99 protein-coding genes, 2 tRNA genes and 5 pseudogenes (1 of these 106 only partly in view) are annotated in these 110,726 nt (G+C 65.1%); 47 read left to right on the top strand and 59 right to left on the bottom strand.

Annotation, left to right across the window (positions count from 1 at the left end):
- Nucleotide 1: 1 nt before the first annotated feature.
- The 3 genes from J7360_RS07095 to J7360_RS07085 all read right to left on the bottom strand — a co-directional run bounded on the left by J7360_RS07095 (nt 2) and on the right by J7360_RS07085 (nt 2,875).
- Nucleotides 2-1,327: a site-specific integrase gene (locus J7360_RS07095; protein WP_244667777.1), complete on the bottom strand. Its 1,326-nt coding sequence runs from the start codon at nt 1,325-1,327 to the stop codon at nt 2-4.
- Nucleotides 1,328-1,412: 85 nt separating this feature from the next.
- A tRNA-Ser gene (locus J7360_RS07090) sits at nt 1,413-1,502 on the bottom strand.
- Nucleotides 1,503-1,858: 356 nt separating this feature from the next.
- Complete coding sequence (locus J7360_RS07085) at nt 1,859-2,875, bottom strand: LysR family transcriptional regulator (protein ID WP_057659681.1); 1,017 nt, start codon at nt 2,873-2,875, stop codon at nt 1,859-1,861.
- 100 nt (nt 2,876-2,975) lie between these two features.
- Between J7360_RS07085 and J7360_RS07080 the strand changes: the two genes are divergently transcribed.
- On the top strand, nt 2,976-3,560 hold the full coding sequence (locus J7360_RS07080) for an FMN-dependent NADH-azoreductase (protein ID WP_209033536.1): 585 nt from the start codon (nt 2,976-2,978) through the stop codon (nt 3,558-3,560).
- Between the two features lie 325 nt (nt 3,561-3,885).
- On the opposite strand, the gene serS is transcribed toward J7360_RS07080, so the two are convergent.
- On the bottom strand, nt 3,886-5,166 hold the full coding sequence (gene serS / locus J7360_RS07075; protein ID WP_007969978.1) for a serine--tRNA ligase: 1,281 nt from the start codon (nt 5,164-5,166) through the stop codon (nt 3,886-3,888).
- A gap of 111 nt (nt 5,167-5,277) precedes the next feature.
- Between serS and J7360_RS07070 the strand changes: the two genes are divergently transcribed.
- Together J7360_RS07070 and J7360_RS07065 are read left to right on the top strand one after the other, a co-directional pair.
- Nucleotides 5,278-5,940, top strand: a complete 663-nt coding sequence (locus J7360_RS07070) for an energy transducer TonB (RefSeq protein ID WP_042805225.1) — start codon at nt 5,278-5,280, stop codon at nt 5,938-5,940.
- Between the two features lie 356 nt (nt 5,941-6,296).
- Complete coding sequence (locus J7360_RS07065) at nt 6,297-6,764, top strand: energy transducer TonB (RefSeq protein WP_209033540.1); 468 nt, start codon at nt 6,297-6,299, stop codon at nt 6,762-6,764.
- A gap of 326 nt (nt 6,765-7,090) precedes the next feature.
- On the opposite strand, the gene aroA is transcribed toward J7360_RS07065, so the two are convergent.
- The 3 genes from aroA to serC form a co-directional block, all read right to left on the bottom strand.
- Nucleotides 7,091-8,413 carry a 3-phosphoshikimate 1-carboxyvinyltransferase gene (gene aroA / locus J7360_RS07060; protein ID WP_057663733.1) on the bottom strand — a complete coding sequence of 441 codons (1,323 nt, stop codon included), beginning with the start codon at nt 8,411-8,413 and terminating at the stop codon, nt 7,091-7,093.
- Nucleotides 8,414-8,535: 122 nt separating this feature from the next.
- Nucleotides 8,536-9,744 carry a prephenate dehydratase gene (pheA, locus tag J7360_RS07055; RefSeq protein ID WP_007964068.1) on the bottom strand — a complete coding sequence of 403 codons (1,209 nt, stop codon included), beginning with the start codon at nt 9,742-9,744 and terminating at the stop codon, nt 8,536-8,538.
- Nucleotides 9,745-9,828: 84 nt separating this feature from the next.
- On the bottom strand, nt 9,829-10,914 hold the full coding sequence (serC, locus tag J7360_RS07050; RefSeq protein WP_007964067.1) for a 3-phosphoserine/phosphohydroxythreonine transaminase: 1,086 nt from the start codon (nt 10,912-10,914) through the stop codon (nt 9,829-9,831).
- A gap of 177 nt (nt 10,915-11,091) precedes the next feature.
- Here serC and msrP point away from each other — a divergent pair, with 177 nt between their 5' ends.
- Nucleotides 11,092-12,060 (top strand): protein-methionine-sulfoxide reductase catalytic subunit MsrP, encoded by a 969-nt coding sequence (msrP, locus tag J7360_RS07045; RefSeq protein ID WP_057663730.1) that lies wholly within the window; start codon nt 11,092-11,094, stop codon nt 12,058-12,060.
- 124 nt (nt 12,061-12,184) lie between these two features.
- Nucleotides 12,185-12,841 (top strand): protein-methionine-sulfoxide reductase heme-binding subunit MsrQ, encoded by a 657-nt coding sequence (gene msrQ / locus J7360_RS07040; RefSeq protein ID WP_033481360.1) that lies wholly within the window; start codon nt 12,185-12,187, stop codon nt 12,839-12,841.
- Here msrQ and J7360_RS07035 read toward each other — a convergent pair.
- Complete coding sequence (locus J7360_RS07035) at nt 12,783-13,592, bottom strand: FHA domain-containing protein (RefSeq protein ID WP_022559593.1); 810 nt, start codon at nt 13,590-13,592, stop codon at nt 12,783-12,785. The genes msrQ and J7360_RS07035 overlap by 59 nt on opposite strands.
- 237 nt (nt 13,593-13,829) lie before the next feature.
- On the opposite strand from J7360_RS07035, the gene J7360_RS07030 reads away from it, so the two are divergent.
- From J7360_RS07030 to J7360_RS07020, 3 genes are all read left to right on the top strand, one after another.
- Nucleotides 13,830-14,105 carry a polyhydroxyalkanoic acid system family protein gene (locus J7360_RS07030; RefSeq protein WP_008576246.1) on the top strand — a complete coding sequence of 92 codons (276 nt, stop codon included), beginning with the start codon at nt 13,830-13,832 and terminating at the stop codon, nt 14,103-14,105.
- A 162-nt stretch (nt 14,106-14,267) separates the two neighbouring features.
- Complete coding sequence (locus J7360_RS07025) at nt 14,268-14,825, top strand: phasin family protein (RefSeq protein WP_007972454.1); 558 nt, start codon at nt 14,268-14,270, stop codon at nt 14,823-14,825.
- Nucleotides 14,826-15,371: 546 nt separating this feature from the next.
- A complete protein-coding gene (locus J7360_RS07020; protein ID WP_209033534.1) occupies nt 15,372-16,370 on the top strand; it encodes a restriction endonuclease in 999 nt (332 codons plus the stop codon).
- 183 nt (nt 16,371-16,553) lie between these two features.
- On the opposite strand, the gene hutC is transcribed toward J7360_RS07020, so the two are convergent.
- From hutC to J7360_RS07010, 3 genes and pseudogenes are all read right to left on the bottom strand, one after another.
- The gene (gene hutC, locus J7360_RS07015; RefSeq protein ID WP_007966331.1) at nt 16,554-17,291 is read right to left on the bottom strand and encodes a histidine utilization repressor; all 738 of its coding nucleotides are present in this window, start codon (nt 17,289-17,291) and stop codon (nt 16,554-16,556) included.
- A 28-nt stretch (nt 17,292-17,319) separates the two neighbouring features.
- Nucleotides 17,320-17,523: pseudogene (locus tag J7360_RS21630) on the bottom strand (hypothetical protein).
- An 83-nt stretch (nt 17,524-17,606) separates the two neighbouring features.
- Nucleotides 17,607-18,977 carry a formimidoylglutamate deiminase gene (locus tag J7360_RS07010; protein ID WP_057663722.1) on the bottom strand — a complete coding sequence of 457 codons (1,371 nt, stop codon included), beginning with the start codon at nt 18,975-18,977 and terminating at the stop codon, nt 17,607-17,609.
- A 60-nt stretch (nt 18,978-19,037) separates the two neighbouring features.
- Between J7360_RS07010 and hutI the strand changes: the two genes are divergently transcribed.
- From hutI to J7360_RS06985, 5 genes are all read left to right on the top strand, one after another.
- A complete protein-coding gene (hutI, locus tag J7360_RS07005; RefSeq protein ID WP_022559596.1) occupies nt 19,038-20,243 on the top strand; it encodes an imidazolonepropionase in 1,206 nt (401 codons plus the stop codon).
- Nucleotides 20,244-20,256: 13 nt separating this feature from the next.
- Entirely contained in the window at nt 20,257-21,798 is a 1,542-nt protein-coding gene (gene hutH / locus J7360_RS07000; protein ID WP_209033532.1) for a histidine ammonia-lyase, read from the top strand.
- Between the two features lie 181 nt (nt 21,799-21,979).
- Complete coding sequence (gene hutG, locus J7360_RS06995) at nt 21,980-22,837, top strand: N-formylglutamate deformylase (RefSeq protein ID WP_022559598.1); 858 nt, start codon at nt 21,980-21,982, stop codon at nt 22,835-22,837.
- Nucleotides 22,838-22,853: 16 nt separating this feature from the next.
- On the top strand, nt 22,854-24,521 hold the full coding sequence (gene hutU / locus J7360_RS06990) for a urocanate hydratase (RefSeq protein WP_209033530.1): 1,668 nt from the start codon (nt 22,854-22,856) through the stop codon (nt 24,519-24,521).
- Between the two features lie 260 nt (nt 24,522-24,781).
- Nucleotides 24,782-25,510 carry a hypothetical protein gene (locus J7360_RS06985; RefSeq protein ID WP_057663714.1) on the top strand — a complete coding sequence of 243 codons (729 nt, stop codon included), beginning with the start codon at nt 24,782-24,784 and terminating at the stop codon, nt 25,508-25,510.
- Nucleotides 25,511-25,919: 409 nt separating this feature from the next.
- Here the strand turns inward: J7360_RS06985 and J7360_RS06980 are convergent, their stop codons facing one another.
- The 7 genes from J7360_RS06980 to J7360_RS06950 form a co-directional block, all read right to left on the bottom strand.
- Entirely contained in the window at nt 25,920-28,388 is a 2,469-nt protein-coding gene (locus J7360_RS06980; protein WP_209033528.1) for a membrane-bound PQQ-dependent dehydrogenase, glucose/quinate/shikimate family, read from the bottom strand.
- 226 nt (nt 28,389-28,614) lie between these two features.
- Nucleotides 28,615-31,314, bottom strand: coding sequence for a DNA gyrase subunit A (gene gyrA / locus J7360_RS06975; protein ID WP_209033526.1), 2,700 nt, complete (start codon nt 31,312-31,314; stop codon nt 28,615-28,617).
- A gap of 209 nt (nt 31,315-31,523) precedes the next feature.
- Nucleotides 31,524-32,588 (bottom strand): S-methyl-5-thioribose-1-phosphate isomerase, encoded by a 1,065-nt coding sequence (gene mtnA, locus J7360_RS06970; RefSeq protein WP_209033524.1) that lies wholly within the window; start codon nt 32,586-32,588, stop codon nt 31,524-31,526.
- Nucleotides 32,589-32,781: 193 nt separating this feature from the next.
- Nucleotides 32,782-33,468, bottom strand: coding sequence for a DUF3011 domain-containing protein (locus J7360_RS06965; RefSeq protein ID WP_007966318.1), 687 nt, complete (start codon nt 33,466-33,468; stop codon nt 32,782-32,784).
- A 108-nt stretch (nt 33,469-33,576) separates the two neighbouring features.
- Nucleotides 33,577-34,539, bottom strand: coding sequence for an EF-P lysine aminoacylase EpmA (gene epmA / locus J7360_RS06960; protein ID WP_057663318.1), 963 nt, complete (start codon nt 34,537-34,539; stop codon nt 33,577-33,579).
- The gene (ligA, locus tag J7360_RS06955) at nt 34,536-37,037 is read right to left on the bottom strand and encodes an NAD-dependent DNA ligase LigA (protein WP_057663322.1); all 2,502 of its coding nucleotides are present in this window, start codon (nt 37,035-37,037) and stop codon (nt 34,536-34,538) included. Before ligA ends, epmA begins: the two co-directional genes overlap by 4 nt.
- A gap of 32 nt (nt 37,038-37,069) precedes the next feature.
- Nucleotides 37,070-37,219 carry a hypothetical protein gene (locus J7360_RS06950; RefSeq protein WP_157768402.1) on the bottom strand — a complete coding sequence of 50 codons (150 nt, stop codon included), beginning with the start codon at nt 37,217-37,219 and terminating at the stop codon, nt 37,070-37,072.
- Nucleotides 37,220-37,369: 150 nt separating this feature from the next.
- On the opposite strand from J7360_RS06950, the gene J7360_RS06945 reads away from it, so the two are divergent.
- Nucleotides 37,370-38,494 carry a pyridoxal phosphate-dependent aminotransferase gene (locus J7360_RS06945; protein ID WP_057663327.1) on the top strand — a complete coding sequence of 375 codons (1,125 nt, stop codon included), beginning with the start codon at nt 37,370-37,372 and terminating at the stop codon, nt 38,492-38,494.
- Between the two features lie 147 nt (nt 38,495-38,641).
- On the opposite strand, the pseudogene J7360_RS06940 reads toward J7360_RS06945, so the two are convergent.
- Nucleotides 38,642-38,922 (bottom strand): annotated as a pseudogene (locus tag J7360_RS06940) (hypothetical protein).
- Here J7360_RS06940 and J7360_RS21345 point away from each other — a divergent pair.
- Nucleotides 38,831-39,067: a hypothetical protein gene (locus tag J7360_RS21345; RefSeq protein WP_244667781.1), complete on the top strand. Its 237-nt coding sequence runs from the start codon at nt 38,831-38,833 to the stop codon at nt 39,065-39,067. The pseudogene J7360_RS06940 and the gene J7360_RS21345 sit on opposite strands and share 92 nt — an antisense overlap.
- On the opposite strand, the gene zipA is transcribed toward J7360_RS21345, so the two are convergent.
- The 7 genes from zipA to J7360_RS06905 all read right to left on the bottom strand — a co-directional run bounded on the left by zipA (nt 39,031) and on the right by J7360_RS06905 (nt 46,731).
- Nucleotides 39,031-39,762, bottom strand: a complete 732-nt coding sequence (zipA, locus tag J7360_RS06935) for a cell division protein ZipA (RefSeq protein WP_005914888.1) — start codon at nt 39,760-39,762, stop codon at nt 39,031-39,033. The genes J7360_RS21345 and zipA overlap by 37 nt on opposite strands.
- Nucleotides 39,763-39,818: 56 nt before the next feature.
- Nucleotides 39,819-43,322, bottom strand: coding sequence for a chromosome segregation protein SMC (gene smc / locus J7360_RS06930; RefSeq protein ID WP_209033538.1), 3,504 nt, complete (start codon nt 43,320-43,322; stop codon nt 39,819-39,821).
- Nucleotides 43,323-43,505: 183 nt separating this feature from the next.
- A complete protein-coding gene (locus tag J7360_RS06925; protein WP_081027965.1) occupies nt 43,506-44,471 on the bottom strand; it encodes an alpha/beta hydrolase-fold protein in 966 nt (321 codons plus the stop codon).
- 149 nt (nt 44,472-44,620) lie between these two features.
- Entirely contained in the window at nt 44,621-45,070 is a 450-nt protein-coding gene (gene rplI, locus J7360_RS06920) for a 50S ribosomal protein L9 (protein WP_007966301.1), read from the bottom strand.
- A gap of 247 nt (nt 45,071-45,317) precedes the next feature.
- The gene (gene rpsR, locus J7360_RS06915; RefSeq protein WP_002804494.1) at nt 45,318-45,548 is read right to left on the bottom strand and encodes a 30S ribosomal protein S18; all 231 of its coding nucleotides are present in this window, start codon (nt 45,546-45,548) and stop codon (nt 45,318-45,320) included.
- A gap of 11 nt (nt 45,549-45,559) precedes the next feature.
- Nucleotides 45,560-45,991 (bottom strand): 30S ribosomal protein S6, encoded by a 432-nt coding sequence (gene rpsF, locus J7360_RS06910; protein ID WP_003485869.1) that lies wholly within the window; start codon nt 45,989-45,991, stop codon nt 45,560-45,562.
- Nucleotides 45,992-46,392: 401 nt separating this feature from the next.
- Nucleotides 46,393-46,731, bottom strand: coding sequence for an iron-sulfur cluster assembly accessory protein (locus J7360_RS06905; protein ID WP_007966300.1), 339 nt, complete (start codon nt 46,729-46,731; stop codon nt 46,393-46,395).
- Nucleotides 46,732-46,936: 205 nt separating this feature from the next.
- Here J7360_RS06905 and asnS point away from each other — a divergent pair, with 205 nt between their 5' ends.
- Genes asnS through J7360_RS06880 form a run of 5 tightly spaced genes read left to right on the top strand, consistent with a single transcriptional unit; the run spans nt 46,937 to nt 49,972 of the window.
- Nucleotides 46,937-48,331: an asparagine--tRNA ligase gene (asnS, locus tag J7360_RS06900; protein ID WP_022559609.1), complete on the top strand. Its 1,395-nt coding sequence runs from the start codon at nt 46,937-46,939 to the stop codon at nt 48,329-48,331.
- Between the two features lie 28 nt (nt 48,332-48,359).
- Nucleotides 48,360-48,710, top strand: a complete 351-nt coding sequence (locus tag J7360_RS06895) for a hypothetical protein (RefSeq protein WP_057660313.1) — start codon at nt 48,360-48,362, stop codon at nt 48,708-48,710.
- Nucleotides 48,707-49,012 carry a hypothetical protein gene (locus tag J7360_RS06890; RefSeq protein ID WP_003485878.1) on the top strand — a complete coding sequence of 102 codons (306 nt, stop codon included), beginning with the start codon at nt 48,707-48,709 and terminating at the stop codon, nt 49,010-49,012. Before J7360_RS06895 ends, J7360_RS06890 begins: the two co-directional genes overlap by 4 nt.
- Complete coding sequence (locus J7360_RS06885; RefSeq protein WP_022559611.1) at nt 49,009-49,335, top strand: hypothetical protein; 327 nt, start codon at nt 49,009-49,011, stop codon at nt 49,333-49,335. The genes J7360_RS06890 and J7360_RS06885 overlap by 4 nt, the downstream gene beginning before the upstream one ends.
- Nucleotide 49,336: 1 nt before the next feature.
- Nucleotides 49,337-49,972, top strand: coding sequence for an FMN-binding negative transcriptional regulator (locus tag J7360_RS06880; RefSeq protein WP_007966294.1), 636 nt, complete (start codon nt 49,337-49,339; stop codon nt 49,970-49,972).
- A gap of 140 nt (nt 49,973-50,112) precedes the next feature.
- On the opposite strand, the gene J7360_RS06875 is transcribed toward J7360_RS06880, so the two are convergent.
- The 5 genes from J7360_RS06875 to J7360_RS06855 form a co-directional block, all read right to left on the bottom strand.
- Entirely contained in the window at nt 50,113-50,877 is a 765-nt protein-coding gene (locus tag J7360_RS06875) for a hypothetical protein (RefSeq protein WP_244667776.1), read from the bottom strand.
- A gap of 126 nt (nt 50,878-51,003) precedes the next feature.
- Nucleotides 51,004-51,573 (bottom strand): ribosome-inactivating family protein, encoded by a 570-nt coding sequence (locus J7360_RS06870; RefSeq protein WP_057660215.1) that lies wholly within the window; start codon nt 51,571-51,573, stop codon nt 51,004-51,006.
- Nucleotides 51,574-51,855: 282 nt separating this feature from the next.
- Nucleotides 51,856-52,569 (bottom strand): response regulator transcription factor, encoded by a 714-nt coding sequence (locus tag J7360_RS06865; protein WP_057660217.1) that lies wholly within the window; start codon nt 52,567-52,569, stop codon nt 51,856-51,858.
- A 372-nt stretch (nt 52,570-52,941) separates the two neighbouring features.
- Complete coding sequence (locus tag J7360_RS06860) at nt 52,942-53,811, bottom strand: hypothetical protein (RefSeq protein WP_026007273.1); 870 nt, start codon at nt 53,809-53,811, stop codon at nt 52,942-52,944.
- Nucleotides 53,812-53,979: 168 nt separating this feature from the next.
- Nucleotides 53,980-54,690 carry a hypothetical protein gene (locus tag J7360_RS06855; protein WP_042805490.1) on the bottom strand — a complete coding sequence of 237 codons (711 nt, stop codon included), beginning with the start codon at nt 54,688-54,690 and terminating at the stop codon, nt 53,980-53,982.
- A gap of 52 nt (nt 54,691-54,742) precedes the next feature.
- On the opposite strand from J7360_RS06855, the pseudogene J7360_RS06850 reads away from it, so the two are divergent.
- A pseudogene (locus tag J7360_RS06850) lies at nt 54,743-54,931 on the top strand (hypothetical protein); the annotation flags it as partial.
- Between the two features lie 11 nt (nt 54,932-54,942).
- Here J7360_RS06850 and J7360_RS06845 read toward each other — a convergent pair.
- From J7360_RS06845 to J7360_RS06825, 5 genes are read right to left on the bottom strand one after another with little or no spacing between them, the layout of a single operon-like run.
- Nucleotides 54,943-55,416, bottom strand: coding sequence for a hypothetical protein (locus J7360_RS06845; RefSeq protein ID WP_057660218.1), 474 nt, complete (start codon nt 55,414-55,416; stop codon nt 54,943-54,945).
- Nucleotides 55,417-55,677 carry a hypothetical protein gene (locus J7360_RS06840; RefSeq protein WP_022559618.1) on the bottom strand — a complete coding sequence of 87 codons (261 nt, stop codon included), beginning with the start codon at nt 55,675-55,677 and terminating at the stop codon, nt 55,417-55,419.
- A gap of 47 nt (nt 55,678-55,724) precedes the next feature.
- Nucleotides 55,725-56,342, bottom strand: coding sequence for a DUF2589 domain-containing protein (locus tag J7360_RS06835; protein WP_003485902.1), 618 nt, complete (start codon nt 56,340-56,342; stop codon nt 55,725-55,727).
- Nucleotides 56,343-56,393: 51 nt separating this feature from the next.
- The gene (locus J7360_RS06830) at nt 56,394-56,924 is read right to left on the bottom strand and encodes a DUF2589 domain-containing protein (protein ID WP_209033522.1); all 531 of its coding nucleotides are present in this window, start codon (nt 56,922-56,924) and stop codon (nt 56,394-56,396) included.
- A gap of 42 nt (nt 56,925-56,966) precedes the next feature.
- Nucleotides 56,967-57,503: an N-acetylmuramidase gene (locus J7360_RS06825; protein WP_007966277.1), complete on the bottom strand. Its 537-nt coding sequence runs from the start codon at nt 57,501-57,503 to the stop codon at nt 56,967-56,969.
- 155 nt (nt 57,504-57,658) lie between these two features.
- Here J7360_RS06825 and can point away from each other — a divergent pair, with 155 nt between their 5' ends.
- The 9 genes and pseudogenes from can (at nt 57,659) to J7360_RS06780 (ending at nt 67,133) form a co-directional block, all read left to right on the top strand.
- Nucleotides 57,659-58,321: a carbonate dehydratase gene (can, locus tag J7360_RS06820; protein ID WP_007966275.1), complete on the top strand. Its 663-nt coding sequence runs from the start codon at nt 57,659-57,661 to the stop codon at nt 58,319-58,321.
- Between the two features lie 85 nt (nt 58,322-58,406).
- Nucleotides 58,407-58,937 carry a 3-hydroxyanthranilate 3,4-dioxygenase gene (locus J7360_RS06815; protein ID WP_209033520.1) on the top strand — a complete coding sequence of 177 codons (531 nt, stop codon included), beginning with the start codon at nt 58,407-58,409 and terminating at the stop codon, nt 58,935-58,937.
- Nucleotides 58,938-58,949: 12 nt separating this feature from the next.
- On the top strand, nt 58,950-61,130 hold the full coding sequence (locus J7360_RS06810) for an FUSC family protein (protein WP_209033518.1): 2,181 nt from the start codon (nt 58,950-58,952) through the stop codon (nt 61,128-61,130).
- Between the two features lie 33 nt (nt 61,131-61,163).
- Nucleotides 61,164-62,435 carry a kynureninase gene (gene kynU / locus J7360_RS06805; RefSeq protein WP_209033516.1) on the top strand — a complete coding sequence of 424 codons (1,272 nt, stop codon included), beginning with the start codon at nt 61,164-61,166 and terminating at the stop codon, nt 62,433-62,435.
- 171 nt (nt 62,436-62,606) lie between these two features.
- Nucleotides 62,607-63,974 carry an NAD(P)/FAD-dependent oxidoreductase gene (locus J7360_RS06800; RefSeq protein ID WP_209033514.1) on the top strand — a complete coding sequence of 456 codons (1,368 nt, stop codon included), beginning with the start codon at nt 62,607-62,609 and terminating at the stop codon, nt 63,972-63,974.
- Nucleotides 63,975-64,284: 310 nt separating this feature from the next.
- The gene (gene sbcB, locus J7360_RS06795; RefSeq protein ID WP_209033512.1) at nt 64,285-65,730 is read left to right on the top strand and encodes an exodeoxyribonuclease I; all 1,446 of its coding nucleotides are present in this window, start codon (nt 64,285-64,287) and stop codon (nt 65,728-65,730) included.
- The gene (locus tag J7360_RS06790; protein WP_057660226.1) at nt 65,727-66,413 is read left to right on the top strand and encodes a DUF2461 domain-containing protein; all 687 of its coding nucleotides are present in this window, start codon (nt 65,727-65,729) and stop codon (nt 66,411-66,413) included. The genes sbcB and J7360_RS06790 overlap by 4 nt, the downstream gene beginning before the upstream one ends.
- Nucleotides 66,386-66,490, top strand: a pseudogene (locus J7360_RS21625) (aldo/keto reductase); the annotation flags it as partial. The gene J7360_RS06790 and the pseudogene J7360_RS21625, both read left to right, overlap by 28 nt.
- 91 nt (nt 66,491-66,581) lie before the next feature.
- Nucleotides 66,582-67,133 (top strand): DUF2939 domain-containing protein, encoded by a 552-nt coding sequence (locus tag J7360_RS06780; RefSeq protein ID WP_057660319.1) that lies wholly within the window; start codon nt 66,582-66,584, stop codon nt 67,131-67,133.
- Nucleotides 67,134-67,163: 30 nt separating this feature from the next.
- Here J7360_RS06780 and J7360_RS06775 read toward each other — a convergent pair whose 3' ends face one another.
- The 8 genes from J7360_RS06775 to J7360_RS06740 all read right to left on the bottom strand — a co-directional run bounded on the left by J7360_RS06775 (nt 67,164) and on the right by J7360_RS06740 (nt 74,946).
- Nucleotides 67,164-68,120 carry a 5'-nucleotidase gene (locus tag J7360_RS06775; RefSeq protein ID WP_007966260.1) on the bottom strand — a complete coding sequence of 319 codons (957 nt, stop codon included), beginning with the start codon at nt 68,118-68,120 and terminating at the stop codon, nt 67,164-67,166.
- A gap of 168 nt (nt 68,121-68,288) precedes the next feature.
- On the bottom strand, nt 68,289-69,065 hold the full coding sequence (locus J7360_RS06770) for an NAD kinase (protein ID WP_057660227.1): 777 nt from the start codon (nt 69,063-69,065) through the stop codon (nt 68,289-68,291).
- A 218-nt stretch (nt 69,066-69,283) separates the two neighbouring features.
- Nucleotides 69,284-71,419 carry a bifunctional 23S rRNA (guanine(2069)-N(7))-methyltransferase RlmK/23S rRNA (guanine(2445)-N(2))-methyltransferase RlmL gene (gene rlmKL / locus J7360_RS06765; protein ID WP_209033510.1) on the bottom strand — a complete coding sequence of 712 codons (2,136 nt, stop codon included), beginning with the start codon at nt 71,417-71,419 and terminating at the stop codon, nt 69,284-69,286.
- Entirely contained in the window at nt 71,416-71,607 is a 192-nt protein-coding gene (locus tag J7360_RS21620; RefSeq protein ID WP_078585969.1) for a hypothetical protein, read from the bottom strand. The genes rlmKL and J7360_RS21620 overlap by 4 nt, the downstream gene beginning before the upstream one ends.
- Nucleotides 71,586-73,199, bottom strand: a complete 1,614-nt coding sequence (locus J7360_RS06755; protein ID WP_209033507.1) for an ATP-binding cassette domain-containing protein — start codon at nt 73,197-73,199, stop codon at nt 71,586-71,588. The genes J7360_RS21620 and J7360_RS06755 overlap by 22 nt, the downstream gene beginning before the upstream one ends.
- A 184-nt stretch (nt 73,200-73,383) precedes the next feature.
- On the bottom strand, nt 73,384-73,890 hold the full coding sequence (locus tag J7360_RS06750) for an N-acetyltransferase (RefSeq protein WP_057660229.1): 507 nt from the start codon (nt 73,888-73,890) through the stop codon (nt 73,384-73,386).
- 40 nt (nt 73,891-73,930) lie between these two features.
- Nucleotides 73,931-74,458, bottom strand: a complete 528-nt coding sequence (locus J7360_RS06745; protein ID WP_005926220.1) for a YqiA/YcfP family alpha/beta fold hydrolase — start codon at nt 74,456-74,458, stop codon at nt 73,931-73,933.
- Entirely contained in the window at nt 74,455-74,946 is a 492-nt protein-coding gene (locus tag J7360_RS06740) for an MOSC domain-containing protein (protein WP_005913821.1), read from the bottom strand. Before J7360_RS06740 ends, J7360_RS06745 begins: the two co-directional genes overlap by 4 nt.
- Nucleotides 74,947-74,969: 23 nt before the next feature.
- Between J7360_RS06740 and J7360_RS06735 the strand changes: the two genes are divergently transcribed.
- Nucleotides 74,970-75,545, top strand: coding sequence for an N-acetylmuramoyl-L-alanine amidase (locus tag J7360_RS06735; protein ID WP_007966249.1), 576 nt, complete (start codon nt 74,970-74,972; stop codon nt 75,543-75,545).
- A gap of 373 nt (nt 75,546-75,918) precedes the next feature.
- Here the strand turns inward: J7360_RS06735 and J7360_RS06730 are convergent, their stop codons facing one another.
- From J7360_RS06730 to J7360_RS06715, 4 genes are all read right to left on the bottom strand, one after another.
- Nucleotides 75,919-76,872, bottom strand: coding sequence for a DUF1684 domain-containing protein (locus tag J7360_RS06730; protein WP_209033505.1), 954 nt, complete (start codon nt 76,870-76,872; stop codon nt 75,919-75,921).
- 88 nt (nt 76,873-76,960) lie between these two features.
- Nucleotides 76,961-77,833 (bottom strand): sulfurtransferase, encoded by an 873-nt coding sequence (locus tag J7360_RS06725; protein WP_057660233.1) that lies wholly within the window; start codon nt 77,831-77,833, stop codon nt 76,961-76,963.
- The gene (locus J7360_RS06720; RefSeq protein ID WP_057660236.1) at nt 77,830-78,651 is read right to left on the bottom strand and encodes a CoA pyrophosphatase; all 822 of its coding nucleotides are present in this window, start codon (nt 78,649-78,651) and stop codon (nt 77,830-77,832) included. The genes J7360_RS06725 and J7360_RS06720 overlap by 4 nt, the downstream gene beginning before the upstream one ends.
- A 111-nt stretch (nt 78,652-78,762) precedes the next feature.
- Entirely contained in the window at nt 78,763-79,461 is a 699-nt protein-coding gene (locus J7360_RS06715; RefSeq protein ID WP_004429231.1) for an FKBP-type peptidyl-prolyl cis-trans isomerase N-terminal domain-containing protein, read from the bottom strand.
- Nucleotides 79,462-79,624: 163 nt separating this feature from the next.
- Between J7360_RS06715 and J7360_RS06710 the strand changes: the two genes are divergently transcribed.
- From J7360_RS06710 to nth, 3 genes are read left to right on the top strand one after another with little or no spacing between them, the layout of a single operon-like run.
- Nucleotides 79,625-80,407: an enoyl-CoA hydratase-related protein gene (locus J7360_RS06710; protein ID WP_007966234.1), complete on the top strand. Its 783-nt coding sequence runs from the start codon at nt 79,625-79,627 to the stop codon at nt 80,405-80,407.
- Between the two features lie 7 nt (nt 80,408-80,414).
- Nucleotides 80,415-80,795: a hypothetical protein gene (locus tag J7360_RS06705; protein ID WP_033481353.1), complete on the top strand. Its 381-nt coding sequence runs from the start codon at nt 80,415-80,417 to the stop codon at nt 80,793-80,795.
- Nucleotides 80,792-81,502 (top strand): endonuclease III, encoded by a 711-nt coding sequence (nth, locus tag J7360_RS06700; protein WP_057660238.1) that lies wholly within the window; start codon nt 80,792-80,794, stop codon nt 81,500-81,502. Before J7360_RS06705 ends, nth begins: the two co-directional genes overlap by 4 nt.
- A gap of 200 nt (nt 81,503-81,702) precedes the next feature.
- Here nth and J7360_RS06695 read toward each other — a convergent pair whose 3' ends face one another.
- The 3 genes from J7360_RS06695 to J7360_RS06685 form a co-directional block, all read right to left on the bottom strand.
- Nucleotides 81,703-83,271: a SulP family inorganic anion transporter gene (locus J7360_RS06695; RefSeq protein ID WP_007971991.1), complete on the bottom strand. Its 1,569-nt coding sequence runs from the start codon at nt 83,269-83,271 to the stop codon at nt 81,703-81,705.
- An 11-nt stretch (nt 83,272-83,282) separates the two neighbouring features.
- Nucleotides 83,283-83,963, bottom strand: a complete 681-nt coding sequence (locus tag J7360_RS06690; protein ID WP_022559631.1) for a carbonic anhydrase — start codon at nt 83,961-83,963, stop codon at nt 83,283-83,285.
- 115 nt (nt 83,964-84,078) lie between these two features.
- Nucleotides 84,079-84,399 (bottom strand): hypothetical protein, encoded by a 321-nt coding sequence (locus tag J7360_RS06685; RefSeq protein WP_033481354.1) that lies wholly within the window; start codon nt 84,397-84,399, stop codon nt 84,079-84,081.
- A gap of 337 nt (nt 84,400-84,736) precedes the next feature.
- Between J7360_RS06685 and J7360_RS06680 the strand changes: the two genes are divergently transcribed.
- The 9 genes from J7360_RS06680 to rnt all read left to right on the top strand — a co-directional run bounded on the left by J7360_RS06680 (nt 84,737) and on the right by rnt (nt 93,673).
- Nucleotides 84,737-85,987 (top strand): OprO/OprP family phosphate-selective porin, encoded by a 1,251-nt coding sequence (locus J7360_RS06680; RefSeq protein ID WP_003487161.1) that lies wholly within the window; start codon nt 84,737-84,739, stop codon nt 85,985-85,987.
- Nucleotides 85,988-86,141: 154 nt separating this feature from the next.
- On the top strand, nt 86,142-87,161 hold the full coding sequence (gene pstS / locus J7360_RS06675; RefSeq protein ID WP_057660239.1) for a phosphate ABC transporter substrate-binding protein PstS: 1,020 nt from the start codon (nt 86,142-86,144) through the stop codon (nt 87,159-87,161).
- 347 nt (nt 87,162-87,508) lie between these two features.
- Complete coding sequence (pstS, locus tag J7360_RS06670; RefSeq protein ID WP_057660240.1) at nt 87,509-88,606, top strand: phosphate ABC transporter substrate-binding protein PstS; 1,098 nt, start codon at nt 87,509-87,511, stop codon at nt 88,604-88,606.
- A gap of 112 nt (nt 88,607-88,718) precedes the next feature.
- Nucleotides 88,719-89,693, top strand: coding sequence for a phosphate ABC transporter permease subunit PstC (pstC, locus tag J7360_RS06665; RefSeq protein ID WP_007971998.1), 975 nt, complete (start codon nt 88,719-88,721; stop codon nt 89,691-89,693).
- On the top strand, nt 89,693-90,562 hold the full coding sequence (pstA, locus tag J7360_RS06660) for a phosphate ABC transporter permease PstA (RefSeq protein ID WP_209033503.1): 870 nt from the start codon (nt 89,693-89,695) through the stop codon (nt 90,560-90,562). The genes pstC and pstA overlap by 1 nt, the downstream gene beginning before the upstream one ends.
- A 22-nt stretch (nt 90,563-90,584) precedes the next feature.
- On the top strand, nt 90,585-91,415 hold the full coding sequence (gene pstB / locus J7360_RS06655) for a phosphate ABC transporter ATP-binding protein PstB (RefSeq protein ID WP_005913798.1): 831 nt from the start codon (nt 90,585-90,587) through the stop codon (nt 91,413-91,415).
- 126 nt (nt 91,416-91,541) lie between these two features.
- Complete coding sequence (gene phoU, locus J7360_RS06650) at nt 91,542-92,252, top strand: phosphate signaling complex protein PhoU (RefSeq protein ID WP_003487149.1); 711 nt, start codon at nt 91,542-91,544, stop codon at nt 92,250-92,252.
- Nucleotides 92,253-92,362: 110 nt separating this feature from the next.
- Nucleotides 92,363-92,770: an RcnB family protein gene (locus J7360_RS06645; RefSeq protein ID WP_057660242.1), complete on the top strand. Its 408-nt coding sequence runs from the start codon at nt 92,363-92,365 to the stop codon at nt 92,768-92,770.
- A 261-nt stretch (nt 92,771-93,031) separates the two neighbouring features.
- A complete protein-coding gene (gene rnt / locus J7360_RS06640; protein ID WP_005913796.1) occupies nt 93,032-93,673 on the top strand; it encodes a ribonuclease T in 642 nt (213 codons plus the stop codon).
- Nucleotides 93,674-93,913: 240 nt separating this feature from the next.
- Here rnt and J7360_RS06635 read toward each other — a convergent pair whose 3' ends face one another.
- From J7360_RS06635 to rnr, 4 genes are all read right to left on the bottom strand, one after another.
- Complete coding sequence (locus tag J7360_RS06635; protein WP_209033501.1) at nt 93,914-96,949, bottom strand: ligand-binding sensor domain-containing diguanylate cyclase; 3,036 nt, start codon at nt 96,947-96,949, stop codon at nt 93,914-93,916.
- Nucleotides 96,950-97,213: 264 nt separating this feature from the next.
- Nucleotides 97,214-97,963 carry a 23S rRNA (guanosine(2251)-2'-O)-methyltransferase RlmB gene (gene rlmB, locus J7360_RS06630; RefSeq protein WP_007966215.1) on the bottom strand — a complete coding sequence of 250 codons (750 nt, stop codon included), beginning with the start codon at nt 97,961-97,963 and terminating at the stop codon, nt 97,214-97,216.
- Between the two features lie 313 nt (nt 97,964-98,276).
- Nucleotides 98,277-98,750 carry a GFA family protein gene (locus J7360_RS06625; RefSeq protein ID WP_089095637.1) on the bottom strand — a complete coding sequence of 158 codons (474 nt, stop codon included), beginning with the start codon at nt 98,748-98,750 and terminating at the stop codon, nt 98,277-98,279.
- Nucleotides 98,751-99,031: 281 nt separating this feature from the next.
- Nucleotides 99,032-101,560, bottom strand: a complete 2,529-nt coding sequence (rnr, locus tag J7360_RS06620) for a ribonuclease R (RefSeq protein WP_057660248.1) — start codon at nt 101,558-101,560, stop codon at nt 99,032-99,034.
- A 122-nt stretch (nt 101,561-101,682) separates the two neighbouring features.
- Here rnr and J7360_RS06615 point away from each other — a divergent pair.
- Nucleotides 101,683-101,769, top strand: a tRNA-Leu gene (locus J7360_RS06615).
- Between the two features lie 347 nt (nt 101,770-102,116).
- Here the strand turns inward: J7360_RS06615 and J7360_RS06610 are convergent.
- The 3 genes and pseudogenes from J7360_RS06610 to J7360_RS06595 form a co-directional block, all read right to left on the bottom strand.
- Nucleotides 102,117-103,640 carry a platelet-activating factor acetylhydrolase IB subunit gene (locus J7360_RS06610; protein WP_209033499.1) on the bottom strand — a complete coding sequence of 508 codons (1,524 nt, stop codon included), beginning with the start codon at nt 103,638-103,640 and terminating at the stop codon, nt 102,117-102,119.
- A gap of 186 nt (nt 103,641-103,826) precedes the next feature.
- Nucleotides 103,827-103,937 (bottom strand): acyl-CoA dehydrogenase family protein, encoded by a 111-nt coding sequence (locus J7360_RS21340; protein ID WP_033481355.1) that lies wholly within the window; start codon nt 103,935-103,937, stop codon nt 103,827-103,829.
- A 30-nt stretch (nt 103,938-103,967) separates the two neighbouring features.
- A pseudogene (locus tag J7360_RS06595) lies at nt 103,968-105,290 on the bottom strand (acyl-CoA dehydrogenase family protein).
- Nucleotides 105,291-105,378: 88 nt separating this feature from the next.
- On the opposite strand from J7360_RS06595, the gene J7360_RS06590 reads away from it, so the two are divergent.
- The 3 genes from J7360_RS06590 (at nt 105,379) to metH (ending at nt 110,511) form a co-directional block, all read left to right on the top strand.
- Complete coding sequence (locus J7360_RS06590; protein ID WP_057660252.1) at nt 105,379-106,374, top strand: metalloregulator ArsR/SmtB family transcription factor; 996 nt, start codon at nt 105,379-105,381, stop codon at nt 106,372-106,374.
- The gene (locus tag J7360_RS06585) at nt 106,371-107,510 is read left to right on the top strand and encodes a homocysteine S-methyltransferase family protein (RefSeq protein WP_057660254.1); all 1,140 of its coding nucleotides are present in this window, start codon (nt 106,371-106,373) and stop codon (nt 107,508-107,510) included. Before J7360_RS06590 ends, J7360_RS06585 begins: the two co-directional genes overlap by 4 nt.
- A gap of 247 nt (nt 107,511-107,757) precedes the next feature.
- On the top strand, nt 107,758-110,511 hold the full coding sequence (gene metH / locus J7360_RS06580) for a methionine synthase (RefSeq protein WP_209033497.1): 2,754 nt from the start codon (nt 107,758-107,760) through the stop codon (nt 110,509-110,511).
- Between the two features lie 139 nt (nt 110,512-110,650).
- On the opposite strand, the gene J7360_RS06575 is transcribed toward metH, so the two are convergent.
- Nucleotides 110,651-110,726: the 3' end of an AGE family epimerase/isomerase gene (locus J7360_RS06575; RefSeq protein WP_057660256.1), read on the bottom strand. 1,130 nt of this gene lie beyond the right edge of the window; the window shows 76 of its 1,206 coding nt (coding positions 1,131-1,206); the start codon falls outside the window, past its right edge; it ends in the stop codon at nt 110,651-110,653.

Raw genomic sequence — 110,726 nt, 5'->3', positions numbered from 1 at the left:
ATTAAAAGTGCTGGTGACAACGCAGCTCTGACGACACACCCAGGCCTTGCAGCTCTTGGATGAAGGTCTTCCGCAAGGAGTGAAACCCACGCTTGGCCTTAGGCCAGTCTTTGCCGATCTCGCCCAGATAGCGGCTAAATGCCTTCGTGATCCAGTTCCCTTGCCCGTTCATGGCATCTGCTTTGGCCTGCGGGAACAAGCGCTGGTGACCAGCAGCTCTTCGGCTTTCCACCCAGTTCCAAAACCCAAGCGCCAGTAGCTCGGGATGGATCGGCACCGTGCGCAGACTGACTTCTGTCTTGACCTTTTGATGCTCTCCCTCGTCAGAAATCCGGATGCAAAGGATCTCGTCCTCTTTGAATACATCCGCCACCAGCAGCTGCCCGACCTCGGAAGCACGCGCCCCTGTGTAAAGGCCAATGAGAGCGGCCCAACGAGCGTTCGGGGAAAGTCTTGGGAAGTTGACCGGCGAGAAGATTGCTTCGATTTGCGCTCGGTCATAGGCCTTGAAGCCGAGTTTGCGACGAGCGCGCTTTTCCCGTTGCGGATAGCTCACATGGCCTGATGCCGGGTTGTCGCCCTTGGGGTAATAACCTGAGGCAATGGCCCAATCGAAAAACCCGCCCTTCCCACCCACATAGCTTTGCTTGTTCATCAGGGTCGGGGTGGAAGCGCCCTTGTCGCGCAAGTGCTGATACCAGTGCGCCAGATCTGTCCGGGTGACGCCGTGGAGCTTGGTCTTGGTGCCGAGAAAAGCCACCAACGACTCGATGGCCGTCTTTTTGATCATGTAGGTCTTGGGGAGCGTGCGGCTTTGAATTGACGCAAGCCACCCATCCCTAGCCTTGTCCAAAGCAATGGCCTGGGCGACCTGGCGCCGGCCGGGCTGAGGTTGAACAGGATCCCTGAGGTCCAGCGCGCCGATGGCGGCGACCTCAGCGGCATTGGCCCAGGTCTGGTTCTTGCGGAATAGGCGCAGATCTTCGTCGTTGTCGATCTGCCAGCGTTCGCTGATCGTGCCATCCGGCGCTTGTGTTCGATGCAAGGTCAAATCGCGAAGCGATGCGCCCTGGCTCAGGCGTTCGACCAGCGCATCCATGTCCTTCTTGCCAAGCCTATCCACACGTCGATCCCTCAACACGTCGAAGGCCTGAGCATAGCCTGAGGCAAGCATCAAAGCGCGCAATCGCGCGCTAGGCAGTTCTTTCGTGTGGAGGGTGTGCTTGATGACCTTGCGACCCAAGACCGATTGCAGATCAATGGGAACGCGTTGGCGGAAGGACCAATGGCCGGAGGAGGATCGAACGAGGTGATGAGGAATGCGCATCGGGAGATGTGTCCCGATTTGTGTCCTGCACCAGACCTCCATTTCTCATCAAAAACCAATGTAAGTCATTGATTTATATGAGATATGGCGGAGAGAGTGGGATTCGAACCCACGGAAGGTTTGACCCTTCGCCGGTTTTCAAGACCGGTGCCTTAGACCGCTCGGCCATCTCTCCGATGCTGCTGCGCGTGACTGCCGAAGGCATCGGATGTCACGCGGGCGACCCGCCCTGCGCGGGTGGACCTGGCTGTGGCCGCACGAACATCCTGTGCGGCCCGCTCTCCCAGGATTGCTCCCGGGCGCGCATTCTCGCATGCCCGGGCGCGTTTTGCTCAGTGGCACCGCCGCCGTTGGCCGGCGCAGCGTGCTGCACCGCGCATGCTGCTCGGCTGCTATGGTGTTGTCGGCCGACGGCGTCTGAGCACACACGCAACCGGCCGGACATCTGACGCGAACCGACTGCTGAGCAGCCAGGGCACTGCCAGACAGCATGCCAGCCAACCTAGGCCTTGCCAGCTTCGTCACGGACGCTCAGCCTGCTTCGGCCACCGCCAGGCGCGGCGCCGTGCCGGCGGCACGCTTGAGCTTTTCCGCCAGTTCGGCGCAATTGCCGCCGCAATCCAGGCGCGAGCGTTCGATTTCCTGTGGCAGGTGTTCGGCCAGGAAGTCGATGAACACCCGTACCGCCGGCAGCAAGCCGCGACGTGAGGCGAACACGGCATGGCAGATGCCCTGCGGCAGCGACCAGTGCGGCAACACCACTTCCAGCTCGCCGCTCCGCACCGCTTCGGCGCACACGGTTTCCGGCAGCATGGTGATGCCGAAGCCGTCGCGCGCCATCGACTGCAGCAGCGGGAAGTCGAAGCCGGCCAGGCGTGGCTGCAGGTCGACGCGGCGCATTTCGCCGTTCGGGCCGTGCAGCTCCCAGCGCTGGTGCGCTTCGTCTTCGCTGGTGCTCATGGTGGTGTGGTTGGCCAGCTCGCTGGGGTCCTTGGGGCGCCCGGCGCGATCCAGGTATTTGGGGCTGGCAACCAGCAGTTCCTGGACCTGGCCGAAGCTGCGCATCACCAGGCTGCCATCGTCGTCCAGGCGCGAGCGCACGCGTAGCGCAACGTCGTAGCCCTCGTTGATGACATCAACGCGGCGATTGCTGATATTGAGCTGCAGCCGCACCTTGGGATACTTGGCCAAAAATTCCGGCAACAACTTGGGCAACTGGATCTGCGCAAGCGAGACAGGAACGCTCACACGTACAAGACCGCGCGGCTCGGCGCTGAGACGATCCACCACCTCGCGCGCGGCCTGGGCCTCGGCGAGCATGGTTTGCGCATGCCGGTGCACGCTGGTGCCGACGTCGGTCACCGCGAAACGGCGCGTGGAGCGCTGCAACAGGCGCACGCCCAGGTCGGTCTCGAGCTGGCTGATGCGTCGGCTCAGGCGCGATTTGGGGATGCCAAGCGCACGCTCGGCAGCGGCAAAGCCGCCGTGATCCACCACCATCGCAAAGTAATACAGGTCATTCAGGTCGTGCATGGCGCATGTATCCATGGATAGAACGATACGTGATATTTAATCACCTTTATTCCAACAGAGCAACGACCTAGCCTGCACACCTCCGCGGCGCTGCCGCTTGCCACAGGTCACCGTCATGAAACTGCTGCACCTCGATTCCAGCGCGCTCGGCGCCAATTCCGTCAGCCGCGTGCTCAGCGCCGCCGTCGTGGAGCAGCAGCGCCGGCTCCATCCCGAGGTGGACGTGGCGTATCGCGACCTCGACCGCGACCCGATTCCGCATCTGAGCGCGCAGACGCTGGCGCAGACCGATCCGGCAGAGGCCGCGGCCGCCGAAGCGGTGATGCAGCAGTTCCTGCAAGCCGACGTCATAGTGATTGGCGCACCGATGTACAACTTCGCCATCCCCTCCACACTCAAGGCCTGGATCGATCGCATAGCGGTGGCCGGGCGCACCTTCCATTACACCGCCAATGGTCCGGAAGGCCTGGCCGGCGGCAAGCGCGTCATCATTGCCAGCGCGCGTGGTGGCCTATATGCCGATCCCACGAACGATTTTCAGGAGCCGTATCTGCGCCAGGTATTGGGCTTCCTGGGCATCGACGACATCCGCTTCGTGCGCGCAGAGGGCGTGGCGTATTCGCCGCAGCATCGCGCCGATGCATTGGCCTCGGCGCTGGCCGGGCTGGGTGAGGAAGAAGAGGTTGATGTTAGCGCCTAAACAGTCGGCGTGATGCAGTGCTGCATCGAAAGGTCGATACGGGTGCGACATGCCGTGCAAGAGAAACGGGACCATCGCTGGTCCCGCTTTTTTTGCGTCAATTTCCAATAGCAAAGAAGCTCGCGATCAAACGTCCTGGAACGGTTCTCGCCAGAGATCCCACACTGCACTCGACACTCTCATTTGTGGCGGCTACTAAAACGTAGCGAGCACGTGTTTGATGGGCGTGGATCTAGCCGGGCAACCGCAGTGCCCAAATGCTATATGCGCACCGAACACAGCCCGCGCGCGCGGAGATGAGCACCGTCTTCTCTGTTCGCAGCGCTCAGCCGATCCGCTCGATCCCGCCCATGTACGGACGCAGCACCTGCGGTACATCGATCGAGCCATCGGCGTTCTGGTAATTCTCCATGACCGCGATCATCGCGCGTCCCACGGCAGTGCCCGAGCCGTTGAGCGTGTGCAGCAACTCCGGCTTGCCGCTGACCGGGTTGCGCCAGCGCGCCTGCATGCGCCGCGCCTGGAAATCGCCGCAATTGGAGCAGGACGAAATTTCGCGATAGGTGTTCTGCGACGGCAACCACACCTCCAGATCGTAGGTCTTGATCGCGGAAAAACCCATGTCGCCGGTGCACAGCAACACCTTGCGATACGGCAGTCCGAGTTGTTCCAGCACCACCTCGGCGCAGCGCGTCATGCGCTGATGCTCGGCATCGCTGTCTTCCGGCGCGCAGGCGGTGACCAGCTCCACCTTTTCGAACTGGTGCTGGCGGATCATGCCGCGGGTATCGCGGCCACCACTGCCGGCTTCGGCCCGGAAACACATCGAATGCGCCGTCATGCGCAATGGCAGACGCTCGGCGTCGATGATCTCCTCGCGCACGATATTGGTCAGCGGCACTTCGGAGGTGGGGATCAGATAACGGCGCGACTCGCCCACGTCGGTCTGGAACAAATCGTCTTCGAATTTCGGCAGCTGACCGGTGCCGCGCATCGAATCGGCATTGACCAGCAGCGGCACGTTGGTTTCTTCGTAACCGTGCTCGCCCACATGCAGGTCCAGCATGAACTGCGCAAGCGCACGGTGCAGACGCGCGACCGGACCACGCAGCACGGTGAACCGCGCACCCGACAACTTGGCTGCCGTTTCGCCATCCAACCAGCCGTGCGGCGCACCGAGTTCCACATGGTCCTTGACGGCGAAATCGAACTGACGCGGCGTGCCCCAACGCGATTGCTCGAGGTTCTCGCTCTCGTCCTTGCCAAGCGGCACATCCTCGGCCGGCAGATTGGGCAGGCCAAGCGCGATGCCTTCGAGCTTGGCGCGAATCGCATCCAGCGCGTCTTCGGATGCCTTGAGCTCATCGCCGAACCCGGCCACTTCGGCCATCAGCGCAGCCACATCTTCGCCCTTGGCCTTGGCCTGCCCGATCGCCTTGGATTTGGAATTGCGCTGGCTCTGCAGTTCCTGCGTGCGCACCTGGATACGCTTGCGCTCGCTCTCCAGCGACTCCAGTTCCGCAGTGTCCAGGGAGAAACCGCGCGTGCTGCGCAGGCGCTCGGCAAGGTCGGCGGGGTGTTGGCGAAGCAGGGCCGGATCTAGCATCGGAATATGTGCGTCAGTGGAATAGCGCGAGATTATCGCCTGTTCCGCCACCTGCTGCGATCGATTCACTACGGCTATGCCAGAATTGCGGCGATTCTTCAGGTGAGCCCTATGCCCGCGCCCCGTCCTGCGTCCGATCGCCCTATCGTTCTGCGTCTGCCCCGCCACACGCTGAAAATCGCCGGCATCGCCTTCGCTGCCGGTCTGCTGCTGTTCCTGCTGGTCTGGGCCACCGGCCGCAAGGACGACTTCTATAAAGCCTCGCCAGCGCAGCCGACCGCAGGCGCGCAGACCGACGACACCATTGCGCCGCTGCCGGCGCCGTTGCCGGCCCAGGACGGTGCCAGCGACATGCCGCAGGCCAAGCCGCCAGCCGAAACCCCCACCCTGGTGGACACCGCGCCACCGGCCCCACCCGCTCCGACGCCGCTGCCGGAAAATGCGGTGCCAGGCGCTGCTGGCAGCGCCATGCCGGTCAACGCACCGGTCGCTGGCGGCGATCGCCCGGTGCCGATCCAGGGCCAGATGCCGCCGCCCCGCTACCCGCCCGCTGCGCTGCGTCGCGGCGATGCCGGCGATGTGGTGGTGCGGGTCGACGTGGATGCCGCCGGCAATCCCGGCGGCGTGACCCTGGTGCAGCGCAGCGGCTCGCGCGATCTGGACCGCGCGGCCATGGAAGCGGTGCGGCACTGGCGCTTCCATCCGGCGCAGCGCAATGGTCAGCCGGTCGCTGGCAGCATGGACATCCCATTCGAGTTCAAGCCTGCGCAGTAAACGCAGCGCCCTCTCCGCGGCTTGTGCTTGTCGCGGCGTTGCGCGTATCCAGGCCTGAAATAGCAAGCATTGTTAACGCTCCGCAGCCGGAAGCACCATGCTGTTTAACCGCGCCGCAAGGTCAGCTTGACTAAGCTGAACATCCGGCAAGCTCTAGCGCTTCCTACACCGGCCGCCTTAGCTCTCCCTCAGGTACCGCCAACCAGACTGGTCCCGTCATCCCCAGATGCGCCAGGAGGCCGGCCATGTCCGTCACTTCGAATCCTTCATCCGCTCACCCGTCGTCGTTGCCGCAACACGGCCGGCGGCCCGAGGAGCGGCAGCAGAACGTGGTCAGCGACGGCGCTTCGCCCTGGATGTGGGCAACGTTGGTGGCGCTGCTCATCGTGGTACCCTGCTGGTGGTGGGCACGCCACAGCGATGAGTCATTCGCTCCCGATACGCGGCCGCTGCCGGCGGAAAGTCGGCAGATCCTGCCGACGACCGACGGCCCGCGCGCGATGACGATGGTGGGGCACCAGCCTGCTCGCCCAGCCCTCAGCAGCGTCGAGGCCAAGCCACTTCCGGGCAACGCGATGCCGAACTACCCGGCCGCGGTGGCGCATGCCGGCATCCAGGGCAGCCGCACCGCCCGTTTGCAACTGGATGTGCAGGGCCGGGTGAGCGATGTGACCATCGTCGACCGAAGCGGGAGTGATGATCCGCGACTGGATGCAGCGGTCCTGGAGAGCTTGCGTCGGTGGCGCTTCGAGCCCGCCACGCGCGACGGCCATGCGGTGGTGAGCAGCGTGCAGGTGCCGGTGGAGTTCACCGCGCAGCGTTGAGGACTTGCTCGGCGCTGCGGCTCTTTGCCTCAACGGTGGCGATGTCGCGGCGCGTCGTTTGACTCCTGACTCGCTGGCAGAACCTTCTGCGCATTACGCCGACAGGTACGCGTTTCCCTGCAAATCAACGGGGATCTTGATTTCGCATCAGGATCGCGTCTACCAGCAAGCCCGCCGTCGAAGGGGGATGCAGAAAGCCCGCACATCCACCGTGCAGTGGAAACTACGACAGGCCTGTCATTTGCCAGACTCGCGAACGGCCGCAGTCTTAGGGCCAGCCTTCCGCACCCTGTAAAGTCCAAGCCACTCGTCGGCGAACAGACGCGTTACCGATGCACGGCAGTTTCCAGCCCGAATCCAGCGTCCTGTGCCAGGGAGTCGAAGCCCGGGAACGAGGTCGCCACATTCGCCACGTCGTTCACCTGCACCTGGCCCGTGGATAGCTGGCCGGCAATGGCGAACGCCATGGCAATGCGATGGTCGCCATGACTTTCGATCACGCCGCTGCCGATGCTGCCGCCATGGATGGTGGCACCATCCGGCGTTTCGTCGACCTGTACGCCAAGCGTGCGCAGGCCGGTGGCCATCGCCGCCAAGCGATCGGACTCCTTGACCCGCAATTCGGCGGCGCCGGTCACCACGGTCTGCCCGCTCGCTGCAGCGGCAGCCACGAACAAGGCCGGGAACTCGTCGATCATGTCCGGCACCAGCGCTTCGGGAATCTGCGCACCGCGCAATGGCGCGTAACGCACGCGCAGATCGGCGACTGGCTCACCGCCGTGTTCGGCATGGTTCTCTTCGCCAATCTCCGCGCCCATCAGGCGCAACGCGGCCAGTAACCCGGTGCGGCGTGGATTCAATCCGACCGCGCGCAGCACCACTTCCGAGCCGGGAACGATGCTGGCCGCGACGATGAAGAACGCAGCCGACGAAAAATCTGCAGGTACTGCGATATCGGTCGCGCGCAGACGCTGTCCACCGCGCAGACGGGCCTTGCCAGGCGAAAAATCGATCTCCACGCCGAACGCCGACAGCATGCGCTCGGTGTAGTCGCGGGTGGGATGCGGCTCGGTCACCGAGGTCTCGCCCTGCGCATAGAGACCAGCCAGCAGCACCGCAGACTTGACCTGCGCACTGGCAACCGGCGAGACGAAATCAATGCCGTGCAGCGCCTGCCCACCGTGCACGTGCAATGGCGGCGTGCCGTCGTCCTGCGTCTCGATCCGCGCGCCCATCTGCGCCAGCGGGCCGGTCACGCGCCGCATCGGACGCTTGGATAACGACGCATCGCCCACCAATACGCTGTCGAAGCGCTGCGCAGCCAACAGGCCGGCCAACAGACGCATCCCGGTGCCGGCATTGCCGCAATCCAGCACCTCGGTCGGCGCCTGCAGACCCTCCACACCCACACCGTGCACGATGCGCTGCGACGCCGACGGCGTTTCGATGCGCACGCCCAGCTTGGCGAAAATGGCGGCGGTAGAGCGCGTGTCTTCGCCTTCAAGAAACCCATCGATCTGCGAAACGCCGTCGGCGAGCGCGGCGAACATGACCGCGCGGTGCGAAACCGACTTATCGCCCGGAATGGCCAGGCTGCCCTGCAGTGCGGTGCCGCGTCGGGCAATCCAGTGGTGCGTGCTGCTGCTCATGCATGTAATCCGATGGCTGCGGCATCGCCAACGCCGACGATGCGCTTGAAGAAGGGTGCGGCGCTGCCGTCAATACAAAGTCGCGGCGCGCCGGCATGGATTGTCGTATCGAGCCTCGATGCTCAGGGAATGGCCACCGGATACGAACCCAGCACCTTGATCTGCGCCGAGTGCGCTTTCAGTTCGGCCAGCGCCTGCTTCATCGCATCGTCTTCGACATGGCCGATCAGATCGATGAAGAAGCCATATTCCCACTTGGCCTGATGCGAGGGCCGCGATTCGATGCGGTTCATGCTGATGCCATGGCGTGCGAACGGGCTGAGCACGTCGAACAACGCGCCCGGCTTGTCGTGAATGAACACCAGCACCGACGTGCGGTCGTGCCCGGACGAAGGAAAGATCTGCCGCCCGATCACCAGGAAGCGCGTGGTGTTGTCGTCGTCGTCCTCGATCGACTTCATGATGACTTTCTTCAAGCCATACACATGCGCTGCGCTTTCGCCGCCGATGGCCGCGGCATCTTCAGCATTGCGTGCGCGGCGTGCGCCTTCGGCGTTGCTGGACACTGCGATCTTTTCCACCTTGGGCAAATGCGAGCGCAACCAACCCGCGGTCTGCGCGAACGACTGCGAATGCGCGTAGATGCGTTCAATATCTTCCAGCCGGCCGTTGCGCGAGAGCAGGTATTGATGCACGCGCAGCTCGACTTCCCCGCAGATTTTCAGGTTGGAGGTCAGGAACATGTCCAGGGTGACCTGGATGGTGCCCTGCCCCGAATTTTCCACCGGCACCACGCCGAAGTCGGCGTTGCCTGCTTCCACTTCCTGGAACACCTCTTCGATGGTCGCCATCGGCAAGCCCACCGCCGAGCGGCCGAAATGCTTGAGCACCGCCTGCTGGCTGAAGGTGCCTTCCGGGCCGAGATAACCGATCTTCAGCGGCTCCTGCTGAGCCAGGCACGCCGACATGATTTCGCGGTAGACGTGCACCAGCACTTCGTCGCTGAGCGGGCCCTCGTTGCGGTCCACCACCATGCGCAGCACCTGCGCCTCGCGCTCGGGGCGGTAGTAATCCACCGCCGCCGCAAGCTTGCCCTTGGCCTTGCCGACCTGATGCGCAAAGTTGGCGCGCTCGGCAATCAGCGCCTGGATATTGCGGTCGATCTCGTCGATCTTGGCACGCACATCGGCCAGCACCGGCGCGGTGGTCTTGATCGCGGCCTTTTCAGCCGGCGTGTTTGCAGGCTTGCTGCCTGAAGCATTGGCCGCTGTCTTGGTCGGCTTTTTGTTGCCGCCTGTGGCGGCCGTGGGCTTGTTGGACTTGGGGGCCATTGCTGGGCATTCCTAAAAATGGCGGCACATGTGCGCTGGCAGCGCACGCGCCCTGCGCGGCAGACGCCGCAGGTAAATAAAGACTCAGCCGTGACGCTGCTGGAAGTCGTGCATGAACGCGGCCAGCGCTTGCGCGCCCGCCACCGGCATCGCGTTGTACAGCGACGCACGAATGCCACCGACTGCCTTGTGACCCTTCAATGCGAGCAGCCCGGCTGCCTTGGATTCGCTGACGAACAGCGCATCCAGCTGCTCGTCCGGCAGAAAGAACGGGATGTTCATGCGCGAACGCACTGCCGGTTTGATCAGGTTGCGATAGAAGCCGCCGGAACCATCGATGGCGCCGTACACCAGCGCGGCCTTCTCTGCATTGCGGCGCGCAAACTCCTGCACTCCGCCCTGCTCCAGCATCCACTTCACGGTCAGCCCGAGCAGATACCAGTTCCAGGTTGGCGGGGTGTTGAGCATCGAATCGCGCGCGACATGCGAGGCGTAATTGAAGATGTCCGCACGCGGTTGCCCGGCACGCTCCAGCAGATCGCGCCGCACGATCACCACCGAAATGCCGACCGGACCAAGATTCTTCTGTGCGCCGGCGTAGATCAGGCCGTAGCGCGAAATATCCAGCGGCTCGGAGGCGATCGACGAACTGAAGTCGGCAAACAACGGCAGCGTGCCCACGTCCGGCGTGTCGCGAAATTCGACGCCATGGATGGTCTCGTTGGCGGTGATGTGCACGTAGGCCGAATGCGGCGACAAGGTCCAGCTGGCCGCAGGGGGAATGTCGACGAAGCCCTCGGCCTGCGCGTCGGCGGCGATGCGCGCATCCACGTATGTGGCCGCCTGCTTGATCGCCGTCTTGCCCCAATGCCCGGTGATCACATAGTCGGCCGCCTGGCCGGGCGCGGCAAAATTCAGCGGCAGCAGCGCCTGGATGGTGGTGGCGCCACCGGCGGTGAACAGCACCGCATAGTCGTCGGGAATCGACAACAAACTGCGCAGATCGGCTTCGGCGGCAGCGGCCACCGCCATGAAATCGGCGCTGCGGTGGCTGATTTCCACGATCGAGGCGCCAATGCCGTTCCACTCGACCATCTCTGCCTGCGCCTGGCGCAGGACCGATTCCGGCAATGTGGCAGGGCCGGCACTGAAATTGAACGCGCGTGTCATGGCATACCTTGTCGAGCTAGCCTTCTAGTATGCCGCAGCGCATCGGGCTTGGCAGCGGACAAAAAAAGTTGCAGCTGCATCCTTTTGACTGAGCCTGACGTAACGTAGCGATGCGCCAAGGCGAACTTGTGTCCTGGTTCGTTACTCTTACCGCTGCAGCCACTGCCGGAGCCTGCCATGTCGTTTCGCGATGCTTTCCACTTGCCGTCCAGCGAGATCACCGATGAGTCCGTTTACCGCGACCGTCGCCGGCTGCTGCAGTTGTTTGCCTTCACCCCCGCGCTGGGCGTGGCCGGGTGCGCCGAGGCCGACCCGCCGCCGCCGCCCAAGACCGTGGTGACGCCAGCGCAGGCGCGCAGCGGGTTTCGCACTGCCGAGGACCTGACCCGGCTGGAAGACGTCACCAGCTACAACAACTTCTACGAGTTCGGTACCGACAAAACCGATCCGTCCAAGGCGGCCAAGACCTTGAAGCTGTCGCCTTGGACGGTGAAGGTGGGCGGCGAATGCGAGAAGCCCGGCAGCCTGTCGCTGGACGAACTGCTCAAGGGCATCGCGTCGGAAGAACGCATCTACCGGCTGCGCTGCGTGGAAGGCTGGTCGATGGTGATCCCGTGGACGGGCGTGCCGCTGGGCGAGGTACTCAAGCGCTTCGCGCCGACCTCCAAGGCCAAGTACGTGGCATTCACCACCCTGGCCGACCCGCAACAGATGCCGGGCGTGCGCTACCGTTCGATCAACTGGCCATATCGCGAAGGCTTGCGCATCGACGAGGCGATGCATCCGCTGACCCTGCTGGCCACTGGTTTGTACCGCAAGCCGCTGCCGCAGCAGAACGGCGCACCATTGCGCCTGGTGGTGCCGTGGAAGTACGGCTTCAAGAGCATCAAATCGATCGTGGAAATCCGTTTCGTCGAAAAAATGCCCGAGACCGCCTGGCACGATCTGCAACCTTCCGAATACGGCTTCTTTTCCAACGTCAATCCAGCGGTAGACCACCCGCGCTGGAGCCAGAAGACCGAACGCCGCATTGCCGGCACCGCCAGCAAGCTGTTTGCCGAGCGCATCGCGACAAAGCCCTTCAACGGGTATGCCGATCAGGTCGCTTCGTTGTATGCGGGCATGGATCTGAAGAAGTGGTTTTAGGCAACACACAATCTGGCACCGACCCGGCGTAGGAGCGCACCCGGGCGCGACGGGCATGACCAACAAAGCCAGTCGCGCCCGGGCGCGCTCCTACGCTTCAGCATCGTTCCTTCTTCGAGTTCGCATGGCCAAGACATCCACGTCCGTGATCGCTGCCAAGACGCTGGTGCATGCCGCGGCGCTGGCGCCCATCGCCCTGCTCGGCTGGCAATTCTGGCAGGTGTGGCAAAGCGGCAGCGACGCGCTGGGCGCCGACCCGGTGGCCGAGATCGAACACCGCACCGGGCTGTGGGCGCTGCGCTTCTTGCTGATCACGTTGGCGATCACGCCGTTGCGCCAACTCACCGGGCAGGCAGTGGTGATCCGCTTCCGCCGCATGCTGGGCCTGTACGCGTTCTTCTACGCCACCGTGCACCTGGCGGCCTACCTCACGTTGGACCTGCGCGGCTTCTGGACGCAGATTTTCGAGGAGATCCTCAAACGCCCCTACATCACGGTGGGGTTTGCGGCGTGGTTGTTGCTGATGCCGCTGGCGATCACCTCCACCCAGGGGTGGATGCGTCGGCTCAAGCGCAACTGGGGCCGCCTGCACATGCTGATCTACCCGGTCGGCCTGCTGGCCGTGCTGCACTTCTGGTGGCTGGTGAAATCCGATATCCGCGAGCCGGCCTTGTACGCCGGCATTCTTGCGGTGTTGCTGGGCTGGCGCGTCTGGAAAAAACTCAGCGCGCGCCGAACCACAGCAAGGCGCTCAACGCCGCCGCCAGCAACACCGCGCTGAGCAGCAACCAGGGCCAGCGTGCCACCTTCACCGGTGCGCGCGTCGGCTCCGCAACGGCGCGCGGCGGCGGCAGGGGCTCGGTATCGGGCAGATCCCAGGTGGTGCTGTGGTGCGTCCGCGGCACTTCCACCACGAAGCGGTGACGCGCATCGAAGACGACCTGATCGCCAGCCTGCAGCCAGCCGTCGCGCACCTGGACGCCATTGATCCAGCTCCCCTCTTCCGAACCCAGATCGCGGATCAGGACACGGTCGCCGTGCCGTTCCAGACGGGCGTGCTGCGCCGCGAATGCCGGGTCGTCGATGACGATATCGGCGGCGGCATCGCTGCCGACCAGACGCGCGCGATCCAGGGTAAAACTGCGACCGTGATGGCGCCCGCCTATGCCGCGCAACAGCAGGCAGACCTCGCCGAGACTGGCCGTGTCGTCGTGGATATCGTTGGCCGGCGCACTGGACGGGGCACTGCGCAACAGCATTTCCACGCCATCGGCATAGATCGCATCGCCCGCACGCAGCAACGCCATGCGACGCACCGGACGCCCATTGACATGAATACCGCGGATTCCGTTGGCTACCTGCAGCCACAGGCCGCGTTGGTCCAGGCAGAACTGCGCCAACAGCAATGCGCCCTGCGCATCGCCGACCACCCGCACGCTGCCGGAGGCATGACGGACGATCCGGTGGACGCCGGGCTTGAGGGAATGATCCGGCTGCTGCCGGTGGGTGAAATGAACTTGCAGGTCGCGCACCCGCCGCAGCCTAGCAGGTTTGCCCCCAATGCGCGGCCATCCAGGGGTGATCGGAGCTGCTGGCTCGCTGCCGAGCGCGCGCAGGATCGCGCTGCCATCGGCTGAGCAGGCGCCGCGGCAGCAGCTCGCAGACCCGCGTGTCTGACATCGACAGCAACGCCACGCGTGGCCGCACTTGGAGCCCGGCCCGCACATGCGCACAATGCGCCCTCACTTTTCGCATGACCCATCGCACCCATGTCCAGCATCGATATCCGCCACGACCATTCCTTGACGCCGGCCCAGGCCCGCGCGGCCATCGACGAGGCGGCGCGCAAGCTGACCGACCGCTACGGCGTCGCGTCGCATTGGGAAGGCGATACCTTGCGCATCGCACGTGCCGGCGTGGACGGGGCGATCGCGCTGCTGCCGCAGCAAGTGCACGTCACCGCCGAGCTCGGCTTTTTGCTGTCGGCCGTCCAGCCGATGGTGGAATCGGAAATCCGGCGCCTGCTGGCCGAAAAACTCGCCTGATCGTGCGGTCGGCGCTGCGCTGCTTCAGCGTCAAGTCACCTGCTCGGGCGCGTGCGGGTAGATGCTTTCAGTACGTCTGATCGGGCACTGCTTCACCTGCCCGATGCAGGGTCGGCACTAGGGTGAACGCAATGTCACGTTGGCAACCTACAGGAGCATCGCATGACGACCGGATACGATCAGAACGGTAACCGCGGCAACGCGGCCCAGGGCTTCCAGGCGCAGGCGGAACAGATCTCGCGCCGGCTTGGCGAATCGGCTCAGACCGTGTGGCTTGCCGGCCTGGGCGCGCTCGGGCGCGTGCAGAACGAAGGCAGCAAGCTGTTCGACTCGCTGGTGCGCGAAGGCGCCGCGTATGAGCGCACCGGTCAGCGCAGGGCGGCGGAGAGCGTGGATGAATTGCGCGAAGAGGTGGAAACCCAGTTCGAGCAGGCACGCGATACCGCGGTGCGCGGCTGGGACAAACTGGGCAAGGCCTTCGACGAACGCGTGAAGGGTGTCCTGCGCACGCTCAACATTCCCGAGCAGGAAGAATTGGAAAACCTGCGGCGCGAGGTCGAGTCGCTGAAGGCCCAGGTCCGCGCAAATACGGCCGCCACCAAGCGTGCCAACCGCACCGCCAACCAGGCGGCGCAGGCTGCCAGCGAGACGACCGGTGGCGGCGCGGGTGCCGGGGCGGCATCGTCGTCCGGCACCCCCGGTGCGTTCGACCCGGAATAAGCGCAGCGGTGAAAGCGACCGCGCTGTCATGGGACAGCGCGGTTGTCGCCCGAGACGGTGAGTACAGTCATCGCTGACGCAGGTGCAGGTGCAGGTGCAGGTGCAGGTGCGCAGACTACGCTGCGACATGCGTGCCAGCGTGGTAGCCCCAGCCACTCGATCGGTGTCACCGGCTGCGCCACCTGACCGGGTGCGGGCAATTGCCCTGTGGTGCGTTTGCCGAAGCGGCAGCCCGGCATTGGCGATGGTTCGACGTGCAGCCAGGAGGCGAGCCGGGTCCGCATAGCCTTTGAAATCAGGACCTTAGCGCTTCGAAGCAGCCCTATGCCCCGATGTTGCAAAGCAGCATGATTTTTTAGACAATCGGGGAGGACCCGCCAGTCCTGCGTTACGAAGTCCGTTTGCTCCCCTCCCCTCACGGCTTCGGACTGGCGGGTCTTTCGCTATCTGGATCACGGCTCGCGACATCGCCGCGCATGATCCATTGACGAATCTTTCGCGAAGGATTCTTCTACACGCACGATTCGTTATACGCGCCATTGCTTGATGCTCATGCCTTCCTGGATTCTGGCGCCCGTGGCTGCACTGCTGCTCTGGCTGGCCGTGTCTGCCTATCTTTGGCTAGTGCGACGACGCGCCAATGAAGTGCATGAAGGCGTCCGTGCGCTGGCCATCATGCACTGGCGCGATTTTTCCGCCGTGGTGCTGCGCGTTCTACAGGATCAACGCGGATGGCAGCCCACGCAGTTGCCGCAGGATGGCCTGCCCACCGCCGATTTCATGATGCAGACCGAGCACGGCACCCGGCTGGTGGCCTGCAAGCACGGGCGCGGTTATCGCATCGGCGTGGCGGCAGTGAACGAGCTCGGTGCGATGGCGCGGCTGGCCGGCGCCAACGGCGGCGTGATGGTCACCGAAGGCCGCATGGAGCGCGAAGGTATCGCCGCCGCGGAGAAACAATCGATCGAAGTGCTGGACGGTGTGCGTCTGTGGCCGCTGCTCAAACCTTATCTGCCTGGCGACGTGGAAGCCGGCGTGGTCGGTGCGGCGCGCCGCCGCGCGATCCGCCACAGCATCATCGCCGGTGCCGCGCTGGCGACGCTGGCAGTCATGGCGGTGCTGACGCTGCGCCCGCCGGCTCCGACGCCGGCTACGCCGCGCACTGCGGTGTCTTCACCTGTTCCCGCACCGGCTCGCGTGATTGCTGCGGCTACGCCTTCCGCCAGTACCGCTCAGCCGGGGCCTTCACCCACTGCGGCGCCCGCGGCAGCGCCGGCACCAGGCGCAGAACCGGATGCGGCCACCATTCAGGGCTATCAGCGCGAGGTCTCCAAGGCGCTGGCGCAGACCCCGGGGCTGGTGCGCGGCATCTGGCTGACCCAGGCGACCCTGGTAGTGGACCGGACGGTGGAAGACAGCGCGGCATGGCCGCTGATTTGCCGCGAGCTGGAACGCCACCCCTACCTGCGCACGGTGCGCGTGCAGCTCAACCCGCGCCCCGGCACCGCCGAGCCGGTGCGCTGGCGTCAGTGCAGCACGATCTGATCCTGGCGCGTTGGCGGCTGTCATGGTGCCGCGTGGCTTGGCCTGCTCAGCCGGGCACCTGATCGTGAAGCGCAGTCGCCGCCATCTTGGCGTGCGACTTCGATACGGCCGATAACCGTGCAGCCAACAATCGCCGGCAACTTGAACGCTGCGGTAGCGCGTCCGTCGCCTGCCGACGTCACCTCAGCGCAGCCCCGGCGCGAACCGCGCCACCAGATCGTACGACCCGCCTAGAAACATCTGGCGCACGTAGGTGACCGGCAGGTCGCCGCGCCAGGTGTGGCGGTCGATCACCAGGCAGGCCGCGCCATCGTCCGCCTGGAGCTGCTCGGCCTGCGCGGCGTCGGCACTGGCAGCGCTGATGCGGTGCTCGGCGCGCGTCCATGGCACGTTGCGCAGTAGCCAGCTGCCCGGCGCGACCTCCGTGAACGGCTGGTCCAATGCGTCGGGCACGGTGCCGATATCGATCACGCGGTGCTCCAGCGCAAACGGGCGGCCGTCGGCCAGGTGCACGCTCTGCAATTCCAGTACCTTGCCGGTGCTGCCCAGCGCACGTTCCTGCGGCACGCGCTGCCGCACGTTGCGCAGCTGCCGCGACAACAAAGAGAACCGGTACGCATGGCCGCGCGTGGTCATTTCCACTTCGATGTCCGGGATCGAAAGCGCCACCTGTTCCAGATGCGGGTGCTGCCGTGCCACGAACGAACCGGTACGGCGGCGGCGTTCGATCATGCCGGCATCGGCCAGCAGGCCGAGCACCTTGTTCACGGTCATGCGCGAGCAGCCGTACTGCGCCATCAACTCGTGCTCGGGCGGCACGCGGTGCCCGGGCGGCCAGTCGCCGCTATGGATGCGTTGTTCCAGATCCTGGCGGATGCGCTGATGCAAGGTGCCAGGCACGATGGTGGTGATGGCGTTCAAAGCGCGGGTCTCCGGAAAGAGCGGCTATTCAATCGGCATGCCACATGGTCGGCAGCGTGCGCCAGCAGCACGTTGCGGCATGCACCATGCACGCTGCATGGACGGGGGCATTGCATGCACCTGCACCGCCGCCGCTGCTGTCTCTGCAGCGGCTCCAGGAGCCAGCACTGCGCGCGCATCCGTTTGAAGCGGCTCAGGCGCAGCCACTGGCGGTGCGGCCGGGGCCCGTCATCGGCAGGTGTAAGCGTACACCACGACTTCTGCGCACCGTTGGGCATCCACCTGGCCACTCTTGCCACCGTGCGATGGCCAATATCACTGGCCCAGCAGGCTGCGCAACACCGCGGCAAACCGTGTGGCGATACGGGCGCGGTCGACATGCTGCCCGTTGCGCACCACCCAGCGCCCACCGCGCCAGACGTTGCGCACCGCGGTGGCCCGCGCGGCAAACAGCCAGCTGTCCAGCAAGGCGTCGTCGCTGCGCGCCAGCAAGGCCGGATGCGCGGTGTCCAGTTCGATCAGATCGGCCGCTGCGCCGGTACGGATACCGGTGTGCGCCACGCCCAGCGCCTGCGCGGCACCGATGCCGGCCTGACCGTAGAGCCAACGCCCGCTGGAGACTGGCCCTTGTGCCAATACATTGCGCGCCTGCAGCGTCAGGCGCTGGCCGTACTCGAGCAGGCGCAGTTCTTCGGCCGCATCGATCAGCACATTCGAATCCGAACCCACTCCAAAACTCCCGCCCGCAGCAGCAAAGGCCTGCATCGGGAACACGCCATCGCCCAGGTTCGCCTCGGTGATCGGGCACAGCCCGACCACCGCGCCGCTGGTAACAATCGCCTGCAATTCGCGCGCATCCACATGCGTGGCGTGCACCAGGCACCAGCGCGCATCCACCGGCGCGTTGGCCAGCAGCCACTGCACCGGGCGCTGCCTGGACCAGGCCAGGCAGGCGTCCACTTCACGCTGTTGCTCGGCGATATGCAGATGGATGGGGCCATCGGTTAGCGGCACCAGCGCCGCCAGTTGCTGCGGAGTGACCGCGCGCAGGCTGTGCGGCGCCAGCCCGAGCACCGCGTCCGGCAGCGCTTTCAGGCTGTGTCTGCAGTCGTCCAGCAAGCGCGCGAAGCCGTCGACGTCGTGAATCAGACGGCGTTGCGCCGGGCTGGGGGCAGCACCACCGAAATCCGAGTGCGCATAGAACACCGGCAACAGGCTGAGTCCGATGCCGGTGCTGGCGGCAGCAGCGGCAATGCGCTCTGACATTTCGCCGGCCTGCGCATACGGCGCACCGCTCGCCGCGTGGTGCAGGTAATGGAATTCGCCGACCCGGGTGAAGCCGCTTTCGAGCATTTCCACATAGGCCTGCTCGGCGATCGCCTGCAGGCTGTCCGGGTCGAGCCGGTCGACGAAGCGGTACATCAGTTCGCGCCAGCTCCAGAAGCTGTCGCCGCTGCGCCCGCCGACTTCGGTCAACCCCGCCATGCCGCGCTGAAAGGCATGGCTATGCAGGTTGCCCAGGCCAGGCAACACGACGTCGCAACGCGTGTCGGTGAGGGCAGCAGGTGCATCGACCTGCACCGCGCCGATGCGGCCCTGCACGACCTCGATCCGAACGCCGCTCGCCCAGCCGTCGGGCAACAATGCCCGGGCGGCCCAGAACACCTGCATCTGTTGATCTGCCACTGGACACCCTCGCTCGCCGAATCTATTGTATATACATATCAGACACCACGAGCCTGCGCCATGCATTGCGACGTTCTGTGGCACAACGCGCAACTGATGACCCTGGATGCGGCCGCTGGCGGCCTGGGCATCGTGGACGATGGCATCGTCGCCTGCCGGCACGGCCATATCGTCTATGCCGGCGCGGCCGCACAGGCGCCCGCTCTGCAGCCGGACAGTGCGCACGACTGCCAGCGCCGCTGGATCAGCCCCGGCCTGATCGATTGCCACACGCATCTGGTGTATGCCGGCAATCGGGCCAATGAGTTCGAGCAGCGCCTGCGCGGCGCCAGCTATGCCGACATCGCCGCAGCCGGCGGCGGCATCGTGGCAACGGTGCGCGCCACCCGCGCCGCCGACGATGCAGCACTGTTGGCCGCCAGCCTGCCGCGCCTGGATGCGATGCTGGCCGAAGGCGTGACCACGCTGGAAATCAAGTCCGGCTACGGGCTCACGCTGGACGATGAAATCAAGCAGCTGCGCGTGGCGCGCCAGCTCGCCGCGCTGCGCAACGTTGAAGTGGTGCCGACCTTCCTGGGCGCGCATGCCGTGCCGCCTGGCGGGCAGGCGCAGCACTACATCGACCAGGTCTGCACGCAGATGATTCCGGCGATCGCAGCGCAAGGGCTTGCCGAGGCCGTGGACGTGTTCTGCGAGCATCTGGCGTTCTCGCAGGCGCAGGCCGAACAGGTCTTCATCGCGGCGCAAGCGCATGGTTTGCGCATCAAGATCCACGCCGAACAATTGAGCAACCAGCACGGCGCCGAACTGGCCGCACGCTACGGCGCGTTGTCGGCCGATCACATCGAGTACCTGGACCAGGCCGGCGTTGCGGCGATGGCCACTGCCGGCACGGTGGCAGTGCTGTTGCCAGGCGCGTTCTACTTCACCCGCGATACCCAGCTGCCACCGATCGCCGCGCTGCGCACGGCCGGCGTGCCGCTGGCGCTGGCCACCGACTGCAACCCGGGCACCTCGCCACTGACAAGCCCGCTGCTGGCGATGAACATGGCGGCGACGTTGTTCCGCATGACCGTGGACGAATGCATCGCCGGGTTCACCCGCGAGGCTGCGCGTGCGCTCGGGCGCAGCGAGCGCCTGGGCCAGTTGCGCGCCGGCATGGACTGCGACCTGGCGATCTGGAACATCGATGCGCCGGCCGATCTGGTCTATCGCATGGGCTTCAATCCTCTTCATGCCCGCGTCTGGCGCGGGCATCTGTGCTGACTCCGGAGTCGTCATGAGTATTTCTGTTGTCTTGCAACCCGGCCAGATCACGCTGGCGCAATGGCGTGCGCTGTATCGCGGTGCCGAAGTGGCACTGGATGATGCATGCGCTGCCGCGGTGCTGCGCAGCGCGCAAACGGTGGAGGCCATCGTGGCGCGTGGCGAGCCGGTGTATGGCGTCAACACCGGCTTCGGCAAGCTGGCCAGCGTGCGTATCGAGCGCGAGGATCTGCAGGCGCTGCAGCGCAATATCGTGCTCTCGCATGCGGCAGGTGTGGGCGAGCCCACGCCGGTGCCGGTGGTGCGGCTGATGATGGCACTCAAGCTCACCAGCCTGGCCCAGGGCGCGTCCGGCGTGCAGCCGGACACGCTGGCACTGCTGGACGCGATGCTGCGCGCCGGCATCACGCCGGTGGTGCCGTGCCAAGGCTCGGTGGGCGCTTCCGGCGATCTGGCACCGCTGTCGCATCTGGCCGCGGTGATGATCGGCATTGGCGAGGCCTTCGTCGGCGCGCAGCGTCTGCCTGCTGCCGACGCGCTTGCACATGCGCAACTGCGACCGCGCGTGCTGGGCGCAAAGGAAGGGTTGGCCCTGCTCAACGGCACCCAGTTTTCCACCGCCTGCGCCCTGGCCGGTCTATTCGAGATCGAAACCATATTGCAGGCCGCGCTGGTCACCGGTGCGTTGTCGGTGGAAGCGGCCAAGGGCTCGGATACGCCCTTCGATGCGCGCATCCACGCATTGCGCGGGCAGCCGGGACAGATCGCCACCGCTGCGGCGTTGCGCGCCCTGATGGCCGATTCGGCCATTCGCGAATCGCATCGGCTTGGCGATGTGCGCGTGCAGGACCCGTATTGCCTGCGCTGCCAGCCGCAGGTGATGGGCGCGGCGCTGGATGTGATGCGTCAGGCCGCGCGCACCTTGGAGATCGAAGCCAACGGCGTGTCCGATAACCCACTGGTCTTCAGCGATACCAGCGAAGCGCTGTCTGGCGGCAATTTCCACGCCGAGCCGGTCGCCTTTGCCGCGGACATGCTGGCGATGGCGGTCTGCGAAATCGGCTCGATCAGCGAACGCCGCACCGCGATGCTGGTCGACCCGGCGCTGTCCGGCCTGCCCGCCTTTCTCACACCGCGCCCGGGCTTGAACTCCGGCTTCATGATTCCCCAGGTGACCGCCGCCGCGCTGGTGTCGGAAAACAAACAGCGCGCGTATCCGGCCAGTGTCGATTCGATCCCGACCTCGGCCAATCAGGAAGATCACGTCTCGATGGCCGCGCACGGCGCACGGCGCCTGCTGGCGATGGCCGAGAACGCCGCGCACGTGATCGGCATCGAGCTGCTGGCCGCAGTGCAAGGCTGCGACTTCCATGCGCCACTTCGCTCCAGCACTGCGCTGGAAGCGGCGCGTGCCCTGTTGCGCGCACAGGTGCCCACGTTGCAGGACGACCGTTATTTTCATCCGGATATGCTGGCTGCCAGCGCGTTGGTGCGCTCGGGCGCGCTGGCGCAGGCAGTGGCGGTCCCGTTGCCGGGTGTGGAGCAGGACGTATGAGTGGGCAGCGCTTATGCAGCGAATCGATACCTGCATCGTCCCGGTCGCAACTGCGGTCTTTCGCGACCTCATCAAGCGCACGCCCAGACGATGACGCGGCACCGCGCACCCGACGCATCGGCAACGCACAGCTGCGCAACGCTTGCCCCACGCTGGCAGCACGCACGCATGGAGCGCAGCGATGAACGCACTGCCCGACTGGCTGGAACTGCACCGCGGCGACGCGCCGTTGATCATCAGTTTTCCGCATACCGGCACCGAGTTGCCGGAGGACCTGGCTGACCAGTTCGTGTCGCCGTGGCTGGCGCGCCGCGATACCGACTGGTGGGTACACCAGCTTTACGACTTCGCGCAGGGGCTGGGCGCCACCACGCTGCGCACCGCCATCTCGCGCTCGGTCATCGACGTCAATCGCGACCCGAGCGGGGCCTCGCTGTATCCGGGCCAGAACACCACCGGTCTGTGCCCGCTCACCACCTTCGACAATCAGCCGCTGTATGCCGATGGTGCGGCGCCGGATCAGGCGCAGATCGCGTTGCGTCGCATGCGCTGGTTCGACCCGTACCATGCCGCGCTTGCCGAGGAAATTGCGCGCCTGCGCGCGCAGCACGCAAAGATCGTGGTCTACGACGCGCATTCGATCCGCTCGTTCATCCCGCATCTGTTCGATGGCCAATTGCCGCAATTCAATATCGGCAGCAACGAGGACCGCAGCTGCGACCGGCGCCTGGTCGATGCAGTGGAGCGCCTGTGCCGCAGCAGCGGCTCCAGCACGGTGCGCAACGGCCGTTTCAAGGGCGGCTGGATCACCCGCCACTACGCGCAGCCCGAGCACGGCGTACACACCTTGCAGATGGAACTGGCCTGCCGCGGCTATATGCGAGAGCCCGACAGCCTCACCCCCGACAACTGGCCAACGCCGTGGCAGCCGGTACACGCCGTGGCGCTGCGCGCGGTACTGCGCCACGTGCTGCAGGCCTGCCTGCACTTCGCCAACGCGCCCTCTTCCGACACCGCGCCGCCTGCGGCCAACCGCTGATTGCAAGGAACCCGGCATGACCCGTCACGATGCAACCCGCGTCATCCGCGCCGCCACCGGCACCACGCTCACCGCCAAGAGCTGGCTCACCGAAGCGCCGCTGCGCATGTTGATGAACAACCTGGACCCGGACGTGGCCGAGCGCCCGCAGGAACTGGTGGTCTATGGCGGTATTGGCCGCGCCGCGCGCGACTGGGAATCCTTCGACGCGATCGTTGCTGCGCTCACGCGTCTGGACGAGGACCAGACCCTGCTGGTGCAATCCGGCAAACCGGTGGGCGTGTTCCGCACCCATGCCGATGCGCCGCGCGTGTTGATCGCCAACTCCAACCTGGTGCCGCGCTGGGCCAACTGGGACCACTTCAACGCACTGGATAAAAAGGGCCTGGCCATGTACGGCCAGATGACCGCAGGCAGCTGGATCTACATCGGTGCGCAAGGCATCGTGCAGGGCACGTACGAAACCTTCGTGGAAATGGGCCGCCAGCACTATGCCGGCAACCTGGCCGGCAAGTGGCTGTTCACCGGCGGCCTCGGCGGCATGGGCGGCGCGCAACCGTTGGCGGCGGTGATGGCCGGCGCCTCGTGCCTGGCCGTGGAATGCCGCCGCTCCAGCATCGACATGCGCCTGCGCACCGGGTATCTGGACACGTGGACCGATTCGCTGGATGACGCATTGCGCCTGATCGAAGAGTCGTGCACCGCGAGGAAGCCACTGTCGGTCGGCCTGCTCGGCAATGTCGCCGACGTGCTGGACGAACTGCTGCTGCGCGGGATCAAGCCGGATCTGTTGACCGACCAGACGTCTGCACACGACCCGATCAACGGCTACCTGCCGCAGGGCTGGAGCGTGGAAGAGTGGGACGCAAAGCGCATGAGCGCGCCCAAGGAAGTGGAAGCGGCGGCGCGCGATTCGATGGCCAACCACATCCGCGCCATGCTCGCCTTCCACGCACTGGGCGTGCCTACCGTGGATTACGGCAACAACCTGCGCCAGATGGCGCTGGAGGCCGGCGTCGACGACGCGTTCGATTTCCCCGGCTTCGTGCCTGCCTACATCCGCCCGCTGTTCTGTCGCGGTATTGGCCCGTTCCGCTGGGTCGCGCTCAGCGGCGACCCGGACGACATCGCCAAGACCGACGCCAAGGTCAAGGAACTCATCCCCGACGACGCGCACCTGCATCGCTGGCTCGACATGGCGGCCGAAAAGATCGCCTTCCAGGGATTGCCTGCGCGCATCTGCTGGGTGGGCGTGGGCGACCGCCATCGGCTCGGACTGGCCTTCAATGCCATGGTCCGCAGCGGCGAGCTGAAGGCGCCGGTGGTGATCGGCCGCGACCATCTGGATTCGGGCAGCGTGGCCTCGCCCAATCGCGAAACCGAAGCGATGGCCGACGGCTCGGACGCGGTCTCCGACTGGCCGCTGCTCAATGCCCTGCTCAACACCGCCAGCGGCGCCACCTGGGTATCGCTGCACCACGGCGGCGGGGTCGGCATGGGCTTCTCCCAGCACGCCGGCATGGTCATCGTCTGCGACGGCAGCCAGGCCGCCGACAGACGCCTGGAACGCGTGCTCTGGAACGACCCGGCCACCGGCGTGATGCGCCACGCCGATGCCGGTTACGCCATTGCAACCGATTGCGCAAAGGAAAAAGGGCTGGATTTGCCGGGGATTGTGCGCTGACCCAGCCAAACAGCGCGCTTGGGGGCGCCGCTGCATCGTCCGGGCCGCTCCCGCCAGCCCTCTTCGTGCATTCCCTTACCCCGCAGTGGCCCGCTGTCGGGCCTCTTCCGGCTGCCATTCGCCACCTCAGATCCTGTGCGCCGGCAACATGGCGTTGCCGTGTCTGAGCACGACGTCCCGAATCGGGGCATGCGCCCAGGATCAGCCTCAAGTCTGCGCGTTGCAGGCCGACAAGATATGCAACGTTTCGAGGAATCCCCATGGGCATCCTGATCTACCTGGTGCCTGCATTCGCACTCTGGGCGCTGATCGCTACCGGGCTGGCGTTCGTGCGTGGCCGCCAGCTGCGTGCCGAATCCGGCGAGCTTGCCAGCACGCAGGACAGCCTTGGCCGCTATCAGGCGGCGCTGTCGCAATGGAAGGCGCGTGCGGCGGCCACCACGCTGGAACTGGAATCGCTGCAGCGTAGCTATGCCATGCTCAAGCAATCGCTGGAACAGCACGAGCAGAATGCCTCCGAGCAGCAGGCGGCCGCTGCCGGCCAGGTGATTCCCATGGTGTTGGTGCAGCGGCTGGATATCGCCAGCGAGATCGGCACGCTGTTCGCGCATGTGGCGCGCGTGGCACGTAGCCTGCGTCGCTACAGCGCCTACAGCCGCGGCCACAACGCCCCCGAGCCGACCACCGCGCGCTACGACCTGCATTGGCTTGCCGATTGCCTGCACAGTTTCGATCAGATCGGTCACGCACTGGTGCGTGGCAATGTCGCTGCACTGATCACGGCCTGCCAGGACCTGTTGTCGATGTACGAGCATTACCTGAAGGATGGCTCAGGCTACAACAGCCGCGACACCTTCCAGCGCCTGAGCAACGATGTGCCGCTGTCCGAGGCCACCGATGCGATCCGCTCGATCATCGTCAAGGCGACGCTGGCACAGGATGTGCGCGATGCGGTGCAGGACGATGAGGTGGCGGCGAACGTCGGATGATTCGGGATTCGGGATTCGGGATTCGGGATTCGGGATTCGGGAATCGGGAATCGGGATTCGGGATTCGGGAATCGGGATTCGGGAATCGGGAAAGCGTGCGGCCTGATGCATCATGCGGGCAAGCGCTGGGCGCATTAGCGTTGTCTTGCCGAGGTAGCTGAGCGCTTACCCGCGATATTCCTCAGAGAAAAAGCGCACCGCTTGCGGTGCGCTTTTTTCATGCTTCAACGTTCCTGAGCACCTGACGAATGGTGCGATCCATCGTTCGCTGTCGGCAGACGACTCGCGTCCGAAATCAAGATGGCTATCTGCATTGGCACTCTCCGATTCCAGACACGAGCCATGTGGCATGGCGTCTATACGGGCGTTTGCGTGCCGCTTTAGCAGCCGATCTCGCTCGTCTCCGAAATCACTGGGTTTTCTGCGGTATCGCGTAGGCGATCACCGCATCGCCTGCCGGGGTCTCCATGAAGTGGTGCCCGCCGGCCATGATGACCAGATACTCGCGGCCACCGTATTCGTACACCATCGGGTTGGCCTGGCCGCCGGCCGGCAACTTGGCATGCCACAGCTCCTTGCCGGTGGCCAGATCGATCGCGCGGATCAGGTCGTCGGTGGCGGCGGCAATGAAGATCAAACCGCTTGCCGTCACCACCGCGCCACCGTTGTTCGGTGTACCGATGTCGATCGGCAGGCCGGAACGGATGCCGAACGGGCCATTGCCGCGCGCACTGCCGAAGGGGCGGTCCCACAGCGTCTTGCCGCTGGCCAGCTCGATGGCGCGGATCCCGCCATACGGCGGTTCCTTGCACAGCAATTTGGTAAACGGCAGCCGCCAGCCGGCATTGACGTTGATCGCATACGGGGTGCCCGCCTGCGGGTCGCCCGCGCCTTCCGCACCGCCCGCATCGCCACGCACTTCATCGCGCGGTGCCCAGCCCAGCTTGTCGGCCTTGGCGCGCGGCACCAGCAGGTTGTAGTTGGGCATGTCGTTGTAGTTGACCACGATCACACCGCGGTGCGGATCCACCGCCACGCTGCCCCAATCCGAACCGCCGTTGTAACCGGGGTACTCGATCGAATGCCGGTCCGCTTCCGGCGGCGTGTAAATGCCCTTGTAACTGGCCTTGCGAAACTGGATCCGGCAAACCAGCTGGTCGATCGGGGTCATGCCCCACATGTCGCGCTCGGTCAGGTCCGGCTTGCGCAACGTGTGATACAGCGAGAACGGCTGCGTCTTGACACGCATCTGCGGCTCCACGCCACCGCCTGGCACCGTACGCTCTTCCACGCCCACCAGCGGCTTGCCGGTACGCCGATCCAGCACGTACAGCTCGCCCTGCTTGCTTGGCAACAGCACCGCCGGCACGTTGACGCCGTCCTTGGGGAAGTCGATCAGACTCGGCTGCGAGCCCAGGTCGTAGTCCCATGCATCGATGTGCGTGGTCTGGAAATTCCATACCGGCTTGCCGGTGGCGACATCCAGCGCCACCAGCGAGGTCGCGTAACGGTTCTCCTGCGGCGTGCGCGAACTGCTCCAGTAATCGGCGGTGGAATTGCCCATCGGCAGGTACACGTAGCCCAGCTGCTCATCGGCGGCAGCGGTGGTCCACATATTGGGCGTGCCGCGCGTCCAGCTCTGGCCCGGCGGCGGTGCGCCGTTCCATTCCGGATGCGTCATGTCCCAGGCCCAACGCAACTTGCCGGTCACCGCGTCGAAGCCTTCGATCACGCCGGAGGGCTCGTAACGCTTCTGCCCGTCGAGCACCTGATGCCCGGTGACCACCACGCCGCGCACGATGGCCGGCGGCGAATTGATCGACACATAGCCAGGCGGCGTCTCGCCCATACCGACGGTGATATCCACCTGACCGTTGCTGCCGAAATCCGGGCACGGCGTGCCGCTGCGCGCGTCCAGCGCAATCAAGCGCCCATCGAGCGTGCCTTCGATCACGCGCGTGCGGCATAGCGCTGCCGTTACTCCAGCATCCGCAGCGTTGGCAGCGGCCGGCACTTCGTAATACGAGACGCCACGGCATGCCGCCGTGTACGGGATCGCCTCGTCCTTGACCTTGGGATCGTAGCGCCAGCGCTGCTTGCCGCTGGCGGCATCCAGCGCAATCACCTGGTTGCGCGCAGTGCACAGATACAGGCTGTCGCCCACCTTCAGCGGCGTGGTTTCCGCACCCCAGCGCTTGTTCGGCAGATCGCCGGTGTGGAAAAGCCAGGCTTGCTGCAGCTGCGCCACATTGTCGCGATTGATCTGCTGCAGCGGCGAATAGCGTTGGCCGGCCTGGCTGCGTCCGTACGCGGCCCAATCGCCGTCGGCAGGTGCATTGGCTGGCTGCGCGCCGGACGCCGCAACCGGGGCGGATGCGTCGCGGTTGACCACGCCACCGAGCACGCCTGCCGCATGCGCCAGCGCGCCATCGGCCTCAGTCACGCCATGCGGCATGAACGCCAACGCGAACGCCACCACAAATACCACCGCCAGCGCACCGGCCAGGCTGCGCGATACCGTGCGCGACACGCGGCGCTGCAATTTTGGCAGTAGCAGGGCGAGCACCAATGCCAGGCCGACAATCAGGCCCAGACGCGGCACCCAGCGCCAGTAATCGCTGCCTGATTCCCACCACGTCCACAGCAACGAAACCACCACCACGCCAGCAAACCACCAGGCGCCCGCATTGCGGCCACGAGACAGCAGCACGCCGGCGACGAGCATCGCCGCACCGGCCGGTGCGTAATACCAGGAGCCACCCAACGCAGCCAGCCACACGCCACCGGCAAGCAGCACCGCGCCCAGTAGTGCAATCACGCCTCCCAAGGTCGCCAGCGCCCAATGGCCGCGACCGGAAGGACGATCCAGAATCGTCATCCGTTGTTCCTCTTCGACTCGGCGGCGACGCAACGCCGCCGCACCACCCACAACCTTCGACCCGTGTCAGTGAAAGAGTCGCGATCTTTGCGGCGAACGCATGAAGACACTGCGTTGCAGATGTCAGCGCTCGCCATAAAGCGGGGCGATCCAAAAACTTCGAGCAATAAAAAAACGCCGGTTTTCACCGGCGTCTTTGGTCAACTGCGTCGCGTTAGCGCTGCTTTCACGCGTCGGTCGGCGGCGTTTCGCTCACGCTTGCGCTTGCTTCGTCCACTCCCTCATCCACGTCATCCAGCGATGCATCCAGGCGTTCCACCGCCTGCAACTTTTCGCCCTTGGACAAGCGAATCAGCGTGACGCCCTGGGTGTTACGGCCGACGCGCGAGATCTCCGAACCACGCGTACGCACCAGCGTGCCGCCATCGGAAATCAGCAGCACTTCGTCGGTGGCGCCCAACAGCACCGCACGCACCAGTTTGCCGTTGCGCTCGGTGGTCTGGATCCCGATCACGCCCTGGGTGCCACGCCCCTTGCGCGGGTACTCGGTCAGCGGGGTGCGCTTGCCGTAGCCGTTCTCGGTAGCCGTCAAAATGTAGGCCACGTTGCCGTCGTCGGCGACCTCGATCACGGCAGACTCGCCGCCATCGGTGGCTTCCACCACATCATCGACCTCGTCGCCTTCGATCTCTTCTTCGACACCGCCAGCACGCTCGGCCACGATCAGGCTGACCACTTCCTCGCCCTTGGTCAGACGGATACCGCGCACACCGGTGGCGGTACGGCCCATCGAACGCACGGTGGATTCGCCAAAGCGCACGGTCTTGCCGTTGGAAGCGAACAGCAGCACGTCGCGGTCACCATCGGTCAAGGCCACACCGACCAGCGCGTCGCCCTCGTCCAGGTTGATGGCGATCTTGCCGCGCGCCAGACGGAAGGCGAATTCGCTCAACGGCGTCTTCTTGACCGTGCCGTTGCGCGTGGCGAAGAACACGTAGCGGTTGTCGGCGTATTCGCGCACCGGCAGCACCGCCTGCACGCGCTCGCCCGATTCCAGCGGAATCCAGTTGATGATCGGCCTGCCACGCGCATTGGAGCCGGCTTCCGGCAACTGATGCACCGGCAACCAGAACACCTTGCCGCTGCTGGTGAAGGTCAGCAGCGTGTCGTGCGTGTTGACCAACCACAGCTGGTCGATGAAATCTTCTTCCTTGGTCGCTGCGGCAGAGCGGCCACGGCCACCACGGCGCTGCGCCCGATACGCGCTCACCGGCTGGCGCTTGGCATACCCGGCATGCGACAGCGTCACCACCACGTCTTCCGGCGCGATCAGATCCAGGATGTCCAGATCTTCTTCGCTGTGACGGATCTCGGTGCGGCGTTCATCGCCGTATTCTTCGCGGATATTGATCAACTCGTCGCGGATCACCTGCAACAGCACATCCGGGTTCTCCAGGATGCGGATCAGGCCTTCGATGACGCCGAGCAATTGCTTGTACTCGTCGGTCAGCTTTTCCTGTTCCAAGCCGGTCAGGCGATGCAGACGCATTTCCAGGATCTGCGAGGCCTGCACTTCGCTGAGCTGGTAGAAGCCCTGGATCAGGCCCACGCCCGGCGGCAGATCTTCCGGCTTGGAGGCTTCTGCGCCGGCCGCGCCCAGCAGCGCACCCACCAGACCCGGTTGCCAGGTCTTGGCCAGCATGCGCTCGCGCGCTTCCTGCGGGTTGGCCGAGGTCTTGATCAACTCGATCATTTCATCGATGTTGGCCAACGCAACGGTCAGGCCTTCCAGCACGTGCGCACGCGCACGCGCCTTGCGCAGTTCGAAAATGGTGCGACGGGTGACCACCTCGCGGCGGTGGCGGATGAACGCCTCCAGCATCTGCTTGAGGTTCATCAACTGCGGGCGGCCGTCGATCAACGCCACCATGTTGATGCCGAACACCGCCTCCATCTGGGTCTGCTGATACAGGTTGTTGAGCACAACCTCGGCAGATTCGCCGCGCTTGACTTCGATGTAGATGCGCATGCCGTCCTTGTCGGACTCATCGCGCAGCTCGCTGATGCCTTCGAGCTTCTTTTCCTTGACCAGCTCGGCGATCTTCTCGATCAGCCGCGCCTTGTTGACCTGGTACGGGATCTCGGTAACGACGATCGCCTCGCGACCGTTGTCGGCCACTTCCACATCGGCCTTGGCGCGGATGCGTACACGGCCACGGCCGGTGCGGTAGCCGGCCGCAATGCCGGAGGTACCGTTGATGATGCCGGCGGTGGGGAAGTCCGGGCCGGGGATGTATTCCATCAGGCCTTCGACATCCAGCTCGGGCGTGTCGATCAGCGCGATGCAGGCGTTGATCGCCTCGGTCAGGTTATGCGGCGGAATATTGGTGGCCATGCCCACCGCAATACCTGCCGAGCCATTGACCAGCAGGCTCGGGAACCGGGTCGGCATGACCGTCGGCTCCTGTTCCTTCTCGTCGTAGTTGGGCTGGAAGTCGACGGTTTCCTTGTCGATGTCGGCCATCAGCTCATGCGCCAGCCGCGACATGCGCGACTCGGTGTATCGCATCGCCGCGGCGGAGTCGCCGTCGACCGAACCGAAGTTACCCTGACCGTCGACCATCATGTAACGCAGCGAGAACGGCTGCGCCATGCGCACCAGCGTGTCGTACACCGACTGGTCGCCGTGAGGATGGTATTTACCGATGACGTCGCCGACGATACGCGCCGACTTGAAGTAGGCCTTGTTGCTGTGTGCGCCCAGCTCGTGCATCGCGTAGAGCACGCGCCGGTGCACAGGCTTGAGGCCATCACGGGCATCGGGGAGTGCGCGGCCCACGATCACGCTCATCGCGTAATCGAGATAGCTCTTGCGCATCTCGTCTTCCAGGTTGACCTGGATGATTTCCTTGGCGGTTTCTGCCATTCGGGTTCCGTAAGTGAGGTGGCGGGCGAGCCGGAAAGCCGCGTCGGGAGCGCCCTTGCATCAGGCTGCCGACCCCACGCTCCCGCCGATCGATTCAAGCGCCGGATTGTACCACGGCAGGGCATCCCGACGCCTCCGCTTTACCAGCCAGAAACAAGCACTTGCAGGGAGTTTTGACGGCGTTGACAGCTTGCCGGCCGGCCCCGGGCTCAGCTGCCGAAGGCTGCCCGCATCCGCGCCGGGTCCGGTTGCTCGATGACGCCGCGCTCGGTGACGATCGCGTCGATCAGATCGCCCGGGGTGACGTCGAAGACCGGGTTCCAGGCGTGGATGCCGTCGGCCACCGTCCTGACCCCGCCCACGCCGAACAACTCGCCAGGATCGCGCTGCTCGATCTCGATCTGGTCCCCGCTGGCCGTTGCCATATCCACCGTGGACGACGGCGCCACCACCATGAACTTCACGCCATGGTGGCGCGCGGCGATTGCCAGCTGGTAGGTGCCGATCTTGTTGGCGGTATCGCCATTGGCGCAGATCCGATCGGCGCCGACGATCACCCACTGCACCAGGCCGGATTTCATCAGATGCGAGGCCGCCGAATCGGCGATCAGGGTGGCGTCGATACCGTCCTGCTGCAGCTCCCACACGGTCAGGCGCGCGCCCTGCAGCCACGGCCGCGTTTCCCCGGCGAACACCTTGGCAATGCGCTGTTGCGCCATGCCGGCGCGGATCACGCCCAGTGCGGTGCCGAAGCCAGCGGTGGCCAGCGAGCCGGTGTTGCAGTGGGTCAGCACGCCGCTGCCCGGTGCGATCAGTGCGGCGCCAAGCGCGCCCATGTGGCGGTTGGCGGCCAGGTCTTCATCGGCGATGGCCTGCGCCTCGCGCGCGATCACCTCGCGCCAATCGGCGCCCGCCGCGCCCAGCACCAGGCGCATGCGCATCAGCGCCCAGGCCAGGTTGACGGCGGTCGGACGCGCCGCGTTGAGCCGCAGCAGCGCCGGCTCGAGCTTCTGCAGCGCGGCGGCGCCGTCGTCGGCTGCGATGTCGCGCGCGGCCAGCACCACGCCCCACCCGGCCGCGATGCCGATCGCCGGCGCACCGCGCACGGCCAGCGAATGGATCGCCTCGGCCACCGCGTCGCTGCTATCGCACCGCACATGCGCCACTTCAAAGGGCAGTTTGCGTTGGTCGAGCAATTCCAGGGCATCCCCGGTCCACAGCAGTGGCCGGATGTGGTCGTAGCGGGCGTAATCGATATGGGCGCTGTCGTTCATGCGTCCATTGTAAGGCGCGCGCAGCGCCTGCGCCGTTGCACGACCGCGCGGGCCTGGCGCGGCCGACCAAACCACTGTGCAGGCGGCAGGCGGGCGCGGCCGCTGCCCGGACGGCAGGTACCACTCGTACACAGCGGCGATTGCGCGTCGTCTATCCACCTGACGACCGCGCGCGACGTTGTGTCACCTGCCCTCAGTCGACGATGAACTCGGCGCGGCAGCCGTCGTTCACCCACACCCCGTCGCGGCTCCAGCCCCAGGTCTGGCCCTCCACGCATGGCGTTTTGGACATCTGCCGGCCAAGGCGCACCGCGCGTTCCACCGACACGCCACAGGTGCGCCGCGCACTTTTCTTCGATTCACAGGTGACCATGCGCGGCACCGCGACGAAGCCGGAGCCGTCTTCTGCGCCCACCTCGAATTCGCCATCGCATCCACGCGAGACCCAGATTTCGTTGCGGCGAACGCCCCAGGTGCGCCCTTCCTTGCACGGCCACATCGAGCGTTGCCGCAGCAGACGCACCGGCGCGCCACGCAGAACCACCGGGCACGCCACCGTGCCGCCATTGGAATCGCAGCGCACCACGCGGCGCATCACGGTTGCGGTCTGTGCACGGGTCGCCGCGAATTCGGCGCGGCAGCCTTGTTCGACCCACACGCCATCGCGTTCGACATCCCATTCGCTACCGCGGATGCAGCTGGTTTCGGAGAGCTGGCGCACCAGTTGCACGCCTTGGGCGGTATCCATCGCGCAATGCACGCGCGCCAGGTCCTTGGACTCGCAGCGCACCACGCCGGCTGCGCGGTCGGACGCGCGCGCATCGGCGAGCAGCAGCAGCGGCAAGCACCACAAACCGCATAAGCTGACCAGCCACTTCATGCCGACAATCCTCACCCCGAACGATCTTCGTCGCGCCCCCGTGGACGTGAAGATGAGAGCATCATCGATGTGAAGATAGCAATACGGCGCCGATGACAGCCAGATGACTCAGGCGCGGGCGAAGTCGAACGCCAGCACGTCGGCAATCTGCGTCGTGCCGCGCAAGGCCATCAACAGGCGATCCACGCCCACCGCCACACCGGCGCAGTCGGGCAACTGCGACAACACCGCCAGCAGGCGTTCGTCCAGCGGCAGCTGCGGCAATCCACGTGCTGTACGCACGGCATTCTCGCGCACGAAGCGCGCACGCTGCTCGCGCGCATCGTTCAATTCGTGATAGCCATTGGCCACCTCGAAACTACCCAGATACAGCTCGAAGCGCTCGGCCACCGGCGGGTCGTCGTGGCGGATCCGCGCCAACGCACACTGACTGGCCGGCCAATCGTGCACCACCGTCAGGGTGTCGCCGGAAAAGCCCGGCTGGATGCGATGGGTCATCAGCAGGTCCAGCCAATCGTCGCGGGTCAGACCCACAGGATCGATCGCCACGTCATGCAAGGCGGCGTGTAGCGTTTCGATCGGATCGCACAATGGGTCGATGCCCAACGTCTGCACGAAGAGCGCGCGATACGTCAGCACCTGCACCCTCGCCTGGCGCCCGACCAGCGCCAGCGCGCGACGCACCAGTTCGATGGTCTCCTGCGCCAGACGGCGATCGTTCCAACCCACCCGATACCATTCGAGCATGCTGAACTCGGGGTTGTGACGGCCACCGGCTTCGCCATTGCGAAACACCCGCCCCAGTTCGTAGCAATCGCCCACGCCAGCGGCAAGCAGGCGTTTGAGCGGATATTCCGGCGAGGTGCGCAACCAGCGCAGCGGCGCGCCGGCATCGACATGGCCGGTGAAGCGCGTACTGAAGCTTTCGATATTCGGTTCTGTATTGCCGGCCGCCGAAAGCACCGGCGTTTCCACTTCCAGCACGCCGCGTTCGGCGAAAAAGTCGCGGATCGTGGCGTTGAGCCGCGCCCGCAGCTGCAGCGCGGCCAGATCGAACTGCGCCGTGTTCATGGCTGTTGGCCGTGGTCGCCCAGGAAGACCAGCAGGCGGGCTTCGTCCCAGATCTCCACGCCCAGCGACTGCGCCTTGTCGAGCTTGGAACCGGCTTCTTCGCCGGCCACCAGAAACGCGGTCTTCTTGGAGACGCTACCGGCGACCTTGGCGCCCAGTGCTTCCAGCCGCTGCTTGGCCGCATCGCGCGTCAGCGCAGCCAGGGTTCCGGTGATGACCACGGTCTGCCCATCGAGCGGGCCGGTCTGCAGTGCATCGGCTTCCGGCAGACGCGCCAGCACGGTTTCCATCGCCTGCTGCGCCGCACTCGCGAGCGCGGCGTTTTCGGGGCGATCCAGCCATTGCAGCAACGTGGCCACCACCGGCGCCGGAACGCCGGCCTGCTGCAAGGCATCGGCGCCGGCCGTACGCAACGCAGCGAACGAATCCACCGCAGCGGCAAGCTGCTGCGCGCGCACCGGCGTCACCTTGGGAATGTCCATGTCTTCCAGCACGCTGGCAAAGCTCAGCGCCTCGCGCAGCTTGGGCGAAGGCGGATGCGTGTCGCCAATACGCACGCCACGCTGCAGCAAGTCATCGATGGCCTGCTGATTCCCGGCCTGGTCGAAGAAGTGCCCCAGCGAGCGCGCCACTTCGCCGCCGATGTCCGGCACGCGCTTGAACAGCGGCCACGGCAGATGCCGAATCAATTCCAGATCGCCAAACCAGGCCGACAAGGCCTTGGCCGTGCTTTCGCCCACATGCTCGATGCCCAGCGCAAACAGGAAACGCTCCAGCGTGGTGTCGCGCGAGGTTTCGATCGCCTCGATCAGATTCTCCGCCCACTTGGTGGCGATCTTCTTGCGGTTCCAGTCGAAGCTCGGCAAGCCTGCGCGAAGCAGATCGGCCTGCCAGGTCTGCGGTACGTCGCGCTCCCCGGCCAGGTCCACGCCGATCCCCACCACGCTGGCTTCCAGCTGCGCATACGCACCGCTAGCCAGATGCTCGCGCGCCTCGCGCAGGAACGCGTGCGGGCTGTCGGCCGTGCTGATCAGGCGCAATTGCAGCAGCTGGTCCACGCTCAGCAGATACAGGTCGGCCACGCCTTTCACCAGGCCACTGTCGACCAGCACTTCGATGAATTTTTCGCCCAGGCCGTCCACATCCATCGCGCGCCGCGAGACGAAATGCCGAAACGCCTCCTTGCGCTGAGCCGGGCAGGTCAGCTCGCCGGAACAGCGCCAGACCGCCTGGCCTTCTTCGCGCACGATCTCCGAACCGCACACCGGGCACTGCGTGGGCATCTGCCAGGCCTGGGTCCCAGGCGGGCGCTGGTCGGCCACCACAGCGGCCACTTCAGGGATGACATCACCGGCGCGGCGCACGATCACCGTGTCGCCCACGCGCACATCCAGCCGCGCGATCTGGTCGGCGTTGTGCAGCGTGGCATTGGTGACGATCACCCCGGCCACATGCACCGGTTTCAGGCGCGCCACCGGCGTGGCCGCTCCGGTGCGGCCGATCTGGATCTCGATGGCCTCGACCGTGGTGGACTGCTCCTGCGCGGGGAACTTGTGCGCGATCGCCCAACGCGGCGCGCGCGAGACGAAGCCCATTTCGCGTTGCCCGGCCAGATCGTCGAGCTTGTACACCACACCATCGATATCGAAGGCCAGCCCATCGCGCGCCTCACCGATGCGCTGGTAGTACGCCAGCAGACCGTCGCTGCCCTGCACGACCTCGACCAGCGCACTGACCGGAAAGCCCCACGAGCGCAGCTGCGCCAGGATCGCCGAATGGGTCTGCGGCAATGCGCCTTCGCTCACTTCCCCAATGCCGTAGGCAAAGAAGCTCAGCGGGCGCTGCGCGGTGATGCGCGCATCCAGCTGGCGCAGCGAGCCGGCCGCGCCATTGCGCGGGTTGGCCAGCACCTTGCCGCCCTGCGCACGCATCTGTGCGTTGTAGGCTTCGAACGCGGCGCGCGGCATGTAGACCTCCCCGCGCACTTCCAGCACCTGCGGCCAGCCCTCGCCGCGCAGCCGCAACGGAATCGCCTTGACGGTGCGCAGGTTGGCGCTGACATCCTCGCCGGTGGCGCCATCGCCGCGCGTGGCGCCCTGCACGAACTCGCCATTTTCGTAGCGCAGGCTGATCGCCAGACCATCGAGTTTGGGTTCGGCCGAAAACAGCGGTTGCTTGACCTCCAGCCGTTCGCCGATGCGCCGCACGAACTCGGCCACTTCCTCGTCGCTGAAGGCATTGCCCAACGACAGCATCGGCAAGGCATGCCGCACTTCGGCAAACCGCGAGGCGGCCAGATGGCCGACGCGCTGGGTTGGCGAATCGGCGCTGGCCAATTCCGGGTGCGCGCGCTCCAAGGCCTCCAGCTCGCGCATCAGCTTGTCGTAATCGGCATCGGCCATCTGCGGCTCGTCGAGTACGTGATACCGGTAGTTGGCGTCTTCGATTCGACGGCGCAGGGCATCGATGCGCTGAGCGGGATCCGGGCTGACAGTCATACGATCGCAGGGCTGGCTCTGGGCCGCCCATTCTAACGGGCCATGCCGATGCCAAGGTCGGCGGCACGGGCGCCGTTCGCGATGATTGAGCGATGGATGAAGTCGTTCGCGTCGATGCGCATAGGTGCGCCAGCGCCCATCGGCATTCGGGCCGACAGCGAGCCCGGCAGGAGCCCGGACATCGCACCCAGCCACCGTCGTGCCACCTGTCTTTGCCGCCCCCCCCCTGCAAGCACGCGTCCAACCAGTTTTATGGCAATTCCCTGATAGGCAGACAGACACAAACCGGCTAGCGTGGCGCCCTCTTTGCCCGCCGCCTATGGAGTTCGCCCGTGTCGTTGCCCGTCTCGCGCCGTTCGTTTCTCAGCCTCGCTACCACCGGCGTGGCGGTTTCCGCACTGGGGCTGGCACCCGCAGCCGAGGCGGCCCGCAAACGCGCCGCGGCACCGGCAACGCCGGGCGTGGCGGCGGCGGCCGGCACGGTCTACCTCAACCTCAACGAGCATCCGCTCGGGCCCGCCCCGGCAGCTGTCGAAGCTGCCACGCGTTCGCTGGCACGCTCGGGCCGCTACCTGCTGGAGATGGAGCAGGATCTGCGCAACCTGATGACCGGCGAGCTGCAGTTGCCCAACGATCATCTATCGCTGTTCCCCGGCTCGCGTGACGCGCTGAACCGGGCCGGCAGCCTGTTCACGTCCGCGCGCGCGGGGCTGGTGGTCGCCGACCCGAGCTTCGACCCGCTGATCGAAAGCGCCACCGCCCGCGGCGTGGCCGTACGCAAGGTGCCGCTACGTGCCGATGGCGCGCACGACGTCAAGGCGATGGCAAAGGCCGACCCGACTGCCGGCATGCTGTATCTGTGCAACCCGGGTAACGCCACCGGCGCCATCACCCCACGCGCCGACATCGAATGGTTGCTGACCAACAAGCCGGCCAGCGCCGTGCTGGTGGTCGACGAGGCGTACATCCACTACAGCAACGAGCCCTCGGTGGCCGATCTGGTGCGTCAGCGCCAGGATCTGATCGTGCTGCGCAGCTTCTCCAAGCTCTACGGCATGGCCGGCCTGCGCCTGGGTGCCGCCCTGGCCCCGCCCGGCCTGCAGACCAAGCTTGCCGCATTCGGCAGCAATCCGCTGTCGGTTCCGGCGATGGCCGCCGGCATCGCCAGCCTGCGCGACCCGCTGCTGGTGCAGACCCGCCGCGCCGAGAACGCCCGCGTGCGCGAGGAGACCGTCGCCTGGCTCAAGGGCAAGGGCTACACCTGCCAGCCCTCGCAAGCCAACTGCTTCCTGCTGGACGTCAAGCGCGATGCAAGCGTGTTCGCCGATTCGATGCAGAAGCAGGGCGTCATCGTCGGCCGCAGCTGGCCGATCTGGCCCAAGCGCGTGCGCATCAGCGTGGGGACCGAGGCGGAAATGCTGCGCTTCCGTGAGGCGTTCGCGAAGGCCAAGCGCTAACCCTTTTCCCTTGGGACGTTGCCTCCTTTATGTGCCCCATAGGAGCGGATGAGGGTGCGGTCGAAGCCTGAGGTTGTTCAACTGCACGAGTGCTTCGCCCGTACCCTGACCCCACCCGCTCTCCCGTGGGGAGAGGGCTCTGGACTTCTACTGATCTAACGCCTCAGGCTCCGATGCGCGCAGCGTGCGCCGGATCCAGAAATAGCTGATGACGAAGGTCAGCGCCATCGAGGCGGCGTTCCACAGCAGCAGCTCGCGCAGCATCGGCGGCCCTTGCGGATGTGCATGTAGTAACGGCGATCCAGCAGCGCGATGGCGTGCGGCAGGAACACGCTGATGAAAGGCGTTGGCACAGGCGCGACCAGCAACGTGATCGCGGCAGCAAAGCCCACGACCACCCAGGGCGAATGTCGCGGCCTTTTGCGCAGACGCGCGGCGATCCTGGTGAAGATCCACAACAATGGCATCGCTAAGATCGCCCACAGCACCAGCAGCAACGCCATCGCCAACACGCCCTGCAGGCTCAACATGTCAACTCACCAGCGCGGCGACTTGGTCAGCGGCGGCGCCTGATGCTGGCGGTCGTAGGCGCGCAATTCGTCGCGGATGTGCGCAACACGCTGCCGGCCCAACGCATTGCGGCTGTCATCCAACACAACGCCATCCAGCAGTTCGGCCATGCGTTGCACGGTGGGCAGCATTTTTTCCCAGGCGTCCAGCGCCGTCATCGGCGCCGGCAGCGTGAGGAAGAATGCGATCGCCGGTGTCTGCATCTCGCGAATGTTGGCCATGTCGAAACTGCCGGGCTTGAGGATGCTGGCCATGCTGAAGATCGGCCCGCGCTCCGGGTGGCCTTCCACCAGGCGGTGGAACACGTTCATGTGGCCGAACACCAGCCCAGTCTTTTCGGCTGCCACCACCACATCTTCGCCGCGCAGCACCTGGCCCGCCTTGGCGGCCACGAACAACGACACGATCTTGTCGAAATCCTGGTTCGGGCGCTTGCCGACCTCGTTGCCCCCGGAAGCATCCTGCCCTTCCAGATTGAGCTCGCTCTGCTCGACGCCTTCTGCGCGTTCTGCAGCGTCGCCCTCCGCACCGAACTCGCTGGAAATCACCGGTTCGCGCCGCTCACGCGGCTGGCCCTCGTCCTTGTCGACCCGGCGCCCTTGCGGCGATTTCTTCGGGCGACCAAACAGGAAGATGGCCGCGACCAGCAGCAGTCCAGCGATCAGGATCCCGATCCGGATCATGGCCATGTCGGACATTCAGCGTGCCTCCGCATAAGAGTGACAGGTGTCGATATTCCAGCAAGCATGGCACGTCATGCCGCACCCGCCAAACGTGCGGCCTCTTCCAGGTCCACGCTGACCAGGCGGCTGACGCCGGGCTCGCGCATGGTCACGCCGGAGAGCTGGCGCGCGGCTTCCATCGTGGCCTTGTTATGGCTGACGAACAGGAACTGCACCTTCTCGCTCATCTCGCGCACCATATTGGCAAGGCGACCGACGTTGGCTTCGTCAAGCGGCGCGTCCACTTCGTCGAGCAGGCAGAACGGCGCCGGGTTGAGCTGGAAAATCGCAAACACCAGCGCCACCGCGGTCATCGCCTTCTCGCCGCCGGACAGCAGCGAAATGCTCGACACGCGCTTGCCCGGGGGACGCGCCATGATGGTCACGCCGGTGTCGAGCAGGTCTTCGCCGGTGAGTTCCAGATACGCATGGCCGCCGCCGAACAAGCGCGGGTACAGCGCCTGCACGCCGGAATTGACCCGGTCGAAGGTGTCCTTGAAGCGGCCACGGGTCTCGCGATCGATCTTGCGAATGGCTTCTTCCAACGTTTCCAGCGCGGTATTGAGGTCCAGGTTCTGCGCGTCCAGATATTCGGAGCGTTGCGCGGCCTCGCCGTACTCCTGGATGGCGGCCAGGTTCACCGGCTCCAGGCGACGCATCCGCCCGTCGATCTGGCCAACGGCCGCTTCCCATTCGGCCACGTTGGCCGACTCGGGCAACCCGTTGACCACCTCTTCCAGCACGAAGCCTGCCTTGACCACCGCCGCTTCCAGTTGCTCGGCATTGAGCACCAGCGCCTGTTGATCGAGCTTGCGTTGCGAAATGCGTTCGCGCTGCGCCAACGCTTGTTCGTCGCGCTGCTGGCGGGTCTGTTCGAAGCTGCGCAGCTCGCTGTCGATGCTGTCGAGCAGGGTGCGCGCTTCGCCCAGCGCGCGCTCGGTGCGTACGCGCTCGCTCAACGCGGCCTGATGTTCGTGTTCCAGTGTTTCCACCGGCGAATCGCCTTCGCTCAGCTGGGCGACCAGATCTTCCAGGCGCGTGTCGAGCTGCCCGCGCTGGCTGTCCATGCGTTCCAGGGTCTGGCTCAGCGATGCGATCTGGGTGCGTTGCGACTCCAGCGTCAGCGCCAATGCATGCATTGCATCGCGCACGCCGCGCGCGGCATCGCGCGCCTGATCGCGTGCATCGGTGAGTTGACGGCGCTCGCTTTCCAGCGCTTCGCGCGTGCCCTGCAGATCGCCCATCAAGGTGACCGCGTCTTCAAGTTTGGCGCGCGCTTCGCGTGCCTGCTCGCGGCTGGTATCGAGCGTTTCCAGCAGTTGCGCCAATTCGGTTTCGATGCGCTCGATGCGCGTGCGCGCCGCATCGACCTTGCCTTGCTGACTCTGCAATTGCCCAGCCAGTTCGGAGACGCTGCGGTGCGCCATATACAGCTGGCGCTGGGCGTCTTCGCGCTGCTGCTCTGCCGCCAACAGCTGTTCGCGGAAGCTGGACAACTGGTGCTCAAGCTCGGCTTCGCGCTCCTGCAGGGTTTCGATCTGGGTGCGCAGCTCCTGGATCTCGCGCTCACGCAGCAGCGCGCCCTGCTTGGCCGCGCCCGAGCGCGAGACCCGCACCCAACCCTCGCCTAGCCGCTCGCCATTGCGGGTGATGACCGAATCGCCTTCGGGCAGGTTGCGTTGCAGCGTGCGCGCAGCGTCCAGATCCTCGGCGGTGTGCAGACGCGCAAGCAGCTGACGGATCGCGATCGGCCCCTGCACCTTGGCGGCCAGCGAGGTCGGCGCGAAGCTCGCATTGTCAGTGGCACTGGACACCAACGCGATGCGGCCATCGCCCAACTCGCCCAGCGCATCGACCAATTGTTCCGGCGCCTCCACCAGCACGCCTTCGATCAACTGGCCCAAGGCGCCTTCGACTGCATTTTCCCAGCCGCTCTCGACGCTGATGCGCTCGCCCACGCGCGCGGCCGAATCCAGTCCGCGCGACTTCAGCCACGCCACTGCGGCGCCCTGCTCCTGGCCAAGCGCGGCCTGTTGCAAGGTTTCCAGCGACGACAGCCGGCCACGCGCGGCCTGCGCCTGCTTGCGCACCTCGGCCAGCTCGCCCTGGCTGGCGCGCTGCTGTTCCTGCAGCCCAGCGAGCGCGTGCTTGCGCGCCTCGACCTGCTCGGTCAAGCCGTCCAGCGAGGTTTTCTGGGTTTCATGGCGCAGTTCGATCTGCTCGAACGCCTCGGCCAATGCGTCCAGATCCAGCCCGGCACGCTCATTGACCAACGCTTCGCGGCGGCGGTCGGCTTCCAGCGCCTGGCGGTCCAGATAATCAACGCGCGTGCGCTCCACTTCACCGGCACGTGAGGCCTCGCCGGTGTCGCGGTTATGGGTTTCCCAGCGCTGCTGCCAGTCGGCCAGCCGCGCTTCGGCTTCGCGTAGCGACTCCTGGCGGAATTCGTGGTCTTCGCGCAGCTGCTCCAGTTGCGGTTCGGCAGCAGCCACCGCTTCGCGCAGCACGCTCAATTTGGCCGAGTCGCCGCTGATGTGCTGGGTCAATTCCTGCAGCTGGCTCTGCGCCTCATCGCGCGCCTTGTGCAAGCGATGCGAGAGTTCGCGCTGATGCTGGATCTGCTGCTCGATACGCGCCAACGCGCCACCGACCTGGTAGACATCGGCTTGTGCCTTGGCCACCGCTTCGGCGGCTTCTTCGCGCCGCACGCGGCCGGTTTCGATGCGTGCTTCGGCATCGCGCTGCTCGGCAATCAATTGCTGCAGGCGTGTCTCTTCCTGATTCAACTTCTCGCGCAGGCCCTGCAACCGACCATCCAGACCGCGGTATTCCAGCGCCTTCCACTCGGCATCCTTGATCCGGCGCTCTTCCTGCAACGCCTGGTACTGCTCGGCCTGCCGCGCCTGGCGCTGCAGATGTGCCAGTTGCTTGGTGATTTCTTCGCGCAGGTCGCTCAGACGGTCGAGGTTTTCGCGCGTATGCCGAATTCGCGTTTCGGTTTCCTTGCGGCGCTCCTTGTACTTGGAAATGCCGGCGGCTTCTTCCAGATACACGCGCAGGTCTTCCGGGCGTGCTTCGATGATCTGGCTGATCATGCCCTGCTCGATGATCGAGTAGCTGCGCGGCCCAAGGCCGGTGCCCAGGAACAGATCGGTGATGTCGCGGCGCCGGCACTTGGTGCCATTGAGGTAGTAGGCGCTATTGCCGTCGCGGCTGACCAGGCGCTTGACCGAGATCTCGTTGAACGAGGCGAACTCGCCACTGATGGTGTGGTCGGAGTTGTCGAAGATCAGCTCCACCGTCGCCTGCGACACCGGCTTGCGTGCCGACGAGCCGGAAAAGATCACGTCGGTCAACGAATCGCCACGCAGGCGGCTGGCTGAGCTCTCGCCCATCACCCAGCGCACCGCATCGATGATGTTGGACTTGCCGCAGCCATTGGGACCGACGATGCCGGTCATGTTGGTGGGCAGGTGCAACGTGGTCGGGTCGACGAACGACTTGAAACCGGACAGCTTGATCGTGGACAGGCGCATGGAAACGGGGATCTCGGTCAACGGCGCGGTGCACGCCATCGGGTCGGGGTACGAAGGCATCGCGCTGGCTGACAACACTCCAGTGGCACGGGCCAAGCGAACGATTGACGTCGAGTATAACGGGCCGGGCACGGCAGGCATTGGCCGGCACGCCTACGCCCGTCCCCGCAGGCCTGCACCGATTCAGACCCTGCGGCCGTGGCGGCCCCGTACCGGTAACCCGGCAACATCCCGCAACACGGCGCGCAGCGAGGCCTGGAACACTGCCGCGTGGTGCAGTGCAGGGAACTCGCGGTAGCGCACTGCCAGACCTGGCAGCGTGGCCAGTCGTCCCGCGAGGTGGTGTGCGGCATCGGCGGGCGCGCCCTGGATGGCGCTCAACAAGGCGGCGCGATCGCAATCCAGACGGCGGCGCGCATCGATCTGCCCCGCCCGCTCTGCGCCGCCAAGCAACAGCCACAGATGCGCTGATTGGTGCGGCCTGCGTGCAACAAAGCGCCGTTCTGGCTCGCCCAGCAATGCGCCCTGTCCCCACCATAGCGACGGACTGGCGGCAGCGAACCCGGTGAACCATGCGGCGCCCGCATACAACGCATGCAACACGAACAGGCCGGCCAACGAATGCCCCCACATGACCTGCCGCCTGTCATCGAGCCGTACCCTCTGCCTTACCGCAGGCACAGCCTCCTGCAGCAGCAGATCCAGCAATTCCTGCGCACCGCCCCCCACCAACTCCTCGGCCGCACCGGGCGCAGCAAGAAACGGGTAGTCGGCCGGCAGGAATGTGTAGTGGCGAGCGCGGCTGGGCAGGTCGATCAGCAGCGTGTGGTCGACGTCGACAAAGACCAGGACCGGCGGCACCGGCAGGCACGACAAGCGTCGCAGCGTGACAGGGTCGAATCGCGTCAATGCCCGGTTGCCATCCAGCATCCAGAGCGCGGGAAACCCCCGCCTGGGGGGCGCCGCGCGCGGAATCGCGAAGCGGATGCGCCAGCGGCCAGCCCCCTGTTCGCCAACCAACACGCTCTCGAAGCGATAGCAGCGTGCCAGCGGCGCGCGCGCGTTTGTCAGCGCAGCGCCGATACGCAGCCGGTTTGCACCTGGACTGGAGCAGTACGGGGTGAGTCCGCGCCACGTCGTCGGGTTCATCGAAGTGGCTCGTTGCGGCATTGGCAGCGCTGGGTGAGGTCGGCCGACAGCATGCCGTTCCCAAACGAACAACGGGCGCCCTGAGGCGCCCGTTGTTCGTTTCGCAGGCGAACTGTTCCGTTAGGTCAGGTTCGCTGGCAGGCCAGCGATCAGGCGTCGGATTCGACGATGACCTTGACCGAGGTTTCCACATCCGCGTGAAGGTGCAGCACAACGTCGTATTCGCCGACATTGCGGAATGCGCCTTCGCCCAGGATCACTTCGCTCTTTTCCAGCGGCAGGCCGGCGGCGGTGAACGCCTCGGCGATGTCGCGCGGGCCAACCGAGCCGTATAGCTTGCCTTCGGTCGACGCATGCGCACCGATGGTGACGCTGGCGCCTTCGAACTTGGTGGCGCGGCTCTGTGCCTCGGCCAGGATGCTGTTGGCCTTGGCTTCGTACTCGGCGCGCTTGGTTTCGAACGCTTCAACGTTGGCAGCGGTGGCCGGCACGGCCTTGCCCTGCGGCACGAGGAAGTTGCGGCCGTAACCCGGCTTGACGCTGACCTTGTCGCCCAGGTTGCCCAGGTTGGTCACTTTCTGCAGAAGAATCAGATCCATGGTGGTACTCCGTTATTCGTTAGCGCCGGCATGTGGCGGGCGCAACGGGTGCTGTCCGAAAAGACGGGATTCGGGAATCGGGATTTGGGAATCGTAAAAGCACGATCACACCGAATCTCCAATCACCAGGCGTCTATTAATTTGATCACCCGCACAGGGACGTGCGAGTTCCTGTGAGAGACCCGCACAACGTTGTGCGGGCTTGCGAAGGAGCCGCACAACCGGCGGCCCCACTACGCGGCACTACTTAGACGTCGTGGTTGTCCGTGTACGGGATCAGCGCCAGGAAACGGGCGCGCTTGACGGCCGTGGCCAGCTGGCGCTGGTACTTGGACTTGGTACCGGTCACGCGGCTCGGCACGATCTTGCCGTTCTCGGTGAGGTACTGACGCAAGGTGTTGAGATCCTTGTAGTCGATCTCTTTGACGCCCTCGGCGGTGAACTTGCAGAACTTGCGGCGACGGAAGAACTTGGACATGACAGCGCTCCTTAAGCGGCTTCGGCGTTGTCGCCGTCGTTATCGTTGGCGGCGGGCGCTTCGCCCTCTTCGTCGTCACGACGACGACGCTCGCTACGCTCGGGCTTGTCGCCCTTCTCGTCCTTGCTCTTCATGATCAGCGACTGCTCGGTGTCGGCGCCATCGCGCTTGACGACCAGGTGACGCAGCACCGCATCGTTGAAGCGGAAGCTTTCCACCAGCTCGCTCAGCACGGCCTGGTCGACTTCGATATTGAGCAGCACGTAGTGCGCCTTCACCAGGTTCTGGATCGGATAGGCCAGCTGACGACGGCCCCAGTCTTCCAGACGGTGGATGGTGCCGTTACCGCCCTCGATCAGCGACTTGTAGCGCTCGATCATGGCCGGGACCTGCTCGCTCTGGTCCGGATGGACCAGGAACACGACTTCGTAATGACGACTCATGTTGTTTTACCTTTCGGATGTGGCCACGTGGGCCGGACAGCTCCCCGGTGGTCCGCGCAAGCGGCCGGTGGAGCAAGGGTTCCCGCCCGGAATCGAGCAGGAAGCAGGAAAGTATGGCAGTTCAATTGCTTAGCTGCAACTGGCTGGGCAATGCGGCAGCGAACAGCTGGCAGTTAACGCTTAGGGCCACTCTCCCGCCGAGAGAGGGTTTGGCGTGAGGGTGCGGAGCAAATCGATGGAGCAGTCGGCGATTCACCCTTGGCGGCGCGTAGCGACGCGCTTGTCAGTACCTGCGTTGGCAGACATCCGAGGCGCCCCCTCGTCCGCCCCTGCGGGGCACCTTCTCCCCACGAAGGAGGGCAATGTCCCACAGGGAGAAGGGATAATGCGCGCTGGCGGGCTCAGCGGTGCTCGTCCGCGGTGGTGAAGCTCTCACCGCAGCCGCATTCGGCGGTCGCGTTGGGATTGCTGAAGGTGAAGGTCTCGCTCAGGCCGTGCTTGCCGAAGTCGATGCAGGTGCCATCCACCAGCGGCAGGCTGGCGGGGTCGACGAAGATGCGCACCCCGCCCTGCTCGAAGACCGCGTCGTCGTCACGCGCCTCGCGTGCCAGGTCGGTGACATGGCCCCAGCCGGAACAACCGGTCTTGGTGACGCCAAAGCGCAGACCCAAGGCACCCGGGGTCTGCTGCACGAAACGCTGCACGCGCTCCAGCGCGGCGGGGGTGAGGCTGACGGCCATGGGGGCACTCCGAAACAGTGGCGGCAAGTATAGCGAGGCCGCAACAACCAGGCAGAACGCGGAGCTGCGGCATCTGCGACAGATGGGGGCAGTACGCGCCTGCGACAAGCGCAGCGCCCGGCAAGCTGTTCAGAATGCTCGCGCCGGCGCGGTCGCAGCCAGTAAACTCGCAGGCCATTCAAGGTCGCTACGGCGAGGAACAGTCATGACGGTGGTCAGCGTTGAACATGCGCTTGCGGGGAAGCTCCCGGAAGGCGGCGAAGTCACGGTACGGGGGTGGGTGCGCACCTTGCGCGGATCTGCCGGACTGGCCTTCATCAACGTGACCGACGGCTCGTGCTTCGCTCCGATCCAGGTGGTGGCCAACGACACGCTGCCCAATTTCGACGAGATCAAGCGCCTGACCAGCGGCTGCTCGCTGATCGCCAAGGGCGTGCTGGTGAAATCGCAGGGCAAGGGCCAGTCGTTCGAGATCCAGGCCAGTGGCGTGGACATCGTCGGCTGGGTCGAAGACCCGTTGACCTACCCGATCCAGCCCAAGCCGATGACGCCGGAGTTCCTGCGTGAAGTGGCGCATCTACGCCCGCGTACCAACCTCTTCGGTGCGGTGACCCGCATCCGCAACTGTCTGGCGCAGGCCGTGCACCGCTTCTTCCACCAGAACGGCTTCAACTGGATCAGCACACCGATCATCACCACCTCCGACGCCGAAGGCGCCGGGCAGATGTTCCGCGTCTCCACGCTGGACATGGTCAACCTGCCACGCGATGCCAGCGGCAACGTGGATTTCAGCCGCGACTTCTTCGGCAAGGAAACCTTTCTAACCGTCTCCGGCCAGCTCAACGTGGAGGCGTACTGCCTGGCGCTGAGCAAGGTCTACACCTTCGGCCCGACCTTCCGTGCCGAGAACAGCCACACCACGCGCCATCTGGCCGAGTTCTGGATGATCGAGCCGGAAATCGCCTTCGCCGATCTGGCCGAAGACGCACGCCTGGCCGAGCAGTTCCTCAAATACCTGTTCCGCGCGGTGCTCGATGAGCGTGGCGACGACCTGGCGTTCCTGGCCGAGCGCGTGGACAAGAACGCGATCGCCAAGCTCGAAGCGTTCATCAACGCACCGTTCGAGCAGATCGACTACAGCGACGCGGTGAAGCTGCTGCAGAACTCCGGCAAGAAGTTCGATTTCCCGGTGGAATGGGGCCTTGACCTGCAGACCGAGCACGAGCGCTGGCTGACCGAAGAACACATCGGCCGCCCGGTGGTGGTGACCAATTATCCCGAGCACATCAAGGCGTTCTACATGCGCTTGAACGATGACGGCAAGACCGTCGCGGCGATGGACGTGCTGGCGCCGGGCATTGGCGAAATCATCGGCGGCAGCCAGCGCGAAGAGCGCCTGGATGTGCTCGACGCGCGCATGGCGCAGTTCGGTCTGGATAAGGAGCACTACAGCTGGTACCGCGATTTCCGCCGCTACGGTTCGGTGCCGCATGCCGGCTTCGGCCTGGGCTTCGAGCGTCTGGTGGTGTACGTGTGCGGGCTGAGCAACATCCGCGACGCGATCCCCTACCCGCGCGCGCCGGGCAGCGCGGAGTTCTGAGGTGACGACCGCGGCGGCCACGGTCACCATGTACCGTCCGCTGGGGCCGGAGGAATACGCGTTGGTGCGCGAGGCCGGCTTCCGACGCTGGCCGCCGCGGTTGCCGGAGCAGCCGATCTTCTACCCGGCCGCCAACCAGCGCGACGCCGAGCAAATCGCGTCGCGCTGGAACGTCAGGGACAGCGGAGTTGGCGATGTCGCACAGTTCGCGCTACGCGCAGCGTTGGTTGAACAGTACGCCATTCAAAAAGTCGGCGGCGCCCATCACACCGAGTGGTGGATTCCGGCCGAAGCGTTGGATGCGTCGAATGAAAATATCGTCGGCCTGATTGACTTCATCGGCCGGTTCGATGCCCCGCCCACGGAGCACACTGCATGACGCTGTTCTTCGCGCTGTGTTTTGTCGGTGTCGCCGTCGCCGGGCTGACCGCGCTGCTGATCTTCTGGCCGCTGACCCTGGTGCACATGCGCGACCGCCATCCGGATGCGTTGGCCAGCTTCGGCGACCCGGCCTTCATCAGTCCCGTGGCGTTGCGCTGGTTGCTGGCCCGGGGTTACCGCAGCTACCGCGACAGCGCGCTGTCCGGTCTGGCCACACCCGCCTGGCTTTCGCTGCTCACCATCTTTTTCGGCCTGGGCATGGCGGCCCTGCTCGGCCTGCTTTCCAAGGTAATGCAATGACCACTTACGAAGACACGCTGCAGGGCGCCCACGACTCCTGGTGGCTGGCCACGATCGGCCGCACGCTGATCTGGGCGCGCCTGCGCGTCAATGAAGCCGGCACCGCCGAGGTGCTGGACAGCGACGGCAAGACGCTGCCCTACGACAGCGAAGACAGCGCACGCGCGGCCTTGTTCGATGCCGAATTCGTGGCGCTGGACGGGCTGGACGAAGAAGACGCGCTCATCCGCGGCTTTTCGCTGCATGAAGTCTCGCCACCCCAAGGTAACGACGATGCCGAGCTGCGCGCGCGCATGGTTGTGAACATGGGTGGCCGCGCCTGACATGTACGCCCCACGCGCATTTGCGCAGACCGATCTGGCCTTGCTGGACTGGCTATTCGCGCGCGATGCGTTCGTCACCCTGATCAGCCAGCGCGAGGACGGGCAGTTGGCGATCTCGCACCTGCCGGTGCTGTATCAGCGTGATGGCGAGGATGTCCTGATCGAGGGCCATTGGGCAGGCCCCAATCCGCAGGCGCGCACTCCTGGCGATGCGGTAATGGTGTTGCAGGGCCCGCATGCCTATGTCTCGCCCACCTGGTACCTGGACAAGGACGCAGCTGCGCGCGTGCCCACCTGGAACTACGCTGTTGCGCACCTGCATGGACGCTGCAGCCAGGTGAGCGATGAAGAGGCGCTGGGCAGTTTGATCGCGCGCATGAGCGCGCACTTCGAGCAGCGCGTGGGCAGCGATTGGCAGTTCGAAATCGAGCGCGACAGTCATCGCCGACAATTGCGCGGTCTGGTCGGCTTCCGCTTCGTTCCAAGCCGCATCGAGCTCACCTTCAAATTGAGCCAGAACCACCCGGCGGGCAATCAACGCAGTGTCGCTCAGTTCCTGACGCAGCAAGCCGGCCAAGACGCGCACGCGATCGCAGCATTGATGCAGGCGGCGCTGAATGCCGAAACCAGGCGCTGAGAAGCCGCAGGCGCATTGTCGGACGGCTGGTCACCAGATGGCCGGACACCTCGGCCAGGCTGACGGCCGACACCTGCAACGACCTGCGCACAGGTCATTGCAGGACTCCCTGCTTCACCAGGGATTGCCCTTGGCCGTGCTCATAGCATGATCAGCAGATGGGGGCCGTATAACTCGTCGTCGCGCCAGCTCTGCTCGTCCATGCCTGCTTCGTGCGGTGCAAGCCGATAGCGCGCCGGGTCGGCGCCCAAATTGCGGCGTGCAGCCAATGCCTCGGGCCTGGCCCAGGGCTTGTAGTGATTGGGAGAGATAAAGAAACGCGTGTTGAGATAGTCGAAGATCAATCGTACGTTGCTACATCCCTCCAGCACCACGGTGTATTCCACATAACCTGTCAGCACGCCGCTGATGCCCGAGCGTTGGCGTTGCCGGTTTTGCACATCCGCCTTGCTCCGCTGCACGATGTAGTCGTGATAACGCCCGGCACGGCCTGTCGGCGCGACGGGATAGTCGAGCACCGGAAGATAGCGGCGGCCATTGTCGTTATTTTGGTGCACATCGCGCATGGAACCGTGCACATTTTCGCCGTGCTTGGATTCAGGCACTGCATCGTAGACACCCGCTGAGCGGAAGATGGTGGCGACCAGCGTTTTCAGCGGTTCCGCCAGCGCAATGGCCGGCACCTGATAGATCGGCCGCGCGACCGCCATGCCGGAAAGTGGCTGCAGTAGCTTGCCGGCCTGGTCACGTTCAAGCATTTGCTCCAGCGATTGAATCAACTCCAGATTGCCGCCTTGCCCGCCGGCAGCGGCATCTTCGGACATACCCATAGCGTTCTCCTTGTAGCGGCCAACAGAACTATTGCGCACCGCCATTCGGGCATGATCGGCACTCGGAATCGGCATGTACCCGTGTACTCCGGCCCTGAGCGCCATCCACGTCCGCCTAGCGGCGGCTCGCGACGTTTGTTGGCGGCTCTTGATGCGCAACGGCGTACGCCGCCGTTGCGGTTTGATGGACGTGGTGACGCACTACCCCAGGTCGATAATGGTCTTTTCGATGCCTTTATCGCCGGTGTACTTCGTAGATTTGACGTAGTCGATGTAGTCCTGCAACTGCAGCGGCAGCAACGCATCTCCAGTGCGCTTTTCGCGCTTGAACGTGAGCGTGTGGTCGTACATGTTCATCAACACCCGATAGCGTTCCAAGTCGACGTATTTGTGCGCGATGGCTGCCTGCATCGCCCGTTCGATCGGCTCAGAACGCGCGGCCTCGCAGATCAGACACACCACGACGCTCAATCGCTCGTTCATGGCGGTCTTGCCTTCGCCACCTTTGGACAACGCGGCAGCCAAGTCGACGCTTGTGACACTCGGAAATTTACCCGTGTGTTGATACTTGCTCAGATCGTACTTCTGATCGTTGAGAGCATAGGCGTTCAACTCGAAGTTGGGATACTTGAGAAAGTAGCGTGAGACTTCTTCGCGTGCTTCGCCCGGCACGTAGGACACCTCGATAGACTGCGCATTCGCATTGGCGTCCCGTATGTCCTTCAGCGCCTTGGCATAGCTCTCCGCTTCAAGTTTCAATGTGGTTTTCATGAAAATCTCCCTGTCAATGATGGTGCGTCGCTGGTTGCGCCGCCTGCGCCAATGGACGCAACTCCAGTGTGCGAATCGCACCCATCACCCGGTATCGGTCAAGACCGCAGATCGGGACCGGTTAGAGACGGAGCAGGGTCTGCATGCGCTTGCGTTGTACACGCTGTGGCGGTGGTCTACCGGCCACCGGTGATGCTGACAGGCGCAGGCCATCGCCTCGCGCCTGCGTACATGCACCAGCGTCCATGCGACCGGTGCGCCGCTGTGGGTAGCCAGGACGCCTCAGCCGGCACGGCGCATGTGCTGCGCTACGCACCCATCGGATGGCTCACCGCTACCGTCGATTGCTGCTTCAAGCGGAGAAAGGCCCTGCGCGATCGCATAACGGGTCAGCTGAGCGATGCTTTGGATATTGAGCTTCAACATGCAGTTTTCGCGATGCGTCCCCACGGTTTTCACGCTCAGGTGCAAGCGGTTGGCGATCTGCCTGGTGGACAGGCCCTCCGAATAGAGCTGCACGATTTCGCGCTCGCGTGAGGTGAGCCGGGTGTAGGCAGAATCGGCCTTGGCAGCACGACGCAGCCCGGCGATCAGCGAACTCGACATCTGCGGACTGATGTAGGTCTGATCCTGGATGACGCATTGAATTGCCCGCAGCAATTCGGCGAAGCGGCTGGTTCGCGCCAGATATGCTTTGGCGCCGGCTTCGAAGACTGCGCTGGCCTGCGTACAGGCATCGGACGGAGCGATACAGATTGCCCGGCTGTTGGGGCTGCGCTGCATCAAGCGCCGCGTCAGATCGATACCATTGAGGCCGGGCAGCAGGACATCCACCAGGACGATATCAGGCCGCTCTCTGGCGGCGATCTGAAGACATGCCAGCCCGTCTTCCGCATGCCCTACCACTTCGATACCCGGAACCTTTTGTAGCAAGGCGACCATCCCTTCCACGAGGATGGTGCGATCGGCAGCGACGACGATACGTGTCTTCATCATACCCTCTGGTGCACGAATGGGGACCGCGATGTGCAGCGGCTTGCACGCGGCGCGCTGCAGCGAATCGGCAGATGCTCGGCAGGAGCACTTGATCGAGCTTGTCACACGCTCATCTCCGGGCCATCGGTCTTGAACTGATTTGGCGAGCACCAGATGCTGGTTTCGACAACGCTGCCGATGTCGCTGAGACACCGTGACGGGTATGCCTGCCTGAAGCGTGATAGGCAATTTGCGCCGACGCCGAAGCGAGCTATGCCGCACGACGCGAAAGCGCGCTGTCACCTGCTACCAGGCAGGCTGTGCCAAACCGCACGCTACGGACGGGCAGGAGAAAGGCGCACGTGCGTCTGAGCGCAGCTCATGCGCGAAAGATCAGGAATCGTCTGACATCATCTGCCTGGCAAGGCCGGTCAGTTGCTGGCGCACCTGATCCAGACGCGGGTCCGCTTGCATCTCACGCTGCAGGTCCAGCAGACCTGCGGCAAGTTCGCCACGCGCGCGGATGCTTTCGGATTCGGCCGACGCACGCTGCGACTGGATCGCGGCAGCGGCCTGTTGGCCGGAATCGCCGCGCACGACCGTTTCCATGACCTCGACCATGCGTTGCAGCAGGCGATACACCGCGCTTGCCGAGAAGCCGCCCATCATCGCCAATGCGGGCTTTCCGAACGCACCCAGACTGCTTTCAGCGAAGAGATTCTCCGGCAGCAACTCCACCAGGATCAGGCCAGCGATGAGTCCAAGGATCATACGCGCGGCATAGGAGGAATCGAAGCGCGGATCGTATGTTGCGTCGGCAACGTAACGATGGGCTTGGAACAATGCGGAAAACGCTGCACCGAGTCCGGCGCAGGCCAGGATAAACATCACATTCCAGCCCAGCGTGCTTCCTGAGGAATCGAGGAAGCCCAGCGTGATGTTGCGCTCGTTCACCAGGCTGGACATCGCCAGCCCGACCACTGAGGCCAGGCAACCGACCGAGGTCAAGGTCAAGGTGCGGATCAACGGAATCGGCCCGAGCCAGCGCAGCCAACCACCGCGCAGGCGCTCGCGCTCGATCAGCACCACCGCCTGTGGCGTTGCCGGCTGGATCGCACGCACCAGCTGTCGGTGCAGACCGGCCAATTCGCGCGCACCGGATTCGCCGTGCAAGGAGGCGCCAGGCATCACGCGAAGCTCTGCCAGCCGGCCAGGCAGATCGGGAGACATTGCCAGCCCTTGCTTCAGTGCGTAGGACACCATCGCACGGCATTCGAGCTCCAGTTGTTCGAGCACGCTGGAAAATGCCGGCCCGCCGAATTCCGTCGGCGGGACGGGCTGGGCCACTGCGCGTCGCCGTAGGCCCGCGCGCCGACTGGCTCGCTTCCACATAGATGACGTCCTTACTGGCAGACACGCCGCTACGACACCTCAAGGCATCCGCTCGAACAGCGCCGTCTCTCGCTGACCTTTCAACAGCAGTGCAAGCTCGGCACTGCCATCTGCACGAACCTGCAGACTGGCCTGGACATCACTGAGCTGACGGCAATAGCCTCTATCGTTGGCCACGACCCAGGCGTTCAGCGCACCTGCTGCACGCCCGGCATAGCGCAATTCCACTTGGCAATCCCGTGGGGCACCGTAACGCAGGCGACCGAGCACGTCTCCCGGACGGAGGGTGGTCGCCACGATCTCCAGCTGCGCGGACATTAGGCCCGCCGCGCGCCAGCGCCCGGCTTCGGCCAATCCAGCACTGCTCTGATTCAGGGCAACGACCAACGGCGAAGCGCCGCCAGACAAGGTGAGCTGCATCTCATGCGCCCCACTCTCCGCCATGTGGAGTTGGGCAACCCCGCCGGTCAGCGCCTCGCAGAACTTGCCGCCATTGCGCGACAGCAACGCGTAGCCGTCCGGCTGCGCGCGTAACTCGAGCGCGCAATTGTAGGGAGGCCCGAATCGCAGATCCGCCACCTGGGTGCCCTCGACTCCAGCCGCGCGCGCACTCAGACGGATGTAGACCGGGCCGGTACCGCCGCTGGCGGACAGGATGCCGCGCCAGTCACCAGCCGGAATCCCGCCAGCGGGAGCCGCCTGCGCTGCAGTCAGCGATAAACATAAGGCAAGTGCCGAGGTGATGCGCAAAATGCGATGACGATAGCGATGTTGACCAGCCATGAAAAAGCTCCGATAAGAAATTGGAAACAGTGGAAAGATCGATCACGCTGCCGCTCAGCACAGCGAACGCAGCGATCACCAGAACAACAACCAAGCAGATGATGAAGATGGATCGCAGCTTGCGCTGGGACTGCCGACAGAGATCCGCATGCAAGGTGGCCACATCGGTTCCCAGCCGCTCGGCGAGGGCACGGGCATCGGCGTCCGACAGCAGCAGCCTCACCGCAGTTCTCCTGGCTCGGATAGTGGCACGTCCATGAACGGATGCAGCATCCACTCCTTCAATGCGACACCATCGAACCAAAGCACGCCACGCGGACGCTCGGCTCCTTGATAGCTGATCTTCAGCGTATGCCCAGGCGTATGGCCATCTGGCGGCGCAAGACGCAATGCCAACCCGGGAGCGCCGTCGGTCTGCGTGACCGGCTGAATCTGCACGTGCAGCGTCAACGAAAATTCGCTGATTTGCTGCAGCCGCAGCGCACGCAATTGGCAGACAGGAATGGAAAACAGGGTTGCCGTTTCGGCCTGCGCCGTTTGCTCGCCATCCACGCAATGCACCCACATGTCGCACGCGGTCGCCGCGGCATTCACGACTGCAGCGTGCCGCTGGCGGCACCGCTGTTGCGCGCGTCGGACGGCCTGGTCGAGCAGCTCCACGAAGGTATCAAGGCAATAGCTTGCGCGTGCCATCTATGCCTCCGTCAGCCAGACCGGCTTGCGCTTGAACCCGACGTGGTAGCACAACCATTGCAGCACGACCTGGTGCTCGCCCAACTGCAGGATATTGAAGCTCTTCTCGATCCCGAGAATCGCCCCCTTGGGCGCTTCGCTGAGGCAGCGATTGAGCAACTGCTGCGCGGCTTCGACCTGCTCGGCGGTCTGCATCTTTGCCGGGTTGTCGCTTCCGACGACGATGCGCTTGATGTAACTGACTTCTGACAGATCAATCATCGGCAACGACTCGGATGAGGGAAAAGTACGGGACGCAACAGCGACGCTTACGGCACCGGCACAGGCGCGGTGACTTTGCGTGGGGCCGCAGCGGTCTGCAGGATGTCGAGCACACGCGACAGGCCTTCGGGCGTGCCGCGATCTTCGGCGTGCAGCGCGACGTGATACTTGGCCGAGTTATCCGAAGAGCGGGTATTTTCCTTATGACTGGACACAGAGCCCTGCACGTTGACCTTGGCCTTGAAGACGCCCCAACCGACGCTGGCCTCCAGATCCACCTTGAGGCTCTTGTCTTCGGCTTCCTTTTCCGAGAACGAGGATTTGACTTCCATATCGAAGGTCACGTCCACGGTCTGAATGCTCAGGTTGGGGACGTTGACAAGGGTCAACAACGGTACAACGATCTCGACCTCTTCCTCAGCCATCCCGGTACCGCTAGGGTCTTCGACCGGGCGCTTGAATTTGAACTGCGCGGTGCGCGTGCCGCCGTTCCCGTTGGGGTCGGCAGGGTCGGTCGGCGGCAGAAAGCCGATGACCTTGATGAAGTCGGCGGTGGCCCGCGCCAGCATGACCTGCGCATCGCAGGCTGCACGCAACGGGGCGCCGATCAGGTCTGCCATCGGCAGGCCCTTGAATTGGTCGGACATGTTGACGATATCGCTCATGGTGTTCTCCTGAAGAGTGGTTGTTTATGAAGAAAACGAAGACGGCGGGAGTTACTCTCCCTTGACCGTCTTGAACACACCTTGCGACTGCGCAAGGCGATTGATGAGACGTGCCACGCCCTCGGTCGGCTCGCTGCCTTCCACGCGCAACACGACGTGCACTGCACTGTTTCGCGCATTTTTTGCGTTGGAGCCGAGGTCGATGCCGATCTGGCCTGGCAGCGCCGGCGGCTTGGGATGCCAGTCCTCGACGACGGCCGAAACCGCCAACGCGTCCGGCACGACTGCTTCGTCCAGCTCGCTCAGTTCACCGAGCTGTGCATCGAAACTGATCTCTACATCCTTGATCCGCAGGACGTTGGACGACACCAGCGGCAACAGCGGTGCCCGATACAGGTCTTCGTCGTTCTCACCCGCCTCCGGGTGCTGCGACGGCAAGCGGATCAGGACGCTTCGGGGACGATTGTCTTCGTCGAAGAACGCACCCAGGTTGGCCATCTGGTGTTGCTCGATCCGGTCCTGGGCGTCGATGACCGCGCCGGCCAGTGCTTCGATCAGATCATTGAGGGATATCTGCGCCATGTCGGGCTCGTCGGTGGGAAGTGTCGCTGGGCCGTTACCGGCTCAGACCGGGTCGGGAAAGGAATCCACGCGCGCCAGCCAGCCCTTCAGAAACTTGCCAAGCGGCGGTCGCGCGGCGACGAGCCTGTGGTAATAGTCTTTGCGACCTGCCTTGTAGCGTGCATACAGGTCCTGCTGGTTGCTGGATGCAAGCGCCGCGAAGGTGGCGGGCCCCATGCGGCCGTCCGCGACCAACTTGCCGCCGGTCTGGCTGTTGAGTACGGTCTGCAGCAGTTTGATGGCGTTGTTGCCGGCGTTGACGTAGAAGTCGAACACGATGTTGGCTAATGGCTGCAGCGCGATCTGATCGGCGCGCAGCCGGTCCCAGTACTGCGCCTTGTAGATGACCCCGGCCTGGGCGTCGGTCAACGCACGCAGGTTCGCCAGACTTGGCTCGATGCCCAGCAGGTCCTGCGCGCAGGCCTTGAAGGTCAGCAGGGTGATGCCCTTGTTGGTGGCTCCGCCCGGATCGACGGGATCGTTGACGAAACCGCCTTCGTGTTTGAGCAAGGTCGGAAAGAACGCGTTGAAGTCGGCCATCGGCGCCACCTGTTGAGTTGATCGGTGGCGCCAGTTTCCCCAGGGGTGCGCTGGCCGGACATCGGTCGTTCGCCGAGACCGGGAAGCCTGAAAGCTGATTCATCCTGGGCGCTCGTCGAAGCCGCCACGACCACATTTTCTGGAATACTGCGCGCATGAACGAGCTTAACCACCTGCTTGAAAACAACCGCGCCTGGTCCGAGCGTATCCGCCGCGAGGATCCGGAATTCTTTTCCAAACTCTCGACCCAACAGACGCCGGAATATCTGTGGATCGGCTGCTCCGATTCGCGCGTGCCGGCCAACCAGATCATCGACATGGCGCCGGGCGAAGTGTTCGTGCACCGGAATATCGCCAACGTGGTGGTGCATACCGACCTGAATTGCCTGTCGGTGATCCAGTTCGCGGTGGACGTGCTCAAGGTCAAGCATGTGCTGGTGGTCGGCCATTACGGCTGCGGCGGCGTGTTCGCCAGCCTGACCCAGAAGCGCATGGGGCTGGTCGACAACTGGATCCGCCACGTCACCGACGTGGCCGACAAGCACGAAGCCTGCCTGCACAACGCGGGCGAACTGTCGGTGCAGCACGCGCGCCTGTGCGAGCTCAACGTGCTCGAACAAGTGGTCAACGTGTGCCGCACCACCATCGTGCATGACGCCTGGGAGCGTGGCCAGCAATTGAGCGTGCATGGCTGGGTATACAGCCTGCGCGATGGCCGCGCGCACGACCTGGGCATGTCGATCGACCGCCCCGAGCTGCTGCAGGAACGCTATGACGCAGCGCTGGCGCAGATCCGGGCAGATCACACCGAGCGCTGAGCCGTACGCACACGTGGCCGGCCGCAGCGTCCATCGGACATCGGCGGCCGGCTGAGCCGGATATCTTCTTTGCCGAGAAACGTCGATGCTGATCCCGCCAATCAACCTGCACGCCTGGATCGAGGAACACCACCACCTGCTCAAACCGCCGGTGGGCAACAAGTGCATCCAGCAGGATGGCTTCATCATCATGGTTGTCGGCGGGCCGAACGCGCGCACCGACTATCACTACGACGAAGGCCCGGAGTGGTTCTTCCAGCTCGAGGGCGAAATGGTGTTGAAGGTGCAGGACGAGGGCGTGGCGCGCGACATCCCGATCCGTGCCGGCGAAGTCTTTCTGCTGCCACCCAAGGTGCCGCATTCGCCGCAACGCGCGGCCGGCTCGATCGGCCTGGTGATCGAGCGCGAGCGCCTGTCCACCGAGCAGGACGGCCTGCAATGGTATTGCCCGCAGTGCAATCACAAGTTGTATGAAGCGATGTTTCCGCTGAAAAACATCGAAACCGACTTCCCGCCGGTGTTCGATCGCTTCTACCGCTCGCTCGCGCTGCGCACCTGTTCGCAGTGCGGGCATCTGCATCCTGCGCCTGAGCGCTATGCCACCGTCGAGGATTGACAGCCTAATGGCATGCGATCGCGCACAGCAGGTGTGGCGCTCGCATGCTCTGAAACCGGCACCATGCTGCGCGCACTGATCGACCTCAAACCGCGCGACGTGCCCTTGCGCGTCGCGCTGCGCAACACCGCTGCAGTCGTCCTGCCGCTGGCGGTCGGCGTGGCGACCGGGCAGGTTGCCGCCGGTTTGGCGGTGTGCAGCGGCGCGCTCAATACCATGTTCTCCGACCAGCCCGGGCCGTATCGTGCGCGTCTGCAACGCATGTTGATGGCAGCCCTGGCGGCCGGCCTGGCTGCCTTGCTCGGCATCTGGGTCGGCCACCATACGCCGGCGCTGGTGCTGGCCGGCCTGTTGCTCGGCCTGGGCGGCGGCTTGCTGGTGGCGCTCGGTCCGGTGGCCGCGCGGGTGGGCCTGACCAGCATGATCCTGCTGGTCGTCAGCGCAGACATGCGGCTGCCGGTGCAGCAGGCACCCGGTGTGGCGGCGCTGATCTTCGCTGGCGGCCTGCTGCAGGTGGTGCTGGCGTTGGCGGCGTGGCCGCTGCAGCGTTATCGCCCGGAACGCTTTGCATTGGCAGACCTGATGCGTCAGCTGGCCGGCAGCGCGCGGCAGCGCCCGGATGCCAGTGCGGCGCCGCCTGCGACGCAGGAAGTACTCGACGCGATGGTGATGCTGCACGGCGAGCATCGCTCGCGCGCGATCGCGGTGCAGAGCTTTCGCATCATCGCCGAACTGTGCGATCGCGTGCGGCTGGAGCTGCTGTCGTTGGCCGATGCCGAGACGCGCCTGACCGACTCGCAGGCGCGCCCGGCGATCGAACGCGTGCTCGAACGCAGTGCCATCGTGCTGGAACAGCTCGCGCACGCGATGACCATGGGCGAAGACCCGCAGGCAGCCAGTGCATCGATGACCGGTTTCGACGATCTGGTCGGGGCATTGGCACAGTTTCAGCACGACAACGCCAATACGCGCGAACGCCGCCTGGTGCGCGTCGCCGTCGCGCGCGCACAGGGCCTGGGCGGCCAGCTACGCGCGCTGATCCGCAACGCGCACTGGGCCAGCAGCCGTGGCGAAATCCAGGCGCAACTGGCCGAAGCGCGGCTGCCGTCGGCGCTGCGCCCGGCCGCGACCTGGGCCACGTTGCGCGCAAATCTTGACCTGTCGTCGGTCGCCTTCCGGCACGCGTTGCGTTGCGGCGTGTGCCTGGCGCTGGCCATCGCCTTCCAGCGCTGGCAGCAAATCCCGCACGGATTCTGGATTCCGATGACCACCGCCATCGTGCTCAAACCGGATTTCGGCGGCACCTTCAGCTTTGGCGCGTTGCGCGTGGCCGGCACCTTCGTCGGCCTGTTGCTGGCCACCTTGCTTGCGCATCTGGCGATGGACGGCGCCAGCATCCGTATGGCCCTGCTGGCGCTGTTTTGCCTTGGGTTTCGATTGCTGACGCAGGTGAACTACGGCATCGGCGTGGCGTTTTTGACCGGCATGCTGGTGCTGCTGCTGTCCTTCGAAGGCGTGGCACCGGGCGAAGCGGTCGGCGCGCGTCTGCAGGCGACCGTGGCCGGCAGCGCGCTGGCGCTGGTCGCCTATGCACTGTGGCCCACCCGCGAACGCCGGCAGATTCGCGCCTCGCTGGCGCAATTGCTCAGCGCATATCGCGACCATCTGCGCCATTTGCTGCTCGGCCAGATGGAGGGCCTGAGCGATACGCGTGCCGCCGCGCGTGTTGCACGCACCAATGCCCAGGCCTCGATCGAGCGTTTGCGTGGCGAACCGCGCAGCCACCGCAACCTGCAGGAGCTCAAGCTGGCCGAATCGCTGCTGGCCAATGGCAACCGGCTGATCCGCGCCAGCCTGTTGCTGGAAGCGGTGCTGCGCGATGGCCATCCGCTACCCACGCTGGACGCGTTGCCCAGCTTTGCGCAGCAGGCCGATGAGGCGCTGTCCGCGGTGATCGACGGCCTGCGCACTGGCGGCACCCCTGCCGCGGCTACCTTGCGCAACGCCGAGCGCCAGCTTTCCGATGCGTTGGCCGCATTGCCCGACAGTTCCCCAGCCACCGCCGCGCTGGCCGACACCATCGACCGCGTTACAGACAGCATCGGCACGCTCACCCACCTGCTGCGCGCTGCCCGACCGGCCTCGGCCGGCGCGCCGGCCGGGCATGACGGCATGCACGATGACGGCAGGTAAACTGCCGCCCTGATCCGTGTTGCGAGCCCGACGATGACCGACCCGCTGTCCCGCGCCCATGCTGCTGCACTGGATGCCGCCGACCCGCTGCGCAACCTGCGCGATGCGTTCGTGTTCCCGCAACACGGCGATGGCGATCAGACCTATTTCGTCGGCAATTCGCTCGGCCTGCAGCCGCGCGCGGCCCGCGCGATGGTGGACGAAGTGCTCGACCAGTGGGGCGCGCTGGCGGTGGAAGGCCACTTCACCGGCCCGACCCAATGGCTGACGTACTACCAGTTGGTGCGCGACGCGCTGGCACGCGTGGTCGGTGCGCAACCTGGCGAAGTGGTGGCGATGAACACCCTCAGCGTCAATCTGCATCTGATGATGGCGAGCTTCTATCGTCCCACTGCCGAGCGCGGCGCGATCCTGATCGAAGCTGGCGCATTTCCATCCGACCGCCATGCGGTGGAATCGCAGCTGCGCCTGCACGGGCTGGACCCGGCCACGCATCTGATCGAAGTGGAAGCCGACGAACCCAACGGCACCGTGTCGATGTCGGCCATCGCCGAGGCCATTGCGCAGCATGGTCCGCGCCTGGCGCTGGTGCTGTGGCCGGGCATCCAGTACCGCACCGGGCAGGCCTTCGACCTGGCCGAAATCGTGCGGCTGGCGCGCGCGCAGGGCGCGGCGGTGGGTTTCGATCTGGCGCATGCGGTGGGCAATCTCCCGCTGACCCTGCACGACGACGGCGCGGATTTCGCGGTGTGGTGCCACTACAAATATCTCAACGCCGGCCCCGGCGCGGTGGGCGGTTGCTTCGTGCACGCGCGGCATGCAACGAGGGACCTGCCGCGCATGGCCGGCTGGTGGGGACATGAGCAGCAGACCCGCTTCCGCATGGACCCGCAGTTCGTGCCCTCGCCCGGTGCCGAAGGTTGGCAGCTGAGCAATCCACCGGTGCTGGCGCTGGCACCGCTGCGCGCCTCGCTGGCGTTGTTCGACCAGTCCGGCATGGCTGCATTGCGCGCCAAGTCCGAACAGCTCACCGGACATCTGGAACAGCTGATCCACGCACGGGTGCCGCAAGTGCTGCAGATCGTCACGCCGGTAGAACCAGCGCGGCGCGGTTGCCAGCTCTCGCTGCGGGTGGCCGGCGGACGCGCACAGGGCCGCGCGTTGTTCGAGCACCTGCACGCAGCCGGCGTGCTAGGCGACTGGCGCGAACCGGACGTGATCCGTATTGCGCCTGTGCCGCTGTACAACCGCTTCAGCGATCTGCATACCTTCGTGGAACAGGTGCAAGCCTGGGCGGCTGCTTGAGCGCGGCAGTCTGACTGCAGTGCCACCAGCGCACCTGTACGGCACGCGCAATCGCCGCGCGCCCACGTACACTCCCAGCCCGCCCGGCGTTGCTGTCAGGGTCGCCGTCGTTGCCAGTCGCTGTCTTCCCCTTTTCGCCGGCGCTGCGTCCGGCTGCTTCCGGACATTGCATTGAGCCCAGTTTCTCCGCGTTCCCTGACCCTGATCGGCGCCGGTCTGGCCGGTTGTCTGCTGGCCATCCTGCTGTCGCGTCGCGGCTGGCAGGTCACCGTGTACGAACGGCGTGGCGACCCGCGCATCAAGGGTTACGAGTCCGGCCGCTCGATCAATCTGGCGCTGGCCGAACGCGGCCGGCATGCGCTGCGCCAGGCCGGCGCCGAAGATGCGGTGATGGCCAAGGCGGTGATGATGCGTGGGCGCATGGTGCACCCGTTGGTCGGGCAACCGCAGCTGCAACGCTACGGGCGCGACGATAGCGAGGTGATCTGGTCGATCCACCGCGCCGCGCTGAAGGTCGCCCTGCTCGATCTGGCCGAACAGGCCGGCGCGCGCGTGCACTTCTACCGCCGCCTGCACACGGTGGATTTCGACGCCGGCTATGCACGCTTCATCGACGACCGCGACGACCAGCCGCACGAGATCCACTTTCAGAGCCTGATCGGCAGCGATGGCGCCGGCTCGGCGTTGCGCGCGGCGATGCAGCGCAAGTCGCCGCTGGGCGAACGCACCGAATTCCTCGATCACTCGTACAAGGAACTGGAAATTCCGCCGCAGCCCGGCGGCGGATTCCGGATCGAAGGCAACGCACTGCATATCTGGCCGCGCGGGCGCTACATGTGTATCGCGCTACCCAACGATGGCGGGACGTTCACCGTCACCCTGTTCTTGCCCAACGCCGGCGAGCCGAGCTTCGCCACCACGCGTACCGGCGATGAAGCATTCGCCTTGTTCGCACGCGATTTCCCGGACGCATTACCGCTGATTCCGCAACTCAAGGAACATTGGGAAGAGCATCCGCCGGGGCTGCTCGGCACGCTGACCCTGGATCGCTGGCATCTGGATGGCCGCGCACTGCTGATCGGCGACGCCGCCCATGCGATGGTGCCGTTCCATGGCCAGGGCATGAATTGCGCATTCGAAGATTGCGTGGCACTGGCAGATCAGCTGGACGCGCACGACGACCTGGCCAGCGCGTTCGCCGCCTTCGAGGCTGCGCGTCGCGACGATGCGGCGGCGATCCAGCAGATGGCGCTGGAGAACTACCTGGAAATGCGCGACCGCGTTGACGACCCCGACTTCCTGCTGCAGCGCGAGCTCGAACAGCAGCTGCAGGCGCGCTGGCCCACCCGCTTCGTGCCGCACTACACCATGGTGACGTTCCTGCGCACGCGCTATTCGATTGCGCTGGCGCGCAGCGAGATCCAGCGCGAGATCCTGGTGCAGGCCACGCGCGGGCACAGCGATCTGTCGCGCATCGACTGGGCCGCCCTGGAAGCGGTTGTGCACGCACGCCTGGAGCCGCTGGACGGCGCACACTGACGTCTGCGAAGGACACGGCGGACGGCATTGATGCTTGCACGGGCGACGGTGACGTACCGGCTTGCGATTGGCGTGGGGGAAGGATGTCTCTTCGGTGCGGGGCCTGCAGCTGCCAGGCACCTGCAGCGCCCCAGTGTAGTGATTAGCGCCTGACAAAGCCGCACCCGGCCCGCTACGCGAGCGCTTCGCCCGTGGACGTGGCTCGCCTCTGGCAGGGCGACGCCTTCTCGTGACGTTGCCGCAATGAGGGATACTAGGCGGCACCGGCAGCGCATACGCCGTGCGCCGCGCATCTGGATGTCGTACCCGCATGCCTGACAGCTTTCTCTTCTACGACCTGGAAACCTTCGGCCAGGATCCACGCCGCACCCGCATCGCGCAGTTCGCTGCAGTGCGCACCGACGCGCAACTGCGCATGATCGAAGAGCCCATCAGCTTTTTCGTGCAGCCGGCCGACGATCTGCTGCCCTCGCCCTACGCCACCATGGTCACCGGCATCACCCCGCAGCACGCGCTGCGCGAAGGCGTCACCGAGGCCGAGGCGTTTTCACGCATCGCCGAACAGATGGGCCGACCGCAGACCTGCACGCTGGGCTACAACTCGATCCGCTTCGACGACGAATTCATCCGCTGCGGCCTGTTCCGCAATTTCTACGACCCATACGAGCGCGAGTGGCGTGGCGGCAATTCGCGCTGGGATTTACTGGATGTGCTGCGACTGGTCCATGCGCTGCGCCCGGACGGCATCGTCTGGCCACAGCGCGAGGATGGCGCCACCTCGTTCAAGCTGGAGCACCTGGCCGATGCCAACGATGTGCGCGAAGGCGATGCGCACGAAGCCTTGTCGGACGTGTACGCCACCATCGGCATGGCGCGCAAATTCCAGCAGCACCAGCCAAGGTTGTGGGACTACGCGCTGCGCCTGCGCGACAAGCGCTTTGCAGCCACCTTGCTGGATGTCATCGCGATGCAACCGGTGCTGCATATTTCGCAGCGTTATCCCGCCTCGCGCCGGTGCGCCGCGGCGGTATTGCCGCTGACGCGCCACCCGCGCATCGACAGCCGCGTGATCGTATTCGATCTGGACGGCGACCCGGAGGTGCTGTTGCGGCTCAGCCCCGACGATATTGCAGACCGCCTGTATATCCGCGCCGCAGACCTGCCGGAAGGCGAACAGCGTATTCCGCTAAAAGAAGTGCATCTGAACAAGTCGCCCGCGCTGGTGGCCTGGCAGCATCTGCGCGCTGCAGATTTTGAGCGCCTGGGTGTGGATCACGACGCGGTGGTGGCCAAGGCGGCACGGTTGCGCGCACTGGGCCCTGAACTTGCCGAGAAGGTGCGCCAGGTCTATGGCAGCGAGCGCACCGCGGCCGCGGCGGTCAACGATGCCGACGCCTCGCTCTACGATGGATTTCTGGCCGAAGGCGACAAACGCCTGCTTGCGCAGGTCCGCGCCAGCGCGCCGGACGACCTGGGCGCGCTGGAAGCGCGCTTTCGCGATCCGCGCCTGATCGAGCTGCTGTTTCGCTACCGCGCGCGCAACTGGCCGCAGACACTCTCGTTCGAGGAACAGGAGCGCTGGAACGTGTATCGCCGCCAGCGCCTGCTCGAAGACCGCGGCCTGGGCGAAGTCACCCTGGAGCAATACCACGCGCAGATCGCGGATTTACGGGGTGCTCACCCCGACGATGCTACCAAGCAAGCCCTACTCGACCAGCTCGCCGCCTGGGGTTCGGACCTCCAACGCACGCTATGACCACCTACTTTTCCGACGCCAGCTTCAAGTTCCTGCGCGCCCTGGCCCGCCACAACGACAAGACCTGGTTCAACGACCATCGGCATCAGTACGAGGCGCACGTGCGCCAGCCGTTCCTGCAGCTGATCACCGATCTGCAGCCGGCACTGGCACAGGTGAGCGAACACTATCGCGCCGATCCCAAGACCCAGGGCGGCTCGCTGTTCCGCATCTATCGCGATGCGCGGTTTTCCAACGACAAGTCGCCGTACAAGAACTGGCAAGGCGCGCGCCTGTTCCATGAGCGCCGCCGCCAGGTGCCGGCGCCATCGTTCTATCTCCATCTGCAGCCCGGCGAAAGTTTTGTCGGCGCCGGCCTGTGGCATCCGGAGCCGGACACGCAACGCAAGCTGCGCCAGTTCATTTTCGACAACCCCGGCAGCTGGAAGGCCGCCGCGCATAACCCGAAACTGCTGCGCAAATTCAGCCTGGACGACAGCGAAAAACTGGTGCGCGCACCGCGCGGCTTCCCCAATGATTTCGAGTTCATCGACGATCTCAAGCACCGCAACTGGGCTTACTTGCGTCACCTGGACGACAGCATCATGACCGGGCCGCGACTGCGCCAGACCATCGAGGCGGACCTGGTGATCCTGGCGCCGTTCGTCGATTACCTGTGCGCGGCCTTGGACCTGGAATTTTGACGACACAGGATCTGCCGCTTGGCCAGCAGCGCCGGACGCTGGGCCTCACCAGGCTATTGGTCGCGCCGATCGGTTTGGACTACAACGCGCTGCAGTCGGCGATGGCCTCAGCTCCCCCAGTCATTGATCTTCACCTGTCGCGGCCGCGAATGCGGCAGTCTGGGCGGCATGAAAAAAGCCATCGGCGTCCTCATCGCTTTCCTGCTGACCGTCACTGCGTGGTGGTTCGGCGGGCCTTACATGACCATGCATGGCCTGTCCAAGGCCATCGAGCAACGCGACAGCGCTGCACTGGAACGTTATGTCGACTTCCCGCGTGTGCGCAGCAGCCTGCGCGCCCAGCTCAACGATTATCTGGTACGGCAAGCCGGTCCAGACCTCGCCGCCAGTCCGTGGGGCACGTTGCTGTATGGCCTGGGGAACCAACTCGGTGGTGCAGCGGTGGATACGCTGGTGACGCCGATCGGCATCGGTGCACTGTTGCAGGGGCATGTGCTGTGGAAGCGCGGCCGCAATGAACTGCAGGGCGGCGACCCCTTCGGCCCCACCGAGCCAGCGCGACCGCTGAAAAACGCCGAACACCGCTTCGAGGCGCTGGACCGCTTCGTGATCGACGTCGAACGCCCCCCCGGCGAGCCACCACTGAAGGTGGTGCTGGAACCACAGGGGTTGCGCTGGAAGGTGGTGGACCTCCAGTTGGCGATGTCACCGGCGTCATGATGCCGGCTGAGCGACGTAGCCGCCTTCGCCTTACCCTTCGTTGGCCACACCGTGCGGCACATGGCCGGCGGCCACATGCTGATGCTGGCGAGCACTGTCGATGTTGTGCTGCGAGTCGTCGAAGAAGATATCCGCACCAAACGCCTGAAGGAACGGGCCCTTGTGACGCCCGCCAAGGAACAGCGCCTCGTCCAGACGCACGCCCCACTCGCGCAACGTGCGGATCACCCGCTCATGCGCCGGTGCCGAGCGCGCGGTGACCAGCGCCGTGCGGATCGGCGAGGCCTGGCCGGGCGGAAAGGCCGCCTGCAAGGTATGCAGCGCCGACAGGAAGTTACGGAACGGCCCCACCGACAACGGCTCGCGCGCGCGTTCGCGCTCGTGACGCCCGAAGGCTTCCACGCCCTGCTCGCGCGAGATACGTTCGCTCTCGTCGCCGAAGATCACCGCATCGCCATCGAAGGCGATCCGCAGCTGCGTCGACAGCCGGCTTTCGTCGTTGTCCACGATTGCCGCGGCAGCCTCGGCGCGTTCGCCCAGTGCGCGCGGCATGATGGTCGCCGCCGCGATGCCATGGCTCAGCGCGCGGCGCACCGATTCCGGATTGGCCGACAGGAACAGATCGGTCCCGAATGGCTTGACGTAGGGCCAGGTCGGCTCGCCCGAGGTGAAGGTGGCACGCACGATGCCCAGGTTGTAATGCTGGATCGAGTTGAAGATGCGCAGACCGGTATCGGCGGAATTGCGTGACAGCAGGATGACTTCCACCCGCGGCGCGTCCTCGGGCACATCGTGATTGAGCGCCAGCAGCTTGCGCACCACCGGGAACGCGACGCCAGGTTGCAGGATGTCGTCCTCATGCTCGCGCTGGAACGCCGAATACGCCTCCACTCCGTCGGCCTCGAACAGGGCATGGCCTTCTTCGAGATCGAACAGGGCGCGCGAGGTCACCGCGACGGTCAATAACCTTGGGGAGTTGTCGGGCATTGGGGGGGCCGGGATTGGGGATTTGGGATTGGTTTAAAGCAGGAACTGGAGGTCGGGATTTGATCGCCCATCCGCGCAGCATCGTAGCGCGTGCGCGCGATTCTAAAGACGACGTGGCACGCTGCTGCCGTTGCCAATCCCGAATCTCGAATCCCAAATCCCCGCTCCTCAAACCGCAAACTGCTCGCTGAAGATGCGCTCTTCCAGATTGTGTTCGGGATCGAACAACAACGTGACCTGGCGCTGCGCCGATTCGCGGATGGTCACTTCGACCACGTCGCGAATTTCGTGCGAGTCGGCGGTGACGCTGACCGGGCGCTTGTACGGGTCGAGCACGCGAAAGCGTACTTCGGTATCTGCCTTGAGGATTGCGCCGCGCCAGCGTCGCGGACGATACGGTGCGATCGGCGTCAGCGCCAGCGTATGCGAGCCCAGCGGCAGGATCGGCCCGTGCGCGGAATAGTTGTACGCCGTGCTGCCGGCAGGCGTGGCCACCATCACGCCATCGCCGATCAGCTCGGCGATGCGGGTCTGGCCATTGAGATCAATGCTGAGATGCGCGGCCTGCCGGGTCTGCCGCAACAGCGAGACCTCGTTATAGGCCAGCGAGCCGGCGCTGGCCCCGGATTCGGTGTGTACCTGCATTTCCAGCGGCCGCAGATACGCCGGCTCGGCGCGCTGCAGGCGCTCGAGCAGGTCGTCCTCGTTGTCGCGGTACTGGTTCATCAAAAAGCCGACCGAGCCCAGCTTCATGCCGAACACCGGCTTGTCGGAGGCGCCATGCCGGTGCAGCGTTTGCAGCATGAACCCATCGCCGCCCAGCGCACAGACGATGTCGGCGCTGTCCAGCGCATGGTCGCCATAGCGCTGCGTCAGGCGCGCGCGCGCGGCCACCGCCGGCTCGGCGGGGCTGGCAAGAAAAGCGATGCGAGGTGGTGCGGTCATCGTTGACTCCAGAGCATGCGAATCAGCATACCGCAGCCCCGTGCTGGGCTTGTTGTGGGCCGGTTGCGATCATGTCCCACCCGTCCCCACCTGCACGACAGCGGTCGCGTCGCCGCAAGCACCGCTCCCGAGCCTGCACGCATGGCAACTTGGCAACCGCGTCTGCTGGCGCCTGCGCGAGCCAAGCCGGCGCGCCATCGGACGCAACCGGCCCGAACTCAGGTCGTCAACCGCCAGGCGCGATGAATCCGCGCATGCCGCTCGAAATCCGGGTCGATGGTGCGTGGGCTGATTTCTTCGCACTGCGCGAACTCCGCCACCCCGTCCTCGTCCAGCTTGAAGCGACGGAAGTTGTTGGAGAAATACAACACCCCCCCCGGCGCCAACCGTGCCACGGCCGCGCGCAACAGACGCACGTGCTCGCGCTGGATATCGAAATCTTCCGCGCGCGCAGAGTTGGAGAAGGTCGGTGGGTCGCAGAAGATCACATCGAAGTGCGCACGCTCGGCTTCCAGCCAGGCCAATGCATCGGCCTGCACCAGTTTGTGCTTGCTGCCGGCCAGCCCGTTCAACGCAAGATTATCGGCGCACCACTGCAGGTACGTCGCCGACAGATCCACGCTGGTGGTGGACGCCGCACCGGCCACCGCCGCTTCCACGCTGGCCACACCGGTGTAGCAGAACAGGTTGAGGAAACGGCGCCCCCTGCACTGCTGCGCCATGGTGCCGCGCAGCGGGCGATGGTCCAGGAACAGCCCGGTATCCAGATAATCGAACAGGTTCACGCGCAGCAACGCGCCGTGTTCGCGCACGTGGACGATTTCGTTGCGTTGCTCGAAGCGGCCGTACTTGCTGCCGCCCTTGCCGCGTTCGCGCGACTTCAGCGCCACGCGCTCGGCCGGCACCTCGAAGACCTCGCGTGCGGCGGCCAGCAATTCGTTGAGGCGACGGCGCACATCGGCCTCGGGAATCGTCGCCGGCGCTGCGTATTCCTGCACGTGCAGGAAGATGCGCCGGTCGCCGTCGGCCTGCTGGTACACGTCGATGGCGGCGGAATATTCCGGCAGGTCGGCGTCGTAGGCGCGGAAACATTCGATGCCTTCGCGCGCGCGCCACTTCTTGAATTTCTGCAGATTCTTGCGCAGCCGGTTGGCCACCATCTGCGCGCCCTCGCTGAGCGCGGTCGGTGCCGCCAGCGGGGTACGCCGCGGCACTGCGATCGGCTCGCAGACGATCAACGCGCATTCGATCGCGCCGTTGAACAGCTGGTATTTCTTGCCCGCGCGCAGGCCGGTGGCATACGCAAGCTCGGCATTGCCGCACAGCAGGCTGGCACGCCACTGCGGCACGACGCGCTGCAAGGTATCGCCCAGGCGGCGATACAGCGCGGCATCGGCGGCCAGACGCTCGTCGTAGGGCGGGTTGCACACCACCACGCCGGCGGCCTGCGGCGGGGTCTGCAACTCACCGACCTCGCGCACGCCGAACCAGATCGCCTCGGCCACGCCGGCCACGTGCGCATTCTCTTTCGCAGCGCGGATGGCATGCGGGTCCATATCGCTGCCGTGGATCACCTGCTTGAGCGCAGCGCGGCCGACGCTATCGCGTTCGCGCGCCTCACCGACCAGTTGCTGCCAGCCGTCGCGGTCGAAACCGCGCCAGCGGCTGGGCACATCGCTGCCGTAGCGCTGCAGACCGGGCGCGACGTCGGCGGCCATCAGCGCGCCTTCGATCAGCAGCGTGCCGCTGCCGCACATCGGGTCGAGCAGACCGCCGCCATCGGCATAGGCGCGCGGCCAGCCGCCGCGCATCAGTACCGCTGCGGCCAGATTTTCCTTCAACGGCGCCTCGTTCTGCGCCATGCGCCAGCCGCGTCGATGCAGCGGGCCGCCGCCCAGGTCCACCGAAATGGTGGCGCGGCCCTTGCGCAGCGACAGGTTCAGGCGCAGGTCCGGGTTGTCCACGTCCACCGACGGGCGCTCCAGGCCCTGCCGGCGCATGGTGTCGACCACCGCGTCCTTAATGCGCTGCGCCGCGTAGCGGGCGTGGGTGATGGCGGTCCCGGACACATGCGCGTCCACCGACAGCGTATGCCCCACCGACAGATGCGCGTCCCATGGCAGTTCGGCCACGCCGGCGTACAGCGCGTCTTCGTCCGGGCAATCGAACTCGGTCAGCGGCCACAGCACGCGGCTGGCCAGGCGCGACCACAACACGGCGCGCTGCGCATCGCGCAGTTCGCCTTCGACGTTGACACCGGAAATAGTGGCGGTGGCCTTGCTGGCACCGAGCGCAAGCAGCTCGTCGGCAAGCAGGTATTCCAGGCCCTTGGCGCAGGATGCGAAGAATTTCACGTAGGCAGGTATCGATAAAGACGCTGGCCGCGGCGGCGAGCGTGAAAGCAGGACGGCGGGCCGGCTCCCTGGTGGGCAATGCCGCGGCCGCCGTGGACGGGCCGCAAATGGTCGGCCATCGCGACCGGCATTACCAGCCCGGCGCCAGAGTCGCACGCTGCACGGTTCACCACGGCGCCAGCCGCCACTGCGCCTGCGCGGCATCCAGGCGCTGGTGCAGCCCCAACCGTTGCAGGAAGGCCGCATCATGCGAGGCGACGATCAGCGCCCCCTGGTGGTCGCGCAGCAGCGCTTCGATCGCTTCCACCGAGGCCAGATCCAGATGGTTGGTGGGCTCGTCCAGCAACAGCAGGTGCGCCGGCTGCGCCCGGTACAGCGCGCAGGCCAGCGCCGCCTTGAGCCGCTGGCCGCCGCTGAGCTGGCTGCAGGGCAGGTCGGCACGCGTCTGGTCCAGCCCCAGCAGCGCCAGGCGCAGCCGCTGCACGTGGGCTGGCGCACCCGGGTTTGCCTCCTGCAGTTGCGCAGCGGCCGAGCGCGCCGGGTCCAGCAGCCCCAGGTCCTGATCCAGATACGCCACCGGCACGTGCACCTGGCAATGCCCTGCGCTTGGCTGCAGGCGCCCCGCCAGCAACTGGAGCAAGGCGGACTTGCCGCTGCCGTTCGGGCCGACCAGACCAATCCGCGGCCGCCCCTGCAGCAGCAGGTCCACGCGTCGCCCGCCCAGCCGCGCGTCCGCCACCTCCACCTGCCGCAGCGTCGCCAGGCGCCGCGGCGTGTTGGCGGGCAAGGTCGGCGCCAACACAGCGAGCGCCGGATCGACCTCCACCTGCGCTGCAGCCTGCGCCACCGCCTCGCTCAGCCGCGCCTGCTCGGCCTGACGTTGCTGTTGCAGTCGGCCTGCGCTGACTTGGCTGCGCTGCTTCTGCCCGCCAAGCAGGATCGCGGCCTGATTGGCCTGCCCCGCAGCACGCGCGCCGCGTGCCTGGCGGTGCTGTTGACGCTGCAGCTGCGCGCGCAACACCTGCTCGCCGCGTGCGCGTGCATGTTTGCGCTGGGCCAGCAGATCGCTGGCGGCCTGCTGCTCGCTGGCGCGCTGCTGCGCATAGAACCCGTAATTGCCGCCGTAGCTGCGCAGCCCGTGCGCGGACAAGTCCAGGATGCGCTGCATCGCCTCGAGCACGCCGCGGTCGTGGCTGATCACCAGCAAGCCGCCGCGCCACGCCAGCAACCGATCCATCAGCCGCTGGCGTTGCGGACCGTCCAGGTGATTGCTGGGCTCGTCCAGGATCAGAACATCCGGCTGGCTCACAAACGCACCGGCAAGCGCCACGCGCATCGCTTCGCCGCCGCTCAGTTGCGCCGCCGGTGCATGCGGACCGCGTCCACCCAGGCCTTGCCGTTCCAGTTCGGCAGCAAATTGCGCATGGGCCGTCCAGCGCTCGCCAACGCGTTCAAAATCGGCGGGCGCAACACTGCCGGCGGCAATGCGGTCCAACGCATCCAGCAGCGGCGCGACACCGGCCAGGTCGGCAACGCGCTGCCCCGGCGCCACGCTCACCCGTTGCGGCAGGTAGTGCACGCTGCCACTGCGCACGCACCGCCCGGCACTGGGGAGCAGCTCACCGGCCAGCAGACGCGCAAGTACGCTCTTGCCCACGCCATTGCGCCCGACCAGACCGGTAGCGCGTTGGTCGATATGGATGTTCAGATCGGAAAATAGCGGGCTGCCATCGGGCAGCACATATGCAACGCTTTCCAGCGTCAGCGACGGACAGGTCATACGGGTCTCCATTGCATGCCAGCACACGCGCCGATCCAACCGGACCAGCAGCGGGTAAGGCCGTCATCACGACGGCGGCATCAATGGCGCATCGGACCAATCCCCGAAGGTTAAGTGCGTCCAGTCTAACCCGCCGCACTGGCCGCGACACCCGCGCAACAGGCAGGGCGCCTGCAGCTCGCGCTCAACCCAGCCCGAACGCCGGGTGGTAGGACACATCGGCCAGCGGCAGCAGCCGGTCGCCGAATGCCAGGGCTTGCAGTTCCGATGCAGGCGCCTCGGGCAACACCAGGCCAGGTTCGACCGCAAAGCCCAGGCGCCGGAAAAACGCCGGCTCGCCCAGCGCCAGGCAGCCCGCGGCGCCGCGCTCGCGCAACGTGGCGAGCGCTGCCTGCACCAGCCGCGTGCCCAGCCCTTGCCGTTGGTGGCCGGGCCCCACGGCCAGCGGGCCAAGCGCGAACCAGCCGGGCGAATCGTCGGACAGCGCCACCGGCGAGACGGCCAGATGCCCGACCACATAGCCGTCGTGATCGGCCACCAACGACAATGCCAGTGCGCCGTCCTGACGCAATCCTGCAATCACCTGGTGCTCGTCATGCCGGCTGTGTTCGGCGCGCATGAAGGCCACCATGGTCAGAAGTTCGATGGCGGCAGCGTCGCCTTCGGTGGCTTCGCGGATCAACACGTTCATCGGTGGCACCACGCGCAGCCATGGCAGGGAACCGTCCGCATCACAGGCTCTGCAACAACTCTGCGAACGCGCGTGCCGACGCGTCGACGTGCGAGGCAAGGCGATGGTCGTCGTCCACCAGCAGCAGGCGCGCATGCCGGGCCTGCGCCCAGGCGATCACGTCGGCAGCCGGAATCAGTTCGTCGCGCCAGGCATGCACGATCGAGATCGGCACCGGTGCGGCATCCAGCGCCGGCATCGGGCCCATCTTGGTCGGCGGCACCATCAAAAACAGGCCGCGCGTGGGCACCTGCAAGGACACCATCCCGGCGATATACGAGCCCAGGCTGGAACCGACCAGCACCACCGGCCCTTTCTCGGCCGCCGCCCGCGCGATTTCCAGCAGGCGCTGCAGCCGGCCTCGCACGTCGCCCAGCGTACTCACCTCGCGGCGTGCATCCAGGTCGGTGTAATCCGGGCGTTCGTGGGTCCAGCCCAACTGCTCGGCCACGTTGGCCAGCGCGGTGACCTTCAACGCGTCCGGGCCGCTTTCGAAGCCGTGCGAGAGGATGCAATGGCCGCGACTCATAGCGCCTGCACCGTATCGCCGATGCGCAGCACGCCGCCGCGCAGGACGCGTGCGCACAGCCCACCGTGGCCGCGCATGGCGTTGTAGCCGCCTGCGCCCAGGGCATCTTCCATGCGTGAACACGGGTCGCACGGGTCGGTGCCTTCCAGTTCAATTTCACCGATTCGGAATCGCCGCCCTTTCAACGCGACCAACGGAATGCCGGACACCACCAGGTTGCGCCGCAGCGTCGCCGGCGCGATGGTGGCGTGTCCCGACAACGCTGCAATCACCGGCAGATGCTCGGCCTGGATCAGGGTCACGCCGCGCTTGCCGCTGCCACCCTTGTAGCGGTCTCCCACAAGACCAATACCGGTGGTGACCTGCGCCGCGTCCACCTCCAGCATCGCCACGTCACGCGCCGGGCGCACGCCGATCCAGGTGACCTGACCGGTCTGCGGCAGCGTCGCCATCAATTTGCCCAGGGGGCTGTCGGGATTCAAAGCCATCGGGCAATGCTAGCATCCGCTCCATGTCCGATGCCGTCTTGCCGTCGCCGCCAATCACCTACGCGCCGTTATCCTACGAATCGCGGTTGGCCAGGCGTGCGCTCACCCAGATCGACATGGTGGTCATCCATTGCACCGAATTGCCGGACATGGCGATGGCGCGCGAATACGGCGAACGCGTGCTTTATGACAGCGGCACCGGCAACAGCGGGCATTACTACCTCGATCGCAACGGCAGCATCCAGCAATACGTCGCCCTGGAGCGCGTTGCGCATCATGTGCGCGGGCATAACCCGCATACGCTGGGCATCGAACTGGTCAACCGCGGCCGTTATCCACACTGGCTGGATTCGCGGCATCAGGAGATGACCGACCCGTATCCCGAAGCACAGATCGCAGCGCTGATCACCTTGTTGCAATGGCTCCAGCAGCAGTTGCCGTCGGTGCGGCGCATCGCCGGCCATCAGGCGCTGGATACCACCCAGGAAGCGGCCAGCGACGACCCGTCGCGCAAGATTCAACGCAAGCTCGACCCCGGACCGTTGTTTCCGTGGTCACGTATCGAAGCGGCGGTGAGCTGGTCGCACACGCCACGTTAGGAGGCAGTTGCAGAAAACCGGACGACGCCTGCATCCGACAGGTGTTTGCCGGTCCATCTGGAGCGGGTACAAGAGACGCTGCCCAACCACCGCACCGGCGTGACGGGCGCGGGATCGGCAGCCACCTGCAAACACTCCGGCTCATGCACGTCTACCGCGACGCCGATGGGCGAGTCACCGCGTTACGTCGGTCTTGCCCCCGGTGGCGCCAGATAGCGCCGACAGCGGCGAGAAGCGGTTCAACATGCGTGCCAATCGTGCCGTCGAAAGACAGCGTCGCCTGCAGAACACGCACGTGATAGCGCTCGGATGCTTTGATGACCCATCGAAAAACATCTCTTCCTTCGCACACCGTCAACCCGTTGCAGCACGCTCAACGTTCGGTCGCACGGTAGGTCTTCTCGCCGGCATTGACTGCCACGTCCAACCGGTTGTCAGGCGGCGCGATGGGGCAGACCACATGGGGCGTCAGTGCGCATGGCGGATTTTCGGCCAGATTGAAATCGAGGACCACCCGACCATCGCGGGGCAACGTGGCGAACAGATAACGCGCGCCGCCATAACTTTCCTTGCCGCTGGTGCGGTCGGCGAACAGGAAGAACAGGCCCTGACCATCGTCCTGCAGCAGCGGACGCAAGCGGTATTGGTGACCATCGCGCGAGAACACCGCTTCTCCCGGCACCTCCACGGTGAGCGGCGTGCCGATCGACGTCAGTAAGGTCGTCGTGCGCGGCGTTGGATAGGGTTGCCACTGCGCCTGGATGCGCCACTGCGGATCGGTCGGGAAATAGTCCAGCCCGTCGAACTGCGTCAGCGCCGGCGCTGCCGGGTCGCGGAAGCGCCAGCCGTACAAGGCGCCGGTCTGCACCAGATAGAACTGCCGGCCAGCCACGTCCAGCCGGTCGCCGCGCTGCCCTGCCCGCTCCGGTTCCAGGCGCACCTCATCGACGCGCTGCCCATCGAGCGCCACCGACGCGGCGGCATCTGCGCGAAAGCGCACCTGCCCTGCAGCATCCAACGTCAGTTGCCCCAGCTGGGCAGGGCCGGCAGGCAGGACGATATCGCTATGCGGGTCGCTGCCCACACGGTACTGGCCGGCGCGCACGCGCCCCGAACCGGTATAGCTCAACCACCCGTCGGGCGCACGCAGCTGCCTCAGCCGCTCCGCACGCGCGTGTTCCAGCGCGACCTCGTGCACATCGTGCTGCGCCGCATTTCGATGACCGGCAGCAGGCCGATCGCTGACATCGGCGGACGACTCCGCTGAACAGGCAGCCAGCGTCCACACCGCGACGCACAGCGCGCCAACCCGTAACTGCAACCGCATGGCTCACCCAGCACTGCAAGAAACTGCGCTCCGCGCAGCGAACCTGCGTCCCCACAGGTCACCGTTCCTGCCGCCATTGTGCCTGCAATCAGGCGCCGGTCGCGACCGGCCGCGAGGCGTCTTGCAGCCAACCGCTCCAGGAACCGGCGTAGACGCGCGCTCCTGATAACCCGGCCACTTCCAATGCCAGCAACAGATGGCAGGCCGTGACACCCGACCCGCACATCACCACCGCCTGCTCGGGCCGGTAGGCACCCAGCAACGCGGACAACTCCGCGCGCAGTTCGGCAGCTGGTTTGAAGCGACTATCACGCAAGCTCAGCCCCAACGGGCGATTCACCGCACCCGGAACATGCCCGGCGACCGGATCGATCGGCTCGACTTCGCCACGGAAACGCTCGCCTGCCCGCGCATCCAGCAACCAGCCCGGCGCCTGCTGCAGTCGCTGCACGATCTGCTCGGCATCCACGACCGCGGCGGCATCGAAACTGCCGGGATACGCGGCGCCATCACGCACTGCAGGTGACTCGGTGCTTTCCACAAACCCGGCAGCACGCCACGCGGCCAAGCCGCCGTCCAGCACCGCCACCCGGCGATGCCCCATCAGTCGCAACATCCACCACGCGCGCGCGGCCGCCATGCTGCCATCGGCCGCGTCGTAGATAACGACCTGGGTGTGCGGATCGATGCCCCATTCGCCCAGACGTTTGGCAAATGCCGCGCTGTGCGGCAACGGGTGCCGCCCCTGCGCCGGCCGCGACAGCTCTGCAAGGTCTTGGTCGAGATCGGCGTAGTGCGCGCCGGGCAGATGCCCCTGCGCGTACGCCTTGCGCGCTGCGTGCGGGTCTGGCGCGGTCGGTGGGGCGGCACGCGCATCCAGCAGACACAGCTGCGGATGCTGCAACGCGGCCGCCAGCGTGGCGGCATCGACCAGCGTGGTCCAGTTCGGATCGACACTCATGCAACCTGCTCCAGGCGACGACGAAGATTGAGAAGAATGGCGGCGGTAGCGCCCCAGATGCGATGGACAGGCCAATCGTATTCGAGCACGCGCCGCGGGCGCCCGCGGAATTCCAGTTCCACACTGCGTAGATTGTTCGGGTCCATCAGATAGGCCAGTGGCACTTCAAAGACGTCCGCCACTTCATCCGGCTGCGGCACCGCCACGAACCCCGGGTCGATGACCGCCACCACGGGCGTCACCCGAAATCCACTGACAGTCAGAAACGGATCCAGGTATCCGATGGCATGCACCTGCTGCGCGCCCAGCGCAATTTCTTCGCAACTCTCGCGCAGCGCTGCAGCGGCGGCGTCGGCATCGGACGTCTCCATCCGTCCACCAGGGAAGCTGACCTGCCCAGCGTGATGGCGCAGGCTGTCCGTGCGCCGGGTCAGCAACACCGTCGTTCCCTGCTCCCGCGGCACCAGCCCGCACAACACCGCCGCTTCGGCAGAGGCGTCGCCGTCGGTCAGGTCGATCAGCTCGGCATGGTTCCAACCCGGCCCGGCCGGCGCGGTATCCAGCGGGTACAGCGCCCGCCTCAACTGCGCGTATTCGGGCAGGCGTGCCGTCAGCGCGCGTGCCGGGAGCACCGTGTGCAGATAGTCCTGGCGTTCGGCGTCGCTCATGCTCATCCAGCGTGCAATTTCATCCAGGCTGCGCAAACAGCCGACGCAGCGCGACTGCGCGTCCAGCGAACATACACCGATACACGGACTGGGCAGAGGGCCGGCAGCGAAATCGGGACCGTCATTAGATCCGACGTCACTGCCGCTCATCGCTGGTCCTGCGGCCGCTGCATCGTTGCATCGCTCTCTTCAGACAATCGCCAGACCAAAACGACAACGCCGGCCTGGTGGCCGGCGTTGTGGCAGCAACATCGCGTGCAATTACTTGACGCTGACCAGCTTGATCTCGAACTGCACAGCCACGTTCGGCGGGAACGGGGTACGCGGATCGGCGCCGTAGGCCTTTTCCGGCGGCAGGGTCACTTCCCACTTCGAGCCGGCCGGCATCTGCAGCAGCGTGTCGCGCATGGCCTGCATTTCGACCTCGCTGACCTTGATGGCCGGGATCTGCTGCGCCGGACGCGCCTTCTCGCGGTCGCCGAAGGGGAATGGACCGGCCACTTCCAGCTGCACGGTGCTGGCCTGGGTCGGCTTGGCGCCCTTGCCGGCTTCGATCACGCGGTACTGCACGCCGCTCGGCAGCGTCTGCACGCCAGCGGTGCTCTTGTTCTTGGCCAGGAACGCATCGCTCTTGGTCTTGTTGGCCGCAGCGGCCTTGTCGTACTCGGCCTTGGCCTGCTGGGCACGGCCCTGCTCGCGCTTCTGGAACGCTTCAACTGCCGGCTTCAGCTGGTCGGCAGTGATCGCCGGCTGCTTCTTGGCATAGGCGTCCTGCAGACCCTTTACCACCGAGTTGATGTCGAGCTGCTCGCCGCGGCCGGTGAGCTCGGCAAGATTGTTGCCGTAGTCATAGCCGAAGTAATAGCTCAACTTGCCCTTCTCGGACGTCGTGTCCTGGGCCAGTGCATTGCCCGTCAGGGCCAGGGCCGCCACGGCGACCGCGATAGAACGCAACTTCATCAAACAATTCTCCAGGGTGGTGGCACAGGACGGGTCTGCCGCCTGAGATGACGCGCTAGGATAACGGCCGCGATACCGAACCGCTACTTATCGCGAAAGCTAGGACCAGCAAGGCTTTCGGAAGTTCCGCATTTACTATTTTTTTACGTTCGCAAGGGTTCACATGTCCAATCACGTCATTCTGATCGCCGATCACGCCAGCGTCCGGACCATTACGGTCAACCGGCCGGACAAACTGAACGCCTTGAACCAGGCGACCATGCAGGCGCTGGATCAGGCGTTCCAAGACGCAGCCGCTGCGGACGATGTACGCGCCGTGATTCTCACCGGCGCCGGCCCCAAGGCCTTCGTGGCGGGTGCGGATATCGCGGAAATGAGCGATCTGTCGGCAATCCAGGGCCGCGAATTCTCGCTGCTGGGCCAGCGGCTGATGCGCCGGATCGAGCGCATGCCCAAGCCGGTGATCGCGATGATCAATGGCTTTACGCTGGGCGGTGGCCTGGAGCTGGCGATGGCGTGCCACCTGCGCATCGCCGCAGCAACAGCGCGCCTGGGGCAACCTGAAATCAATCTCGGCCTGATTCCCGGCTTTGGCGGCACGCAGCGCCTGCTGCGTCTCACCGGTCGCGCCGCAGCGCTGGAACTGTGTCTGCTCGGCCTGCCGATCGACGCAGCCCGCGCATTGCAACTGGGCCTGGTCAATCGCGTGGTCGAAGCGGATGCGCTGCACGAAGAGACGCTGGCGCTGGCGCAACGCCTGGCAACCGCCGCGCCGCTGGCGCTGCGCGGCATTCTCGATGCGGTGGTGTTCGGCGGCGAATGCGCCATCGAAGAGGGCCTGCAGCTGGAAACCGCGCAATTTGCGTTGTTATTCGCCACTGACGATATGCGCGAAGGCACTCGCGCGTTTCTCGACAAACGCCCTGCCCAGTTCCGCAATCGTTGATATCGCCATGACGCTCGACCCCACCCCGGAATCGCGTCCATTGCCGCTGCTGTTGTTCGATTGTGTGCAGGCCGACGACCTGGATCGTGCGCTGGCACTCGGCTTGATGGCGTATCTGCCCGACCCGCAGCACGACGCGCTGGACGCCGACTACCCGCAGGTCTGCGCCACGTTGCTAAGCGCGCAACGCCGTCTACGAGACGCCTGGGCCGCGCGCGAACGCTATCGCGCGCGCTCCGCTCGCCTGCACCGTCGGGCTGCCGAACGCGACGCGCGCAGGGCGCCCGCCCCGGCACCCAGCCAACCGGCAACGCCCGCACTGCCGCCGCTGGCCGCTGCCATCCTGGCACGCGCAAAGGCGAAAGCCGCTGGCGGAGCGCAGCCATGAACATACCTCAGACAACGGCGCCGGCGCGTCGTGGCAGCAGCATGCGCAAGCCCGAGATACAGGAAATGTTCGCGCGCCTGCGCGAACTCAATCCGCACCCCACCACCGAGTTGGAATACACCACCCCATTCGAGTTATTGATCGCGGTGCTGCTGTCGGCGCAAGCCACCGATGTCGGCGTCAACAAGGCGACCCGCAAGCTATATCCGGTGGCCAATACCCCGCGCGACATTCTCGATCTCGGCGAAGAAGGCCTGAAGCGATATATCTCCACCATCGGCCTGTTCAACGCCAAGGCCAAGAACGTCATCGCCACCTGCCGCATCCTGCTGGAGCGCTATGGTGGCGACGTGCCGCATGATCGCGCCGCACTGGAAGCGCTGCCCGGCGTTGGCCGCAAGACCGCAAACGTGGTGCTCAACACCGCCTTCGGCGAGCCCGCCATGGCCGTGGACACGCATATCTTTCGCGTTTCCAACCGAACCGGTCTTGCGCCAGGCAAGGACGTGCGCGCGGTCGAAGACAAGTTGGTCAAGGTGATTCCGGCCGAATTCCTGCACGATGCGCATCACTGGCTGATCCTGCACGGACGCTACGTCTGCAAGGCACGCAGGCCGGATTGCCCGGGCTGCGTGATCCACGATCTATGCCGCTATCGCGACAAGACGCCGCCGGCCCCTGAGCGGCAAGCAAAAACCAGGAGTTGAGGCAGCAATGTAGCCGAAGCAACGACGTAACCGCGCGCCCTGATCCATGCGCAGCAACCGCAAGGCCGCAAGCTTTTACGATCCCGAATCCCCACTCCCGCCCAAAGAAAATCGCGACCGGATGATGCGTCTATCGGCGCCATGCATCATCCGATCACGATAGGGGTCACCCGGCGCGAACGCCGGGCGTTTACGACACTTTACGCAGCCTTCGCCTGTTCGACGCGCTGTTCCACCAGCGCGCCATCCACCGTGGGCTGGCCTTCGACACGTCGATCCAGTTCCTTCCAGTCCACCACCAGTTCGCAGCCGCGCGAGGCTGCATTGCGGCTCCAGTCGCGCAACAACTCGATGCAGGCATGATCGACGTGGTGCAGCTTGGCCACATCCAGATGCAGCGCAGTGTTCGGCGGCACGCTTTCCAGCGTACGTGCCATCGCCGGCACCTTCAGGAAGGTGGCCGAACCCTGCAGGGTCAGATGCATTTCGTCCTTCTTGTCGGCGTGCTCGCGCACCTCCACCTTCAGACGCGAAGAATGCAGTGCCAGACGGAACAGCGACAGACCGAAGCCGATCAGCACGCCGGTCAGCAGGTCGGTGGCCACGATCGCGAAGGTGGTCGCCAGGTAGATCGCGGCCGTTCCGCGACCGTAGGTCGCCAGCTCCTTGACCTGCCCGATCTTGATCATCTTCACGCCGGTATAGACCAGGATGCCAGCCAGGCACGCCACCGGCGTCATCCGCAACAGCCACGGCAACAGCATGGCGAACACCAGCAGCCAGCTGCCGTGCAGGATGGTCGATGCACGCGTTGCCGCACCGGCCTGCACATTGGCCGCGCTGCGCACGATCACGCCGGTCATCGGCAAAGCACCCAGGAAGCCGCAGAGCATATTGCCCACGCCCTGCGCCGCCAGCTCACGGTCGTATTGCGTCCGTGCGCCTTGATGCATACGGTCCACCGCCGCCGCCGACAGCAAGGTTTCGGCGCTGGCGATGAAGGCGAAGGTCACAGCCGAGACCAGCAAGGTGTGGTTGAACACGCCAAAGATGTCGGAAATGCTGGGGATGCTGATCGCAGAGAACAGGTTGGTCGGCACGTCGACCTTATTGACGTTCAAGCCTTGCAACTGCACGGTCGCGGTGACAACTACCACCGCGATCAATGCACCCGGCAGAAACCGCAGACGCTGCGGGCGCAGCTTGTCCCAGGCCAGGATGATACCGATCGTCGCCAGACCCACGAACAGCGCATTACGGCCGGTCCCCTCGCTGATGGCCTGCCACAACACGCCAGGCAATGCGGCGAAGTTTTCCAGACCGCGTGCCTTGGGCGCGGCATCCATCAACACGTGTGCCTGCGAGGCCACGATCAGGATGCCGATGCCCGACAGCATGCCGGCCACCACGGCCGGCGATGTCATCCGGAACCAGACGCCTGCGCGGCACAGACCGGCAATCAGCTGAATCGCACCGGCCACCAAGATCACCGGCCCGAGCGCAACAGCGCCGTGCTCCCGGACCAGTTCGAACACCAACACAGCCAGGCCGGCGGCCGGTCCGCTCACCTGCAGCGGGGAACCCGCCAGAAAGCCGACGACCAGACCACCAACGATGCCGGTGATCAGACCTGCGGCGGGCGGCATGCCGGATGCGATCGCGATACCCATGCACAGCGGCAGCGCAACAAGAAAAACCACTACAGACGCCAATAAATCACGCCCGAACAGTCCCTGACGGAAGTATCCGCCGATACCTGATGTGTTCATGGCAGGCTCCGTCAGGCGAGTTCAGCGCGCACGACTTGCTGCAGTCGCGGGCGTGGAGTGGCTTCGGGGGTGCTTTCGGCCAGCAGTGGCCGGAAGCCACCCTTCTCGGCATCGAAGGCGCGGATCTCCCCGTGGGCGATATCGTAGATCCAGCCGTGGATGCGCAAGGTGCCTGCCGCCAGGCGTGCTGCCACCACCGGCTGCGTGCGCAGATGGTCCAGCTGCGAGACCACGTTCTCTTCGGTCATGCAGCTCAACGCATCCGGGCTCTGTGGATCGTGCCCGTGATGCGCGGTGACATGACGCGCCGCATCGGTGTGCTTGAGCCACGCTGCCACGGAGGGCACGTCTTCCAGCGACTCCGGCTTGAGCACTGCCTTCATCGCGCCACAGTCGGTATGACCGCAGATCACGATATGGCGCACGCCCAGCACTGCGATGGCGTATTCGATCGCTGCCACCACGCCACTGACATGTTGCGAGTACGGCGGCACCACATTACCGATATTGCGATAGACGAACAGTTCGCCTGGCTGTGCGGAGAAGATCAGCTCCGGCATGACGCGCGAATCTGCGCAGGTGATGAACAGCGTATGCGGGCTCTGGCCGCCCGCCAGTTCCTGAAAGCGCGCACTCTGGCGCGGATAGACTTCCTTACGGAAATGACGAAAACCTTCTAGCAAACTTTCCATGGGAGATTCCTCTAGGCAACGAATAGCCGTCCGCGGCGCAAACCGCGAATTGCAAAGACAAACAAATCAAGTAGGAATCCGGCGCGGAACGCACCGGGTGGAGCGACAGCGGGGATCAGCCAAGCAGTGCGTTTGGAGGACGCAGCTGTGGGATCAGGTCGCGTTTTTGATTTGCCGGCGCGTGATGCGCATGCCAAGAGGGGGAATACCGCGCCAGCATCGGCCATGCTTGGGAGAGCAAGGGGATATCGTCTGCAGGCTGTGTGTCGACTTGGCTCTGTGTATCGCCGTCGTCCTGCGGATCTTCAACTGCATCGCGTTCTTCGCCAGCATCCACCATGACCGCCAAGCCGTCGCCCACGAACGCATCATGCATGCGCGCGTGCGCGTTGGCTGCCGACCACGCGGAGAGCGCGAGCAGGCAGACCAACAGCATTTGGAGGAATCGAGTAAACATGGCCTCGAAGCTAACAATTTTGACGCCACGCATGCAAGTGGTGCGCCGCACAAACTGACGCATATGTTCAGGCTGACGTGGCTCCAGTTCAGGCCGTCAGCGGCGCCGCTTGCAAATTCAAGGATTTGAGGTCGGCGCAGCGTGCTGTCATGAATCATCGCCGTTCAGCTTTTTGACACACGATGACATAGTTTAAACACTCGTAAACTCTTGTCTTTATTGGCAAAAATCACTTATTACGTTTCTGTTGTCTTGTCACATTAACGCAACCTTCACACCCTAGCCTGCGCCCACTTTCTCAGGTCGCAAGGCATCTATGAAACTCGCTCCCACCCTGCTTGGTTCCGCGCTGCTGCTGGCACTGGCCGCTCCTGCAGCACACGCCGAGATCGCCATCGATGTGATCGGCGGTTCGGAAATCTCGCTGGAAGGCCTGGTCCAGGCCGACGGCAACTGGTTCCACAACGATGTGCAGGACCTCAATGGTCCGATCGGCGCCAATGGCGACAATTCCGAATTCAGCATCCGGCGCGCCGAGCTGGTCCTCAAGGGCAAGGGCCCGGGCAACTTCGAATGGGTCGCCGGCTACGACCCGAGCGTGCTGAAGGAAGTCACCATCCGTGGCACCACCATTCGCAGCACCGGCCGGTTCCTGGACAACAACATCAAGTACAAGTTCGGCGGCAACGCGAACAATTACCTGCAGATCGGCCAGTTCAAGCAGCCCAACAGCCTGGAAGAACTGTCCAGCACCAAGAACAACGACTTCGTGTCGAAGGCGTCGGTGACGAACACCTATGGCATCTCGCGCCGCTTGGGCGTGGCCTATGGCATGGGCGACAATAACTGGAGCGTGACCGCCAGTGCATTCGGCCGCGAGCTGACCCGTAACCAGGCGCACGGCAACGGCTATGGCGCGCGTGGCACCTGGGCGCCGATCAACGAGACTGGCAACGTGCTGCACTTCGGCCTGAGCTACCTCGCCTACGACACCGACGACGACACCTTGCGCCTGCGCGCACGCCCCGACGCGGACCTGACCACGGTTCGCCTGATCGACAGCGGCGCCATCACCAATGTGGACAACGTCGGCGTGGCCGGTGCCGAGGCGATGTGGATCACCGGGCCGTTCAAGCTGCAGAGCGAGTACTTCCAGGAAAACGCCAACCGCATCGGTGCCAATGCGCATGACTACAAGAGCGACGGCTGGTACGTGAGCGGCGTCTGGAACCTCACCGGCGAAACCTGGGGCTACAAGGCTGGCGTGCCGACCACCCCGCTGCCCAACGAGCCGGCATCGGGCATGTGGCAGCTGGCGGTGCGCTACGACACCCTCGACCTCAACGATGGCCACCTGGTCGCCAATGGCAACACGCCGTTTGTCGATGGCGTGCTGGGCGGCAAGATGAACATCTGGACGGTCGGCGCGAACTGGTACTGGCGCTCCAATTTCAAGTTCGCGCTCGACTACGCCAAGGTCGACAGCACCCGGTACAACAGCAGCACGCGCGGTCTGGTCGACGACAATCCGTCGATCATCGAAGCACGCGCGCAGTTCTACTGGTAAGTGCGTCGCTGCCGCCACTTCCTACCGGCCCAAACATCCGACGGCGCAACGCCGTCATCGGCCTGTCATGTCCCAGACACCGCATGGTCATGCCGTTGCCCTGCAATGGCACCACGGCGGGACGTCCTCATCCCTTCGCTACAGGAGCTGTTCCGTGATCCACTCCTTTAAGACCCGTCTGGCCGTCGGCGTACTCGCCGCCTCGCTGGCACTGTGCGCCCAGGCTGCCGATGTCACCGGTGCCGGTGCGTCGTTCATCTACCCGGTGATGTCCAAGTGGTCGGCCGACTACAACGCCGCCAACAAGAAGCAGGTCAACTATCAATCGATCGGTTCTGGCGGCGGCATTGCCCAGATCAAGGCGGCCAGCGTGGACTTCGGCTCGTCCGACGCCCCGCTCAAGCCGGAAGAACTGGCCGCGGCCGGCCTGGCGCAGTTTCCCTCGGTGATCGGCGGCGTGGTGCCGGTGGTCAACGTGCCCGGCGTGGCGGCAGGCGCGCTGAAGCTGGACGGCAAGACCCTGGGCGACATCTTCCTGGGCAAGGTCAGCACCTGGAACGACCCGGCCATCGCCGCGCTCAACCCGGGCGTGAAACTGCCGGGAGGCAAGATCACCGTGGTGCACCGCTCCGACGGCTCGGGCACCAGCTTCAACTTCACCAACTACCTGTCCAAGGTCAATCCTGACTGGAAGAGCAAGGTTGGCGAAGGGACTGCCGTGCAGTGGCCGACCGGCATTGGCGGCAAGGGCAACGAGGGCGTGGCTGCCTACGTGAAGCAGATCAAGGGCGGCATCGGCTATGTCGAGCTGTCGTACGCGCTGCAGAACAAGATGGCCTACACCGCAATGAAGAACGCGGCCGGCAAGTTCGTGCAGCCGTCGGATGAAACCTTCGCCGCCGCTGCCAACAGCGCCGACTGGGGCACGGCCAAGGACTTTTATCTGGTGATGACCAACGCGGCCGGCGATAACGCCTGGCCGATCACGGCGACCAATTTCATTCTGGTGCAGAAAAAGCCGAAGAACCCGGCTGGCCTGAAGAACACGCTGGAATTCTTCCGCTGGGTCTACACCAAGGGCGATGCGCAGGCCAAACAGCTGGACTACGTGCCGCTGCCGGACACGCTGGTGACCCAGATCGAGGCGTACTGGGCCAAGAATCTGCCGCACTAATTACGGCGCAGGGCTCTGGTGTAGCGCCAAGGTGGGCAAGCCATGCTTGAAACGGCATGGGCGGTTATCTGGTCCATGCCGGCGACCTGCATGGCCGCCTGAAATGGCAACCAAGTGGCCCGCACCGAGGCTCGGCAGCAATCACGAAAACGCGTGACGGAACGACGCCGTCTCTCTCCCCGGCGTCGGCCCCGGGACGCGGATCCCGGAGGGTGCAACGCCCTCCGTGGTCCGCGTCTTTTTTTGTGATGCGTTGGCCAGAAGGCACTGTCATGCAGGTGTAACAAAAACATCATTTCATAGCGTGGTCTGCCGGAGACACCGGCCAATCCAGCCTCGGAGCTTCCATGAAATTGCAGTCGGCCAGCCTGACCGCCCTGTCCCTCACCATTGCCCTTGCCCTTGCCCTGGCCGCGTGCTCGCCCGGCAAGGACGCGCAGTCCGCGGACGCCGCAAAGGGCGCGCCGGCCGCAAGCGCCGCCGCCAGCGACAGCAAGGGCGCTGAAATTTCCGGCGCCGGTGCTTCCTTCATCTATCCGCTGGTGTCCAAGTGGTCGGCCGACTACAACGCCGCCACCGGCAACAAGGTCAACTACCAGTCGATCGGCTCCGGCGGCGGCATTGCGCAGATCAAGGCCGGCACGGTGGATTTCGGTTCGACCGACAAGCCGCTGGACAGCGCCGAACTGCAACAGGCTGGCCTGGGCCAGTTCCCGTCCGCCATCGGCGGCGTGGTGCCGGTGGTGAATCTGGAAGGCATCGCGCCGGGCAAGCTGCGCCTGACCGGCGCCCTGCTGGGCGACATCTTCCTGGGCAAGGTCACGATGTGGAACGACGCGGCCATTGTCGCGGCCAACCCGGGCGTGACCCTGCCCGCCACCAAGATCAACCTGGTGCATCGCTCGGATGGTTCGGGCACCACCTTCAACTTCTCCAACTACCTGTCCAAGGTCAGCCCGGAGTGGAAGAGCAAGGTCGGCGAAGGCACCTCGGTGCAGTGGCCGGGTGGCGTGGGCGGCAAGGGCAACGAGGGCGTGGCCTCGTACGTGCAGCAGATCAAGGGCTCGATCGGCTACGTCGAACTGGCCTATGCGCTGCAGAACAAGATGCCGTACACCTCGCTGCAGAACGCGGCCGGCCAGTGGATCGAGCCGAATGCGGAAAGCTTCGCCGCCGCCGCTGCCAGCGCCGACTGGGCCAACGCCCGTGACTTCAATCTGGTGATCACCAATGCGCCGGGCGAGAAGGCATGGCCGATCACCGCGACCAACTTCATGTTGATGCACAAGCAGCCCAAGGACGCCGCGCGCAGCAAGGCGACGCTGGACTTCTTCAAGTGGGCGCTGGAAAACGGCCAGGCCCAGGCCAGCGAATTGCACTACGTCCCGCTGCCGCCGGAACTGGTGAAGCAGATCGAAGCCTATTGGGGCAGCGAGTTCAAGTAATGCCTTGCACCCGCCCATGCGGCGGGCTGCGCTGCGGCGAGGTACCTGAAGGTGCCTCGCCGTTCCTGCTGTCTCACGCTCCCGCCGTTGCGCGGGTGACGAGTCCAATCGAATGAATGCCACCGCCATTCCCGAAGCGATGACCGCGCCACGCGGCCGCGACCTGCGCGACGCACGCGCCGATCGCCTGTTCAAGCTTGCGCTGGCCGCTACGGTCGTTTTCGTCCTGTTGGCGCTCGGCAGCGCGGCGCTGTCGATGCTGTGGGGCGGCCGCCATGCCTTGCAGACGCAGGGCCTGAGTTTCTTCTATTCGGCCGACTGGAATCCGGTCGAAAACAAATACGGTGCGCTGGCACCGATCTACGGCACCCTGGTCACCGCGGTCATCGCGATGCTGATTGCGGTGCCGGTGAGTTTCGGTATCGCGTTCTTTCTGACCGAGGTGGCGCCGCGCTGGCTGCGTGGCCCGGTCGGCACCGCCATCGAGCTGCTGGCCGGCATCCCGTCGATCATCTACGGCATGTGGGGCCTGTTCGTGCTGGTGCCGGTGATGACCGAGCACGTCACACCATGGCTCAACGATCATCTCGGCACGCTGCCGCTGATCGGCCCGTTGTTTCAGGGCCCGCCGTTGGGCATCGGCCTGCTGACCGCCGGCTTCGTGCTGGCAATCATGGTGATTCCCTTCATCTCCTCGGTGATGCGCGAAGTGTTTTTGACTGTGCCCACGCGCTTGAAGGAGTCGGCATACGCGCTGGGCTCCACCAAGTGGGAAGTGAGCTGGGACATCGTGCTGCCCTACACCCGCTCTGCGGTGATCGGCGGTGTGTTCCTGGGTCTGGGGCGTGCGCTGGGCGAAACCATGGCGGTGGCCTTCGTGGTCGGTAACACGGTGCGCCTGTCGCCGTCGCTGCTGGAGCCCGGCACCACCATCGCGGCGTTGATCGCCAACGATTTCGGCGAGGCCACTGAAACCTATCGGTCGGCATTGCTGCTGCTGGGCTTTGTGCTGTTCATCGTGACCTTCATCGTGCTGGCCATCGCGCGCTTCATGCTCATGCAGCTGTCGCGTCGGGAGGGCAACTGATGTCCGCCGCCTCGGTATCGCAATCGCTGTACATCCGCCGCCGGGTCACCAACGCCATTGCGTTGCTGCTCTCGTGCGTCACTGCGTTGTTTGGTCTGTTCTTCCTGGCCTGGATCCTGTGGACGCTGGTGTCCAAGGGCGTGCCGGGCATCGATCTCAACCTGTTTACCAAGATGACGCCGCCGCCGATGCAGGAAGGCGGCCTGCTCAACGCCTTCTTCGGCAGTGCGGTGATGTGCGGGCTGGCACTGGCGATCGGCACGCCGCTGGGCATCGCTGCAGGCACCTGGCTCGCCGAGTACGGCAACGCGCGCAAGGCCGGCGTGGTGGTGCGCTTCGTCAACGACATCCTGTTGTCGGCGCCCTCGATCGTGCTGGGCCTGTTCGTCTACACCTTGTACGTGATGCAGACCGGCGGGCGCTTTTCGGCATTCGCCGGTGCGCTGTCGCTGGCCTTCATCGTGCTGCCGGTTGTGGTGCGCACCACCGACGAAATGCTGCGGTTGGTGCCGGCGCAGATGCGAGAAGCGGCATTGTCGCTGGGCATTCCCCAGTGGAAAGTCACGGTGCAGGTGCTGTACCGCAGCGCATCGGCAGGCATCGTCACCGGCGTGCTGCTGGCGCTGGCGCGCATCAGCGGCGAGACCGCACCGCTGCTGTTCACCGCATTCGGCAACCAGTACTGGAACAGCAACATCTTCCAGCCAATGGCCAGCGTGCCGGTGATCATGAATCAATTCGCCGGCAGCCCGTACGACACCTGGCAGACGCTGGCCTGGGCCGGCGCGCTGGTGCTGACCGTGTTCGTGTTGCTGGTCAGCCTCGGCGCGCGCGCCCTGCTCTTGCGCAACAAGATCTCCAATGACTGACCTTTCCTTCCGGACACCCGACATGAACGATCTCCAAAACGCCAAGCCGATGCATCGCATCGCTGTCCCGGCCGCCACGGGGGCGCCGACGGCACAGGCGCCGGTGAAGGTGGCCGCACGCAATCTGGATTTCTATTACGACAAGTACCACGCGCTCAAGAGCATCAACATCGAGATCCCCGAAAAGCGCGTCACTGCGTTGATCGGTCCCTCCGGCTGCGGCAAGTCGACCTTGCTGCGCATCTTCAACCGCATCTACGCGCTGTATCCGAAGATGGAAGCGCGCGGCGAGGTGTTGCTGGACAACGAAAACATCCTGTCGCCGAAGTACCCGATGAACCGCCTGCGCAGCAAGGTGGGCATGGTGTTCCAGAAGCCGGTGCCGTTTCCGATGACCATCTTCGAAAACGTGGCCTACGGCATCCGCCACCACGAAAAACTGTCCAAGGCCGACATGCAGAACCGCGTCGAGCAGGCCTTGCGCCAGGGCGCGCTGTGGGACGAGGTGAAGGACAAGCTGGGGCAGAGCGCGCTGGGTCTTTCCGGTGGCCAGCAGCAGCGCCTGTGCATCGCACGTGCGGTAGCACTGCGCCCGGATGTGCTGTTGCTGGACGAACCGACGTCCGCACTGGACCCGATTTCCACCAGCCGGATCGAACAGTTGGTGGAAGAGCTCAAGCGCGACTACACCATCGTGATCGTCACCCACAACATGCAGCAGGCCGCGCGCGTGTCCGACTACACCGCCTTCATGTACCTGGGCGATCTGATCGAGCATGACCGCACCGAAACCATTTTTTCGCAGCCGTCCAAGCAACAGACCGAGGACTACATCACCGGCCGCTTCGGTTGATGTAAGGCGCGCCAGCAATGCCGCATTGACGCAGTTCCGCCGCACCGCCCGGCACGACATTTGCATCATGTGCCATGTCGCCAAGGTTACGGCGGACATCCACCACTGCCACGAATCGAGATCACGATGAACCAGCACCTCAACGACCATATCGTCAAAAGCTACGACGAGGAGCAGCACCGTCTCGTCGCCGAGATCGTGCGCATGGGCGAGACGGCGGTGGCGCAGCTGGAAGCCGCACTGGATGTGGTGGAGCGTCGCGATGACAATGCCGCGCACCGCATCGTGGTCAACGACGAGGCGATCGACGCGCTGGAGCACGCGATCAGCCACGACGTGATGCGACTTGCATTGCGCGGCCCGATGGCGCGCGATCTGCGCGAAATTCTTGCAGGCCTGCGGATTCCGGCCGATATCGAACGTATCGGCGATTACGCGGCCAACGTGGCCAAGCGCTCGATCGCGCTCAATTCCGCACCGCCGCTGCCGCAGACCGTGGGCCTGCGCGCGCTCGGCCAGATGGCGGCCGATGCGGTGCGAGAAGCCGTACAGGCATATCGCAACAAGGATGCCGATGCGGCGATCCGTGTCCGCGACGAAGATGCGCGCCTGGATGCGCAGTACACCGCGTTGTTTCGCGAGCTGCTCACCTACATGATGGAAGACCCGCGCAATATCACCCCGTGTACGCATCTGCTGTTCATGGCGAAGAATCTGGAACGCATTGGCGACCACGCCACCAACATCGCCGAGAACGTGTGGTTCCTAGTGCATGGCGAGCAACCCCTGCCTCCGCGCGTGAAGCGCGACGACACCAGCAGCACCGGCGTCGTCTAGACCGCGGCAGCGCTGCCGTGAGGCGCCGGAACGCCTTCTCATTACGTATTCAGCTTGAAACTTCTACCGTGCAGCTGCACAGGCATTTCCTGTGACCCAGGAGTCCGCTGATGAAACGCTTCGTTGGATCTTTCATGGCCTTGACGCTGCTGACCTCTGGCGCAGCGTTTGCAGCGCCGCAGCAGCACGACCTCGATCACGACCGTGACCGCAACGCGCAGCGTCACGACGACCATGGCCCTGACCGCCACGACGACCATCGCGACCGGAGGCATGACGACAGGCGCGACGATCGCCGCAAGGCGCATCACGACGATCACCGCGACGACCGGCGCGGCCCGCCGTATCGCCGCGGCGAGCGGCTGGCGCCGGACCATCGTGGCAGCCGCGTTGCCGACTACCACAAGCACCATCTCAAGCCGCCGCCGCGCGGACACGAATGGCGTCGCGTGGATAACACGTACGTGCTGATCGCAGTGGCCACCGGGTTGATCACCAGCGTCGTCGCTGGACACTAAGCGCTCGCGCTCACCGTGTCGTTAGTGAGGCCCGGTCCGTGGCAACGCGGATCGGGCTTCTTCTATTTTGGTGTGGGGGCGACCGACGCAGATGGTCCGCAGCCGCCCGGTTCGAAAAAAATGCTCGCCAACACGGGGCGGTCATGCGCGCCAACGGCATGGTGTTAGGTCATGCACCGGGTGATGCGGGCCACCGCCGCCACTGGTATGGATGTGCAAGCCTGCAGCCAAGGCAGAGCCCGGCGTGCGACCTGCTAGGCTATGCGGATGAACGAACCGGTCGATGCACAGCCTGCCCCCTCCTTTTTGCCGATGTCGCGCCGCTTTCGTGGCTATCTGCCCGTGGTGGTGGACGTAGAAACCGGCGGGTTCGACTGGAACAAGCACGCACTGCTGGAGATCGCTTGCGTGCCGATCGAAATGGGTGCCGACGGACGCTTCTTTCCCGGCGAGACCGCCAGCGCACACCTGGTGCCGGCGCCCGGGCTGGAGATCGACCCGAAGTCGCTGGAAATCACCGGTATCGTGCTCGACCATCCATTCCGATTCGCGAAGCAGGAAAAGGACGCGCTCGACCATGTGTTTGCGCCGGTGCGCGCAGCAGTGAAGAAATACGGCTGCCAGCGCGCAATCCTGGTCGGCCACAACGCGCATTTCGACCTGAATTTTCTCAACGCGGCCGTGGCGCGCGTGGGCCACAAACGCAACCCGTTTCATCCCTTCAGCGTATTCGACACGGTGACGTTGGCTGGCGTGGCCTACGGCCAGACCGTGCTGGCACGCGCCGCCCAGGCCGCAGGACTGGACTGGAATGCAGCCGACGCCCACAGCGCGGTCTACGACACCGAACAGACCGCACGCCTGTTCTGCAAGATCGCCAACGCCTGGCCCGGGCCGGTGTGAGGACGGGATTCGGGATTGGGCATTCGGGATTGGCAAAAGCGTCGTGGTTTCTGGATTGAAGCGGCCAATCGCGTACGTTTACCAAGCACGAGCCGCAACCGTCCTGATCACGACGCAGCACTGCTGCTTGCTGCCGTACCCTCATCCGCCCTTTTGGGCACCTTCTCCCGCAGGAGAAGGAACGCCTGCACTGCCGTTGCGAATCCCAAATCCCGAATCCCGAATCCCGAATCCCGGCGTCTAACCCACACAGATCCGGTCGCGCCCGGCGCTCTTGGCCTCGTACAAGGCGTGATCGGCGCGCTGCATCAGCGACGAGCCGGTTTCGTCGTCGCGCAGGGCGGCAACACCGGCGCTGAAGGTCACCTGCAAGCCCTCGACGCTGGCCCAGTTGTGACGGGCATGGAAGAGCGCGCGAATGCGCAGGCAAAGTGCCTGTGCCTCGTCCAGCGTGGTGTCGGCCAATAGCAGCGCGAATTCTTCGCCGCCCAGGCGTGCCGGCAGATCCGAGGCGCGCGCGGCCGCGGTGAGAAGCACCCCCACCTCGTGCAGGACCGCATCGCCGCTGGCGTGCGAATAATGGTCGTTGATGCGCTTGAAGTGATCGATATCCAGAATCGCCAGCACCAGCGGGCGCGCACTGCGCCGTGCACGGCTGATATCGCGCGCCAGCGCTTCGTCGAAATGACGACGGTTGGGTAGCCCGGTCAACGCATCTTCGTGCGCCTGGCGCTCGAACACATCGGACTTGATACGCAAACGCGTCAATAGCTCGCTCTTTTCCTGGTTGGCCTGCAGCAAGCGCTGCGCCTGCCGCTGCAGGTCCTCGGTGCGCTTGCGCACCAGCTCGGCCAGGCGCGCGTTGTGGGTCTTGTAGCGATGCAGCAATACGCGATACAGCAAGGCCAGCGACAAGAGCGTCCCCAGCGCCACGGCCAGGCGCACATCCTGCCGTTGCCACCACAGCGGCAATACCTCGAACGCCCACACCGCTTCGTGCGGACTCCATGCCCCACCCGGATGGCGCGCAGCCACGTGCAGACGATACCGGCCTGGCGGCAGGCCGATGAATTCCACGCTGCGCTGCCGGCCGCGCTCGGTCCAGCTAGTGTCCAGACCCTCCAGTCGGGTGCGGTACTCGATTCGCTCCGGCAGCAGAAAGCTCATGCCGACGTAGGACACGTTCAAGCGATGCCCGCCAGCCAGTTGTGCGCGCTGGCGCCCCACCAACGGCTGACCATCCTGCTGCACGTTCTCGATCACTGCCGGCGGCGGGCGACGTTCGCGAAAGCGCTGCAGGCGTGAGGGGTCGACCCTGCTCACACCGCCAGCTGTCACCACCCACACCGTGCCGTCGGCACGCCGCAGCAGGCTGGGGCCGGAACTGCCATTGGCTTGCGCATTGCCCATGCCATCGATCTCGCCATAGCGTTCGGTCGCGAGCGTGCCATGCCCGGCGGCAACGGCATTGAGGGTCTTGAGTTCGGTACGCAGCACACCGCGATTGCTGCTGATCCATGCATTGCCACGCCGGTCGTCGATGAGCTGGAACACCGTATCCACCGGCATGCCCTGCTCCAGACCCACGCGTGCAAGCACGCCATCGCGCTCGCGATACAGGCCGCGGTCGGTGGAGATCCACACATCGCGGCCGATGGTCTGAAAACCGAACACGCTGCGCGCGCCGCCCAGTTTTTCCAGATTCAACTGGCGCAGCTTGCCGTTGCTTAGCACTGCCGCACCATCGACCGAACCGATCCACAACGCACCATCGACGCTGGCCAATGCGGTCACCACGCTGGCAGGGAGGCCTTCGATCGCCAACGGCGCGCGCCTGCCATCCACTAGCTGCACCACGCCACGCTGGGTTGCCAGCCATACCGCATCGTGGTCGTCGATCACGATCGCGCGGATATGCCCGCCGGGAATGCCCTCGGCCTCGCCGTAATGGCGCAGCACGTGCCCAGCGCGCAACACGAAGACGCCATCGGCATAGGTGCCCACCCAAAGATCGCCGTGCCGGTCCAACGCCAGACTGAGCACCGAAAGGCGTCGCCCGGAGGGTGTGACCACCGGCACCGGTACGATGCGCCCGTCCGGCAGCATCCGGTCCAGGCCGACGGTTCCGGCGATCCATAGACTGCCGTCGCGGTCTTCCAACATGGCGCGGCTGTAGTCCCCGCTTAATCCATCGCGCTGGCTGTAGCTACTGAACAGGGTCTCGCGCAGCCGGAACAGACCGCCATTGGCGCCGACCCAGATACTGCCTTCGGCGTCCTCACGCAGGCTGACGATGCGTCCGGTCGGCAGGCTGCGACCGGCCGGCAGATGCTCCACGCCGTACGGCCCGATCCGCAGCAGCCCCTGGTTTTCGCTGCCCAGCCACAGATCGCCGTGGCGATCCTGCAGCATCGCGGTGAAGTGGCCCTGCCCCGGCACCCGATGCACCAGCTCGGCGCGCTCGCCCTGCAGGCGAAACAGCTGATCGCCCGCAACCACCCACACCGTGCCGTCCGTCGCGCGATACGGCCATGCCAACCCTGGTGGAAACCCGAATGCAGCCGGCGCGCGGTGCATGCGGCCATCCGGTTCGCGGTAGATCAATCCATCGAAGGTGCCGATCAACAAGCGCCCCCGCGCATCGAACACCATGCGCGGAAAGCTGCTCTGCAGCGGCGCGTCATCGTGCGGCGGGAAATAGTCGAAGCGCCCATCCGGCCACAGACAGCCCAGCCCATGCCCTTCGAACAATAGCCACATGCGGCCTTCAGCGTCCATGGTCATGGCATGGATCAACGCCTGCGGCCACTGCCCCTGCCGCTGCCACTGCCGCCATTGCCCATCGGCAGCATGCCGGACCAGGTTGCCGCGCGCATCGCTCAGCCACAGCGCGCCATCGCGATCTACGTAGAGTGCGCCGACGCCGTTATCGGGCAGCCCCGGGCGCGTGCTGCGGTCGATCACGCTGAATTCCAGCCCGTTGTAGCGCACCAGGCCTTCCCAGGTTGCGAACCACAGATACCCGTCGCGGGTCTGGGCGATGTCGCGCAAGGAGTTATGCGGCAGCCCATTGCGCGAACTCCAGCTATCGATGGCGTAATCGCGCAAGCGTGCCGTTCCGGCCGGTGAGGCAACCGCAACAAGCGAACACAGCGCCAACAGCAGGCAGGCGCCGACACCGAGCCAGCGCTGCTGCTGTCTACTTCTTCGTCGTGCTGACGCCTGGGCGCCGCAACTGCTCTCGCCTGTTTGCCAGGCGCCCACCCCATCGTTCATCACACACAACGCGCCGTTCGCTGGCGATATGGTAGGCAAAAACGCCGCGCGGCGTTCGACGATGGAAGCGCACGTCTGGAAAGCCTTGCTGCAACTCCCTGCGCGTGGGCCAGGCCACTGTCTGCGAGCTGCATCTGCGCGGAACATTGCGCAGATGCCCATCGGCAATGCCACGATCAAGAAGTGGAGCTGATGTGCATCGCGTGACGCGCGTACGATACCCAGGCCGGCACGCCCGCGCTCGCGCCTGATGCACGCGGGCCGTTACGCGCCCAGGCGCTGGCGCACGGCCTCGAACAAGGTCACACCGGTCGCGACCGACACATTGAGGCTTTCGATTTCACCGGGCATCGGGATCTTGACCAGGCCGTCGCAGTGCTCGCGGGTGAGACGGCGCAGGCCATCGGCCTCGCCACCCAGAACCAGCCCGACATTGCCGCGCAGATCCACGCTGTACAACGAAGCCTCTGCTTCGCCGGCCAAGCCATACAGCCACACACCCTGCTTCTGCAGATCGCGCAGGCAGCGCGCCAGGTTGGTCACCGCCACCACCGCAATACGGTCGGCGGCACCGGCGGAGGTCTTGCGCACGGTGGCGTTCACCGTGGCCGACTTGTCCTTGGGAATCACCACCGCAGTGACCCCGGCCGCTGCCGCACTGCGCAGGCACGCGCCAAGGTTGTGCGGGTCCTGCACGCCATCGAGGATCAGCACCAGCGCACGCCCTGCGGCGGCCTCGATCAGCCCTTCCAGCTCGTTCTCGGCCCACAGCCGCGCGGCGGCATAGCGCGCGGCCACGCCCTGATGGCGCACCTGCCCGCCCACACCGTCAAGCGCCTGGGTGTTGACCCGGCGCACGTCGATACCCTTGCGGCGTGCCTGTTCCTCGATCTCGGTCAGGCGCGGATTCTTGCTGCCGGCTTCGATCAACACCTCGCGCACGTTGTCGGCGTCGTTCTCGACGGACGAGGCGACAGCGTTGACGCCGACGATCCACTGGTTCTGCTTGCTCATTGCGCGGACATACGAAGAGGTAAAGAGGGAATGGTAGGGCCTGCGGCCTGTTACGTCACGGCCGGTGCATGGGAGCCCGGGCGATGCCAGCGAAGCGTTGCTGCAAGGGGCACCGGTGCTGGACGCGCAGCGCCCGGGGCCAATGGCACACCTGCAGTGAACGCATGCTGGCCGCGCACCCCATCGTGCCGATGGAAGCCTGCCAGATCGTGCACCAGCGCGTCTTACCGCGGCGAGTGACGGCCGCAGGCAAGTTGATACCGCCACTGCTCGCATGCCGCGATCAGCAGCGCAGTCAAACCAGGGCGATTTCTCACGCGGGCCAATGCGCAGTGTCGTGATCCGGATGCTGCCGCGACACCACGCTGGCCAAAAACGCCTCCGCGGCGGCATCGTCTTCGGGTGGACGCGTGGGTAGCTGCGCCAAGCTATCGACGAAGGGCAGCTTACGATCCAACCCGTACTGGATATGCGGCGGCAACTGCTCCGGCGTGTCGAAGGCACCTGCTGCAACCGAGATCCCGTCGGGTGCCTCATAAGTCAATGGCGTGCCGCAATCGGCGCAAAACCCACGCTGCACGACCGTCGACGATGCAAAGCGCTTGGGCTCGCCACGGGTCCAGCGAAACTCGGTGCCTCGCACTGACACCAGCGGCGCATAATACGCGCCGAATGCTTTCTGACACATGCGGCAGTGGCAGATGGAAGCGTCCACCAACGCACCACGCACATGAAACCGCACCGCCCCGCACTGGCAGCCACCGCTGTATTCGCTTGAAGTGTCCATGCCCTGCTCCGCGTCAGTCTGTTACGGACACCATTGCAGACCCACACACCTGCAACGGCCCCACCTGCCTCTATAACAGCTAATAACACGACTGCGCTCACCGCCAAGCGGACGCGACTGGCAGCGGGAGTGGAAGTGGCCCGGAAACGCCGGCACGCTGCGATGCATCAGCGCCGTCTGCAGCCATCCGACGACTCTCGCTACAGTTTAGTGGCCGCTCTTGCCACCACTAGACGTGCTGCGGGCCGCCATTTCGGTCGCCCGCAGCATGGTCCTGCAGCTCAGTACGATTTCTTCTTGCGCTTGGTCGGCTTCTCGCGCGGCGGCAGCGGCGCTTCGGGCGCTCCGCCATTTTCTTCGGCCAGGCGGAAATCGATCTTGCGCTCTTCCATGCTGGCCTTGAGCACCAGCACGCGCACCGGGTCGCCGAGGCGGAACTCGCGGCCACGGCGCTCGCCGCTGAGCGTCTTACGAATCGGATCGAACTGGTAATAGTCCTGCGGCAGCTGCGTGACATGCACCAGGCCGTTGACCTTGGACTGTGTCAACTCTACGAACAGACCAAATCCCGTCACACCGCTGATCACGCCATCGAACTGGCCACCGACGTGCTTTTCCATCCAGGCGGCGCGATAGCGCTCGTCCACTTCACGTTCGGCTTCATCGGCACGCCGTCCGCGCTCGGAGCATTGCAGCGCCAGTGCCGCCATCTGACGCGGGGTATAGATGAATGTTTGCGGGCTGGCGCCGGTCAGTGCGTGCTTGATTGCGCGGTGTACCAACAGATCCGGGTAACGCCGAATCGGCGAGGTGAAATGCGCGTATGCCTCCAACGCCAGACCGAAATGGCCGTTGTTCTCCGGCGAATACACCGCCAGGCTCTGGCTGCGCAGCAACACCGATTCCAGCAACGCCGCATCCGGGCGGGCGCGCACTTTCTTCAGCAGCTTGGTGTAGTCGCCGGGTCGCACCTTGCTCCATGCCGGCAAGCTCAGCTGGAACTCCTTGAGGAACTCCAGCAGGTCTTCGTACTTGCTCTCCGGCGGGCGCTCATGCACACGGTAAGGCGCGGGCACATGCACGCTCAGCAGGTAGCGCGCCGCCTCGACGTTGGCGGCGATCATGCATTCTTCGATGAGCTTGTGGGCATCGTTGCGCACCAGCATGCCGGCCTGGGTGACTTCGCCGGTGTTGTCCAGCACGAAGCGCACTTCGGAGGTTTCGAACTCGATCGCGCCGCGCTGCGTGCGCGCCTTCGACAGCAGGTGATACAGCTGATGCAGGCGCTGCACTTGCGGCAGCAACGGACCGATGAAGGCCTTGGTATCCGCATCGTCTTCGCCCACCGCCTTCCAGACCTGGTTATAGGTCAGGCGTGCGTGCGAATTCATCACCGCTTCGTAAAAACGCGAGCCGGTCACTTCGCCATCGCGTCCCACCTGCATGTCGCAGACGAAACACATGCGGTCGACCTTGGGCATCAGCGAGCAGATGCCGTTGGACAGCGTCTCCGGCAGCATCGGCACCACGAACCCGGGGAAATACACCGAGGTGGCGCGATTTTGCGCTTCGTCGTCCAGCGGCGTCCCGGGACGCACATAGTTGGACACGTCGGCGATTGCCACCACCAGACGGAAGCCGTCGGCGTTGGGTTCGCAATACACGGCGTCGTCGAAATCCTTGGCATCTTCGCCATCGATGGTGACCAGTGGCATCTGCCGCAGGTCCACGCGCCCGCCGATCATCTGCGGCTCGACCACCAACGGCACGGCCGCCGCTTCGTCCAATACTTCTTGCGGAAATTCGTGCGGTAATTCATGGCCGTGGATGGCCATTTCCACGACCAGCGACGGCGCCAGCTTGTCGCCCAGCACCGCGATGATCTTGCCGATCGCCGGGCGGCGCGCGTCCGGCGGCGCGATCAGTTCGCAGACCACCAATTGGCCTTCGCGTGCCTCGCCGATACCGTCCGGGGCGATCTGCACATTGCGCTGGATGCGCTTGTCGTCGGGGTCGACGTAAGCCACGCCGTGCTCATAGAAGAAGCGCCCCAGCATGCGCGACATGCCACGCTCGAGCACGCGCGCAATGGCGCCTTCGCGACGGCCGCGGCGATCGATGCCGGTGACATTGGCGAGCGCGCGGTCGCCATGCATGACCTTGCGCATTTCGAACGGCGGCAGGAACAGGTCGTCGCCGCCCTCGTCGGGCTTGAGGAAACCAAACCCCTCCGGATTGGCGATGATCACGCCGGCAATCAGGCTGGTCTGCTGCACCGGCGCATAACCGCCGCGGCGGTTCTGCACCAGCTGTGCTTCGCGCACCATCGCGGCCAGGCGCTTGCCCAGTGCGTCGATGCGATCACTCAGATTGAGCTGCTCGGCAATTTCTTCGGCGGTCTGCGGACCGTCGCAGGCTTCCAGCAATTGCAGGATCGCCTCGCGGCTGGCGATCGGCTCGGCATACCGAAGAGCCTCGCGCTCGGCATGCGGATCCTTGAATTCGGCAGCCGCGGGCGCGGCGGTCTGGAAGCGTTCCGGCGGCGGCGCAGACGGGCCACTCTTGCGCGGATGCGGAGCGCGCGGCGCAGGCGGCGCGGTCGCCGGCTGTGGCGAGGCTTTGGAGGCGTTGGATGCTTTGTCGGCAGCGCGCTTGTTGGCGGACTTGGTCGATGCGCCGGCTGCGGCGCGGACCAGGAAGTCTGGCATCCAGCCCGGCAACTTCTGCTGTTCGGCAGTGCTGGAATCGCCTGCGCCGGTGGATTTGCGGCGACTCGGCCGATCGGAATCTGGGTTTTTTTTCTTTGTCATTGCTTATATGGTACTGCGTGGCGCGGCGAGATGGGCACCAAGGCCGGCGCGACCGCCGACGACTGCCGCATAAAAACCCATTGACAAGCCTGCCGGGAGCCTGCAAAATTCGCGGCTCACCTGCCCAGGTGGCGGAATTGGTAGACGCACTAGCTTCAGGTGCTAGCGGGGGCAACTTCGTGGAGGTTCGAGTCCTCTTCTGGGCACCAGTTTAAAAAGACCTCCGAGCAATCGGGGGTCTTCTGGTTTCTGCGGTTCGAAAATGCAGTGCTCTGCACTCGATCGCCGTGCCGAGTCCTGCCGGCACCTCGACCCGGGCTCGCTTTCCTGGCGCCGGACGCGGCAGACCAGGTCATGCCGGGCCTTGCCTGACGCAGAGAGCCTCGCTTGCGCCCGTCGGCCGTCATCACGCTCCACGCGGGAATGTGGGCTCGCGCAATGCTGAAAGACCAAGCGCGACTGTCGGCACGCACGACGCAGCAGCGCGCGGGCGGCCCCATTGCCACGCTCACCAGCCGCGCGCGCCTTTCGGCGAACGCGCTCGCGTGCCGCCCCGTTACGGCGCAGCGGTAATTCCTGCCTCGCGTAGCGCCTGTGCCCAGATGCGGTAGCCGGACTCGCTGGGATGGGTGCCATCGGGCATCAGCGCTTCGGGCAGCGTGCCGTCGGGCTGCAGCAGCTTGGGACCGAGATCGACCAACTGCACCGCCGGATCCTTGGCATAGCGCGCGACCAGCAACCGGTTTGTCTCGGCGATCGGCGCGCGCCGCGCATCGTCGGGGTTGCGGCCGCGCGGCATGATCGCCATCAGGATCAGCTTGCTGTTGGGCAGGCGGCGGCGCACCTCGCTCACCACCGCCTGCACACCCAACGCCGCTTCAGCCGGGGTGCTGGCGCGCGATTGCGCCGTGCCGCTGAGATTGTTGGTGCCGATATGCAGCACCACCCAGCGCGGGTCCAGACCATCGAGTTCGCCCTGGCGGATGCGCCACAGCACATTTTGCGTGCGGTCCCAGCCGAAGCCCAGATTCAGTACCGGCCGCGTGCCATACAACCATTGCCACGATTCGGGGCCACTGACGCGCGTGGCCTGCGGCGGCCCAGACCAGAAATGGGTGATCGAGTCGCCGATCATCACTACCTCCGGCTTCAGGCTGCGCGCGATGGCCAGCGCTGCGTGGTGGCGCGCGTACCAGTCGTAGGAATCCTGCTCCAGCCAGTCGACCGGCATCAGCGAGGTCGCCGCGTCACGGCCGAGTTCGGCCACCGGCTTGACCGGCGGCTCGCCCAGCAGCCGCGCGAGCGTTGGCTCGATCGCTTCGGCCAGCATGCGCTGCCCCCGCGTGTCCGGATGCAAGGCACCGGCCGCCGGACGGAACCGGGTGTCGTAAAACAGCTCGGTGCGCAGCTTGCCTTCGCGCTGGAAGACCGAGCTCACATCCAGATAGGTCACGCGTGGGTTGTCGCCGTAACGCACGGCCAGGCCCTGATTGATCTGCGCATCGCGCCGCGATTTTTCGCTGGAGAGATCGCTGGGCAACACACTCAGCAGCAGGATGTGGGTGCGCGGCAGCTTCTGCTCGATCGCTGCGACCACCGCATCGATACCGAGCTGGGTCTGTTCGGCGGTTTGACCGAGGTGGCCGGTGTTATTGGTGCCGATCAGCACCAGCGCGACCTTCGGCTGCAGCCCGTCGACTTCGCCATTGGCCAGCCGCCACAGCACGTTTTCGGTGCCGTCGCCGCTGAAACCCAGGTTGAGTGCGCCGCGGCTTCCGTAGAAGGTTCGCCAGGTCGGCTGGAAGTCTTCATCCGGCGCCTTGGCTTTCTCGTAGTTTTGGGTGATCGAATCGCCGATCAGCAGCAACTTGGTATCCGGGTGCTGCTTGACCTGCTCCAGCACCTGCGCATGCCGCTGCGCCCACCACGCTTCTTGCAGACGGTCAGTCGGCACGATCGAAGGCGGCGAGGCCTGCGCGCCTGCCGCCGTGCAGAACAGCAGCAGCCCCCAGCACCACAGGGCATGTGCAAGGCCGGAGCGTGAAACACGGGACGAAGCAGCGTGCGAAGACCGGGACATGCGCGCACCAGACACAGGAGAAGCGTCGATTGTGGTCCGCGCATGCAACGCAGGACAAGCGTTGGCGTAGCCGCCCCTGGTGATCACAACGCACTGCAGCGAGCGCTCCGACCTTGCCGCGTCGCTGCGGCCGAGAGCGCTCCAGCGTCGCCGCGCGTAGCGGCAGCGCTGGAGCACGGCAAGACCTCAGCGCAAGCCAGTTTCGCCACGCGCAATCACCAGGCGCTGGATTTCCGAAGTCCCCTCGTAGATCTCGGTGATCTTGGCGTCGCGGAGAGCGCTCCAGCGTTGCCGCACGCAGCGGCAGTGCTGGAGCGCGGCAAGACCTCAGCGCAAGCCAGTTTCGCCGCGCGCAATCACCAGGCGCTGGATTTCGGAAGTCCCCTCGTAGATCTCGGTGATCTTGGCGTCGCGAAGAGCGCTCCAGCGTTGCCGCGCGTAGCGGCAGCGCTGGAGCGCGGCAAGACCTCAGCGCAAGCCGGTCTCACCACGCGCAATCACCAGGCGCTGGATTTCCGAGGTGCCCTCGTAGATCTCGGTGATCTTGGCGTCGCGAAAGTAGCGCTCCAGCGGCATTTCCTTCGAATACCCCATGCCGCCATGAATTTGCACGGCCTGATGGGTGATCCACATCGCCGCCTCGGATGCAGTGAGCTTGGCTACTGCCGCTTCGGTGCCGAACTTCTGCCCCTGCCCCTTCAACCACGCCGCGCGCAACGTCAGCAGCAGCGCTGCATCCAGCTTGCACTTCATGTCGGCGATCTTGGCCTGGGTCATCTGGAACGTGCCGATCGCCGCGCCGAATGCCTTGCGCTCCTTGACGTAGGCCAGCGTGGCCTCATACGCCGCGCGTGCAATCCCGACCGCTTGCGAGGCAATACCAATACGCCCGGCATTCAGAACGCTCATCGCAGTCTTGAAGCCCTCGCCTTCCACGCCCAGCACCTCGTCGGGCTGCGCAACGTAATCGGCAAACTCGATTTCGCAGGTGGCCGAGGCACGGATGCCGAGCTTGGGCTCGGTCTTGCCGCGATGAAAACCGGCGCGGTCGGTATCGACCATGAAGGCGGTGATGCCGCGCGAGCCCTTGTCCGGCTCGGTCACCGCAAACAGGACGATGTACTTGGCGACCGGGCCGGAGGTAATCCAGCTCTTCTTGCCGTTGATGACGAAGCTGCCATCGGCCTGCTTGACGGCGCGGCAGCGCATTGCCGAGGCATCCGAGCCGGACTGCGGCTCGGTCAGCGCGAACGCACCGATGTGCGTGCCTTCGGCGATCGCGCGCACGTAGAGCTGCTTCTGCGCTTCGCTGCCGTTCTTCAGAATACCGGTGCAAAACAGCGAGTTGTTGACCGAAACGATGGTGGAATGCGCACCGTCGGCCGCGGCGATTTCGATCATCGCCAGCGCATAGCTGATCGGGTCCATGCCGGCGCCGCCGTATTCGACCGGCACCTCGATGCCCATCAGGCCGTTTTCGCCCAACAGGCGGATATTTTCGAGCGGGAATTCGCCGCTACGGTCGAATTGCTCGGCGCTGGGCGCGATTTTTTCCTGCGCGATGCGGCGCGCCACATCCTGGATCATCAATTGTTCTTCGGTGAAGCTGAAATCCACGTCGCACCCCTTCAGGCCTGAGCTGAGCCCCATTGTAGCGCCAACCATTCGCATGCGTATGTAGTTGACCGCACCTGTCGCCGGGTCGAAAATATCTCCATATCGCGATATAGAGATATTCATGGATCTGGAAGACTGGTCGGCACGCCTGAAGGTATTCGCCGACGCCACCCGAGTCCGCCTGCTGGCCTTGCTGGAGCAGGAAGAACTCACCGTGGCCGAGCTGTCGGCCATCACCCGGCTGGCGCAGCCACGGGTGTCCACGCACCTGGCCAAACTCAAGGAAGCCGGGCTGGTCCGCGACCGCCGCGCCGGGGTGTCGGCGTATTACCGCTTCGACGAAGTGTCGCTGGACCCGGCGCAACGGGCGCTGTGGCTGGCACTGAGCACCGGCAGCGACGACCCATTGCTGCGCCAGGATGCCGAGCGCGTGGCCGCCGTGTTGGCCAACCGTGCCGCGGATCAGAACTGGGCCGATTCGGTGGCCGGCGACATGGAGCGGCATTACTCGCCGGGACGCACCTGGGAAGCCCTGGCGCGCACCGCCCTGCCCCTGCTGGAAACCGGCGACGTGCTCGATATCGCGTCCGGCGACGGCGTGCTGGCCGAACTGGTGGCACCGCACGCCACCCGCTACATCTGCATCGACACCAGCGCGCGCGTGGTTGCGGCCGCCAGCGAGCGCCTGCGCAAACTACGCAACGTGGAAGTGCGCGAAGGCGATATGCATGCGCTGCCATTCCCCGATGCCAGCTTCGACCTGGTGGTGCTGATGCATGCGCTGACCTACGCGGCCAAACCGGCGCAGGCGGTGGCCGAATCGGCGCGCGTGCTGCGCCCGGGCGGCCGCCTGCTGCTGTGCAGCCTGGCCAAGCACGAACATCGCGCCGCGGTGCATGCGTACGGCCACGTCAATCTGGGCTTTGCTGCCAAGGAATTGCGCAAGTTCGTTGAAAAAGCCGGGCTGGACGTCTCCAGCCTGGAGACGGTGACGCGCGAAAAACGCCCGCCCCATTTCGAAGTGATCTCGCTGATTGCGGTGAAGCCGGGAATGGCGAATCTGGATTCGGGATTAGTGGAAAACAAAGACACTGCTGCGCGGAGAACCGGACCATGACGCTCGTGCGAATCCCCGATCCCGAATCCCCAATTCAATTTGCATTGCCGTGGCTGCATCCAGAACGCGCAGCCAAGCTCACTGCCGCGCTTGCCGAGCGCATCCTCATCATCGATGGGGCGATGGGCACCATGATCCAGCGCCACGATCTGCAGGAGCCCGATTACCGCGGCACCCGCTTTGCCGACGGCTACGACAGTGCGCACGTGCACGGCCCCGGTTGCGACCACGCGCACGTACCGCAGGGCCACGACCTGAAGGGCAACAACGATCTGCTGCTGTTGACCCGTCCGGAAATCATTGCCGGCATTCATCGTGCCTACCTGGAGGCAGGTGCCGATCTCCTGGAAACCAATACCTTCAACGCCACATCAGTGAGCCAGGCCGACTATCACCTGGAACATCTGGTGTACGAGTTGAACAAGGCCGGCGCACAGGTCGCGCGCGCCTGTTGCGACGACGTCGAGGCGTTGACCCCGCACAAGCCGCGCTTTGTGATCGGCGTGCTTGGCCCCACCAGCCGTACTGCCTCGATCAGTCCGGACGTCAACGACCCGGGCTACCGCAACACCAGTTTCGATGCGTTGCGCGCAACCTATCGCGAGGCGATCGAGGGCCTGATCGATGGCGGCGCGGATACGCTGATGGTGGAAACCATCTTCGACACGCTCAACGCCAAGGCCGCGCTGTATGCGATCGAAGAGGTCTTCGACGCGCGCGGCGGGCGTTTGCCGGTGATGGTCTCCGGCACCATCACCGATGCATCCGGTCGCACCTTGTCCGGACAGACTGCCGAAGCGTTTTATGCATCCGTCGCGCACGGCCGGCCGTTGTCGATCGGCCTGAATTGCGCGCTCGGCGCCAGGGATTTGCGCCCGCATGTGGAAACGTTGGCGCAGATCGCCGACGCCTATGTCAGCGCGCATCCGAATGCTGGATTGCCGAATGCCTTCGGCGAATACGACGAGACGCCGGAAGAAATGGCGCAGACGCTACGCGAATTCGCACAGGCCGGCCTGCTCAATCTGGTCGGCGGCTGCTGCGGCACCTCGCCCGACCATATCCGCGCCATTGCCGAGGCGGTCGCGGACCTGCCGCCGCGGCAATTGCCTGGCGCACAAGAGCTGGCGGCGTGATGCGTCAGGCTGCCCCTCATCCGCTCTTCGGGCACCTTCTCCCGCTGGCGGGAGAAGGACAGCGCGGCGCTTGGATTGCCACAAGGACGCGCCGTGCGCAACGCACCGCCCTTCTCCCGTCTGCGGGAGAAGGTGGCGCGAAGCGCCGGATGAGGGCGGCATGGCACCACGCCCCAGCGCCGGGCCGTGAACACTCACTCACCACGACCGATCGCGCCGTCAGCGTCGCCTTCCAGCAGAGCCTTGCATGAGCACTCCCCGTTACACCCGCTTGTCCGGCCTTGAGCCGCTGGTCATTACGCCGGACCTGTTGTTCGTCAACGTCGGCGAGCGCACCAACGTCACCGGCAGTGCGCAGTTCCGCAAGCTGATCAAGGAGGAGCGCTACGAGGAAGCGGTGGAGGTCGCGCGTCAGCAGGTGGACAGCGGTGCGCAGATCCTCGACGTCAACATGGATGAAGGCCTGATCGATTCGGAGAAGGCAATGACGCGCTTTCTCAACCTGATCATGTCCGAGCCGGATATCGCGCGCATTCCGGTGATGGTGGATTCGTCCAAGTGGAGTGTCATCGAAGCGGGATTGAAGTGCCTGCAAGGCAAGAGCGTGGTAAATTCCATCTCGCTCAAGGAAGGCGAAGCGGTGTTCATCGAACACGCACGCAAGGTGTTGCGCTACGGCGCCGCCGCGGTGGTGATGGCCTTCGACGAAGCGGGCCAGGCCGACACCTGCGCACGCAAGGTCGAGATCTGCACGCGCGCCTACAAGCTGCTGACCGAGCAGGTGGGCTTTCCGCCGGAAGACATCATCTTCGACCCGAACATCTTTGCCGTGGCCACCGGCATCGAAGAGCACGACAACTACGCGGTGGACTTCATCCAAGCCACTCGCATCATCAAGGACACGCTGCCGCACTGCCATGTGTCCGGCGGCGTTTCCAATGTCTCGTTCTCGTTCCGCGGCAACGAAACCGTACGCCAGGCAATCCACTCGGTGTTCCTGTTCCATGCGATCAAGGCCGGTATGGACATGGGCATCGTCAACGCCGGCGGCATGCCGATCTACGACGAGCTGGACCCGGAACTGCGCGAACGCGTGGAGGACGTGATCCTCAACCGGCGCCGTGACGGCACCGAACGTCTGCTGGAAATCGCCGAGCGCTACAAGGGCACCAAGGGCGCGGCAAAAGTCGAAGACCTGGCCTGGCGCGACAAGCCGGTACGCGCGCGCCTGGCGCATGCGCTGGTGCATGGCATCGACGCATTCGTGGAAACCGATACCGAAGAAGCGCGCCAACATTCCACACGCCCTCTGGACGTGATCGAAGGCCCGCTGATGGACGGCATGAACGTGGTGGGCGATTTGTTCGGCGCCGGCAAGATGTTTTTGCCGCAGGTGGTCAAGTCCGCGCGCGTGATGAAAAAAGCGGTGGCGTATCTGCTGCCCTTCATCGAAGCGGAAAAACTGCGCACCGGCGATGTCGGCAAGTCCAACGGCAAGATCATCATGGCCACCGTCAAGGGCGACGTGCACGACATCGGCAAGAACATCGTCGGCGTGGTATTGGCCTGCAACAACTTCGATGTGGTGGATCTGGGCGTGATGGTCTCCGCGCAGGTGATCCTGGATCGCGCACGCGAAGAAAACGCGGATCTGATCGGGCTGTCCGGCCTCATCACGCCATCTCTGGAAGAAATGTCGCATGTGGCGCGCGAGATGCAGCGGCAGGGCTTTGACATTCCGTTGTTGATTGGCGGCGCAACCACCTCGCGCGCGCACACCGCGCTGAAGATCGACCCGCACTACACCGCGCCCACCGTGTGGGTGAAGGACGCCTCGCGTGCCGTGGGCGTGGCGCAGTCGCTGATCTCGCGCGACCTGCGCCAGGCCTTCGTCGCCGCCAACGATGCCGATTACGCAGAAATCCGCGCGCGCCACCGTAATCGCGGCGATGCCAAGCGCTTGGTGTCGCTCGAAAAAGCGCGTGCGCAACGCTTCGACGGCGATTGGGGCACCTACACGCCACCGGCCCCACGCCAGCCAGGCATCCACGTCTTCGACGACTACCCGTTGCAGGAGCTGATCGAACTCATCGACTGGACGCCGTTCTTCCAGGCATGGGAACTGGCCGGCAAGTTTCCCGCGATTCTCAGCGACGACATCGTCGGCACCCAGGCCAGCGAGCTGTATCGTGACGCACGCCGCATGCTCAAGCGCATCGTCGAAGAGAAGTGGTTGACGGCCAAGGCCGTGTTCGGGCTGTGGCCGGCAAATAGCGTTGGGGATGATGTTGAGGTGGTCCTGACGGACCACCGGGATTCGGAAGTCGAGATTGGAGATTGGCAGAAGCAGAGCCAATCCCGAATTTCCAATCCCCAATCCCGGCAACTCCTGCACTTCTTGCGCCAACAAGTCGACAAGCCCATCGACCGCCCGGATTTCTGCTTGGCCGATTTCATCGCTCCAAAAAGCAGCGGCAGGCAGGACTGGATCGGCGCCTTCGCGGTCACTGCCGGCATCGGTATCGATGCGCATGTGGCTCGCTTCGAAGCCGCGCATGACGACTACAATTCCATCCTGCTCAAGGCTCTGGCCGACCGTCTGGCAGAGGCGCTGGCCGAGCGCCTGCATCAGCGCGTGCGCACCGAGTTCTGGGGTTATGTCGAGGACGAAGCGTTGGACAACGAAGCCTTGATCGCCGAGCGCTATCGCGGCATTCGCCCGGCACCCGGTTACCCGGCCTGCCCCGAACACAGCGAAAAACGTACCTTGTTCGATCTGCTCGATGCCGAGGGCAACGTCGACATGTCGCTGACCGAAAGCTTCGCGATGCTGCCCACTGCCGCGGTCTCGGGGTATTACTTCAGCCACCCCAAGAGCCAGTACTTCGTGGTCGGGCGACTGAGCAAGGAACAGGTGGCCGATTATGCAAAGCGCAAGGGCATCACGCTGGCACTGGCCGAGCGTTGGCTGGCATCGAATCTGGATTACGACCCGGAGTAAGGGCATCTGCAGACCGCAGATATCGTAGGAGCGCACCCGGGCGCGACGAGGCTTTCCCGGTAGCGCCTCATCGCGCCCGGGTGCGCTCCTACGCTGCAACGCCGCCGCATTGCGCGGCGGCGCTTGGATCACGCCAGCATCAAGCAGCCGGCCGCAACACGTTCAAGACTTCGTAGCACGCACCCATGGTGTGATAATCGGTCTTACCCGCCGGG

This window comes from Xanthomonas sp. D-99, from assembly GCF_017746145.1.
GTDB lineage: Bacteria > Pseudomonadota > Gammaproteobacteria > Xanthomonadales > Xanthomonadaceae > Xanthomonas > Xanthomonas cissicola.
Note: the sequence above shows the minus strand (reverse complement) of the source record. Positions and strands in the feature narration are given on the sequence as shown.

What these genes read in the sequence shown, in the direction of transcription:
- J7360_RS07025 (WP_007972454.1), top strand. Translation starts at nt 14,268, where the DNA reads ATGACGACCGGATACGATCAGAACGGTAACCGCGGCAACGCGGCCCAG.
- metH (WP_209033497.1), top strand. Translation starts at nt 107,758, where the DNA reads ATGAGCACTCCCCGTTACACCCGCTTGTCCGGCCTTGAGCCGCTGGTC.
- J7360_RS06925 (WP_081027965.1), bottom strand. Translation starts at nt 44,471, where the DNA reads ATGAACCCGACGACGTGGCGCGGACTCACCCCGTACTGCTCCAGTCCA.
- J7360_RS06905 (WP_007966300.1), bottom strand. Translation starts at nt 46,731, where the DNA reads ATGGCCGTCAGCCTCACCCCCGCCGCGCTGGAGCGCGTGCAGCGTTTC.
- J7360_RS07085 (WP_057659681.1), bottom strand. Translation starts at nt 2,875, where the DNA reads ATGGATACATGCGCCATGCACGACCTGAATGACCTGTATTACTTTGCG.
- epmA (WP_057663318.1), bottom strand. Translation starts at nt 34,539, where the DNA reads ATGAACACGGCGCAGTTCGATCTGGCCGCGCTGCAGCTGCGGGCGCGG.
- rpsF (WP_003485869.1), bottom strand. Translation starts at nt 45,991, where the DNA reads ATGAGTCGTCATTACGAAGTCGTGTTCCTGGTCCATCCGGACCAGAGC.
- J7360_RS06705 (WP_033481353.1), top strand. Translation starts at nt 80,415, where the DNA reads ATGACGCTCGACCCCACCCCGGAATCGCGTCCATTGCCGCTGCTGTTG.
- rnt (WP_005913796.1), top strand. Translation starts at nt 93,032, where the DNA reads ATGCGGATGAACGAACCGGTCGATGCACAGCCTGCCCCCTCCTTTTTG.
- J7360_RS06825 (WP_007966277.1), bottom strand. Translation starts at nt 57,503, where the DNA reads ATGGCCGACTTCAACGCGTTCTTTCCGACCTTGCTCAAACACGAAGGC.
- asnS (WP_022559609.1), top strand. Translation starts at nt 46,937, where the DNA reads ATGACGGTGGTCAGCGTTGAACATGCGCTTGCGGGGAAGCTCCCGGAA.
- phoU (WP_003487149.1), top strand. Translation starts at nt 91,542, where the DNA reads ATGAACCAGCACCTCAACGACCATATCGTCAAAAGCTACGACGAGGAG.
- J7360_RS06695 (WP_007971991.1), bottom strand. Translation starts at nt 83,271, where the DNA reads ATGAACACATCAGGTATCGGCGGATACTTCCGTCAGGGACTGTTCGGG.
- J7360_RS06710 (WP_007966234.1), top strand. Translation starts at nt 79,625, where the DNA reads ATGTCCAATCACGTCATTCTGATCGCCGATCACGCCAGCGTCCGGACC.
- J7360_RS06635 (WP_209033501.1), bottom strand. Translation starts at nt 96,949, where the DNA reads ATGAACGATGGGGTGGGCGCCTGGCAAACAGGCGAGAGCAGTTGCGGC.
- J7360_RS06715 (WP_004429231.1), bottom strand. Translation starts at nt 79,461, where the DNA reads ATGAAGTTGCGTTCTATCGCGGTCGCCGTGGCGGCCCTGGCCCTGACG.
- J7360_RS06980 (WP_209033528.1), bottom strand. Translation starts at nt 28,388, where the DNA reads ATGACGATTCTGGATCGTCCTTCCGGTCGCGGCCATTGGGCGCTGGCG.
- hutU (WP_209033530.1), top strand. Translation starts at nt 22,854, where the DNA reads ATGACCCGTCACGATGCAACCCGCGTCATCCGCGCCGCCACCGGCACC.
- J7360_RS07070 (WP_042805225.1), top strand. Translation starts at nt 5,278, where the DNA reads ATGCCCGCGCCCCGTCCTGCGTCCGATCGCCCTATCGTTCTGCGTCTG.
- hutH (WP_209033532.1), top strand. Translation starts at nt 20,257, where the DNA reads ATGAGTATTTCTGTTGTCTTGCAACCCGGCCAGATCACGCTGGCGCAA.
- J7360_RS06835 (WP_003485902.1), bottom strand. Translation starts at nt 56,342, where the DNA reads ATGAGCGATATCGTCAACATGTCCGACCAATTCAAGGGCCTGCCGATG.
- ligA (WP_057663322.1), bottom strand. Translation starts at nt 37,037, where the DNA reads ATGACTGTCAGCCCGGATCCCGCTCAGCGCATCGATGCCCTGCGCCGT.
- J7360_RS06890 (WP_003485878.1), top strand. Translation starts at nt 48,707, where the DNA reads ATGACGCTGTTCTTCGCGCTGTGTTTTGTCGGTGTCGCCGTCGCCGGG.
- rplI (WP_007966301.1), bottom strand. Translation starts at nt 45,070, where the DNA reads ATGGATCTGATTCTTCTGCAGAAAGTGACCAACCTGGGCAACCTGGGC.
- J7360_RS06860 (WP_026007273.1), bottom strand. Translation starts at nt 53,811, where the DNA reads ATGGTGTCCTACGCACTGAAGCAAGGGCTGGCAATGTCTCCCGATCTG.
- J7360_RS06865 (WP_057660217.1), bottom strand. Translation starts at nt 52,569, where the DNA reads ATGATGAAGACACGTATCGTCGTCGCTGCCGATCGCACCATCCTCGTG.
- J7360_RS06780 (WP_057660319.1), top strand. Translation starts at nt 66,582, where the DNA reads ATGAAAAAAGCCATCGGCGTCCTCATCGCTTTCCTGCTGACCGTCACT.
- J7360_RS06645 (WP_057660242.1), top strand. Translation starts at nt 92,363, where the DNA reads ATGAAACGCTTCGTTGGATCTTTCATGGCCTTGACGCTGCTGACCTCT.
- J7360_RS06720 (WP_057660236.1), bottom strand. Translation starts at nt 78,651, where the DNA reads ATGAGCGGCAGTGACGTCGGATCTAATGACGGTCCCGATTTCGCTGCC.
- J7360_RS07095 (WP_244667777.1), bottom strand. Translation starts at nt 1,327, where the DNA reads ATGCGCATTCCTCATCACCTCGTTCGATCCTCCTCCGGCCATTGGTCC.
- kynU (WP_209033516.1), top strand. Translation starts at nt 61,164, where the DNA reads ATGACCGACCCGCTGTCCCGCGCCCATGCTGCTGCACTGGATGCCGCC.
- serS (WP_007969978.1), bottom strand. Translation starts at nt 5,166, where the DNA reads ATGCTAGATCCGGCCCTGCTTCGCCAACACCCCGCCGACCTTGCCGAG.
- J7360_RS06755 (WP_209033507.1), bottom strand. Translation starts at nt 73,199, where the DNA reads ATGACCTGTCCGTCGCTGACGCTGGAAAGCGTTGCATATGTGCTGCCC.
- rpsR (WP_002804494.1), bottom strand. Translation starts at nt 45,548, where the DNA reads ATGTCCAAGTTCTTCCGTCGCCGCAAGTTCTGCAAGTTCACCGCCGAG.
- J7360_RS06690 (WP_022559631.1), bottom strand. Translation starts at nt 83,963, where the DNA reads ATGGAAAGTTTGCTAGAAGGTTTTCGTCATTTCCGTAAGGAAGTCTAT.
- J7360_RS06985 (WP_057663714.1), top strand. Translation starts at nt 24,782, where the DNA reads ATGGGCATCCTGATCTACCTGGTGCCTGCATTCGCACTCTGGGCGCTG.
- smc (WP_209033538.1), bottom strand. Translation starts at nt 43,322, where the DNA reads ATGCGCCTGTCCACGATCAAGCTGTCCGGTTTCAAGTCGTTCGTCGAC.
- hutI (WP_022559596.1), top strand. Translation starts at nt 19,038, where the DNA reads ATGCATTGCGACGTTCTGTGGCACAACGCGCAACTGATGACCCTGGAT.
- J7360_RS06770 (WP_057660227.1), bottom strand. Translation starts at nt 69,065, where the DNA reads ATGACCGCACCACCTCGCATCGCTTTTCTTGCCAGCCCCGCCGAGCCG.
- J7360_RS06610 (WP_209033499.1), bottom strand. Translation starts at nt 103,640, where the DNA reads ATGTCCCGGTCTTCGCACGCTGCTTCGTCCCGTGTTTCACGCTCCGGC.
- J7360_RS06585 (WP_057660254.1), top strand. Translation starts at nt 106,371, where the DNA reads ATGACGCTCGTGCGAATCCCCGATCCCGAATCCCCAATTCAATTTGCA.
- sbcB (WP_209033512.1), top strand. Translation starts at nt 64,285, where the DNA reads ATGCCTGACAGCTTTCTCTTCTACGACCTGGAAACCTTCGGCCAGGAT.
- J7360_RS06830 (WP_209033522.1), bottom strand. Translation starts at nt 56,924, where the DNA reads ATGGCGCAGATATCCCTCAATGATCTGATCGAAGCACTGGCCGGCGCG.
- gyrA (WP_209033526.1), bottom strand. Translation starts at nt 31,314, where the DNA reads ATGGCAGAAACCGCCAAGGAAATCATCCAGGTCAACCTGGAAGACGAG.
- J7360_RS06880 (WP_007966294.1), top strand. Translation starts at nt 49,337, where the DNA reads ATGTACGCCCCACGCGCATTTGCGCAGACCGATCTGGCCTTGCTGGAC.
- msrQ (WP_033481360.1), top strand. Translation starts at nt 12,185, where the DNA reads ATGGCCAAGACATCCACGTCCGTGATCGCTGCCAAGACGCTGGTGCAT.
- J7360_RS06685 (WP_033481354.1), bottom strand. Translation starts at nt 84,399, where the DNA reads ATGCTGTTGGTCTGCCTGCTCGCGCTCTCCGCGTGGTCGGCAGCCAAC.
- hutG (WP_022559598.1), top strand. Translation starts at nt 21,980, where the DNA reads ATGAACGCACTGCCCGACTGGCTGGAACTGCACCGCGGCGACGCGCCG.
- J7360_RS06870 (WP_057660215.1), bottom strand. Translation starts at nt 51,573, where the DNA reads ATGAAAACCACATTGAAACTTGAAGCGGAGAGCTATGCCAAGGCGCTG.
- J7360_RS07080 (WP_209033536.1), top strand. Translation starts at nt 2,976, where the DNA reads ATGAAACTGCTGCACCTCGATTCCAGCGCGCTCGGCGCCAATTCCGTC.
- zipA (WP_005914888.1), bottom strand. Translation starts at nt 39,762, where the DNA reads ATGTCCGACATGGCCATGATCCGGATCGGGATCCTGATCGCTGGACTG.
- J7360_RS07020 (WP_209033534.1), top strand. Translation starts at nt 15,372, where the DNA reads ATGCTCATGCCTTCCTGGATTCTGGCGCCCGTGGCTGCACTGCTGCTC.
- pstC (WP_007971998.1), top strand. Translation starts at nt 88,719, where the DNA reads ATGAATGCCACCGCCATTCCCGAAGCGATGACCGCGCCACGCGGCCGC.
- J7360_RS06590 (WP_057660252.1), top strand. Translation starts at nt 105,379, where the DNA reads ATGGATCTGGAAGACTGGTCGGCACGCCTGAAGGTATTCGCCGACGCC.
- mtnA (WP_209033524.1), bottom strand. Translation starts at nt 32,588, where the DNA reads ATGAACGACAGCGCCCATATCGATTACGCCCGCTACGACCACATCCGG.
- J7360_RS06745 (WP_005926220.1), bottom strand. Translation starts at nt 74,458, where the DNA reads ATGAGTCGCGGCCATTGCATCCTCTCGCACGGCTTCGAAAGCGGCCCG.
- J7360_RS06625 (WP_089095637.1), bottom strand. Translation starts at nt 98,750, where the DNA reads ATGGACACTTCAAGCGAATACAGCGGTGGCTGCCAGTGCGGGGCGGTG.
- pstS (WP_057660240.1), top strand. Translation starts at nt 87,509, where the DNA reads ATGAAATTGCAGTCGGCCAGCCTGACCGCCCTGTCCCTCACCATTGCC.
- J7360_RS06680 (WP_003487161.1), top strand. Translation starts at nt 84,737, where the DNA reads ATGAAACTCGCTCCCACCCTGCTTGGTTCCGCGCTGCTGCTGGCACTG.
- pstA (WP_209033503.1), top strand. Translation starts at nt 89,693, where the DNA reads ATGTCCGCCGCCTCGGTATCGCAATCGCTGTACATCCGCCGCCGGGTC.
- rnr (WP_057660248.1), bottom strand. Translation starts at nt 101,560, where the DNA reads ATGACAAAGAAAAAAAACCCAGATTCCGATCGGCCGAGTCGCCGCAAA.
- J7360_RS06750 (WP_057660229.1), bottom strand. Translation starts at nt 73,890, where the DNA reads ATGAACGTGTTGATCCGCGAAGCCACCGAAGGCGACGCTGCCGCCATC.
- J7360_RS07030 (WP_008576246.1), top strand. Translation starts at nt 13,830, where the DNA reads ATGTCCAGCATCGATATCCGCCACGACCATTCCTTGACGCCGGCCCAG.
- nth (WP_057660238.1), top strand. Translation starts at nt 80,792, where the DNA reads ATGAACATACCTCAGACAACGGCGCCGGCGCGTCGTGGCAGCAGCATG.
- J7360_RS06840 (WP_022559618.1), bottom strand. Translation starts at nt 55,677, where the DNA reads ATGATTGATCTGTCAGAAGTCAGTTACATCAAGCGCATCGTCGTCGGA.
- J7360_RS06965 (WP_007966318.1), bottom strand. Translation starts at nt 33,468, where the DNA reads ATGAAGTGGCTGGTCAGCTTATGCGGTTTGTGGTGCTTGCCGCTGCTG.
- J7360_RS07065 (WP_209033540.1), top strand. Translation starts at nt 6,297, where the DNA reads ATGTGGGCAACGTTGGTGGCGCTGCTCATCGTGGTACCCTGCTGGTGG.
- J7360_RS06790 (WP_057660226.1), top strand. Translation starts at nt 65,727, where the DNA reads ATGACCACCTACTTTTCCGACGCCAGCTTCAAGTTCCTGCGCGCCCTG.
- J7360_RS06845 (WP_057660218.1), bottom strand. Translation starts at nt 55,416, where the DNA reads ATGGCACGCGCAAGCTATTGCCTTGATACCTTCGTGGAGCTGCTCGAC.
- J7360_RS06735 (WP_007966249.1), top strand. Translation starts at nt 74,970, where the DNA reads ATGTCCGATGCCGTCTTGCCGTCGCCGCCAATCACCTACGCGCCGTTA.
- serC (WP_007964067.1), bottom strand. Translation starts at nt 10,914, where the DNA reads ATGACACGCGCGTTCAATTTCAGTGCCGGCCCTGCCACATTGCCGGAA.
- J7360_RS06895 (WP_057660313.1), top strand. Translation starts at nt 48,360, where the DNA reads ATGTACCGTCCGCTGGGGCCGGAGGAATACGCGTTGGTGCGCGAGGCC.
- J7360_RS21345 (WP_244667781.1), top strand. Translation starts at nt 38,831, where the DNA reads ATGAAAGGCGTTGGCACAGGCGCGACCAGCAACGTGATCGCGGCAGCA.
- J7360_RS06885 (WP_022559611.1), top strand. Translation starts at nt 49,009, where the DNA reads ATGACCACTTACGAAGACACGCTGCAGGGCGCCCACGACTCCTGGTGG.
- can (WP_007966275.1), top strand. Translation starts at nt 57,659, where the DNA reads ATGAACGAGCTTAACCACCTGCTTGAAAACAACCGCGCCTGGTCCGAG.
- J7360_RS06875 (WP_244667776.1), bottom strand. Translation starts at nt 50,877, where the DNA reads ATGCCGATTCCGAGTGCCGATCATGCCCGAATGGCGGTGCGCAATAGT.
- J7360_RS06730 (WP_209033505.1), bottom strand. Translation starts at nt 76,872, where the DNA reads ATGCGGTTGCAGTTACGGGTTGGCGCGCTGTGCGTCGCGGTGTGGACG.
- J7360_RS06815 (WP_209033520.1), top strand. Translation starts at nt 58,407, where the DNA reads ATGCTGATCCCGCCAATCAACCTGCACGCCTGGATCGAGGAACACCAC.
- J7360_RS06775 (WP_007966260.1), bottom strand. Translation starts at nt 68,120, where the DNA reads ATGCCCGACAACTCCCCAAGGTTATTGACCGTCGCGGTGACCTCGCGC.
- J7360_RS06810 (WP_209033518.1), top strand. Translation starts at nt 58,950, where the DNA reads ATGCGATCGCGCACAGCAGGTGTGGCGCTCGCATGCTCTGAAACCGGC.
- pstB (WP_005913798.1), top strand. Translation starts at nt 90,585, where the DNA reads ATGAACGATCTCCAAAACGCCAAGCCGATGCATCGCATCGCTGTCCCG.
- J7360_RS06950 (WP_157768402.1), bottom strand. Translation starts at nt 37,219, where the DNA reads ATGTCCGGGCTCCTGCCGGGCTCGCTGTCGGCCCGAATGCCGATGGGC.
- msrP (WP_057663730.1), top strand. Translation starts at nt 11,092, where the DNA reads ATGTCGTTTCGCGATGCTTTCCACTTGCCGTCCAGCGAGATCACCGAT.
- J7360_RS06740 (WP_005913821.1), bottom strand. Translation starts at nt 74,946, where the DNA reads ATGGCTTTGAATCCCGACAGCCCCCTGGGCAAATTGATGGCGACGCTG.
- pheA (WP_007964068.1), bottom strand. Translation starts at nt 9,744, where the DNA reads ATGGCCCCCAAGTCCAACAAGCCCACGGCCGCCACAGGCGGCAACAAA.
- aroA (WP_057663733.1), bottom strand. Translation starts at nt 8,413, where the DNA reads ATGAGCAGCAGCACGCACCACTGGATTGCCCGACGCGGCACCGCACTG.
- rlmB (WP_007966215.1), bottom strand. Translation starts at nt 97,963, where the DNA reads ATGAGCAAGCAGAACCAGTGGATCGTCGGCGTCAACGCTGTCGCCTCG.
- J7360_RS06725 (WP_057660233.1), bottom strand. Translation starts at nt 77,833, where the DNA reads ATGAGTGTCGATCCGAACTGGACCACGCTGGTCGATGCCGCCACGCTG.